Source organism: Curtobacterium sp. 1310 (genome assembly GCF_017834105.1).
In the GTDB taxonomy this organism is placed as follows: Bacteria; Actinomycetota; Actinomycetes; order Actinomycetales; family Microbacteriaceae; genus Curtobacterium.
This window is the reverse complement of the sequence record NZ_JAFICY010000002.1, coordinates 690,480-802,711: the sequence shown is the minus strand read 5'-3', so window position 1 is coordinate 802,711 and position 112,232 is coordinate 690,480. Positions and strand designations below refer to the sequence as shown.

The 112,232-nt window shown below is 71.3% G+C and carries 108 protein-coding genes and 1 tRNA gene (2 of these 109 cut by a window edge); 61 read left to right on the top strand and 48 right to left on the bottom strand.

From position 1 onward, the window contains the following. On the top strand, positions 1-573 hold the 3' portion of the coding sequence (locus JOD95_RS07800) for a hypothetical protein (protein ID WP_209684290.1). Its footprint begins 114 nt before the window's first position; the window shows 573 of its 687 coding nt (coding positions 115-687); its start codon lies off the left edge, out of view; its stop codon occupies positions 571-573. A gap of 205 nt (positions 574-778) precedes the next feature. On the opposite strand, the gene JOD95_RS07795 is transcribed toward JOD95_RS07800, so the two are convergent. Continuing rightward, positions 779-1,381: a DUF1992 domain-containing protein gene (locus JOD95_RS07795; protein ID WP_209684288.1), complete on the bottom strand. Its 603-nt coding sequence runs from the start codon at positions 1,379-1,381 to the stop codon at positions 779-781. A gap of 12 nt (positions 1,382-1,393) precedes the next feature. Here JOD95_RS07795 and JOD95_RS07790 point away from each other — a divergent pair, with 12 nt between their 5' ends. Further along, positions 1,394-2,569, top strand: a complete 1,176-nt coding sequence (locus JOD95_RS07790) for a sodium:calcium antiporter (protein ID WP_245171625.1) — start codon at positions 1,394-1,396, stop codon at positions 2,567-2,569. A gap of 64 nt (positions 2,570-2,633) precedes the next feature. Here the strand turns inward: JOD95_RS07790 and JOD95_RS07785 are convergent, their stop codons facing one another. Further along, positions 2,634-4,451 (bottom strand): glycoside hydrolase family 15 protein, encoded by a 1,818-nt coding sequence (locus tag JOD95_RS07785; protein WP_209684287.1) that lies wholly within the window; start codon positions 4,449-4,451, stop codon positions 2,634-2,636. 507 nt (positions 4,452-4,958) lie between these two features. On the opposite strand from JOD95_RS07785, the gene JOD95_RS07780 reads away from it, so the two are divergent. The 4 genes from JOD95_RS07780 (at position 4,959) to JOD95_RS07765 (ending at position 9,344) form a co-directional block, all read left to right on the top strand. Next, positions 4,959-6,125 carry an RtcB family protein gene (locus JOD95_RS07780; protein WP_209684285.1) on the top strand — a complete coding sequence of 389 codons (1,167 nt, stop codon included), beginning with the start codon at positions 4,959-4,961 and terminating at the stop codon, positions 6,123-6,125. Positions 6,126-6,240: 115 nt separating this feature from the next. Then, positions 6,241-7,074 carry a DUF1206 domain-containing protein gene (locus JOD95_RS07775; RefSeq protein ID WP_209684283.1) on the top strand — a complete coding sequence of 278 codons (834 nt, stop codon included), beginning with the start codon at positions 6,241-6,243 and terminating at the stop codon, positions 7,072-7,074. Positions 7,075-7,329: 255 nt separating this feature from the next. After that, positions 7,330-8,205: an SMP-30/gluconolactonase/LRE family protein gene (locus JOD95_RS07770; protein WP_209684281.1), complete on the top strand. Its 876-nt coding sequence runs from the start codon at positions 7,330-7,332 to the stop codon at positions 8,203-8,205. 41 nt (positions 8,206-8,246) lie between these two features. Beyond that, positions 8,247-9,344 carry an alpha/beta fold hydrolase gene (locus JOD95_RS07765; protein ID WP_209684279.1) on the top strand — a complete coding sequence of 366 codons (1,098 nt, stop codon included), beginning with the start codon at positions 8,247-8,249 and terminating at the stop codon, positions 9,342-9,344. A 95-nt stretch (positions 9,345-9,439) separates the two neighbouring features. Here the strand turns inward: JOD95_RS07765 and JOD95_RS07760 are convergent, their stop codons facing one another. The 5 genes from JOD95_RS07760 to JOD95_RS07740 all read right to left on the bottom strand — a co-directional run bounded on the left by JOD95_RS07760 (position 9,440) and on the right by JOD95_RS07740 (position 13,306). Further along, positions 9,440-10,633: an NAD(P)/FAD-dependent oxidoreductase gene (locus tag JOD95_RS07760; protein WP_209684277.1), complete on the bottom strand. Its 1,194-nt coding sequence runs from the start codon at positions 10,631-10,633 to the stop codon at positions 9,440-9,442. 7 nt (positions 10,634-10,640) lie between these two features. Beyond that, positions 10,641-11,441: an SDR family NAD(P)-dependent oxidoreductase gene (locus JOD95_RS07755; RefSeq protein ID WP_209684275.1), complete on the bottom strand. Its 801-nt coding sequence runs from the start codon at positions 11,439-11,441 to the stop codon at positions 10,641-10,643. A 10-nt stretch (positions 11,442-11,451) separates the two neighbouring features. Beyond that, positions 11,452-11,958, bottom strand: coding sequence for a Dps family protein (locus JOD95_RS07750; RefSeq protein ID WP_126891959.1), 507 nt, complete (start codon positions 11,956-11,958; stop codon positions 11,452-11,454). A 121-nt stretch (positions 11,959-12,079) separates the two neighbouring features. Next, positions 12,080-12,592: a MarR family winged helix-turn-helix transcriptional regulator gene (locus JOD95_RS07745; RefSeq protein WP_209684273.1), complete on the bottom strand. Its 513-nt coding sequence runs from the start codon at positions 12,590-12,592 to the stop codon at positions 12,080-12,082. 156 nt (positions 12,593-12,748) lie between these two features. Continuing rightward, the gene (locus JOD95_RS07740) at positions 12,749-13,306 is read right to left on the bottom strand and encodes an NADPH-dependent FMN reductase (protein WP_209684271.1); all 558 of its coding nucleotides are present in this window, start codon (positions 13,304-13,306) and stop codon (positions 12,749-12,751) included. 123 nt (positions 13,307-13,429) lie between these two features. On the opposite strand from JOD95_RS07740, the gene JOD95_RS07735 reads away from it, so the two are divergent. The 6 genes from JOD95_RS07735 to JOD95_RS07710 all read left to right on the top strand — a co-directional run bounded on the left by JOD95_RS07735 (position 13,430) and on the right by JOD95_RS07710 (position 19,609). Next, entirely contained in the window at positions 13,430-15,073 is a 1,644-nt protein-coding gene (locus tag JOD95_RS07735; RefSeq protein WP_209684269.1) for a glycoside hydrolase family 13 protein, read from the top strand. 118 nt (positions 15,074-15,191) lie between these two features. After that, on the top strand, positions 15,192-17,147 hold the full coding sequence (locus tag JOD95_RS07730; protein WP_209684267.1) for a DUF11 domain-containing protein: 1,956 nt from the start codon (positions 15,192-15,194) through the stop codon (positions 17,145-17,147). Between the two features lie 138 nt (positions 17,148-17,285). Beyond that, positions 17,286-17,927, top strand: coding sequence for a DUF308 domain-containing protein (locus JOD95_RS07725; protein ID WP_235426437.1), 642 nt, complete (start codon positions 17,286-17,288; stop codon positions 17,925-17,927). Next, complete coding sequence (locus tag JOD95_RS07720) at positions 17,924-18,190, top strand: hypothetical protein (RefSeq protein WP_066651735.1); 267 nt, start codon at positions 17,924-17,926, stop codon at positions 18,188-18,190. Before JOD95_RS07725 ends, JOD95_RS07720 begins: the two co-directional genes overlap by 4 nt. A gap of 110 nt (positions 18,191-18,300) precedes the next feature. Continuing rightward, positions 18,301-18,840 (top strand): RNA polymerase sigma factor, encoded by a 540-nt coding sequence (locus JOD95_RS07715; RefSeq protein WP_209684265.1) that lies wholly within the window; start codon positions 18,301-18,303, stop codon positions 18,838-18,840. After that, entirely contained in the window at positions 18,830-19,609 is a 780-nt protein-coding gene (locus JOD95_RS07710) for a hypothetical protein (RefSeq protein WP_209684263.1), read from the top strand. Before JOD95_RS07715 ends, JOD95_RS07710 begins: the two co-directional genes overlap by 11 nt. A 77-nt stretch (positions 19,610-19,686) precedes the next feature. On the opposite strand, the gene JOD95_RS07705 is transcribed toward JOD95_RS07710, so the two are convergent. Then, a complete protein-coding gene (locus JOD95_RS07705) occupies positions 19,687-20,598 on the bottom strand; it encodes a LysR family transcriptional regulator (protein WP_209684261.1) in 912 nt (303 codons plus the stop codon). A gap of 48 nt (positions 20,599-20,646) precedes the next feature. On the opposite strand from JOD95_RS07705, the gene JOD95_RS07700 reads away from it, so the two are divergent. Then, positions 20,647-21,915 carry an MFS transporter gene (locus tag JOD95_RS07700; protein ID WP_209684259.1) on the top strand — a complete coding sequence of 423 codons (1,269 nt, stop codon included), beginning with the start codon at positions 20,647-20,649 and terminating at the stop codon, positions 21,913-21,915. A gap of 66 nt (positions 21,916-21,981) precedes the next feature. Further along, positions 21,982-22,593, top strand: a complete 612-nt coding sequence (locus tag JOD95_RS07695) for a hypothetical protein (protein WP_209684257.1) — start codon at positions 21,982-21,984, stop codon at positions 22,591-22,593. A 62-nt stretch (positions 22,594-22,655) separates the two neighbouring features. Here the strand turns inward: JOD95_RS07695 and JOD95_RS07690 are convergent, their stop codons facing one another. Further along, positions 22,656-23,570 carry a cation diffusion facilitator family transporter gene (locus tag JOD95_RS07690; RefSeq protein WP_209684255.1) on the bottom strand — a complete coding sequence of 305 codons (915 nt, stop codon included), beginning with the start codon at positions 23,568-23,570 and terminating at the stop codon, positions 22,656-22,658. Between the two features lie 47 nt (positions 23,571-23,617). On the opposite strand from JOD95_RS07690, the gene JOD95_RS07685 reads away from it, so the two are divergent. Together JOD95_RS07685 and JOD95_RS07680 are read left to right on the top strand one after the other, a co-directional pair. After that, positions 23,618-24,292 carry a DUF4166 domain-containing protein gene (locus JOD95_RS07685; RefSeq protein ID WP_209684253.1) on the top strand — a complete coding sequence of 225 codons (675 nt, stop codon included), beginning with the start codon at positions 23,618-23,620 and terminating at the stop codon, positions 24,290-24,292. After that, entirely contained in the window at positions 24,289-25,281 is a 993-nt protein-coding gene (locus JOD95_RS07680; RefSeq protein WP_209684251.1) for an epimerase, read from the top strand. The genes JOD95_RS07685 and JOD95_RS07680 overlap by 4 nt, the downstream gene beginning before the upstream one ends. Here the strand turns inward: JOD95_RS07680 and JOD95_RS07675 are convergent. After that, positions 25,250-26,185, bottom strand: a complete 936-nt coding sequence (locus tag JOD95_RS07675; RefSeq protein WP_066657639.1) for an EamA family transporter — start codon at positions 26,183-26,185, stop codon at positions 25,250-25,252. The two genes, JOD95_RS07680 and JOD95_RS07675, sit on opposite strands and share 32 nt — an antisense overlap. A gap of 71 nt (positions 26,186-26,256) precedes the next feature. Here JOD95_RS07675 and JOD95_RS07670 point away from each other — a divergent pair, with 71 nt between their 5' ends. After that, complete coding sequence (locus tag JOD95_RS07670) at positions 26,257-27,168, top strand: LysR family transcriptional regulator (RefSeq protein ID WP_209684249.1); 912 nt, start codon at positions 26,257-26,259, stop codon at positions 27,166-27,168. Positions 27,169-27,314: 146 nt separating this feature from the next. On the opposite strand, the gene purB is transcribed toward JOD95_RS07670, so the two are convergent. From purB to JOD95_RS07655, 3 genes are all read right to left on the bottom strand, one after another. Next, entirely contained in the window at positions 27,315-28,700 is a 1,386-nt protein-coding gene (purB, locus tag JOD95_RS07665; RefSeq protein WP_209684247.1) for an adenylosuccinate lyase, read from the bottom strand. Next, entirely contained in the window at positions 28,697-29,209 is a 513-nt protein-coding gene (locus JOD95_RS07660; RefSeq protein WP_066657642.1) for a low molecular weight protein-tyrosine-phosphatase, read from the bottom strand. The genes purB and JOD95_RS07660 overlap by 4 nt, the downstream gene beginning before the upstream one ends. A gap of 152 nt (positions 29,210-29,361) precedes the next feature. Further along, positions 29,362-29,760, bottom strand: coding sequence for a phage holin family protein (locus JOD95_RS07655; protein WP_066651768.1), 399 nt, complete (start codon positions 29,758-29,760; stop codon positions 29,362-29,364). A gap of 50 nt (positions 29,761-29,810) precedes the next feature. Between JOD95_RS07655 and JOD95_RS07650 the strand changes: the two genes are divergently transcribed. From JOD95_RS07650 to JOD95_RS07630, 5 genes are all read left to right on the top strand, one after another. Further along, the gene (locus JOD95_RS07650; RefSeq protein WP_209684245.1) at positions 29,811-30,890 is read left to right on the top strand and encodes a histidinol-phosphate transaminase; all 1,080 of its coding nucleotides are present in this window, start codon (positions 29,811-29,813) and stop codon (positions 30,888-30,890) included. A gap of 23 nt (positions 30,891-30,913) precedes the next feature. Then, positions 30,914-32,047, top strand: a complete 1,134-nt coding sequence (locus JOD95_RS07645; RefSeq protein ID WP_066651770.1) for a thiamine pyrophosphate-dependent enzyme — start codon at positions 30,914-30,916, stop codon at positions 32,045-32,047. Positions 32,048-32,136: 89 nt separating this feature from the next. Continuing rightward, positions 32,137-33,096, top strand: coding sequence for an alpha-ketoacid dehydrogenase subunit beta (locus tag JOD95_RS07640; protein WP_066657646.1), 960 nt, complete (start codon positions 32,137-32,139; stop codon positions 33,094-33,096). Between the two features lie 32 nt (positions 33,097-33,128). Next, positions 33,129-34,748 (top strand): dihydrolipoamide acetyltransferase family protein, encoded by a 1,620-nt coding sequence (locus JOD95_RS07635; RefSeq protein ID WP_209684243.1) that lies wholly within the window; start codon positions 33,129-33,131, stop codon positions 34,746-34,748. 120 nt (positions 34,749-34,868) lie between these two features. Continuing rightward, positions 34,869-35,441 (top strand): GNAT family N-acetyltransferase, encoded by a 573-nt coding sequence (locus JOD95_RS07630; RefSeq protein ID WP_066651778.1) that lies wholly within the window; start codon positions 34,869-34,871, stop codon positions 35,439-35,441. Between the two features lie 30 nt (positions 35,442-35,471). Here the strand turns inward: JOD95_RS07630 and JOD95_RS07625 are convergent, their stop codons facing one another. From JOD95_RS07625 to JOD95_RS07595, 7 genes are all read right to left on the bottom strand, one after another. Next, on the bottom strand, positions 35,472-36,122 hold the full coding sequence (locus JOD95_RS07625) for an ATP-binding cassette domain-containing protein (RefSeq protein WP_209684242.1): 651 nt from the start codon (positions 36,120-36,122) through the stop codon (positions 35,472-35,474). Then, positions 36,119-38,143 (bottom strand): hypothetical protein, encoded by a 2,025-nt coding sequence (locus JOD95_RS07620; protein ID WP_209684241.1) that lies wholly within the window; start codon positions 38,141-38,143, stop codon positions 36,119-36,121. The genes JOD95_RS07625 and JOD95_RS07620 overlap by 4 nt, the downstream gene beginning before the upstream one ends. A gap of 23 nt (positions 38,144-38,166) precedes the next feature. Next, entirely contained in the window at positions 38,167-38,565 is a 399-nt protein-coding gene (locus tag JOD95_RS07615) for a lactococcin 972 family bacteriocin (protein WP_066651785.1), read from the bottom strand. 83 nt (positions 38,566-38,648) lie between these two features. After that, entirely contained in the window at positions 38,649-39,941 is a 1,293-nt protein-coding gene (locus JOD95_RS16925; RefSeq protein WP_209684240.1) for an esterase family protein, read from the bottom strand. Beyond that, positions 39,938-41,971, bottom strand: a complete 2,034-nt coding sequence (locus tag JOD95_RS16920; protein ID WP_209684239.1) for a bifunctional lysylphosphatidylglycerol flippase/synthetase MprF — start codon at positions 41,969-41,971, stop codon at positions 39,938-39,940. Before JOD95_RS16920 ends, JOD95_RS16925 begins: the two co-directional genes overlap by 4 nt. A gap of 128 nt (positions 41,972-42,099) precedes the next feature. Then, the gene (locus JOD95_RS07600; protein WP_066651791.1) at positions 42,100-43,305 is read right to left on the bottom strand and encodes a histidine kinase; all 1,206 of its coding nucleotides are present in this window, start codon (positions 43,303-43,305) and stop codon (positions 42,100-42,102) included. Continuing rightward, entirely contained in the window at positions 43,298-43,924 is a 627-nt protein-coding gene (locus tag JOD95_RS07595) for a response regulator transcription factor (protein WP_200884149.1), read from the bottom strand. Before JOD95_RS07595 ends, JOD95_RS07600 begins: the two co-directional genes overlap by 8 nt. A gap of 131 nt (positions 43,925-44,055) precedes the next feature. Between JOD95_RS07595 and JOD95_RS07590 the strand changes: the two genes are divergently transcribed. After that, entirely contained in the window at positions 44,056-44,790 is a 735-nt protein-coding gene (locus tag JOD95_RS07590; protein WP_066651794.1) for a GntR family transcriptional regulator, read from the top strand. Between the two features lie 121 nt (positions 44,791-44,911). Here JOD95_RS07590 and JOD95_RS07585 read toward each other — a convergent pair whose 3' ends face one another. Both JOD95_RS07585 and JOD95_RS07580 read right to left on the bottom strand, forming a co-directional pair. After that, complete coding sequence (locus JOD95_RS07585; RefSeq protein ID WP_209684238.1) at positions 44,912-45,364, bottom strand: PTS glucose transporter subunit IIA; 453 nt, start codon at positions 45,362-45,364, stop codon at positions 44,912-44,914. Next, positions 45,361-45,618 carry a PTS transporter subunit EIIB gene (locus JOD95_RS07580; protein WP_268746776.1) on the bottom strand — a complete coding sequence of 86 codons (258 nt, stop codon included), beginning with the start codon at positions 45,616-45,618 and terminating at the stop codon, positions 45,361-45,363. The genes JOD95_RS07585 and JOD95_RS07580 overlap by 4 nt, the downstream gene beginning before the upstream one ends. A 161-nt stretch (positions 45,619-45,779) precedes the next feature. On the opposite strand from JOD95_RS07580, the gene JOD95_RS07575 reads away from it, so the two are divergent. From JOD95_RS07575 to JOD95_RS16670, 12 genes are all read left to right on the top strand, one after another. After that, on the top strand, positions 45,780-47,045 hold the full coding sequence (locus tag JOD95_RS07575; protein WP_209684237.1) for a PTS transporter subunit EIIC: 1,266 nt from the start codon (positions 45,780-45,782) through the stop codon (positions 47,043-47,045). 113 nt (positions 47,046-47,158) lie between these two features. Continuing rightward, positions 47,159-48,073: a metal ABC transporter solute-binding protein, Zn/Mn family gene (locus tag JOD95_RS07570; RefSeq protein WP_209684236.1), complete on the top strand. Its 915-nt coding sequence runs from the start codon at positions 47,159-47,161 to the stop codon at positions 48,071-48,073. Between the two features lie 56 nt (positions 48,074-48,129). Continuing rightward, a complete protein-coding gene (locus JOD95_RS07565; protein ID WP_271826745.1) occupies positions 48,130-48,960 on the top strand; it encodes a metal ABC transporter ATP-binding protein in 831 nt (276 codons plus the stop codon). After that, positions 48,960-49,904, top strand: coding sequence for a metal ABC transporter permease (locus JOD95_RS07560; RefSeq protein WP_066651805.1), 945 nt, complete (start codon positions 48,960-48,962; stop codon positions 49,902-49,904). Before JOD95_RS07565 ends, JOD95_RS07560 begins: the two co-directional genes overlap by 1 nt. Further along, a complete protein-coding gene (locus JOD95_RS07555; protein ID WP_081984565.1) occupies positions 49,901-50,314 on the top strand; it encodes a Fur family transcriptional regulator in 414 nt (137 codons plus the stop codon). The genes JOD95_RS07560 and JOD95_RS07555 overlap by 4 nt, the downstream gene beginning before the upstream one ends. 10 nt (positions 50,315-50,324) lie before the next feature. Then, positions 50,325-51,020, top strand: a complete 696-nt coding sequence (locus JOD95_RS07550; protein ID WP_209684232.1) for an alpha/beta fold hydrolase — start codon at positions 50,325-50,327, stop codon at positions 51,018-51,020. 467 nt (positions 51,021-51,487) lie between these two features. Next, positions 51,488-51,724, top strand: a complete 237-nt coding sequence (gene rpmB / locus JOD95_RS07545; RefSeq protein ID WP_022903747.1) for a 50S ribosomal protein L28 — start codon at positions 51,488-51,490, stop codon at positions 51,722-51,724. Beyond that, entirely contained in the window at positions 51,724-51,894 is a 171-nt protein-coding gene (gene rpmG, locus JOD95_RS07540; RefSeq protein WP_022908193.1) for a 50S ribosomal protein L33, read from the top strand. The genes rpmB and rpmG overlap by 1 nt, the downstream gene beginning before the upstream one ends. Before the next feature lie 2 nt (positions 51,895-51,896). Next, positions 51,897-52,202, top strand: a complete 306-nt coding sequence (rpsN, locus tag JOD95_RS07535) for a 30S ribosomal protein S14 (RefSeq protein ID WP_022903745.1) — start codon at positions 51,897-51,899, stop codon at positions 52,200-52,202. A gap of 291 nt (positions 52,203-52,493) precedes the next feature. Continuing rightward, positions 52,494-52,781, top strand: coding sequence for an HU family DNA-binding protein (locus tag JOD95_RS07530; RefSeq protein WP_058727660.1), 288 nt, complete (start codon positions 52,494-52,496; stop codon positions 52,779-52,781). Positions 52,782-52,958: 177 nt separating this feature from the next. Beyond that, complete coding sequence (locus tag JOD95_RS07525) at positions 52,959-54,923, top strand: cytochrome c oxidase assembly protein (RefSeq protein ID WP_209684230.1); 1,965 nt, start codon at positions 52,959-52,961, stop codon at positions 54,921-54,923. After that, complete coding sequence (locus tag JOD95_RS16670; RefSeq protein WP_209684228.1) at positions 54,920-56,227, top strand: ATP-dependent RecD-like DNA helicase; 1,308 nt, start codon at positions 54,920-54,922, stop codon at positions 56,225-56,227. The genes JOD95_RS07525 and JOD95_RS16670 overlap by 4 nt, the downstream gene beginning before the upstream one ends. A 270-nt stretch (positions 56,228-56,497) precedes the next feature. Here the strand turns inward: JOD95_RS16670 and JOD95_RS07515 are convergent, their stop codons facing one another. Then, positions 56,498-56,947, bottom strand: coding sequence for a DUF4383 domain-containing protein (locus tag JOD95_RS07515; RefSeq protein WP_209684226.1), 450 nt, complete (start codon positions 56,945-56,947; stop codon positions 56,498-56,500). A 238-nt stretch (positions 56,948-57,185) separates the two neighbouring features. On the opposite strand from JOD95_RS07515, the gene JOD95_RS07510 reads away from it, so the two are divergent. Continuing rightward, positions 57,186-58,082 carry a phosphatase PAP2 family protein gene (locus JOD95_RS07510; RefSeq protein ID WP_209684224.1) on the top strand — a complete coding sequence of 299 codons (897 nt, stop codon included), beginning with the start codon at positions 57,186-57,188 and terminating at the stop codon, positions 58,080-58,082. 245 nt (positions 58,083-58,327) lie between these two features. After that, positions 58,328-59,467, top strand: a complete 1,140-nt coding sequence (locus JOD95_RS07505; RefSeq protein ID WP_209684223.1) for a CE1758 family FMN-dependent luciferase-like monooxygenase — start codon at positions 58,328-58,330, stop codon at positions 59,465-59,467. A gap of 94 nt (positions 59,468-59,561) precedes the next feature. On the opposite strand, the gene JOD95_RS07500 is transcribed toward JOD95_RS07505, so the two are convergent. Both JOD95_RS07500 and JOD95_RS07495 read right to left on the bottom strand, forming a co-directional pair. Continuing rightward, positions 59,562-59,942 (bottom strand): multidrug efflux SMR transporter, encoded by a 381-nt coding sequence (locus JOD95_RS07500; RefSeq protein ID WP_209684221.1) that lies wholly within the window; start codon positions 59,940-59,942, stop codon positions 59,562-59,564. 1 nt (position 59,943) lies between these two features. After that, complete coding sequence (locus JOD95_RS07495) at positions 59,944-60,258, bottom strand: multidrug efflux SMR transporter (RefSeq protein ID WP_209684219.1); 315 nt, start codon at positions 60,256-60,258, stop codon at positions 59,944-59,946. Positions 60,259-60,352: 94 nt separating this feature from the next. On the opposite strand from JOD95_RS07495, the gene JOD95_RS16665 reads away from it, so the two are divergent. The 4 genes from JOD95_RS16665 to JOD95_RS07475 are packed head-to-tail and all read left to right on the top strand — an operon-like array spanning position 60,353 to position 64,336. After that, complete coding sequence (locus JOD95_RS16665) at positions 60,353-60,931, top strand: TetR/AcrR family transcriptional regulator (protein ID WP_251159929.1); 579 nt, start codon at positions 60,353-60,355, stop codon at positions 60,929-60,931. A 57-nt stretch (positions 60,932-60,988) separates the two neighbouring features. Next, positions 60,989-62,002, top strand: coding sequence for a permease (locus JOD95_RS07485; protein WP_066651825.1), 1,014 nt, complete (start codon positions 60,989-60,991; stop codon positions 62,000-62,002). Next, a complete protein-coding gene (locus JOD95_RS07480) occupies positions 61,989-62,912 on the top strand; it encodes a TIGR03943 family protein (RefSeq protein ID WP_209684215.1) in 924 nt (307 codons plus the stop codon). Before JOD95_RS07485 ends, JOD95_RS07480 begins: the two co-directional genes overlap by 14 nt. Next, positions 62,912-64,336 carry a hypothetical protein gene (locus JOD95_RS07475; protein ID WP_066651827.1) on the top strand — a complete coding sequence of 475 codons (1,425 nt, stop codon included), beginning with the start codon at positions 62,912-62,914 and terminating at the stop codon, positions 64,334-64,336. Before JOD95_RS07480 ends, JOD95_RS07475 begins: the two co-directional genes overlap by 1 nt. A gap of 31 nt (positions 64,337-64,367) precedes the next feature. Here the strand turns inward: JOD95_RS07475 and JOD95_RS07470 are convergent, their stop codons facing one another. The 6 genes from JOD95_RS07470 to JOD95_RS07445 form a co-directional block, all read right to left on the bottom strand. After that, on the bottom strand, positions 64,368-65,327 hold the full coding sequence (locus JOD95_RS07470) for a helix-turn-helix transcriptional regulator (RefSeq protein WP_066651828.1): 960 nt from the start codon (positions 65,325-65,327) through the stop codon (positions 64,368-64,370). A 162-nt stretch (positions 65,328-65,489) separates the two neighbouring features. After that, complete coding sequence (locus JOD95_RS07465; RefSeq protein ID WP_209684213.1) at positions 65,490-66,536, bottom strand: NAD(P)-dependent alcohol dehydrogenase; 1,047 nt, start codon at positions 66,534-66,536, stop codon at positions 65,490-65,492. Between the two features lie 136 nt (positions 66,537-66,672). Further along, positions 66,673-67,734 (bottom strand): glycerate kinase, encoded by a 1,062-nt coding sequence (locus JOD95_RS07460; protein ID WP_066651833.1) that lies wholly within the window; start codon positions 67,732-67,734, stop codon positions 66,673-66,675. A gap of 28 nt (positions 67,735-67,762) precedes the next feature. Beyond that, positions 67,763-68,878: an FAD-dependent oxidoreductase gene (locus JOD95_RS07455; protein WP_209684211.1), complete on the bottom strand. Its 1,116-nt coding sequence runs from the start codon at positions 68,876-68,878 to the stop codon at positions 67,763-67,765. A gap of 37 nt (positions 68,879-68,915) precedes the next feature. Further along, a complete protein-coding gene (locus JOD95_RS07450) occupies positions 68,916-70,037 on the bottom strand; it encodes an AI-2E family transporter (protein ID WP_209684209.1) in 1,122 nt (373 codons plus the stop codon). A gap of 92 nt (positions 70,038-70,129) precedes the next feature. After that, on the bottom strand, positions 70,130-70,399 hold the full coding sequence (locus JOD95_RS07445) for a GlsB/YeaQ/YmgE family stress response membrane protein (RefSeq protein ID WP_066651839.1): 270 nt from the start codon (positions 70,397-70,399) through the stop codon (positions 70,130-70,132). Positions 70,400-70,527: 128 nt separating this feature from the next. Between JOD95_RS07445 and JOD95_RS07440 the strand changes: the two genes are divergently transcribed. Both JOD95_RS07440 and JOD95_RS07435 read left to right on the top strand, forming a co-directional pair. Continuing rightward, entirely contained in the window at positions 70,528-71,118 is a 591-nt protein-coding gene (locus JOD95_RS07440; RefSeq protein WP_209684207.1) for a hypothetical protein, read from the top strand. A 777-nt stretch (positions 71,119-71,895) separates the two neighbouring features. Next, on the top strand, positions 71,896-73,569 hold the full coding sequence (locus JOD95_RS07435; RefSeq protein ID WP_209684205.1) for an ATP-dependent endonuclease: 1,674 nt from the start codon (positions 71,896-71,898) through the stop codon (positions 73,567-73,569). Between the two features lie 114 nt (positions 73,570-73,683). On the opposite strand, the gene JOD95_RS16320 is transcribed toward JOD95_RS07435, so the two are convergent. Together JOD95_RS16320 and JOD95_RS07425 are read right to left on the bottom strand one after the other, a co-directional pair. Then, positions 73,684-73,920: a histone-like nucleoid-structuring protein Lsr2 gene (locus tag JOD95_RS16320; protein ID WP_307810409.1), complete on the bottom strand. Its 237-nt coding sequence runs from the start codon at positions 73,918-73,920 to the stop codon at positions 73,684-73,686. Positions 73,921-74,745: 825 nt separating this feature from the next. Next, complete coding sequence (locus JOD95_RS07425) at positions 74,746-75,663, bottom strand: hypothetical protein (RefSeq protein ID WP_209684203.1); 918 nt, start codon at positions 75,661-75,663, stop codon at positions 74,746-74,748. A gap of 374 nt (positions 75,664-76,037) precedes the next feature. On the opposite strand from JOD95_RS07425, the gene JOD95_RS07420 reads away from it, so the two are divergent. Next, positions 76,038-76,226: a hypothetical protein gene (locus JOD95_RS07420; protein WP_209684201.1), complete on the top strand. Its 189-nt coding sequence runs from the start codon at positions 76,038-76,040 to the stop codon at positions 76,224-76,226. After that, positions 76,223-76,573, top strand: a complete 351-nt coding sequence (locus JOD95_RS07415) for a hypothetical protein (RefSeq protein ID WP_209684200.1) — start codon at positions 76,223-76,225, stop codon at positions 76,571-76,573. The genes JOD95_RS07420 and JOD95_RS07415 overlap by 4 nt, the downstream gene beginning before the upstream one ends. A gap of 63 nt (positions 76,574-76,636) precedes the next feature. Here the strand turns inward: JOD95_RS07415 and JOD95_RS07410 are convergent, their stop codons facing one another. The 4 genes from JOD95_RS07410 to JOD95_RS07395 form a co-directional block, all read right to left on the bottom strand. Continuing rightward, a complete protein-coding gene (locus JOD95_RS07410) occupies positions 76,637-79,747 on the bottom strand; it encodes a type I restriction endonuclease subunit R (protein ID WP_209684199.1) in 3,111 nt (1,036 codons plus the stop codon). Continuing rightward, positions 79,744-80,997: a restriction endonuclease subunit S gene (locus tag JOD95_RS07405; RefSeq protein ID WP_209684198.1), complete on the bottom strand. Its 1,254-nt coding sequence runs from the start codon at positions 80,995-80,997 to the stop codon at positions 79,744-79,746. The genes JOD95_RS07410 and JOD95_RS07405 overlap by 4 nt, the downstream gene beginning before the upstream one ends. A gap of 8 nt (positions 80,998-81,005) precedes the next feature. Continuing rightward, positions 81,006-82,961, bottom strand: coding sequence for a class I SAM-dependent DNA methyltransferase (locus JOD95_RS07400; protein WP_307810404.1), 1,956 nt, complete (start codon positions 82,959-82,961; stop codon positions 81,006-81,008). A 348-nt stretch (positions 82,962-83,309) separates the two neighbouring features. Then, positions 83,310-83,383, bottom strand: a tRNA-Gly gene (locus JOD95_RS07395). Between the two features lie 217 nt (positions 83,384-83,600). Between JOD95_RS07395 and JOD95_RS07390 the strand changes: the two genes are divergently transcribed. Together JOD95_RS07390 and JOD95_RS07385 are read left to right on the top strand one after the other, a co-directional pair. Beyond that, positions 83,601-84,680, top strand: a complete 1,080-nt coding sequence (locus JOD95_RS07390) for a DUF6177 family protein (protein ID WP_209684197.1) — start codon at positions 83,601-83,603, stop codon at positions 84,678-84,680. A gap of 25 nt (positions 84,681-84,705) precedes the next feature. Next, the gene (locus JOD95_RS07385) at positions 84,706-85,017 is read left to right on the top strand and encodes a hypothetical protein (protein ID WP_209684196.1); all 312 of its coding nucleotides are present in this window, start codon (positions 84,706-84,708) and stop codon (positions 85,015-85,017) included. Positions 85,018-85,062: 45 nt separating this feature from the next. On the opposite strand, the gene JOD95_RS07380 is transcribed toward JOD95_RS07385, so the two are convergent. Continuing rightward, on the bottom strand, positions 85,063-87,108 hold the full coding sequence (locus JOD95_RS07380; protein WP_209684195.1) for a cytochrome c oxidase assembly protein: 2,046 nt from the start codon (positions 87,106-87,108) through the stop codon (positions 85,063-85,065). 86 nt (positions 87,109-87,194) lie between these two features. Beyond that, positions 87,195-88,310, bottom strand: a complete 1,116-nt coding sequence (locus tag JOD95_RS07375) for a GNAT family N-acetyltransferase (protein ID WP_209684194.1) — start codon at positions 88,308-88,310, stop codon at positions 87,195-87,197. A gap of 102 nt (positions 88,311-88,412) precedes the next feature. On the opposite strand from JOD95_RS07375, the gene dcd reads away from it, so the two are divergent. The 3 genes from dcd to JOD95_RS07360 all read left to right on the top strand — a co-directional run bounded on the left by dcd (position 88,413) and on the right by JOD95_RS07360 (position 90,002). After that, complete coding sequence (gene dcd / locus JOD95_RS07370; protein WP_209684193.1) at positions 88,413-89,000, top strand: dCTP deaminase; 588 nt, start codon at positions 88,413-88,415, stop codon at positions 88,998-89,000. A gap of 97 nt (positions 89,001-89,097) precedes the next feature. Next, complete coding sequence (locus JOD95_RS07365) at positions 89,098-89,607, top strand: XRE family transcriptional regulator (protein WP_066651859.1); 510 nt, start codon at positions 89,098-89,100, stop codon at positions 89,605-89,607. Next, a complete protein-coding gene (locus JOD95_RS07360; protein WP_209684192.1) occupies positions 89,604-90,002 on the top strand; it encodes a DUF86 domain-containing protein in 399 nt (132 codons plus the stop codon). The genes JOD95_RS07365 and JOD95_RS07360 overlap by 4 nt, the downstream gene beginning before the upstream one ends. Positions 90,003-90,264: 262 nt before the next feature. Here the strand turns inward: JOD95_RS07360 and JOD95_RS07355 are convergent, their stop codons facing one another. The 6 genes from JOD95_RS07355 to idi form a co-directional block, all read right to left on the bottom strand. After that, positions 90,265-91,380 carry a sugar-binding protein gene (locus tag JOD95_RS07355; protein WP_066651861.1) on the bottom strand — a complete coding sequence of 372 codons (1,116 nt, stop codon included), beginning with the start codon at positions 91,378-91,380 and terminating at the stop codon, positions 90,265-90,267. A gap of 85 nt (positions 91,381-91,465) precedes the next feature. Next, positions 91,466-92,758, bottom strand: coding sequence for a multiple monosaccharide ABC transporter permease (gene mmsB / locus JOD95_RS07350; protein WP_209684191.1), 1,293 nt, complete (start codon positions 92,756-92,758; stop codon positions 91,466-91,468). Then, on the bottom strand, positions 92,755-94,278 hold the full coding sequence (gene mmsA, locus JOD95_RS07345; RefSeq protein WP_209684489.1) for a multiple monosaccharide ABC transporter ATP-binding protein: 1,524 nt from the start codon (positions 94,276-94,278) through the stop codon (positions 92,755-92,757). The genes mmsB and mmsA overlap by 4 nt, the downstream gene beginning before the upstream one ends. Positions 94,279-94,685: 407 nt before the next feature. Further along, positions 94,686-95,705 carry a LacI family DNA-binding transcriptional regulator gene (locus JOD95_RS07340; protein ID WP_066651865.1) on the bottom strand — a complete coding sequence of 340 codons (1,020 nt, stop codon included), beginning with the start codon at positions 95,703-95,705 and terminating at the stop codon, positions 94,686-94,688. Between the two features lie 104 nt (positions 95,706-95,809). Continuing rightward, positions 95,810-96,895: a magnesium and cobalt transport protein CorA gene (locus tag JOD95_RS07335; RefSeq protein WP_209684189.1), complete on the bottom strand. Its 1,086-nt coding sequence runs from the start codon at positions 96,893-96,895 to the stop codon at positions 95,810-95,812. 257 nt (positions 96,896-97,152) lie between these two features. After that, positions 97,153-97,695, bottom strand: coding sequence for an isopentenyl-diphosphate Delta-isomerase (gene idi / locus JOD95_RS07330; protein ID WP_209684188.1), 543 nt, complete (start codon positions 97,693-97,695; stop codon positions 97,153-97,155). Positions 97,696-97,716: 21 nt separating this feature from the next. On the opposite strand from idi, the gene JOD95_RS07325 reads away from it, so the two are divergent. The 7 genes from JOD95_RS07325 (at position 97,717) to JOD95_RS07295 (ending at position 104,275) form a co-directional block, all read left to right on the top strand. Next, on the top strand, positions 97,717-98,775 hold the full coding sequence (locus JOD95_RS07325) for a polyprenyl synthetase family protein (protein ID WP_066651867.1): 1,059 nt from the start codon (positions 97,717-97,719) through the stop codon (positions 98,773-98,775). Then, positions 98,772-99,689, top strand: a complete 918-nt coding sequence (locus tag JOD95_RS07320) for a phytoene/squalene synthase family protein (protein WP_209684186.1) — start codon at positions 98,772-98,774, stop codon at positions 99,687-99,689. Before JOD95_RS07325 ends, JOD95_RS07320 begins: the two co-directional genes overlap by 4 nt. Further along, on the top strand, positions 99,686-101,350 hold the full coding sequence (gene crtI, locus JOD95_RS07315) for a phytoene desaturase family protein (RefSeq protein ID WP_209684184.1): 1,665 nt from the start codon (positions 99,686-99,688) through the stop codon (positions 101,348-101,350). Before JOD95_RS07320 ends, crtI begins: the two co-directional genes overlap by 4 nt. Then, entirely contained in the window at positions 101,350-101,712 is a 363-nt protein-coding gene (locus JOD95_RS07310) for a lycopene cyclase domain-containing protein (protein ID WP_209684182.1), read from the top strand. Before crtI ends, JOD95_RS07310 begins: the two co-directional genes overlap by 1 nt. Further along, complete coding sequence (locus JOD95_RS07305) at positions 101,709-102,194, top strand: lycopene cyclase domain-containing protein (protein ID WP_209684180.1); 486 nt, start codon at positions 101,709-101,711, stop codon at positions 102,192-102,194. The genes JOD95_RS07310 and JOD95_RS07305 overlap by 4 nt, the downstream gene beginning before the upstream one ends. Beyond that, positions 102,191-103,117, top strand: a complete 927-nt coding sequence (locus tag JOD95_RS07300) for a prenyltransferase (protein ID WP_209684178.1) — start codon at positions 102,191-102,193, stop codon at positions 103,115-103,117. Before JOD95_RS07305 ends, JOD95_RS07300 begins: the two co-directional genes overlap by 4 nt. Before the next feature lie 114 nt (positions 103,118-103,231). After that, positions 103,232-104,275 (top strand): Gfo/Idh/MocA family protein, encoded by a 1,044-nt coding sequence (locus JOD95_RS07295; RefSeq protein WP_209684176.1) that lies wholly within the window; start codon positions 103,232-103,234, stop codon positions 104,273-104,275. A gap of 289 nt (positions 104,276-104,564) precedes the next feature. On the opposite strand, the gene JOD95_RS07290 is transcribed toward JOD95_RS07295, so the two are convergent. Further along, positions 104,565-105,305 carry an MBL fold metallo-hydrolase gene (locus JOD95_RS07290; protein ID WP_209684175.1) on the bottom strand — a complete coding sequence of 247 codons (741 nt, stop codon included), beginning with the start codon at positions 105,303-105,305 and terminating at the stop codon, positions 104,565-104,567. Between the two features lie 63 nt (positions 105,306-105,368). Here JOD95_RS07290 and JOD95_RS07285 point away from each other — a divergent pair, with 63 nt between their 5' ends. The 3 genes from JOD95_RS07285 (at position 105,369) to JOD95_RS07275 (ending at position 107,747) form a co-directional block, all read left to right on the top strand. Then, positions 105,369-105,890, top strand: a complete 522-nt coding sequence (locus tag JOD95_RS07285) for a hypothetical protein (protein ID WP_209684174.1) — start codon at positions 105,369-105,371, stop codon at positions 105,888-105,890. Positions 105,891-105,893: 3 nt separating this feature from the next. After that, positions 105,894-106,955 carry a YihY/virulence factor BrkB family protein gene (locus tag JOD95_RS07280; RefSeq protein WP_209684173.1) on the top strand — a complete coding sequence of 354 codons (1,062 nt, stop codon included), beginning with the start codon at positions 105,894-105,896 and terminating at the stop codon, positions 106,953-106,955. Positions 106,956-107,048: 93 nt separating this feature from the next. Beyond that, positions 107,049-107,747: an SDR family oxidoreductase gene (locus JOD95_RS07275; RefSeq protein WP_209684171.1), complete on the top strand. Its 699-nt coding sequence runs from the start codon at positions 107,049-107,051 to the stop codon at positions 107,745-107,747. A 26-nt stretch (positions 107,748-107,773) separates the two neighbouring features. Here the strand turns inward: JOD95_RS07275 and JOD95_RS07270 are convergent, their stop codons facing one another. Next, positions 107,774-109,348 carry an ABC-F family ATP-binding cassette domain-containing protein gene (locus JOD95_RS07270; protein ID WP_209684169.1) on the bottom strand — a complete coding sequence of 525 codons (1,575 nt, stop codon included), beginning with the start codon at positions 109,346-109,348 and terminating at the stop codon, positions 107,774-107,776. Positions 109,349-109,658: 310 nt separating this feature from the next. On the opposite strand from JOD95_RS07270, the gene JOD95_RS07265 reads away from it, so the two are divergent. After that, positions 109,659-110,084 carry a DUF3151 domain-containing protein gene (locus JOD95_RS07265; protein WP_209676372.1) on the top strand — a complete coding sequence of 142 codons (426 nt, stop codon included), beginning with the start codon at positions 109,659-109,661 and terminating at the stop codon, positions 110,082-110,084. A 226-nt stretch (positions 110,085-110,310) separates the two neighbouring features. Here JOD95_RS07265 and JOD95_RS07260 read toward each other — a convergent pair whose 3' ends face one another. Next, positions 110,311-112,232, bottom strand: partial view of a glycoside hydrolase family 2 TIM barrel-domain containing protein gene (locus JOD95_RS07260; RefSeq protein ID WP_209684487.1) — the 3' portion only. It continues 1,135 nt past the right edge of the window; the window shows 1,922 of its 3,057 coding nt (coding positions 1,136-3,057); the start codon falls outside the window, past its right edge; it ends in the stop codon at positions 110,311-110,313.

Sequence of the window (112,232 nt, the reverse complement as noted above, 5' to 3'; positions counted from 1 at the left end):
GTCTCGTCCTCGTCCGAGGCCTCGAAGATCCCGGCCCCGGTCGCATCGGTCCCCGAGGTCAAGGGTGGCAACACCGCCGTCGCACTCGACAAGGGCTTCACCGACGCCCTCACCTCCCTCGGGCTGACCCCGGGCGTCTCCGGCGACGCGAAGCTCGAGGACGGCTCCGTGTCGTTCCCGATCACCGCTGGCTCGGTCACCTACTGGAGCCCGGACGGCAACTACCGCCCCTACGTGCAGGGCCTGCTGGACCACAACGGTTCCGGTCTGACCCTCAAGGCCGGCGACACCACGGTCACGCTCGAGAACTTCGTCGTGAACCCGGGCTCGTCGAAGCTCTACGGTGACGTCCTCGTCAACGGCGAGGTCGCCGCGTCGAACGCCTACCTGTTCTCGCTGCACGGTGGCACGCTCAAGCCGCTGCAGCTCGAGGGTGACAACGCCATCCTGACCGGCACCACCGTCCACGTCTCCGACGACGCCGCGAAGCTGCTCAACGGCACCTTCAAGACCGACGCCGTCAAGGGCGGGCTGCTCGTCGGCACCGCGACCATCACCGCGCAGATCAAGTAACACCCCGCGGCACACCACCGCACCGGCACCACCACGAGAAGGCGCCGCTCCCCACCACGGGAGCGGCGCCTTCTGCACGTCCGGGCCGGCAGCGCAGGCGGGTGCGGTCGATCGGGTCGGCCTGGAGGCACGGCCCAGCGCCGCGACACCGGCCGCGGTCCGGCACGGCGGACGAGGACACGGTGCGCGCCTCGTGCTGCCCAGGTCACGCCCGACGCCACCACCGACGCGGCCGTGCCGCCTGCTCCGCAGCCGCACGGTCGGCGGCCGCCCGCTCGTCCGCGGCGCGGCGGGCGTCCCGCCGCTCGCGCCACCGCTCCACCTCGACGTCGACGTCGCGCATCGGCGTGACGACCGGCGGTCCGCCGAGCAGCTGCCGTCGGGCCTCCTTGACGCGGGCGTTGAAGTCGACGAGGACCGCGCGGACGTCGTCCTCGGTCGTGAGCGCGTCGAGGTGGTCGTCGAGCTCGGCGTCCTCGGTCCGCAGCGCCAGCGCCGGCGGGGCGATGCCGCGGATGTCCTCACGCTCGATCTTCGCCTTGATCCACCAGTCGGGGTCGTGCCGTCCGTCGTTCCCCGGCAGCGGTTTGCCGTGGTACGGGTTCCCCTCGAAGACCCCGCGGCGCTCGGCCTCCTCGATGCGGGCACGAGCGTGCCGTTCGACGTCCTGCAGCCGGAGCAGGCGTCGTTCCTCGCGGACCTCGTCCGGGTCGAGGGAGCCGCGTTCGATCTCGCTGTCCACGAGCTGCTGGTACCGGTACCGGGCGGCTCGCCGCAGCCGGTCCATCCGTGCATCGACGTCGTTCATCGCCCGTCCATCATGCGCCGCACCGCCGACGGTGTGCTCAGCGGCCGTCCACGCTGGCCGGTCGCCGTCGAGCCGTTCGGCGCACACCTCGGAGCGGTCGCGGCCGCCGGGGGCCACGGTGAGGGCATGGGATCCCTGCCGCTCTGGATGCTCGTCGTGATCTTCGTGGCCGGTGCCGCGGTGATCTGGGTCGCAGGCATCCAGCTCTCGAAGACCACCGACGTCCTCGACGACCGGCTGCACCTCGGGAGCGCGCTCGGCGGGCTCATCGTCCTGGCCGTCGCGACGAACCTGCCCGAGATCGCCATCACGGTCAGCGCGGGCCTGTCCGGCAACATCGAGGTCGCTGCCGGCAACATCCTCGGTGGCATCGCCCTGCAGACCGTCGTGATCGCGATCCTCGACGCCTTCGGCCGACGGGGCAAGGGGGTGCGGCCGCTCACCCACCGTGCTGCGTCGCTGACCCTCGTGCTCGAGGCGGTCGTCGTCGTCGCGGTGCTCGCCGTGGTCGTGGCCGGCAGTCAGCTCCCGCCCGACCTCGTGGTCGCACGACTCACACCGGACGTGGTGCTCATCGCAGCCATCTGGGTCGTCGGGCTCCTGCTCGTGCAGCGCGCCGGCAAGGGGTTGCCGTGGCACCAGGACGGCCGGGCGCCCGACGCGTCACCGCACGCGTCGGGGCACCGGACACGGAAGCAGGACCCACCGCGGATGAGCACCCGGAAGGCGGCGGTCGTCTTCACGGTGTCGGCCCTCGCGACGCTGGTCGCCGGTGTCGTCCTCGAACGTGCGGGTGATGCGGCGTCGGAGCAGATCGGGCTGTCCGGGGTGCTCTTCGGCGCCACGGTGCTGGCCCTCGCCACGAGCCTGCCGGAGATCTCCACCGGCATCCAGGCCGTCCGGCAAGGCGACGACAACCTCGCGATGTCGGACATCTTCGGCGGCAACGCGTTCCTGCCGGTGCTGTTCCTGGTCGCCACGGTGCTGTCCGGCAAGGCGGTGCTGCCGCAGGCGAACGCGAGTGACGTGTACCTGACGGCCCTCGCCGCGCTGCTGACGCTGGTCTACGCGGTCGGCCTGGTGTTCCGGCCGGGGCGGCGGATCATCGGCATGGGCGTCGACTCGTTCGTCGTGGTCGTGCTCTACCTGGTCGGGGTCGCCGGCCTCGTGGCGATCACCCTGGGCTGAGCAGCGTACGACCGTCGCGGTCGGGCGGGCACCACTGACCCGCCCGACCGGGTCCGCGCCCGGTTCACGACTCGGCGGCGACCTCCTCGATCGTCAGCGCCGCCTGGATGAGCGCGAGGTGGGACAGCCCCTGCGGGATGTTGCCCATGAACGCCCCGTCCTCGGCGCTGAGCATCTCGCTGAACAGGCCGACGTCGTTCGCCTGCGCCACCATGTCGTCCATCAGGGAACGGGCATCGTCCACCCGACCGGTGCACGCCATGGCGGCCGCGAGCCAGAACGAGCACGCGACGAAGGGCGACTCCTCCTGGTCCATGCCGGAGTACCGGTAGACCAGGGGGCCGTGCTGCAGCTGTTCCTCGATCGCGCGGATGGTCGACGCCATGCGCGGGCCGCGGTCGAACGACGACATCGCGTGCAGCAGGATCGAGGTGTCGATCGCGTCGGACCCCGGGTACATCACGTAGTACCCGCGCTCCTCGTCCCACCCGTGTTCGGCGACCCACTGCTCGATGAGCTCGCGGTTCTCGATCCACTTCTCGCGCGGTCCGTCGATCATGCCGGCGTCGTGGAGCTCCACCGCAGCGTCGAGCGCCTGCCAGCACCCGACCTTGCTCGACACGTAGTGCTGCGCCTCCTGGAGCTCCCACATACCGGAGTCCTGCTCGGGCCATCGGTGGCAGGCGTCGTCCGCGAGCCGCTCGAGCACGCTCGCGGTCTGGCGGTCGAGCACGTTGCCCGCCTTGACGTACTGGCGGAGGATCTCGAAGACGTCGCCCCAGACACCGAGCTGCAGCTGGTCGCCCGCACGGTTGCCGATCGTCACCGGACCGATGCCGTTCCACCCGGGGACGTCGCGCTCCTCGACGCCGTCGGTCTTCTCGCCGTTCAGGTCGTAGAAGATCGGCATGGTCTCGTCGTGCTCGGCGATGGTCCGCATCACCCAGGACACCGCCGCGTGCGTCTCCTCGCGGAGCCCGAAGCGGGTGAGGGCGTGCACGGTGTACGACAGGTCGCGGACCCAGGCGAACCGGTAGTCCCAGTTCTTGCCGCCCGTGCGGTCCTCGGGCAGGCTCGTCGTCGGCGCCGCCGCGATCGCACCCGTGGGCGAGTAGATGAGCAGCTTCAGCGCGAGCGCACTGCGCTGCACGGCGTCGGCCCACGGGCCGTCGTACGAGAAGGTCTCCGACCAGGTCGACCAGTTCTCGATCGTCCGGTCGACCGCGTCGAGCGTGCGCTCCGGCTCGGGCATGAAGATCGGCTCGTTCTCGGTACCGACGATCGTCAGGATCGACTTCGACCCCTCGTTGGTGGTGAAGCGTCCGGAGAACCGAGGCCCGTCGTCGTGCACGGGCTCGAAGCCGTGCTGCACGATGCCGATGGTCACGCCGTCGATACCGATCACCGTGCCGTTGGCCGTGTCGATGCGTCGCGGCTCCGCCGTGTTCAGCAGGGTGCCGGGGACGACCGCCCACTCCATCTCGACGTTGCCGGAGACACCCTGCACGCAGCGGCCGATCTCGGCCCACGGCAGCCGACCGGCGACGCCGGTGACCATCGCGTCCGTGACCGTGCAGGACCCGCTGTCGGTCGTCCACGTCGTGACGAGCACGTTCGTGCCCGGCAGGTACTCGCGCTCGACGCTGGCGTCGCCGGTGGGACGGAGTGCGATGTGCCCCCCGTGCTCGGCGTCGAGGATGCTCGCGAAGACCGGTGGGGAGTCCATCGAGGGGATCGGCAGCCAGTCGATCCGGCCGTCGCGTGCGACGAGCGCGACCGTGCGGCCGTCACCGATGGCTCCGTAGGAGCGGAGCGGCACGTAGCCGTCGGTGCGCTCCTCGTTGTCGTTCGCGTCGGGGGTGTCGCGGGTCCGTTCGGTCATACCACCAGCCTGCCCGGCCCGGCGGGGCGACCATCAGCCGGGCGTACCCCGCTGTGGACGGTCGTGGTGTGCCTCCCGACCGTGCAGGAACGGCCGGGAGAACCGCGACACGCCCGGGTGAGTTGTGCGGCCCTGGCGTGTCGCACTACTGTCGGTCCTCCTGCCCGTCGGGCAGGATCGCCCGCCCCGGGCACCCACGGAGGGACCGCGATGCACGCCCAGCAGCACAGCAGCCGCCTCGAGCACCAGCTCGATGCGCTCGTCGTGCTGCCCGCGGTGCAGTACGCGAACCCGTCCCTCCGCGAACCCGCGTAGGCACGCGCCGTCCCCCGACGTCCCGTGCCCACCCGGCCCGGGGCGTCCCTCCCGTCGTTCCTCCACAGGTGCACTGCACCGAGCCGGAGGCGCAGGATCCGTCCGCCCCGGACCGTCACCACGACGGCCGCCCGGCCGTCACCACGACGGCCGCCCGGCCGTCGATGACCGTCACGACGAAGGACGAACACCGTGGAGAAGATCAACGACCGATTGCTCAGCTGGGCCTCGATGCTCGAGGAGAACACCGAGCAGCAGGCCCGCACGACGGCCCGGATGCCGTTCGTGTTCCCGCACCTCGCGCTGATGCCCGACGCGCACCTCGGTCTCGGCGCCACCGTCGGCTCCGTGATCCCGACCCTCGGCGCCGTCATGCCGGCGGCCGTCGGCGTCGACATCGGCTGCGGCATGATCGCGGTGCGCACGCAGTTCGCTGCCGCGGACCTGCCCGCCGACCTGCAGCCCCTCCGCGAGCAGATCGAGCGCGCGGTCCCGCTGTCCGCCGGGGCGTCGAACCGGAAGGTCGTCGCCACCGCCGAGCCGCGGATCGCCGAGCTCGAGGCGATGGCCGCGGCCGCCGGGTTCGACCCGGCCGGAGCACACGGCGGCTGGCGGAACCAGCTCGGCACGCTCGGCTCGGGCAACCACTTCATCGAGGTCTCGCTCGACGAGCAGGACCGGGTCTGGCTCTTCCTGCACTCCGGGTCGCGCGGCGTCGGCAACAAGATCGCCCAGCGGCACATCGCCGTCGCCAAGCGGATGATGCAGCGCTGGTGGATCGAGCTGCCGGACCCCGACCTGGCCTACCTCGTCGAGGGCACCCCGGAGTTCGACCGCTACATCGCCGAGCTCCGGTGGGCGCAGCACTTCGCGCTCCTCAACCGCGAGGAGATGATGGACCGGGTCGTCCGGCAGCTGTCCGAGGTGCTCGGCCAGCCGGTGGACGAGCAGGAGCGGATCAACTGCCACCACAACTTCACCCAGCGTGAGACGCACTGGGGCAAGAGCGTGTGGGTGTCCCGGAAGGGCGCCATCCAGGCGAAGGCGGGGCAGCCCGGTCTCATCCCGGGATCGATGGGGACCGCTTCCTACGTCGTCGAGGGGCTCGGTGACAAGCCGTCGCTCGAGTCCTCGCCGCACGGCGCCGGTCGGCTGTTCTCGCGGTCCGCTGCCCGGAGGACCTTCACCCACGAGCAGCTGCGCGAGGCGATGGCGGGGATCGAGTACCGCGACACGGACGCGTTCCTCGACGAGATCCCCGCGGCCTACAAGCCCATCGACCAGGTCATGGCGGATGCCGTCGACCTGGTGACGGTCCGGCACACGCTGCGGCAGGTCGTCAACGTGAAGGGTGATTGACACCGGACGGGGAGGCGCGTGGCCGTCCGCCACCTGCCTCCCGTCCGGCGCTCGTCCCGACACGCGGTGCGCCCCGCTGCGGACAGCGGTCCGTGCGTCGGGCACGCTCGAAGGGATGAGCGACCAGGCGGAACGAGCAGCACGCGAGACCGGACGACAGGCGAAGCGTGTCGCCGACAGCAGGTGGTTCGAGCTGACGGCGCGGGCCGGGTACGTCGGCAGCGGTGTGGTCCACCTGCTGATCGGGTACCTCGTCGTGCTCCTCGGGATCGGGAACGCGTCCGGGGGCAGCGAGACGGACCAGTCGGGAGCGCTGCGGCAGCTCGCCGAGGTCCCCGGAGGCGTGGCCCTGCTCTGGGTCGTCGCCGTCGGCACCGCAGCGCTGGCCCTGCGGCTCCTGCTCGAGGCGGTCGTCGGCGGCCGGTCCGACAGCGCCCGCGGGTGGGCGGCACGGGCGAAGGACGTCGGCAAGGCGGTCGTCTACGGCGTCGTCTCGTACTCGGCCGGGTCGTTCGCGCTCGGGGCCGGCACGAACTCCAGCGGGTCGACCCGGAGCGCGGCGGCAGAGGCCCTCGCGACGCCCGGCGGGGTGTTCCTGCTGATCGCCGTCGGTGCGGTGGCGATCGCGATCGGTGCGGCCCTGGTCGTGCAGGGGTGCCGTCGCTCCTTCTGGAAGCAGCTCGTCCGGCCGCGGCAGCCCCTCGACCGTGCCGTGACCGTGCTCGGGACCGTCGGGTACGTCGGCAAGGGGATCGCCGTCGCGGTCGTCGGGGTGCTGATCGTCGTCGCCGGCGTCCGGAGCGACCCGGACCAGGCGACGGGGCTCGACGGGGCGTTCGACGCGCTGCGCGACCTGCCCGCCGGATCGGTGGTGCTCGTCGCGGTCGGCATCGGGTTCCTGGCGTACGGCGTCTACAGCTTCTTCCGCGCCCGGTTCGCGCGCCTCTGACCCGAGCCCGCGTCGGTCGGTGCGGTTCGCGCGAGACGCCGGCGTCGGTCCGTGTGGACCGCTGTGAGACGCCGGCGTCGGTACCGGACGCACCCGAGTCGTCGAGGCGCCGCCGGATCCGACGGCGTCTCGCCGGGATGAAGGCGTCTCCGTCCGACGCCGGTGTCTCGGGCGGTCTCCGGCCCCCGCGGTCCGACCGAGTCCGCCGAATTTCGCTGGCAGGTCGTGCACGCCGGCCCCGGTAGACGGAAGGACATGCACACCGACGCCGTGACCGGGCCCGTGACCGTCTTCTGCGACGAGCAGGCGGTCCTCGCCGAGAGCATCGTCTGGGACCCGACCGCCGAACGGCTCCGCTGGACCGACATCAACCTGGGCCTGCTCACCACCGCCCGCGCGGACGGCACGGTCGAGTCGAGCGTCGCACTGCCGCCGCCCCTGGCGAGCTTCCAGCCACGCGCCGCCGGCGGGTTCGTCGTGGCGTTGGGCGACACGGTCGTGCTCACCGACGAGCGCGGCGTCGTCGAGCGCGAGCTGGTGCGGGTGCGGCACGCGACCACCGAGATGCGGTTCAACGAGGGCAAGTGCGACCCCTTCGGTCGGTTCCTCGTCGGCAGCATGGACCTCTCCGACCAGGACCCGGCCGGAGCGCTGTACTCGGTCGAGCCCGACGGTACGACGCGCGTGCTCCGCGGGGGCTTCGGTGTGACCAACGGCATCGAGTGGTCGGCGGACGGCAGCGTGATGTACGTCACGGACACGAGCACCTCGACGATCTACCGCGGCTCGTACGGCCCCGACGGCGTGCTCGGCGAACTCGAGCCCTTCGTCAGCGGCGCCGCACACGACGGGCTGGTCCGCGACGACGAGGGCTGCTTCTGGACGGCGGTCTACGGCGCCGGCCGGGTGGAGCGCTGGGACGCCGAGGGCCGACACCTCGAGACCGTCGAGGTGCCCGCGCCGAACGTGACCTCCGTGGCCTTCGGCGGACCGGACGCGTCGACGCTCTTCGTCGCCACGGCGCGGGAGAACAGCACGGAGGAACAGCTCGAGCAGTACCCGCACTCCGGGGCGGTGTTCGCGGTCCCCACCCGGGTGCACGGCGCGGCCGCTTCCGCGTTCGGCGGCTGAACGGCGGGTACCGTGGGAGGTCGCCGATCCCAGGAGGCCCCGTGACCGAACAGGACGACCAGGACGACCGGACGCCGCCGCCCGCACCCGACCCTGCCGGTGCGCTCGCGCGTGCCGAGGACGCCGACGTGCAGGTGGAGGTCGACCGGATCGCCGTCGACGGCACCTACGTCCGGGTGAGCTCGATCGGGCAGCCGGGCGACCGTGCGTTCGTCCTCGTCGCCGGTCTGGGCATCGCCGCCACCTACTACGAGCGGCTCGCGCCGCACCTCAACGAGAACGGCCCGGTGCACGCCCTCGACCTGCCGGGCTTCGCCGGGGTCCCGCGCTTCCGTGGTGCCGTGTCGATCGAGCGCTACGCCGACGCGGTCGAGCAGGTCATCCGCGAGCTGCGGCTCGAGGACCCGGTGCTCGTCGGGCACTCGATGGGCACCCAGGTCGTCACCGAGGTCGCCGCGCGCAACCCGCGCATCCGCGACCTCGTGCTCATCAGTCCGGTCGTCGACAGCCGCGCCCGGAGCATCCCGATCTCGGCGCTCCGCTTCCTGCGGTCGTCGCTGCACGAGCCCGCGGCCGTCCGCTGGCACGGGATCACCGCCTACGCGCTCTGCGGTTGGCACTGGTTCCGGAAGGTGCTGCCGGAGATGATCGCGTTCCCGATCGAGGACCGCGCCGCCGAGGTGCGGGCGCGCACCCTGATCGTCCGCGGTGAGCACGACGCGATGGTGCCCCGTGACTGGGTGCGGTCCCTCGCCCGGGTGTTCCCGCACGCGGTCCTGCGCGAGGTGGTCGGCGGCGCCCACTCGGTCATGCACGCGCAGGCGGACGCGGTGGCCCGCCTCGCGGTGGCCCTCGTCGACGGGCGGATCACCGACCGTGGCGTCGGCTCGCTGCAGCGGGTGCGCGACGACACGACCTCGTCCGACCTGGCCCGGCTGGGTCCGAAGGATGCCTGGCTGGTCGTGAAGTCGCGCTTCATCGAGCTCTTCGGCATGGCGAAGGGCGACGACGAGCAGCTGGAGCGGGCGAAGTCCGCGCACGCGGTCGCGATGGCCGACGGCGACGACATCCCCGTGGACCCGGACGACCGCCGCGAGGTGGTCGCCGACGTCGCACCCGAGGTGCGCGACCGGTCCTGACCCGGGCACCGCGCACACGGCGACGGCCTGGAGGCGCGACCCGACCCCGTCGGGTCGAGCCGCGCCTCCAGGCCGCCGGCGTCAGGATCCGCGGGTCACGGCGTGATGCGGCCCGGCAGCATGTCCCGGGTGAGCCCGTTGGCGTCGGCGAGCACCCCGCGGGCCTCGTCCGTCTTGTCGGAGACGTTCCAGAGCAGGACCCCGCGGACCGTGTCGTCGTCGTCCAGGTAGTAGACGACGCCGGTGGTGAGCGGCTCCTGCCAGTCCTCGACGGTCTGCAGCTCGGTGGACACCTGGCCGACGGCCTCGTACCCCGTGTCGAAGACGTTCGAGTAGAACATCGGCGTGTGGTCGTACGTCTCGTCCGCGTCCGCGAGGTTCCGGCCTGCCTGCCGGCCCTGCTGCTTGGCGTTGTCGACGTGCTCGACCCGGCGCGTGCCGAGGATGCGGTCCGGGTACTCGGCGACGTCGCCGGCGGCGAACACCGACTCGTCGTCCGTCACCAGCGTCGACGACACCACGATGCCGTCGCGCACGGTCAGACCCGCGTCGGCGGCGAGCTGCGTCTGCGGCTCGATGCCGAGTCCGGCCACGACCGCGTCGGCCTCGAGGACCGACCCGTCGTCGAGCGTGAGGCTGACGCCGCCCTCCGACTCCGTGCCCTGGTCGACCCGTCGTCCGGTGCGGAGCTCGACGCCGTGGTCGACGAAGCGCTGCTGGAAGGCCCGGGCGAGGTCGTCCGGGAACATGTGCCCGCCGAGGACCTCGTCGGGCGTCACCAGGGTCACCCGGGCGCCGTTCTGCACGATGCCCGCGGCGATCTCGGTGCCGATGTAGCTGCCGCCGACGACGGCGACGTGCGCTCCGGCGTCCGCGAGGGCGCGGAGTCGGCGGTAGTCGTCCGCGCTGCGGAAGTCGAGGACCCGCGACGAGGGCGACAGGCCGGGCAGGCTGCGCGGTTTCCCACCGGTCGCGAGCAGCAGGCGCTCGTAGCCGTGGGTCTGGCCGTCGTCCGTCGTGACGGTCCCCGCCTCGCGGTCGATCGCCGTCACGACGGTCCCGAGCACGAACGTCGCCCCGGTCTCCTCGGTGTGCAGGTCGACCTTCTCGTCCCAGCTGAAGTCCGGGTCGGTCCAGAGCTTCTTCGACAGGGCCGGACGGGCGTACGGACGTTCGGTCTCCTCGCTGACGATGCCGATCGAGCCGTCGGCGTCGATCTCGCGGATCCCGCGGGCGGCGGCGTCGGCGACCATCCCGCCTCCGACGATCAGGTAGCGGAAGTCGCTCATGGTCCTCCTAGATGGTGGCGACCGAGCCGGAGTCGACCCGGTAGTTCGACCCGTTGACGAAGCTCGCCAGCTCGGAGCAGAGGAAGGCGACGACGTTCGCGACCTCCTCGGGCTCCCCGCGGCGGCCGAGCTCCATGTACGGACGCTGCTCGTCGAGGAAGCTCGAGATCGCCTCGTCGAACGAGGTCCCCTGCTCCTTCGCGCGCTTGTCCATCATGGCGTCGGTCATCGGGGTGTGGATGAAGGCCGGACTCACGGTGTTCACGAGCAGGCCCTCGGACGCGTACGACCGCGACAGGCCCTTCGCGAACGACAGGACACCGGCCTTCGCGGCACAGTAGGGGAGCTCGTCGTCGTAGGGCTGCGAGGCGTCCTCGGACACGAGGTAGACGATGCGACCCCAGCCGCCCTTCCGGAGGTCGCCGATGAACTCCCGCGTGATCCGCACCGGGCCCATCAGGTCGACGTCGATGGTGTCGAGCCAGCCCTGCTCGTCGATCTCGTGGAACATGCCCTGCGCACCGGTGATGCCCGAGGACTGCACGAGGATGTCGATCTCGCCGACGGCGTCGCGCACCTTGCCGTGCAGCGCGGCGAGGGACTCGGCCTCCGTCACGTCCGCGGCGAAGGCGAAGAGCTTGCCGTGCGGTGCCTCGAGCTGGTCGGCGCTCGTGTCGAGTCGTCCCTGGTCGAGGTCGGTGACGACCACGGTCGCACCCTCCGCCAGGAGGATGCGAGCCGTGTTCCAGCCGATGCCGGAGTCGCCACCGAAGACGAGCGCGACCTTGCCGGTGATGCCGAGGTCCACGTCGCGTCCCCTACTCGTGCTCGGAGGCCTCGGCGACGGCCGGGGTCGTGGCGGCGGCGAGCGGCGTGCGCGGCTCGCGGTTCTCGGCCGAGACCATCCAGGCGAGCTGCTCGAGGCGCTCGATGAAGCCGTGGAGCAGGTCCGCGGTCGTCGGGTCCTCGTCGTCGACCTCGTCGTGCACGTCGCGCATGGTGCCGGTGGCCTGGTAGAGCCGGAGCGTGATCGCGTCGATGGCGTCGTGCGTGTCGATCTCCCCGTCCGGGAAGGCGTCGAGGTGCGTCCCCGCGGCGACCGTGGCCGAGCGGCCGTCCGGGATCGCGTAGAGGGCGCGCATGCGCTCCGCGGTGTCGTCGGCGAACTCACGCGCGGCGTCGACGATCTCGTCGAGCTGCAGGTGCAGGTCGCGGAAGTTGTGTCCGAGGATGTTCCAGTGGGCCTGCTTGCCCTGCAGGTGCAGGTCGACGAGGTCCACCAGGACGGCCTGGAGGTTGGCGGCGAGCTTGTCCGATGCGTGCATGATCGGCTCCTTTCGCGGTCGGTGACCCTTCTGGTCTACGCGGTCGCGTGCTCGGCGTTCCCAGTGCGCGTGCACCCTGGCGTCCCCCGCGGGGTGGTCGGACGCGCGGACGGCACCGGGGTCAGTGCTCGAGCGCGGGGTCCACCTGGTCGACGGCGTCGCGCATCCGCTCGAGGAACGTCGCGACGACACGCGCGTCGGAGGCGGACAGCCCCTCGGCGATCGACATCATCCGCCGGTGCATGGTCCCGAGGGTGGCGCGGACCTCGTCGTCGGTCTCGGTCGTGGGGGTGATCACCAGTGCGCGACGGTCGGTGGGGTGCGGCTCGCGGCGGACGTGGTCCGACTTCACCAGGCGGTCGATCAGGATCGTCGTCGAGGCCGACGAGATCTTCAGGTAGGTGGCCAGGTCCTTCGGCTTGACCATCCGACCCGCACGCTGTGCCTGCAGCAGGTAGCGGACGGCGAGCAGGTCGGTCTCGCCCATGCCCATCGAGTCGCGGGTCCGTCGCCGCATCGCGGTCTCGGCGGCGCGGTAGCGACGCAGGGCGTTCAGCACGGCGACGCCGCGCTGTGTGGCGTCGTCGTCGGGGAACCAGTACCCCGACGCCTCCGTGATCTCCTGCGTCGACATGCCGTTCAGGGTAACCCGTCTGGTATCTCGCCTGCCTAGCGGATCCGCGTGCTGTGGACGAGTCCTCGGCGCTGCCCCGGACGGAGGGGAGGCGCGGTGCCAGCCGGCACCGCGCCTCCGGACCGTCTCCTGGTCGCCCGACGGCGACCGGGCGGATCAGGCGGCGACGCGCTCGTCCGCCGCACCGGCCAGGGCGCGGAGCGCGCCCTGCACGAGCTCGACGACCTCGGCGTCCTCGCGCGGGTGGGTCTCCGCGAACCGGACCACCGACTGCGGGATGGCGACCTTGACGTCCTCCAGGACCTTCGCACCCGCGATCCCCGCCGACTTGCGGGCGTCGTCGTGTGCCCACACACCGCCGTACTGGCCGAACGCCGAGCCGATCACCGCGAGCGGCTTGCCGGACAGCGGCGACGAGCCGAAGGGCCGCGAGCCCCAGTCGAGCGCGTTCTTCAGCACGGCCGGCATCGTGCCGTTGTACTCGGGGGTGACGAGCAGGACCGCGTCCGCTGCGGCGACGGCGTCGCGGAAGGCGACGGCGGCGGCCGGCGGGGTGTCGCCGTCGATGTCCTCGTTGTAGAAGGGCAGGTCGACGATGCCGTCGAACGTCGTGAGGGTGATCCCCTCGGGGGCGTGCTGCTCGGCAGCCTCGGCGAGCTTCCGGTTGATCGAGCCGGCGCGCAGGCTGCCGACGAGGGCGAGGACGTTCGTCATGGTGGATCCCTTCTGTCCGTGACCGTTCGGTCACGGAATGGTGTCAGGGACAACCAATGTGCTCGCTGAGTGCGCCATTCCCGATCGGACCACCACTCGGGTCCCGCTGGGTACGGTGGCCGGGTGAGCAGCCACCGGACGCCCGCCAGCAGCCCGCGCACCACCGACCCGGACTGGTGGCGTCAGGCCGTCGTCTACCAGGTGTACCCGCGGAGCTTCGCCGACACCGACGCGGACGGCCTGGGGGACATCGCGGGCATCACGAGCCGTGTGCCGTACCTGGCGTCGCTCGGCGTCGACGCGGTGTGGTTGTCGCCCTTCACCCCCTCGCCGCTCGCCGACGGCGGGTACGACGTGGCGGACTACCGCGACGTCGACCCGCGCCTCGGCACGCTCGACGACCTCGACGCGTTCGTCCGCGCCGCACACGAGCACGACGTGCGCGTCATCGTCGACGTCGTGCCGAACCACACCTCCGACCAGCACGAGTGGTTCCGCCAGGCGCTCGCCGCAGAGCCGGGGTCACCCGAGCGGGCGCGCTACGTGTTCCGTGACGGAGCGGGGGAGTCGAGCGAGCTCCCGCCGAGCGACTGGGTGTCGAACTTCGGCGGCAGCGCGTGGACGCGGGTGCCGGACGGCCAGTGGTACCTGCACCTGTTCGCGCCCGAACAGCCCGACCTCGACTGGTCGAACCCCGAGGTGCGCGCCGACTTCGAGCACACCCTGCGGTTCTGGTCCGACCGCGGCGTGGACGGCTTCCGGGTCGACGTCGCGCACGGGCTCGCGAAGGACCTGTCGACGCCGTACCGTCCCTCGAACGAGAAGGCGCTGCCGCTGGACGGCTCCGACCCGCTGTACGACCGCGACGAGGTGCACGAGATCTTCGCGACGTGGCGCTCCGTGCTCGACGAGTACGACCCGCCCCGCGCCGCGATCGCCGAGGCCTGGGCGCCGGCCCCGCGTCGCGTGCTCTACGCCCGGCCCACCGAGCTCGGGCAGGCGTTCAACTTCGACCTGCTCGAGGCACCGTACGACGCACGGGCCTTCCACGAGATCATCGAGCGGAACCTCGCCATGTCGGCCGAGTCCGGCGCTTCCTCGACCTGGGTGCTGTCGAACCACGACGTCGTGCGGCACGCCACCCGCTACGGCCTGCCCGACGGCACCGACACGGATGCCTGGCTGCTCACCGACGGCACCGAGCCCGAGCTCGACCGTGGGCGCGGTGGACGTCGGGCGCGTGCGGCGACGCTGCTGATCCTGGCGTTGCCCGGGTCCACCTACCTGTACCAGGGCGAGGAGCTCGGCCTGCACGAGGCGCCCGCGATCCCCCACGAGCGCCTGCAGGACCCGAAGTGGATCCGCAGCGGGCACACGGTGAAGGGGCGGGACGGCTGCCGGGTCCCGATCCCCTGGACCCGGACGGGGCCGTCGTTCGGCTTCGGCGACGTCGCTCCGCACCTGCCGCAGCCGGAGGACTTCGGCGACTCGTCGGTCGAGGCCGAGGACGGCGACCCAGCTTCGACGCTGTCGCTCTACCGGCAGGCGACGGCGGCCCGACGACGGCTGCAGCAGGGCGAGGAACTGACGTGGCTCGACGCCGGTGACGACGTCGTGGCGTTCGCCCGGCACGAGGGCTGGCGGTCCGTGACGAACCTCGGGACGTCTCCGGTGCCGATGCCGTCGGGCACGGTGGTGCTGGCGTCCGGGCCGCTCGACGCGGGCGAGGGGATGCTCCCGGGCGAGACCACGGTGTGGCTCGGGTGAGTTCGATCTGGCCGGGGTGGCTGAGCACATCCCTGCACAGCGGCTGGTCTCGGGACTGTTCTCCCCAGAAGGGCTCGACGGCCGCTGAGGAGGTGGTCCCGCTCGCGACGATCGGGGCATGACAGACACCTCGATCCCGACAACCACCCACCGCGTCGCACACCCCCGACGGTGTCGACGCCCGCGGGGTGCGATCACGGCCAGCCTCGTGGCCCTCGCCGTCCTGGCGGCGCCGGCGCTCCTGCCCTCCAGCTCCTCGGCGGACGACCTCGCGTTCCCCTACCGCAACGGCTTCGACTCCGCCGCGGGCGGCACCCTGAGCGGCGACGCGCAGGTCGTCGACGGGCGGCTGCGGCTCACGGACCAGACGAAGGACCAGGCCGGAGCGTGGTCGACGGACGACACGTTCCGCTCGGACCTCGGACTCGACATCGAGTTCTCGTACGCCATGTACAACAGCAGCGGCGACCAGGGCGCCGACGGGCTGCTGCTCTTCCTGGCGGACGGCAGCGCACCACAGGGCGTCGGAGCGTACGGCGCAGCGCTCGGGTACGCCTGCCGGTCGAGCGAGACCCAGGGCGGCGGGCGGCCCTGCGACCTGCCCGGCGTGCCGGGTGGCTTCGCGGCGGTGGCGGTCGACCACTACGGCAACTTCTCGCAGGAGATCAACCTGTCGGGGCTCGGGCGCCGACCGGACTCGGTCGTGGTCCGGGGATCGGGTGACGGCACCACCGGCTACCGGTACGTCGACGGGGTCCAGGCTCCCGGCGGCACCCTGACCGACGGGCCGACGAAGCGGAAGGTCCGGGTCAGTCTCGTGCCGGGGGCGTCGGGGGAACTCTTCATGACCGTGCGCCTCGAGGACGGGGGGCCGCTCCGCACCGTCCTCGACCGCGTGCCGCTGCACGGCGACGCCCAGGCTCCGCTCCCGGACACGCTCCGGCTCGGCTTCTCCGCCGCGACCGGCAGCTTCGCCGACGTCCACGAGGTCGACGACCTCCGGGTCTCCCAGCCCGTCGACCTCGGCGTCACCCAGGAGCTCCCCGCCTCCGGTCGGCCCGGGCAGCCGTTCTCGTACACCGTGACCGCGTCCGACGCCGGCCCGAACCGGTCCGACCCCAGCGCGTTGCACGTCGACGTCCCCGACGGTCTGCGGGACGTGACGTGGACCTGCACCGCGACCGACGGATCCGCCTGCGGAACGGCCAGCGGGACCGGCGACGTGGACGCCGGGCTCGACCTGGTCCCGGGCGGCGCCGCGACGGTCACCGTGTCCGGGACCGTCGCGGACGACGCCTCGGGGGCGCTCGAGAGCACCGCCACCATCGCGCCTCCGGCATCGCTGTCCGACGTCGACGAGTCCGACAACCGGTCCGTCGAGACGAGTCCGATCGAGGCGGCGCCGGCGCCCGAGGCGCAGCTCGAGACCGACAAGTCGGTGTCCCCGTCCGTCGACGTGGCACCGGGGGACGAGGTCGAGTACCGCGTGACGGCGAAGAACCGCGGTCCGGACCCCGCGCACGACGTGGGCGTGGTCGACGACCTGCCGGCGGCGATGCGCTTCACGGGGTCCGAGGACGGCTGCTCGGCCGAGGGACAGCACGTGACGTGTCGGTCCGAGGGGGACCTGCCGGTGGGTGGGACCCGCTCCTTCCGCATCCGGGCGGTGCTCGACCCCGGCTACACCGGCGACGGGTCCGACGTCGTCAACGTGGCGACCGCGACGTCGCCCACCGATCCGGACGGGGGCGACCCGTCCCCGGAGGTCACGATCGGCGTCACGGTGCCCGGCGACGGGGACGGCGACGGCGACGGCGACGGCGGCGAGGGCGACGGTGGCGGCACGGGCACCCCGACGCCGGCCGGCCCCGCGAGCGCTTCGCCGACGCCGGACGCTCCGATGGCTGCGCGCGGCGGGCGGACGGGCGGCGGAGGGGCCGGCGCCGGGGCCCTCGCGTACACCGGCGCCGAGGGGCTCGGGCTCCTCGCCGCCCTGGCTGCTGCCGCCGTCGGGCTCGGGGCCGGCGGCTGGTGGGTCGCACGACGCCGGCGCGCGGCCGACGACCCCGACTGACGGGGAGCGCGCCACCGCCGGTCGGGGCGCTCGGACCCCGGTCGGCGGTGGTGGCTCCCGTCGGCACGGGCTCCGGTCCGACGCCCGGGGCGCCGGCGGTAGACTCGGACCACGATCCGCATGCCCGAAAGAGGTCCCGTGTCCGACTCCGTGGACGACGCCGGCCAGCGCGCGCGGTACTGGCCGATCCCCGTCCTCCGGGCCGTCCCAGCCGCGGTCGTGGCCCTCGTCATCACCTTCTCGTCCAACCACGCCGCCGGCTACGGCCTGCTGCTCTTCGGCGGGTTCGTGATCGTCGACGCCCTCGTGCTCGGGTGGGCCGCCCTGCGCCGCATGCCCTCCGACGAGCGCTCGCGTCCGACCACGTTCGTGCAGGCGGTCGTCTCCCTCGTCGCCGGTGTCGCCGCCCTGGCGACCAACGGCGTCGGGCTCGGCGCGTTCATCACGGTGGTCGTCGGGTGGGCCGTGCTGACGGGAGCCCTCGAACTCGCACAGGGACTCCGAGCGCGCGGCCGGTCGCCGTTCGCCCGTGACTGGACCACGATCGGTGGACTCACCCTGCTGCTCGCCGTCGCGTTCCTGCTGACACCGCCGGACTACTCCCAGCAGCTCGGGGGCGTGGAGCAGGTCACCGGCACCCTGGACGCCGCCGTCGTCCTGGTCGGACTGCTCGGCGCCTACCTCGCCATCGCGGCGGTCTTCCACGTGATCGCCGGACTCTCGCACAAGTGGGGCACCACGGCGCCTGCCGCAGCCCCGGACGGAGCACCACACGCATGAGCACCCCCAGCCGTCGCGACCGTCTGCGCCCCGCCGAGCTCCTCGTGATCTCGGCGGTCGTCGCGGTGTTCACCGGAGCGGTCGTGCTCTTCTCGACGCGTGAGTTCGAACTCGCCCTGGTGTTCCTCGGTGTCGCGTTCATCGTCGTCGTGGTGGTCCTCGCGATGCTCCAGCTCGCGGCGTCGAGCGACCAGGACGACAACGACATGCTCGGCGGCCACAGGACGCCGGGCGAGCGGTCCGAGGGCGACGACTTCCACTGACCCCGCTCCGGCGACCGTCGTGCCCGGCGACACGCCCGGGCGGAGCGGTCCGCGGCCGCGTCGTCAGGATCGGCACCCCGTCCGACACCGCTGGGTGAAGGGGGTGAGCGATGGACGTGACCACGACGACGGACGAGACGATCGTCCGCGCACTGGCGGCCGGTGACCAGGCCGCGTTGGCGCAGGTCTTCGACCGCTACGCCGCGACGATGACCCGGTACGTGTGGGCGATCGTCGACGATCGACACGACGTCGAGGAGGTCGTGCAGGACGCGTTCCTGGTGCTGTGGCAGCGGGCGGAGACGCTGGAGCTGCCGGCGGAGAGCCTGCTGCCCTGGCTGCTCGTCGTGTGCCGGAACCTGGCGCGCAACGCCGGGCGGAAGCGCACGCGGCACCGTGCCGACGAGCTGCCGGAGACGCTCACGGCACCGGTCGACCACACCGAGGCCGCCGAGACGCTGCGCTGGGTCCGTGCCGAGATCGCGGCCCTGCCCGAACTCGACCGGCGCATCTGCGAGCTCTGCCTGCTCGAGGGGCGCTCCTACACCGAAGCAGCCGAGGCGCTCGGGCTGACGGTGGGCGCCGTGACCCAACGGGTCTCCCGCAACCGTCGACGACTCAAGAAGGTGGTGATGCACGATGGACACTGAACCTCCCGTGGGCGACGAGCTGCAGCGCATGCTCGTCACGATGAAGCAGGGCGTGCTCGAGCGCGCCACCCCGCGTCCGAAGCGGCGTCGCGGGCACACCGGCATCGTCGTCGGTGTGGTCGCCCTGCTCGCGCTGGGCACCGCGTCGGGGGCGGTGGCGCTCACGCTGTCGCAGCAGGACCGTCCCGTGGCAGCCCCGGTGCAGACGCAGGAGCCGGCGCCGGCGCCGTCCGTCACCACCCCGACCTCCGCGCCGATCACGGCGACGCCGACGCCGGTCCCGACGACGGGTGCCGCGCCGCCCGACCGAGCGGACCCGACGGCTGTCGCGTCGATCCCCACGTCGTGCCGGGGCGCTGTTCCGGCGGGTGCGTACGACCGCCTGTTCGGCGGGCGTGAGGCCATCCAGGTCTTCCCGTCGCCGGGGGGAGTGGTTCCGTCGGTGTCCGGATCCGGGGTCGTCACCGAGCTGTACTGCCTCTGGGGTGGCAGCGACGGACCCGGCCCGGGCCTCGCCCTCACCGTCGGGACCGCGAACGGCGAGCAGCTCGCCTCCCGGGAGTCGAGCTTCTTCGGCGACCAGGACACCGTCTGCTCGGTCGAGGGCCCCGCCCGCGTCTGCCGAGCGTCGTCGACGGACGTCGAGACCGGTGCCGCTCAGGCACGGACCTGGTACTCGCGCGGTGACACCTGGGTCGAGATCGACCAGGCCGACTTCCCGACCGACGGCCTGCTGGACGCCGTCGTCGGGGAGATCTGGGGGGACTGACGGCCGGGAGGCGCGGTGCGGGACCGTCCCGCGCCTCCCGTCCGCCGGTGGGACACGTCCCACACGGCCCCCGGACCTCACCCCACCCGTGCGGCCACGACGTCGCGAGCGAGCGTGCGCGTGGCGCGGTTCGGTTCGGTGTCCGACCGCATCGCGAGCCCGATGCGGAGCGGCTCGACCTCGTCCTCGAGCTCGAGCACGGCGCCGTCGTACCGGACGCCCGGGTCCGGGACGACACCGACGCCGAGCCCGGCCGAGGCGAACCGGATCACCGCCGGCATGTCGTTCATCTCCGCCACGACCCGGCGTCGGAGGCCGAGGCGCTCGAACGCGGCGTCGAGGATCAGGCGGTTGCCGAAGCCGTGCGCGGTGTCGACGAAGGGCTCCCCGGCGAGTTCGGCCAGGGACACCGACGGGCGAGCAGCGAGCGGGTGGTCCGCGGCGGTGTACACGCGGAAGGGCAGCTCGCGCAGCGGTTCGACGACGACCCCGGGCGGGACGGACGGCAGGCCCGTGTACGCCAGGTCGAGCCGCCCGGCGACCAGGTCCTGCACCAGGCCGGTGGTGCCCGAGGGCGAGGTCATCAGCTCGACGGCCACGAGCGGGTGCCGCCGCCGGAACCGCCGCAGCACCCCCGTCAGGTCGACGACGTCCATGCTCGTGAAGATGCCCAGCCGCACCCGGCCGCGGAGGTCGGCGTCGTCGACGGTCGCCAGGTCCCGCATGCGCTCCAGGGAACCGAGCACCGCGCGGGCGTGCGGGAGGAGGTCCTCGCCGGCCGCGGTCAGCACGAGTCGCCGACCGGTGCGGTCGAACAACCGCACGCCGAGCGAGCGCTCGAGGGAGGCGATCCCGGCGGAGACGGTCGACTGGGCGGCCCACAGGCGTTCCGCGGCGCGTGTCACGGTCCCCTCGGCGGCGACGGCCACGAACTGTTCGAGCAGGCGGGTCTCCATCGTCCGAGTATCGACCAGATCGATGACACTCATCAAGAACACCCGTTGGACTCGATGACGGCGCCAGGGCACCATCGGAGCATGACCTCGACCACCGACGCGGCTCCGGCCCCGACGACCGGCTCCCGTCCCGTCCCCGCTCCGCGAGGGCGGCGCACGCACTCCCGTCGCCGGCACGGCTTCGGCTTCTGGGCCGTGGCCTTCGCGTTCCTGGCGGTGATGGCGTTCGCGACCGTCCCGGCACCCCTCTACGTGATCTACCAGGCGCGCGACGGCTTCCCGACGTTCACGACCACGGTCGTCTTCGCCGCCTACGGTGTCGGGGTCGTCGCCTCGCTCTTCCTGGCGGGACACCTCAGCGACGTGCACGGACGACGCCCGTTGATCCTGGTGTCGATCGCCCTCGAGCTCGTCGCGGCCGTGCTGTTCCTGCTGTGGTCCGACGTCGCAGGTCTCGTCGTGGCGCGGTTCGTCACCGGGCTCGGCGTCGGGCTCCTCACCGCGACGGCGACCGCGCACCTCGGTGAACTGCGGGTCCGGGCGACCGGCTCGTCCGCGTCCGCCCAGGGTGCGAGCGTCGCGGCCGGCGCCGTGAACCTCGGCGGTCTGTCGCTCGGCGCCCTCGTCGGGGGCGCGCTCGCGGACTTCGTCGGGCAGCCGCTCGTCGTGCCGTACGTCGTCTTCGTCGTCGCCCTGGCGGTCGCGTTCGTCGTCGTCCTCGCCGCGCCGGAGACCGTCGACCGTCCCGAGCAGCCGGTGCCGTACCGACCGCAGCGGATGGCCGCTCCCGAGGGGCAGGCCGGCGTGTTCTGGGCCGCCGGTGCCGCGGCCTTCGCCGCCCTGGCCGTGCAGGGACTCTTCACCTCGGTGGCCCCGACCTTCCTCGGCACCACGTTCCACGTCACCGACCGTCTCGCCGCGGGCGCCACGACGTTCGGGGTCTTCGCCGCGAGTGCGGTGTCGCAGATCGTCTTCGCAAGGCTGTCCCAGCGTCGGCAGATCCGGCTCGGCCTGGTGCTGCTCGTCGGTGGTCTCGTCGTGCTCGCGGTCGCCGCCGTGCTCCTGCAGGTCGCGGGCTTCATCGGCGGCGGGGTCGTGGCGGGTGCCGGTGTCGGGCTGCTCTTCCGGGCCGCGATCGCCCGCGCGGGGTCGCTCGTCGGGCCGGAGCAGCGCGGCGGGGTGCTCGCGGCGACGTTCCTCGTCGCGTACGCGGGACTGACCGTGCCCGTCGTGGCGGTCGGCGCCGCGCTCCTCGTCGTGCCGACGCTCCCGGTGCTGCTCGCGTACGTGGCCTTCGTCGTCGCACTCGCACTGGTCGCCGGCCTGCGCCTGGCCGCCCGCGCGGCGTAGTCCGCCGCGACCAGCCGACCACCCGGCCAGCCGTTCGGCAGGTCGTCTCCCGGCATACTGGAGCGCATGCCCCAGCAGCGCCGACGTCCGGCCGTCACCGTCGTCGCCGCGGTCATCGCGGCCGGCCTGGTCGCCGGCGGTTTCGCCCTGACGGCGCAGCGCAGCGGCGAGGACCCGGTGATCGGCGGCGGAGCGTCCACCGTCACGCCCGGCGCGACCGCTGCCGACGGAGCGACGCGCGACGGCACCGTCACCATCGAGCGGTCGGGCCCCGACCTGCCCGGCGGCGACGTGCTCGACCGCTGCGACGCTGACCGCCGGGCCGTGGTCGCCCGGTACGAGACCGCCGCGCTCGGACGGGTCGAGCTGCAGTGCGGCACGTCCGGCCAGGGCTACGAGCACATCCGCGTCCGGCACACCGCCGACTGGCAGGACGTCGTCCGGGGCCACGGCTCACGGGACTGGGACGACGCGATGCTCACCGCCGTCCGGTCCGTGCTCGAGGCACCGCCCGCCGGCTACCCGCAGGACGCCGGGGACGGCAAGGTCTGCTACGCCGCGCCGGTCCGCTTCGACGACGGCTCGCGTCCGTCGGCGGAGCCGAACGTGCGGGTGATCGTGTCGGAGACGACCGACCGGGTGATCACGGCGTTCCCCACCGACGACGGCGGCTGCTGACCGCACCGGACCGGTGCGCAGGCCGGGCCGACCCGACCCGTCCCGACGCGTGCACCTCGTGCCTACGCGTGCACCTCGTGCTCGTGCCGCCGGTGCGAGACCGGTTCGAGCTGGAAGGTCGAGTGCTCGACGGGGACGTCGAAGTGCTCCGCGACGCACTGCTGCAGCGCGTCGAGGATCCGGGGCGCGTGCGCGGTCGAGAAGCAGTGGTCGTCGACGACGACGTGCGCCGTCAGGTTCGGCACGCCGGTGGCGACGAGCGTCGCGTGCAGGTCGTGCACCTCGATCACGTGGTCGAGCTCGAGGATGTGCGCGCGCACGTCGTCGAGGTCGAGCCCGGGCGGTGTGGACTCGAGCAGCACGTTCGCGGTCTCGCGGAGCAGCCGGACGGCCCGCGGCAGGATGAGCAGCCCGATCAGGATCGCGGCGATCGAGTCGGCCCGCTCCCACCCGGTGAGCGCGAGGACGACGGCGGCGGCGATCACCGCGACGGACCCGAGGGTGTCGTTCAGCACCTCGAGTCGGGCCGCCCGTGACGTGAAGCCGCCGCCCGAGGCCCGCGCGAGCACCGCGTAGGCGACGAGGTTGCCGACGAGCCCGACCACACCGAACACGAGCAGCGGGCCGGCGTGGATCTCGGCGGGCACGAACAGTCGTTGGATCGCCGAGACGACGACGAAGACCCCCACGGCGAGCAGGATCGCCGCCTGCGCCGTGGCGCCCAGCACCTCAGCGCGCTGGTAGCCCCACGTCCGCTGGGCCGTCGGTGAGCGGCGCGCGAGCCGGGTGGCGACGAGGCCGATGCCGAGGCCACCGGTGTCGACGACCATGTGCCCGGCGTCGACGAGCAGCGCGAGGGAGCCGGTGACGACCGCCCCGACGACCTCGGCGAGCAGGATGCCCGCCGAGATGCAGAACGCGACGAGCAGCGCGCGCTCCGAGGCGCCGGCATGCCCGTGCGCGTGGTCGTGTCCCATGCCTCGATCGTAGGGAACGAGGCCGACACCGTGCCAGGATCGGCGTCGTGACCCGGTCGCCCTACGAGCTGACGACACCGTCGGCCGTGCTCGCACGGTTGCACCCACGACTGCGCACGTACTTCGGTGCGGTCCCGGTGGGTCACGTCGGCCGCGGCGAGGGCGTGTTCGCGGTCGTCGGGACGCCGCGGCGCTGGATCTGGCCGCTCCTGGCCGTCCTGGCCCGGGACGCCGTGGTGTTCCCCGTGTGGGAGCGGGACGTCCCCTTCACGGTCGAGAACCGTCCGGCTCACGTCGGCCGCGGCGCCGTGGACGGTCGGGAGGCACGGGTCGCCGTCCGCGCGCACCGCACCTTCCGCTTCCGGACCGGACCCCGCACGATGGTGGACGCGATCACCGCCGAGCCGCACGGGCTCGTCGACCACCTCGGTCGCCGTGGGCGCGTCAACGCCCTGCTCCGGGCGGAGGTCGACGCGGACGGGCCGGACGCGGGCGCCCTGCGCCTGGTCTCCACCCGGGTGACGGTCCGTGTGCTGGGACGTGCCCGGAGCCTCCCGGCCGTCGCCGCTCCGCGTGTCACGCTCGTGGAACGATTCGATGACGATGCCGACGTGCAGCGCGTGTCCCTGCGGCTCTCGGCGCCGCTGATCGGCACGCTGTACCGGTACGAGGGCGCCTTCCGCTACCGGATCGAGCCCGACACCGGACAGGGGACACCATGAGCGACGACACCACCCGCGCGCCGAGGGGCCGCGCCGTGATCGCGGGAGCGGGCGGCTTCGTCGGACGGTACCTGCAGCGTGCCTTCCGCGATGAGGGGTACGAGGTCGTCACGGTCGGTCGCACGGGCGACGCGGTGTGGGGCAACACGCTCCGGATCCGTGAGCTCGTCGACGGTGCCGCGATCGTGGTGAACATGGCGGGCAAGAGCGTGAACTGCCGCTACGGCCGTCGGAACCGAGCGGAGATCATGCGCTCCCGCGTGGACACGACGCTCGAGCTGGCCGAGGCGATCCGGACCGCCGAGCACCCGCCGCCGCTGTGGGTGAACGCCTCCACCGCGACGATCTACCGGCACGCGGACGACCGACCCCAGGACGAGGCCACGGGTGAGCTCGGCGAGGGCTTCTCGGTCTCGGTCGCGAAGGCGTGGGAGGACGCCCTGTTCAGCGCGGACCTGCCGCACACCCGCCGGGTCGCGCTCCGGATGGCGATCGTGTTCGGCGACGGGAGCGCCCTCGTCCCGCTGCTCCGACTGGCCCAGGCCGGTCTCGGCGGGCCGCAGTTCGACGGGGCGTGGTTCCCGACGCGTGCCCGGCTCCGAGCGGGCACGTACCACCACGACCGGCACACGCACGGGCGGCAGCGGTTCAGCTGGGTGCACATCGACGACGTCCTCGGGGTGATCCGGTTCGTGCGCGACCACGAGGACATCGACGGCCCGGTCAACGTCTCGAGCCCGGAGCCGTCGGACAACCGGACCGTGATGGCCACCATCCGCGACGCGGTCGGACGGCGCTTCGGGCTGCCGACCTGGCGGTGGATGCTCGAGATCGGGTCGTTCGCGATCCGCACGGAGACCGAGCTCGTGCTGAAGAGTCGGTGGGTCGTGCCGACACGACTGCTCGAGGCGGGCTACGAGTTCCGGTACCCGCACCTGCGCGGCGCGCTCGCCGGCATCATCGCCGAGCGCCGGCAGCACCGGGGCTGACCGGCACCGCCACCGCCGGCACCGCCGCGGCCGGCACCACCCTCGCGGTGCGCGACGACCACAGCACGGCGACCACCACCACGGCACCGGCCACGACCTCGACCACGTCCGGCACCTCGCCGAACGCCGCCCACGAGGCGAGCACCCCGATCACGGGGACGAGCATCGAGAACGGTGCGACGGTGCTCGACGGGTACTTCCCCATCAGGCGCGACCAGATCCCGTACCCGACCAGGCTCCCCGCGACGACGATGTAGAGCAGGCCGAGGTCGGCCGGCAACGCCGACGCGGTGAACGCCGTGCCGAACGCCCGACCGACCCGTTCCGGCCCCTCGACGAGCAGCGACAGTGCGAACATCGGCACCGGCGGCACGACGGCCCACCACAGGGTCAGGTGCAGCGGGTTCACCGGACCGGTCCGCCGCGTCGCGACGTTGCCGAGCGCCCAGCCCAGCGCCCCGCACAGCACCAGCACGACCGGCAGCAGCGCCGCGGTCTGCGCCCGGTGCACCGCGATGACGCCGAGGGCCGCGACCGCGACGGACACCCCGACGACCTGACGGGCGGTGAGCTTCTCACGCAGCAGGACCCCGGCGAGCACGACCGTGAACGGCGCGGACGCCTGGATCACCAGCGACGCGAGCCCCGTCGGCATCCCGGCCGCCATGCCGAGGTACAGGAACGCGAACTGCAGGACGCCGAGCGTCGCGCCGACGAGCACGATCCACCGGAACGGGACCCTCGGCCGCGGGACGAACAGGATCGTCGGGACGGCCAGCAGGCTGAACCGGACGGCGGCGAGCAGGAACGGGGGCCAGTGGTCGAGGGCGATCGCGGTCGCCGGGAAGTTCAGACCCCACGCCACGGCGACGACGAGGGCGAGGATGCGGTCGCGGAAGAGCACGGATCGATCGTCCCGTACGAGAAGCGGTAGCACCAGCGCACGGTGTGACAGCATCGTTGTAGGGTCCTTGCATGGTCGGCTTCGACATCGCCCTGCTGCCGGTCCTCCGCGAGCTCGCGGAACGGGGGAGCGTCACCGCGGTCGCAGCAGCCACGCACCGCACCCCGAGCGCGGTGTCGCAGCAGCTCCGCACGCTGCAGCGCCAGGCCGGCGTGCCCCTGGTCGAGCGCGTCGGACGCGGCGTGCGCCTCACCGTGGACGGCCGGGCACTCGCCGACATGGCCACCGGTGTCGCGACCGCGCTCGCCACGGTGGAGTCGGCGTGGTCGGAGCACCTCGCGGGGGTGAGCGGGACGGTCGACCTCGCGGTGTTCCCCTCGGCGGCCGAGCTGCTGCTGCCGGGGCTCCTCACGCGCATGCGCGAGCACCCGGGCATCGTCCTCGAGCTCTCGGACGTCGACGTCAGCGAGGGGGAGTTCGCGCCGCTCACCGCCGACCACGACGTCGTCATCGGGCACCGCCCGGACGGTGCCCGCCGCCCCGACGGCGCCGTCGAGACGGTCGCGCTGCTCCGGGAACCGCTCGACGTCGCCCTGCCGCTCGACCACCCGCTCGCCGACCGGGAGCGCGTCGGCATCGAGGACGTCGTCGACGAGACCTGGATCGGCGTGCCCGAGGACTACCCGATCGACCGCGTGCTGATCGCGATGGCCGCGGCGTCCGACACCCCGCCGTCGGTGGCGTTCCGCACGATCCACCTGCCCGTCATCGAGAACCTGGTGGCCGCGGGGCACGGCATCGCGCTCGTGCCCCGGTACACGTCGGGCACGCGTGCGGCGGGACGGTTCCGGTTGGCGACGCTCGCCGACGTGCGGGCGGGCCGGAGGATCGAGGCGCTCACCCGTCCGGACCGCGCGGTCCGTCCCGCGGTCCGCACCGTCCTGGAGGCGTTGGTCGCCGAGGCACGGGCCGTCACCACCTGAGGTGGTGACGTGCGCGGCGGGGCCGCCCCGCGCCTCCCGTCCGCTGCGCCCGCTCGCGGTCTCGCGGAACGCAACGACGGCGGCCGCTCGCAGGGGTGTACCGCTGCGAGGAGCCGCCGTCGTTGCGTGTTGCGGAAGGGGTCGGACTAGACGTCCAGGCGGTCGACGAGCTCGTCGGCCAGGCCCGTGTAGGTGCCGGGCGTGAGGTTCGTCAGTCGTGCCTTGGCACCCGACGAGATGTCGAGGCCGTTCACGAACGCGACGAGCTCGTCCTGGCCGATGCGCTTGCCCCGCGTGAGCTCCTTGAGCATCGCGTAGGGGTCCTCGATGTTCGACTGCCCGGCGGTGACCTCGGCGCGGATGACCGTCTGGATCGCTTCGCCGAGCACCTCCCAGTTGTGGTCGAGGTCCTCGGCCAGCCGGGTCTCGTTCACCGCGATCTCGCCGAGCCCGCGACGCAGGTTGTCGAGCGCGAGCAGCGAGTGCCCGAACGCGACGCCGATGTTCCGCTGCGTGGTCGAGTCGGTCAGGTCGCGCTGCAGGCGGCTCGTCACGAGGGTCTCGGACAGCGTCGAGAACAGCGCCGACGAGATCTCGAGGTTCGCCTCGGCGTTCTCGAACCGGATCGGGTTGATCTTGTGCGGCATCGTCGACGAGCCCGTGGCACCCGCCACCGGGATCTGCGTGAAGTAGCCCATCGAGATGTAGGTCCACACGTCGGTCGCCAGGTTGTGCAGGATCCGGTTCGCGTGGCGCACCCGGTCGTACAGCTCGGCCTGCCAGTCGTGCGACTCGATCTGCGTCGTCAGGGGGTTCCACGTCAGGCCGAGGCCCTCGACGAACTCCTTCGACAGCGCGGGCCAGTCGGCCTCGGGGTCGGCGGCGAGGTGCGCCGAGAAGGTCCCGGTGGCGCCGGAGAACTTGCCGAGGTACTCGCCGTGCTCGATCTGCGTCAGGACGCGCTCGAGGCGGTAGACGACCACCGCGAGCTCCTTGCCGAGGGTCGTCGGCGTCGCGGGCTGCCCGTGCGTGTGCGAGAGCATCGGCACGGCGCGGAGCTGCTCCGCCGTGGTGCGGAGCGTCGCCAGGACCGAGCGGTAGGCGGGCAGCCAGACCTGGTCGACGGTGTCCCGCACCGTCAGTGCGTAGGACAGGTTGTTGACGTCCTCGCTGGTGCAGGCGAAGTGCGTCAGCTCGGCGATGGCGTCGAGCCCGAGCTCGGACAGGCGGCGACGGACGAAGTACTCGACGGCCTTGACGTCGTGCCGCGTCGTGGCCTCGATCTCGGCGAGCTCCGCGATCTGGTCGTGGCCGAAGGTCTCGACGACCCGGCGCAGCGCTGCCTTGTCGTCGATGCTCAGCGGCGAGGTGGTGAACATCGCGTGGTCGGTCAGGAAGATGAGCCACTCGACCTCGACCACGATGCGTGCGCGGTTGAGGCCGGCCTCGGAGAGGTGCTCGCCCACCGTGTGCACGACCGGGTAGTACCGCCCGTCGAGCGGGCTGATCGGCTGCGGGGGAAGGGGGGTCATGGGGCTCCCTGACGGACTGCCGGTTCGAGTTGGCGGAAGAGCGCCCGGCAGGCACGCTCGACGGTCGAGAGCACTCGGTCGAACTCGTGCCGGTCCGCGTAGTACGGGTCCGGCACGTCGGCCTGCTGGGGCCAGGCGTCGTCGTACCGCAGCAGGAGCGTCACCTTGGCGGCGTCGTCCATGGTCGGTGCCCACGAGCGCAGGACGCGTTCGTGGGAGCGGTCGAGTGCGACCACCAGGTCGAGGTCCGGGAACCGGTCCGGGTCGAACTGGCGGGCGCGATGCCTGCTGCCATCGTATCCGCGCGCTGCGAGTGCCGCGATCGTGCGCTCGTCCGCGGGCTCGCCGACGTGCCAGTCACCGGTGCCCGCCGACTCGACGACGAAGCGGTCGGCCATGCCGGCGTCGGCGGCGACCTGTGCGAAGACGATGCCGGCCATGGGGGAGCGGCAGATGTTGCCGCTGCAGACGAACGAGACGCGGAACGGGGCGTCGGCGTCCGGGCTCATGTGCACATCATGGCGCACGGACGTGACGTCCGCGACGGCGGTCCGACCGGGAGGCACGGCGCGGCCCTCGCCGTCGGCACGCGTCGCGCGGGCGGCCGGCTCGGTGCGGCCCGCATCCGTCGCGCGGGCGGCCGGCTCGGTGCGGCCCGCGGTCACGGACGCGGGCGGTTCAGCACCGGCCGCACGAACAGCCCGATCAGCCACGAGAACACGGCGAGCACGAAGGCGCCGACGATGCCCCAGCCGAAGGACTCGACCTCGAGCCCGAAGCCGATCGCGTCCGAGATCCCGGCGACGATGAGCAGCAGCACGGCGTTCACGATCAGCGAGATCAGGCCGAGCGTCAGGACGTAGAGCGGGAACGCGACGATCCGGATGATCGTGCCGATGACCGCGTTCACGAGCCCGAACACGAACGCCACGAGCAGGAACGTGAGCACCACGGCGGTGGTGTCCCCGTCGCCGAACGGGGTGACGGTGACGCCGCTCACGATGAGGGTGGTGAGCCAGAGCGCGACGGCGTTGACGACGAGGCGGACGAGGAATCGCATGCCCTCATGATGCCCGTCGCGCCCCGGACGGTCCCCGGTAGCCTGAGCGCGTGACTGACGAGCGCGTGCACATCCGGCCCGAGGTGGCCGTCCTCCCCGCGTACAAGCAGGGGCGTCAGGCAGCGCCCGACGCCTTCAAGCTGTCGAGCAACGAGAACCCGTTCCCGCCGCTGCCGGGCGTCGTCGAGGCCGTGCAGGCGCAGACGGCCTACAACCGCTACCCGGACGCCACCGCCCTGGCCGTCCGCGCCGTGCTCGCGAACCGCGCCGGACTCACCGTCGACGAGGTCCACGTCGCGCCCGGCAGCGTCGCGATCCTGCACGAGCTGGCCCGGGCGACGAGCGGCCCCGGCGACGAGGTCGTCTACGCGTGGCGCTCCTTCGAGGCCTACCCGGGTGTCGTGACGGTCGCCGGTGCCACGAGCGTGCAGGTGCCGAACCGCCCGGACGGCGGCCACGACCTCGACGCCATGGCCGACGCCGTGACCGACCGCACCCGCATGGTCATCGTCTGCTCGCCCAACAACCCGACCGGTGCCGTCGTCACGGGCGCTGAGTTCGAGACGTTCATGGCGCGCGTGCCGTCGACCGTGCTCGTCGTGCTCGACGAGGCCTACGCCGAGTTCGTCACCGAGCCCACCGCGGTCCGTGGCACGCCGCTGCTCGAGCGGTACCCGAACCTCGTCGTCCTCCGCACGTTCTCCAAGGCGTACGGACTCGCGGGCCTGCGCGTCGGGTACGCGTTCGGTCCGGCGTACGTGCTCGACGCCGTCCGTGCCTGCGCGATCCCGTTGTCGGTGACGGCGCAGGGCCAGGCGGCGGCGCTCGCGAGCCTGGAGCGCGAGACCGAGCTGCTCGACCGCGTCGCCGAGCTCGCGGCGAGCCGTGACCGCATCGTCGCCGCGCTGCGCGGCCAGGGCTGGGACGTCCCGGACGCCCAGGGCAACTTCGTGTGGCTGCCGACCGGGGAGCTGACGGCCCACGCGGCCGAGCGCTTCGAGGCCGCCGGCATCATCGTGCGGGCCTTCGGGAACGAGGGCATCCGGGTGTCGATCGGGGAGCACGAGGCTGTGGAAACGCTCCTCGAAACGGCGGGGTCGCTTGTGGGGGACCTCCAGGCGGCCCGGTAGGCCCTGGCGTTACGCTGACCGACATGTCATTCCACGCCGCGGCCCCCGCGACGGCCACCGTCCGGATCCTCGACCCCGAGGGCCGGTTCGTGGAGACCGACGAGAACGCCGAGTACGCCGCCGTCGCGCGGACGATCCCGGACGAGACCCTGCTGGCGATGCACCGCCGCATGGTGCTCACGCGTCGGTTCGACCACGCGGGCCACAACCTCCAGCGCACCGGTCAGCTCGGCCTCTGGGTCCCGAGCCACGGACAGGAGGCCGCGCAGGTCGGCTCCGTCTTCGCCCTCCGCGCACAGGACCACGTCTTCCCGTCGTACCGCGAGCACGCCGTCACGATGCACCGCGGTGTCGAGCCGATGGAGATCATCGCGATGTACCGCGGCCAGACGCACGGCGGCTGGGACCCGGACGAGCGCGGCAACACGCACATCTCGACGCTGGTGATCGGGTCGCAGACGCTGCACGCGACGGGCTACGCGCTCGGTCAGCAGCTCGACGGCGACGTGGGCACCGGTGACCCCGACCGCGACGCCTGCACCATCGTCTACTTCGGCGACGGCGCGACCAGCCAGGGCGACGTGAACGAGGCGTACGTCTTCGCCGCGTCGACGAAGGCCCCCGTCGTCTTCTTCCTGCAGAACAACCACTGGGCGATCTCGGTGCCGGTGTCGGTGCAGTCGCCGACCCCGCTCGTCGACCGCCCGCGCGGCTTCGGGATCCCGAGCGTCCGCGTCGACGGCAACGACGTCCTGGCGTCGTACACGGCGTCCCTCGTCGCGACCGACCACGCCCGCTCCGGGCAGGGGCCGGCGTTCGTCGAGGCCGAGACCTACCGCATCGGCGCGCACACGAGCTCCGACGACCCGACCCGCTACCGCCTCGACGACGAGCTCACCTCGTGGGTGGAGCGCGACCCGATCGCCCGTTCGGCCGCGTACCTGCGCAGCCGCGGCGTCACCGACGAGCAGCTCGCGCGCTTCGACGAGGAGGGCGAGGACATCGCCGCTGACGTCCGACGGGCGACCGTGGCCCTGACCCCGCCGTCGGTGGACGTCATGTTCGACAACGTGTACCGCGAGCCGCACCCGGTCACCACCGCGCAGAAGGCCTGGCTCGAGCAGTACGAGGCCGGGTACGAAGGGGGCTCCCACTGATGAGCACGACCGAGCAGCTCTTCGACTACACGCTCCGCGCCCACCCCGGTGCGGGCGAGGTCCCCAGCGAGCCCGTGCAGACCCTGCCGATGGCCAAGGCGCTCAACGCCGGCCTCGCCGCCGCGATGGCCGCGGACGACAAGGTCCTGCTCATGGGCGAGGACATCGGCCAGCTGGGCGGCGTCTTCCGCATCACCGAGGGCCTGCAGGAGCGGTTCGGTGCCGAGCGCGTCCGTGACACCCCGCTCGCCGAGGCCGGCATCATCGGCACCGCGATCGGCCTGGCACTGCGCGGCTACCGTCCGGTGGTCGAGATCCAGTTCGACGGCTTCGTCTGGCCGGGCTTCGACCAGATCACCTCGCAGCTCGCCAAGATGCAGAACCGCCTGCCGCAGCACATGTCGCTGCCGGTCGTCATCCGCATCCCCTACGGCGGGCACATCGGCGCCGTGGAGCACCACCAGGAGTCTCCGGAGGCGTACTTCGCGCACACCCCGGGCCTGCGCGTGGTCAGCCCGAGCACGCCGAACGACGCGTACTGGATGATCCAGGAGGCGATCGCGTCGAAGGACCCGGTCGTGTTCCTCGAGCCGAAGTCCCGCTACTGGCCGAAGGGCGAGGTCGACCTCGTCGACGGCCACGTCCCGATGCACACCACGCGCGTCGCCCGGACCGGCACCGAGGTCACCCTCGTCGGCCACGGCGCGATGGTGGCGACCCTCATGCAGGCTGCGGACATCGCCGAGGCCGAGGGCACCAGCTGCGAGGTCATCGACCTCCGCTCCATCTCGCCGATCGACTGGGAGCCGTTGCTGACCTCGGTCCGCAAGACCGGCCGGGTCGTCATCGCGCAGGAGGCCTCCGGCTTCGTCAGCGTCGGCAGCGAGATCGCCGCGACCGTCGCGGAGCAGTGCTTCTACACGATGCAGGCGCCGCCGATCCGGGTCTCCGGGTTCGACGTCCCCTTCCCGGTGTCGAAGCTCGAACACCTCCACCTGCCGGACGCGGACCGTGTCCTCGAGGCCGTCGACCGCGCCCTCGCATACTGACCGAGCCGACCAGAACGTTCGAAGGAGCCGCAGTGCCCGCCGCCGAATTCCCCCTGCCCGACGTGGGCGAAGGCCTGACCGAGGCCGAGATCGTGCAGTGGCGCGTCGCGATCGGGGACGAGGTCGCCGTCGACCAGGTCCTGGTCGAGATCGAGACCGCGAAGTCGCTCGTCGAGCTGCCGTCGCCGTTCGCCGGGACCGTCACCGGGCTGCTCGTCTCCGAGGGTGACACCGTCGAGGTCGGCAAGCCGATCATCCGGGTCGACTCGGACGTGCAGGTCGCGTCGACGTCCGCCCAGCCGGGAGGCCCGTCCACCGTTGCCGACAGCGCCCCGGCCTCGCCGGACGTCGCCGTCACCCCGCCTGCCGCAGCGGCCGCTCCGGCTCCCGTCGCGCCGACGCCGCCGGCGCCCGTGCAGCAGACCTCCGCGCAGCAGACCCCGCCGGCACCGGCCGCCGCCCCGGCCGCACCCGCAGCGGCCGCACCGGCAGCTGCTGCTCCGCAGCAACCGCGGCACGCGGCTCCGTCGCAGCCGGTCGCTGACCACGCGACCGTCGTCGGCTCCGACGAGTCGTCCGGCGCCGTCCTGGTCGGGTACGGCTCCGCGACCACGTCCCCGTCCCGCCGGAAGCCGGGCGCCCGCCGGGCCGCAGCGCTCGCCGCCGAGGTGAGCCGTGCCTCCAGTGCGGACGCCGTCGCCGCGGCCGAGGCCGCCTCGGACCCGGGCGAGGACAGCATCTCGCAGGCCGTCGGCGAGCAGGGCTCCCGACCGCGCAAGGCCGTCGTGTCGGGCATCGTCCTGGCGAAGCCGCCGATCCGGAAGCTCGCGAAGGACCTGGACGTCGACCTGACCGAGGTCGTGCCGACGGGTCTCGCCGGCGAGGTCACGCGCGACGACGTCATCCGGCACGCGAAGCAGGCCGGCGTCTTCCGCAACATCGAGACGCCCGAGTGGGGCGACGTCCGCCGCGAGACCATCCCGGTCAAGGGCGTGCGGAAGGCCATCGCGAAGGCGATGACCACGTCGAAGTTCACGGCGCCGCACGTGTCCCTGTTCGTCGACGTCGACGCGACCCGCACCATGGAGTTCGTCAAGCGCCTGAAGTCCTCGCCGACGTTCGCCGGCGTCAAGGTCTCGCCGCTGCTCGTCTTCGCCAAGGCGGTCATCTGGGCCGTCCGTCGGAACCGGTCGGTGAACTCGACCTGGACCGACCAGGAGATCATCGTCCACCACTTCGTGAACCTCGGCATCGCCGCGGCGACCCCGCGTGGGCTCATCGTGCCGAACATCAAGGACGCGCAGGACATGTCCCTGTTCGAGCTCGCGAAGGCGCTCGAGGACCTGACGCTCACCGCCCGCGACGGCAAGACCACGCCGCAGCAGATGGCCGACGGCACCGTGACGATCACGAACATCGGTGTCTTCGGCATGGACACCGGCACCCCGATCCTCAACCCGGGCGAGGTCGCCATCGTCGCGATGGGCACGATCAAGCCGAAGCCGTGGGTCGTCGACGGCGAGGTCCGCTCGCGCATGGTGACCACGATCGGTGCCTCGTTCGACCACCGGGTCGTCGACGGCGACGTGGCCTCGCGCTTCGTGCACGACATCGCTTCGGTGCTCGAGGAGCCGGCGCTGCTGCTCGACTGACGCCTGCACGCCCGTCACCGGTCCGGCCCCGGGCTGCGCGAAGCCGCAGTCCGGGGCCGGATCGCGCGGACGTCGCGTGGTGTCCACCCACTTGTCGGGGGTCGGGGTGATGATCGGACCATGGCCCACCAGCTCCTGACCCCACAGCAGGAGATCCGGACGGATCGCCTGGTGCTGACACCGCTCACGCCCGCCGACATCGACGACGTGCACGCGGTGTTCTCCGACGCGCGGACCTGGGGACACCTGCCCTCCGGGCGGCACACCGACCGTGCGACGACGGTCGACCTGGTGCAGCGCAAGATCGGCGGTCGGGCCCGGTACGGCCTCGGTTCGTGGACGGTCCGCACGACGGACGGAGCGTTCGTCGGGGTCGGCGGCGTCGACATGACGACGGCGGGGGTCTGGAACCTCGGCTACCGGTTGGCTCCCGCGGCCTGGGGGAACGGGTACGCCGGCGAACTCGCGCGCGCCGCCGTGGCCGAAGCGCACCGCGCAGCTCCCTGCGCGCCGGTGACCGGCCGGGTGCTGACGAACAACCCGGCATCGGCCGCTGTGCTGCGGAAGGTGGGGCTCTCGCTCGTCTGGCAGGGGTCGGCGTCGGTCGCTGCTCCGGACGGCGTGCTCGGTCAGGTGTGGACCGACCGCGAACTCACCGACGACCAGTTCGCCTGGCTCGTCCGCAACGCCTGAGGGGCGGACGGCGCCGAGGAGCGGGCCTGCTCAGGGTCCGCCTCGATGGTCCCGAGCATCCCGGAGGGCGATCACGCGTGCCGCGCGCCGTGTGACCGACGGCGCGTGCGTCGCGATGAGGACCGCGGCGCCCGCGGCCGCGAACGACTCGAGCCGGTCGAGCACCAGCGCAGCGTTGTCGGCATCGAGCGCGCTGGTCGGCTCGTCGGCGAGGATGACGGACGGCTGCTTGACGAGGAGCCTCGCGAGCGCGACGCGCTGTTGCTCGCCGCCGCTCAACTCGTGGGCGCGCGCCGTCGAGCGGCCGCCGAGTCCGACCTGTTCGAGCGCCGCGGCGGTCGAGAGGCCCCGACGACGGCCGCGTCCGGTCGGTCGGGCGAGGTCGACGTTCGCCCCCACGGTTGCATCGTGGACCAGCCCGAAGTCCTGGAACAGGTAGCCGATGTGGTCCCGGCGGAGCAGGCGCGCGTGGCGTGCGCTCCGTCCCGCGTCCACACCGCCGATGCTGATCGTCCCGGAGTCGACCCGGTCGATGTGGCCGACGCAGTCGAGCAGCGTCGACTTGCCGCAGCCGCTGGGCCCCGTGAGCGCCACGACCTCGCCGGCGGCGACCGAGAAGGTGAGGTCCTTCCAGACTGTGCGACCGCCCCGCTGCTTGCTGACGGTCAGGACGTCGATCATCGTGCTTCGTCTCCTCGGGACCTGTCGGTGCCCCGGGCCGTGCCCAGGACGATCACGGTGCTCACGATCGACACCACCACCGCGGCCGCGATCGCGAGCAGCGCTGCTGGCGTGGCCGTCTGCGTCAGCGGGTCCAGCGTCGAGACCTGCCACGACGCATCCGGCCTGAGCCGGGACCACGCCGCACCCGCCGCGACAGCTGCGACGGCGACGGACACCACCTCGACGGCGAGCAGGTCGGCGTCGGCCCGCGCCGGGTGGACGCCCGCGACGGTCTTGGTGAAACGGGCCCGTCCGTGCCGGCGACGGTGTGCCGACGTCGCGAGCACGGCGAGCGCGACCGACACCACGGCACCGCTCACGACCGCAGCGGACTGGGCGACGACCGTCCGCCGGGCACCGCGTGCGGTCTCCGCTGCCGCCTGTCCGACGTCCACCACGGCACTGATCTCCGAGCCGACCCCGGCAGCGTGGATCGCCCGCTCCGCGCGCGCACGGTCGCGGAACGCGACGTCGCCGGTCGACAGCCACGAGCCGAGCTGGTCCGCCGAGAACATCGTGGCCGGCGTCGGGACGACCACCAGGACGGCGTCGTCGAGCCAGCCCCGCACCGAGCCGCCGTCCGGGTACGTCCAGAGCTCCGGCGTGCCGAGCCGCCCGACGGTGACGTCCCGGGTGGCCGCAGCGGGCGCGTCGCGGAAGTCCCAGTCGGTGAGCGACCTGACGAGCGCGTCCGGGTCGAGCCTGCTGCGCTCGGGGAGCCAGACGGTCGGCGTCGCACCGGCACGGATGCGGGTGCCGTCCGCCGCGCGGACGTCCTGGAGTCGGAGGTACTCGGCGTCGACGAAGAGCGCGGACACCCCCGCGCCGCCCTCGCCGGTCGAGACCTCCCTGAGCGCGGTGAGCAGTGCGTCGTGGTCCTGCAGTGCGCCACCGGCGAACCGGCCGAGCCGGTCCCAGTACGCCTGCGCCTCGATCGGTCGGGGGTCCGGCGTGATCCACAGCTGCACGACCGTCCCTGCCGCCCGGAGGTCCCGATCGGTGCCGGACGTCCGCGCCACGACCTCGGCGCCGACGAGACCGCTCACCGCGGCGACGAGCAGCAGTGTCGCCGCCAGCCGTGCGATGTGCGCGAACCCGACGACCCCACCCGGTGGCCGCGAGCCACGCAGCGCGTCGACCAGGGGCCGTCGGCAGGCGAGGAGGACGCCCGTCGCGTGCGCGAGCAGCACCGGCGTGAGCAGCGCGGCGCCGAGCACCGCGGACGCGGCGACGAGTGCCGGCCACTGCGCTGCGCGGTTGACGATCCAGATGCCGACGCCGGCGAGTGGCGCGCCGACGAGCACGACCGTCGCGCTCGTCCGCAGTGCACCGAGCTCCTGCCGCAGGATCCGCACGGCACTCTGCCCGTGCAGTCGGCGGACCGCGCAGCGCCGCGGCGAGCCGACCGTCGCCACCAGGCACGCGGTGGCCGATCCGAGCACCAGGATGCCGACCAGACCGAGGGTGCCGTCGACCGTCTCGCCGATGCCGAGTCGAGTCAGGGCCCGGATCGACTCGGTCGTCGCTCCGTAGCCGACCGAGTCGAAGGCGCGGACCAGGTCGTGGCGGGCGGCATCGTCGCCGAACAGCTCGTACGTGCCGGTCGGGTCGACGCGGTCGAGGTCGGCCATCGGTCGGACCCGGGTCGAGACCGCACTGGAGAAGTCCGGGTAGCCGTCACGGAGCCACTGCTCGCCGAGCGTCCCCGGAGCGTCGGTCACGAGCGCTGTCCGGCGTCCGTCCGGGTCCGCGCGGTCGGCGACCATCCGGACGACGGTTGCGTGGTGTTCCTCGGCGACGCGGGTGATCGCTCCGGCGATGATCCGGTTCGACCGCGCCGCGCCGCCGAGGGAGACGGTGACCGAGGACGTCGCCCCGACCACGCTGGTCTCGTCCGCCACGGTGAGTCCGACGAAGGCGAGGACGAACGCGAGGACGGGCGGAATGGCGTAGGCGAGTACCAGTGCACGGGGTCGCATGCGGTTCTCAGGACCGTCGACGGTCAGCAGTTGTGGTAGTAGGCCTGGTTCCCGCTGAACTTCTTCGGGGTGATCGCGTAGGCGTACCGACCGCCGGGGACACCCGTGACCTGCCTCGACTTCTTCCCGACCGCGGTCGCGCCGTGGCAGCGCTTCTCGCGGAAGTAGTTCGACCAGACGTCACTGCTGCCGACGCCCCACTGCCAGAAGCTCCCGCCCCCGCCGTCACTCCGCTGCAGGACCGAGGAGCGACGCTCTCCGGACGTTCCGGCACCGGAGTCGGGGATGACGATCCCGCCCGCTTCCGAGCCCTGCCCGAGCACCTCGGTCGGGCTCGCGACCGCCACCGTCGCGGTCCCGCCGACGACCAGCCCGATCGTCAGCGTGAGGCCGATCAGGACCTGCTTCCCCTTGTGTTCCATGTCGTCACCCTTCCGTTCGTCTGGTGTGTCCGATCAGCGTGACGGAGCGCTTCGGGTGATGTCAAACATCGGATGTACGATATTCAGCTCTGCGATCGAGGTTCCGCCGCGGACAACGCGTCCGCGAACGGCCCGACGTACGTCCGGAACGACCACTGCACGGTGTTCCAGTCGTGACCGCTGCCCGGCGCTGATCCGACCTCGACCCGGGCCCCGGCCTCCCGCGCGGCCGCACCGAGCTCCCGTGCGTTCTCGCTGAACTTCCGGTCGGACGACCCGGCGGTCAGCCAGAGGGCGTGGCCGTCCAGCCCGTGCTCCCGCATCTGTGCGATCGGTGCCGCCGCCTGCCAGGCCGCCACGGATCCGCCGAACGCCTGGTCGGCGCTGTGCTGCGGGCCCTGGTCGATCGGCTGGAGCTCGCTCGACACCGCCAGCGCCGCACCGAAGGCGGACGGGTGCCCGGTGAGGAACTGCATCGTGCACGTGCCACCCTGCGAGAACCCGGTCAGCCCCCAGGCCTTCCGGTCGGTCGTCGCGGGCAGGTTCGCGTGGATCCAGGTCGGCACGTCCTGCGTCACGTAGGTCGCGACGTTCCCGAGCCGGGAGTCGACGCACATCGTGTTCCTCCCCGGCGCGGAGAGCTGGTCGACGCTGACGACGATGGGCGCCCGACCGTCGTGCGCGCGGGCGTAGGCGTCCAGGGGTTCCGCCAGACGACCGGCGGTGAACAGGTCCCCGGGCGCACCCGGCTGCCCCGAGAAGGCGATGACGACGGGCAGTGGTCGCGGGTCCCGCACCAGGGCCGCCGGCGGCAGCCAGACGACGGCCGGCCGCGCGTCGAAGTGCGAGCGCGTGCCGGGGATGGTCGCGGTCCGGACGATCCCGGCGGTGGGCATCGTGTCGAGGGGAGCGGCGTCACGGTCGTAGGCGGGCCACGGGTCGCTCTGCACGACGGTGCCGAGCGTCGGGTACTTGGCGAACTCGACGTTGATGCCGAGCGCAGGCACGACGAGCGCCGCCGGCACCAGGACGATCGCGAGCGCGCGACGCCATCCGCCGCCCTGCACCAGACCGGTGACCGCGAGGGCGAGTGCCGCGCCGGCGAAGGCGCTCCACATCTGCGTGATCGGGCTCAGCGCGACGCCGAACAGGTCGACGACCTGCGTGGTGAACCAGCAGGCGGCGAGCACGACGAGCGCGGCAGCGGCAGCGATGCCGGCGCGGAGGGCCGCTCGGCGCCAGGCCTGCCGCGACCGCCACTGCCGCACGGCGGGCAGCAGGACGGCGGTCGCGAGCACGGCGAACGCCAGGTCGGCCGGCACGAGCTTGTTCGGTGCCTGCAGCTGCGTCGCGAGCAGCCACTCGACGGGGCTCACGAGCGGGCGGCCGGCTGCTCAGCCGCCGGGGCGACGTGCGCCTGGCGGAGCGCCCACAGGTGCTTGGGACGGAGCCCGGGCACGTACGCGCTGGTGAGCGCTCGCGCCACCCGGGGCGCCTGCAGCGCGCTCGGGACGACGAGCCAGAGCGGCTCGTGGCGCGCGCCGAACTTCTCCTTGAAGCGCTGCAGCGACCGGAAGCCGTAGACGGGCTCGAGCGCCCGGGCGAGGAGCGCCGACCCGCGGGCCACCCACGACCCGGCGTCGGTGTGCGGTGCGAGCGGCGTGCCGGAGAGGCTGATCGTGGTGAGGCCGGCCTCGCGGGCGCGCAGGGCGGTCCGGGCGATCAGGAACTCCATCACCCCGGGCATCCCGTCCTCGCCGCGTCGCATGACGTCGAGCGTGTACCCGGTCAGGGCACCGTGCTCGTACACGGGCAGCCAACTCGTCACCGCGGTCACCCGACCCTCGGCGGTCACGGCGAGCAGCAGTCGGACGTCCGGGTCCTCGAGCTCGCGGAACCCACCGAGCGTGAAGCCCATCTCCGGCAGCCGACGGTCGGCTGCCCAGCGGGTGCAGATCGTCTCGACCTGCGCGCGCTGGTCGGCGTCGAGGGCGGCGAGCGTGGTCCACTCGTCGCGGAGCCCTTCGCGGTCGGCACGGTTGGACGCGGTGCGCAGGTCCTGGCGCTTCTTGCCGCGCAGGTCGAACGTCGTCACGTCGAGCACGGACTCCACGCCCACGGGGAAGGACGCCCACCCCTCGGCCGCGAGGATCGCCCGCACCGGCTCGTGCACGCTCGTGAACGCGGGGGTCCAGCCGTTCCGCTCGCAGGCGCGGGCGAACGCGGCGACCACCTCGGCCCGGTCCGCGGCGGCGCACGCCGGGTCCGACACGGTCAGGGCGACGTCGCCGTGCACGCGGTAGGCGACGGCACCGAGTCCGTCCGGGTGCGTCCAGGTCGCGTTGCCCCGCCAGGTGCCCATGTGCCCGAGCGTGCCCGCGTCCCCCTCGCGGAGCATGCCGAGGTAGTCCTCGCCGCAGGTCGGCGTCGCACGGAAGCGAGCGCGCACCAGCTGGCCGCGGAGCACCACGATCGCCAGGAGCACGGCGGCGGGGACGGCCCAGGCCCCGAGCAGCGTGACCTGCCACTCGACCTCGTCGGTCGTCAGACCCTGCCACTGCACGAAGCCGTCCTGCAGTGGTTCGATGAGGAACACGTCGGCGAGCACGGCGGACAGCGTCACCAGCAGGCCCGCCGCCAGGACGAGCCCGGTGCGACGGCCGCGCTGGACGAGCCAGGCGGCCCCGACCAGGAGCACCCCGACGAGCACGGTCGCCCGGTCGCTCATGGCATCGGCGAACGGCGACAGGACGCCGTCCGGCTCCGGCACGACGAGCGTCACCAGGGTGCCCGCGCCGAGGGCGACGAGCGTCGCGACGACGACCGAGCGCGGGTGGGTGACGACGGTCCGGTCGGTGCGCGGCGCGGTCGGTGCCGGCCGGGAGGCGCGGCGCACCACGAGCGCTCCGGCGGCGGTCCCGAACAGGGTCGCCAGGGCACGCGCGGTGTCGGAGCCGTGGCCGGCGAACAGCACCAGGGTGAGCACGACCGTCCACAGGACGGCGCGGACACGACGACGGCGGGCCGGCGGCATCGTGGCGGAGGCCGCGGCGAGCAGGGCGGCCGCGACGGCGGACGGGGCGAACAGCGGCTCACCCGCGGCGGCCTCCGCGTGCGCCTCGCCCATCGCCGACCCGACCGTCACCGCCAGGAAGGTGACGCCGACGGCCGCGAGCGGCGCGCCCACGCCGACCAGGACGGTGCGCAGCGACCCGAGCGTGCGTTCCGCGAGCACCGTGACGGCCACGACGACCGCGAGGGCCGCCCAGGCGACCGGCGGGTGGTGCGGGAAGTCCGGCTCGGCGTGCGCGACGCGTGCCGTGACGGCGAGCAGGACGGAGGCGACGCCGACGCCCACGGAGACGGGGTGTCGACGGATGCTGGCGACGAGCGCTGACTGGACCACGCTGCCATCACAGCCGACCCTGCCGGGTCGGTGCATCGGGCGGTGGCGTGAACACGGGTGGCCGATCGGCCACCGACCGTCCCTCGGAGGGCTGGTCACCCGTCGTCCGCCGCTCGCTCGCCCGGCCGTCAGGGGGTGGGGACGCTCGGTCGGTGCTCGACGGGCAGGCGCAGGTGCAGCGCGAACCCGTCGCCGGGCTGCGGTCCCGAGTCGAGGCGGCCGCCGAGGAGCGACGCGCGTTCGCCGAGCCCGATGAGCCCCAGGCCGGACCCGGGCAGTTCGAGCCGGTCGGCACGTGCGGGCCCGTTCACGAGGTCGACGAGCACCTGGTCGCCGTGCAGCCGACCGCTGATCCGGACCACGGCGCCGGGGGCGTGCTTCCGGACGTTCGTCAGGCCCTCCTGCACGAAGCGGTAGACCGCGCGCTGCACGGGCAGGGGCAGGGTCTCGGGCAGGTCGACGGCCGCGTCGGTCTCGAGCCCGCTCGCGGCGACGAGCCGGGGCAGGTCGGCGAGCACGGGCTGCGGGGCGATCTCCCGGTCGGTGCCGCCGGACGCCCGGAGCACCTGGACCATCTCGCGCAGCTCCTGCAGGGTCACGACGCACAGCTGCCGGATCGTCCGCGCGAACGCCCGCTCCTGCTCGTCGCGCCCGGCCATCTGCACGCCGCCGGCCTGCACCGCGATGAGGGTCACCTGGTGCGAGACGACGTCGTGCATCTCGCGCGCGAGCAGGGCGCGTTCGCGGGAGAGGGCGACCTCGGCCGCGCGACGCCGTTCCTCGGCGCGGGAGGCCCCGAGCTCGGCGATGCGGTCGACCAGGTCCGCGCGGGTCCGCACGAGCAGGCCGATCGAGAGCGGGCCGAGCGCGAAGATGAGCGCGTACACGATCGACACCACGATCTCGTCGAGCTGCTGCGGTGGGCCGACGACGAAGCCGCTGAACCCGACGAACTGCACGACGGCGGCGAGGAGCATGAGCCACCGGCGGTCCGTCCGCTCACCGAGCGTGAAGAGGGCGATGCTCGCCGCGACGACGCCGGAGCCGATGAAGAGCCCGGGCATGGTGAGCGCGAAGGCCAGGACGGGGAGCCGCCGGCGGAGGACGAGCGCACCCGCCGCGACGAGCGACAGGGTGATCTCGGTCGTCGTGGCGCCCGCGATGTCGAGCACGGCGTCGACGACGGCGGCCGCGAGGAAGAGCGCGTCGACCAGCCACCACGGGGCCGGGTGGGCGCGCGCACGACGCAGGCCGACGTCGACGAGTGCGTCGAGCCTCCCGTCCGTCCGCGCCAGCAGCCGTCGGACGCGACCGGACGGAGCGGGCTCAGCCATCGAGCAGCCCGGCCTCCGCCGCGCGCAGCGCGAGCTGGACACGCGTGGTGACGCCGAACGCGGCGAGGAGGGCGCGGACGTCCTCCTTCACGGTGCCCGTGCTGACACCGATGCGCTGGCCGATCTCGGGGTTGCTGGCACCCTCGGCGACGAGCCGCACCACGGCGTGCTCGCGGTCGGAGAGCTCCGGCGCCGGCGTCGACGGCCGGTGCGCGAACAGGCGGGTGCGGTCCACGCCCGGTGCCAGGACGATGCCGCCGCGGGCGAGCGCCCGGACGTACTCGGCGAGCGACTCCGGGTCGGTGTCCTTGAGCAGGAACCCGGCGGCGCCGGACTCCATCGCCCGGGTGACCACCTGCGTGTCGGTGTCGAACGTGGTGAGCATCGCCACGGCGGGCGGCTCGGGCAGCTGCCGGAGTGCAGCGAGCACCTCGAGCCCGTTCACCCGGGGCATGCGCACGTCGAGCAGGACCACGTCGGGGGCGTGCCGGCGCACGGTCTCGACCGCGTCGACGTCACCGCTCGTGGCGACGACGTCGATGTCCGCCGCTGCGCCGAGGATGAGTTCGAAGCCGTACCGGACGAGCGTCTCGTCGTCCACGATCACCACCGAGGTCACGGGCGTCATCTTGTCACGGCGTTGGCTTCTCGCATCCTGATCGCTACTGTGAGGACAACTGGTCATGTCCGCACAGGACCAGCTGGGCGAGGACCGCCCGGAGTCGACGAGCACCGGAGCACGAGGACCGCATGACGAGCCGCATCACCGAGGGGGCCGAGCCGAAGCACCAGCAGCTGCGGCGGATCCTGCTCGACCTCGCGACCGCCCGACTCGCGCCCGGCGCGGCGATCCCCTCGGAGCGGCAGCTCATCGCCGAGTACGGGGTGTCCCGGATCACGGTGCGCGAGGCCCTCGGACAGCTCGTCAACGAGGGCTACCTGGAGCGCGTGCGCGGCAAGGGCACCTTCGTGGCGCACCGTCCCGTGCAGTCGACACTGCACCTGGCGTCCTTCACCGAGGAGATGCGTGCGCTCGGCCACGTCCCGACGACCGTCGTGCTGGTGCGCGAGGAGCGGGTCCCGCCGGCCGACACCGCGGCCGCGCTGCGCCTCGACGAGGGCGACACGGCCCACCACCTGAAGCGCCTGCGGATGGCGGACGGCGCACCGGTGTCCGTCGACGACGCCTGGCTCTCGGCGACGGCGTACCCGGGCCTGCTCGACCAGGACCTGTCCGGGTCGGTGTACTCGCTCGCGGCGGACACGTACGGCGTGCCGATCGACCGGGCGCAGCAGACGGTGGCGGCGAAGCCCGCGGCCGACGACGTCGCGACGCTGCTCGGGACCAGGACCGGGGCACCCCTGCTCGAGTTCGACCGGGTGTCGTACTCGGGGGACCGGCCCGTCGAGCACGCCCGGTCCTGGTACCGGTCCGACCGCTACCGGGTGCAGATGGAGGTCACCGCCCGACGGCCGGGGGCGTAGCGCGCGCTGCCGCCCGCCCGCCCCCGCGGCCGGAGCCGAGCCTCGGCTCCGCGGACAGGTTCGCGGTCGTGCTCCCGCGAAGACGTCCGCGGGGCCGAGACTCGGCGGGGTTCCCCCGCGGTCAGACCGTGTAGAGCGTGGCGCCCTCGGGCACCGTGGTGCCGACCGAGCGCTGCTCGACCGAGTCCGGCGCACTGCCGAGCACCACGACCGGGCAGACCGGGGAGTAGCCGGCGGCCTCGATCACGCTCGGGGTGAACCGCACGACCGGGTCCCCGGCGTGCACGGTGTCACCCTCGGCCGCGAGCAGTTCGAAGCCCTCGCCCCGCAGCTGCACGGTGTCGATGCCGACGTGCACCAGGACGTCCGTCCCGGCGGAGCCCTGCAGGGCGAAGGCGTGCGGGTGGAGCTTGACGATCGTGCCGTCCACCGGGGCGACCGCGGTCACCGGACCCGCGACACCCGTCGGGTCGACGGCGACCCCCGCACCGACCAGCTGCCCGGCGAACACCGGGTCGGGCACGTCGGCGAGTGCGACGACCGGGCCCGCGAACGGGGTCCGGACCGCGGTCACAGTTCGTCCTGGATGTCCTGCGCGAGGTTGTCCGCGATCGGACCGACGATGACCTGCCACCCGGTGCCGCCGCCGACGACGGCCTGCGCGCCCGCTGCCTGCAGGGCGGCCTTGTCCACGAGGTCGCCGTCCTCGACCTCGACGCGGAGGCGCGTGATGCAGCCCTCGACCTCGTCGATGTTGTCCGCGCCACCCAGTGCGGCGATGATGTCGGCTGCCTTGATGTCGGCCATCGTTTCCTCCTCGTTGCGGATTCCGTGCCGGGTTGACACGCATCTGGTCACCGGTTCAGACTACGGAACTGGTCATGACCGGACAGGACCGGACCCGGCGGTACCGCCGAGGCTACCCGGGGTCCTCGCATGACTCAACTCACCCCTGCGCCCAGCTCCACCCGATGACGAGAGGAACGCCGATGAGCACCGCTGCTGCAACGGACGTGCCGGACAAGAAGACCCCGAAGAAGCAGTCCAGGCTGTTCGCGAACGCCCAGCGCCTCGGTCGGAGCCTGCTCCTGCCGATCGCGGTCATGCCGGCCGCGGGCATCCTGCTCCGCCTGGGGCAGTCCGACATGCTCGGCGCCATCCCCGGCTTCGAGCAGGGAGCCTCGATCGTCGCTGCGGCCGGCAACGGCGTCTTCACCTGGCTGCCGCTGCTCTTCGCGGTGGGCATCGCCATCGGCTGGGCGAAGAAGTCGGACGGGACCACGGCGCTCGCCGCGGTCGTCGGCTACATGGTCATGTACGAGGTCTGGAAGGCCATGTCGCCGATCGTCCTCGCGGGGGTGGAGGACGCGAACGGCGAGCAGGCCACCATCAACTTCGGTGTCCTCGGCGGCATCGTGATGGGACTCGTCGCGGCCGTGCTCTGGCAGCGGTTCCACCGCACGAAGATGCCGGACTTCCTCGGCTTCTTCTCCGGCCGCCGTCTCGTCCCGATCCTGACGGCCGTCGCCGGTCTCGTCATCGCGGTGCTCATGTCGTTCGTGTACCGCTACTTCGACATCGCGCTGACCGCAGCGGGCCAGGCCGTCGCGGACAACGCGGTCATCGGTGGTGGCGTCTTCGGCTTCGTCAACCGCATGCTCATCCCGATCGGCCTGCACCAGCTGCTCAACTTCTTCCCGTGGTTCCAGCTCGGCAGCTTCACGGCGGACGGCGTGACCTACCACGGCGACATCGCGCGGTTCCTGGCCGGCGACCCGACCGCGGGCATCTTCCAGACCGGCTTCTTCCCGATCATGATGTTCGCGCTGCCCGCCGGTGCGCTCGCGATCTGGCGGAACGCCAAGCCGCAGAACCGCAAGGTCGTCGGCGGCATCATGATCTCGGCCGCGCTCACGTCGTTCGTGACGGGCATCACCGAGCCGCTCGAGTACTCGTTCATGTTCGTGGCGTTCCCGCTCTACGTCATCCACGCGGTCCTCACCGGGACCTCGCTGGCGCTGGTCAACGCGCTCGGGATCCGGGACGGGTTCTCGTTCTCGGCCGGAGCGATCGACTACGTGCTGAACTTCGGCAAGGCCGACGGGGCGATCTGGCTCATCCCGATCGGTCTGGCGTACGCGGTCGTCTACTACTTCCTGTTCTCGTTCGTGATCAGGAAGTGGAACCTGCGGACACCGGGCCGTGAGGACGACACGATCGCCGAGAACACGATCGACGCGGCCACCAAGCCCTGATCGCTCGCTGATCCTGCTCCGGACGGGAGGCGCGGTACCGGCGGGCACCGCGCCTTCCGTCCGTCGCTCGGCTGATTTTGACAACCGTTATCAGCAAGCCGTACGCTCGCACCATGCAGAACCGTCGCCTCCTCGCCCTGCCGCTCGTCGCCGGCGCCGCAGCCCTCGCGCTGAGCGGCTGCGCCACGTCCTCCGCCTCCGGTGACGCCTCGGGTGACGGCACCGTCCGGATCGTCGCCTCGACGAACGTCTACGGGTCGATCGCGCAGGAGATCGGCGGCGACGACGTCGAGGTCACGAGCATCCTCGATGACCCGTCGCAGGACCCGCACTCGTTCGAGTCGAGCGCGAAGACGCAGCTCGCCGTGTCGAAGGCCGACCTGCTCATCGAGAACGGCGGCGGGTACGACGACTTCATGACCACCCTGGCGAAGGCCTCGAACACGACGGCCGACACGATCAACGTCGTGGAGCTCTCCGGACTCGACCAGGGCGGCGACGCGGAGTTCAACGAGCACGTGTTCTACGACTACCCGACGATGGTGAAGCTCGTGGCCGACCTCGAACAGCGCCTGACGAAGCTCGACTCCGCGCACGCCGACACCTTCGAGCGCAACGCGAAGACCCTCACCACGAAGCTCGACGACCTCGAGTCGCAGACCGCAGCGGCCAAGGAGGAGGTCGACGGCGAGAAGGTGTCGTACACCGAGCCCGTCCCCGGGTACCTCTTCGACGCGATGGGGCTCGACAACGTGACGCCCGAGGCCTTCGCCGAGGCCATCGAGGAGGGCGACGACGTCCCGCCGGCCGCGCTCAACGACACCCTCAAGCTGTTCACCGGCAAGCAGGTGCGGCTCCTCGCCGTGAACGAGCAGACCTCCAGCCCCGAGACCGAGCAGGTCCAGAAGGCCGCCGAGCAGGCGGACATCCCGGTCGTCGGTGTCACGGAGACGCTCCCGAAGGGGGAGGATTACGTCTCGTGGCAGCAGGCGAACATCGACGAGATCACGGGGGCGCTCGCGAAGTGACCGCGGTCCAGACCCCCTCGCGAACCGCTGCGGCCCCCGGCCGTGGCGGTTCCGCCGTGCTCGCCCTCCGTGACGCGGCGCTCTCGTACGGATCGCGGACCCTCTGGTCCCACCTCGACCTCGACCTGGCGCCGGGCGAGTTCGTCGCGGTGCTCGGGCCGAACGGCGCAGGCAAGACCTCGCTCCTGCGCACCGTGCTCGGCCAGCAGCGCCTGACGGGCGGGACGATGTCGTTCCTCGGGCAGCCCGTCCGTCGCGGGCACCGGAGGATCGGGTACATCCCGCAGCAGCGCCTCATGGAGTCCGGCACGCCCCTGCGCGCACGGGACATGATCGCCCAGGGGGTGACCGGCTCCCGGTGGGGTGTCCTGCCCGCCAGCCGGGCCGAGCGCGCTCGGGTCGACCGCATCCTCGACGAGGTCGGTGCGACCGCGTTCGCCGACGCCCCGGTGGCCGAGCTGTCCGGCGGTGAGCAGCAGCGCACCCGCGTCGGACAGGCCATCGCCGCGGACCCCGCACTGCTCCTCTGCGACGAGCCGCTCATCTCGCTCGACCTCCGCCACCAGCGGGGCGTCACCGAGCTCATCGACCGGCAGCGTCGGCAGCAGGACGCCGCCGTGCTCTTCGTCACCCATGACGTCAACCCGATCCTCGACGTCGTCGACCGGGTCCTCTACATCGCCGGCGGGCGCTTCCGCATCGGCGCCCCCGACGAGGTCCTGCGTGCCGACGTGCTGAGCGACCTGTACGGCACCCCGGTCGACGTCGTCCGCACCATGGGACGGATCGTCATCGTCGGCGCGAACGAGGCCCACGACCAGACCGGGGCGCACCACCACTGCGACGCCGACCCGCACGCCACCACCCCGGACGAAGGACGCATCTGATGGACGTGCTGTCGACCGTCTTCTCGTTCCAGGACTACGGCGAGCTCCTGGTCCTCGTCCAGAACTCGATCTGGGCCGGCGCCGTGCTCGGCATCGTCGGCGGGCTCATCGGCCCGTTCGTCGTCGCGCGGAACATGCCGTTCGCGGTGCACGGCATCTCGGAACTGTCCTTCGCCGGGGCCAGCGCCGCCCTGCTGTTCGGCGTCAACGTGGTCACCGGGTCGCTCGTCGGCTCCGTCGTCGCGGCGCTGCTCATCGGGCTGCTCGGCTCGCGGGCCCGCGACCGCAACTCGATCATCGCCGTGCTCATGCCGTTCGGTCTCGGGCTCGGCATCCTCTGCCTCGCGCTGTACAAGGGCCGGGCGGCGAACAAGTTCGGGCTGCTGACCGGGCAGATCGTCTCGGTCGACAACCCGCAGCTGACCTCGCTGGTCGTCGTCTCCGCGATCGTCGTCGTGACGCTCCTGGTGATCTGGCGCCCGCTGATGTTCTCGTCGGTCGATCCCGACGTCGCGGCCGCTGCCGGGGTGCCCGTGCGGACCCTCGCGATCGTGTTCATGCTCGCGCTCGGGCTCGCGACCGCGGTGTCGGTGCAGATCGTCGGCGCGCTGCTGGTGCTCTCGCTGCTCGTCACCCCCGCTGCCGCCGCGCTCCGCCTGACCTCGCACCCCGTGGTCGTCCCGGTGCTCTCGACGGTGTTCGCGGTCGTGTCGGTCGTCGGTGGCATCCTGCTCGCACTCGGCGGCGGACTGCCGATCAGCCCCTACGTCACGACGATCTCGTTCGTGATCTGGGTCGTCTGCCGGATCGTCGGCAGCCGCAGGGACAGACGCGGACGCGACCGCATCGCGGACCGTGAGCAGACCGACGGAGGCGTGCCGCGCCTCCCGACCGGGACCGACGCGTCGACCGACGCGACCCGCAGGGAAGGAGTCACCGCGTGAACGCCGTGCAGAAGCCGAAGCGGAACACCTGGCAGCGGGAGGCCGTGCGCAGCGCGCTCTCCGGCACCGAGGGGTTCGTCAGTGCGCAGGCACTCCACCAGCACCTCCGGGACGGTGGTTCCACGATCGGGCTGGCGACCGTGTACCGGGCGCTCGCCGACCTGGCGACCGAGGGCGACGCCGACTCGCTGCAGCAGGACGGTGAGTCGCTGTACCGCGCGTGCACGACCGACGCGCACCACCACCACCTGATCTGCCGGAACTGCGGCCGCACGGTCGAGATCGAGGCGGACCCGGTCGAACGGTGGGCGCAGGAGGTCGCAGCGGCGAACGGCTTCACGAACGCCAGCCACGTCGTCGACATCTTCGGCGAGTGCGCGGTCTGCACCGCGGCGCGCACCGGCGAGTAGCCTGCCGCGCATGCACGTCATCCTGGTGCCCGGGTTCTGGCTCGACGCGAGCGCGTGGGACGAGGTGGCGCCCGTGCTGCAGGAGGCCGGACACTCCGTCCAGGCGATCACGCGGACGGGCGACACGCTCGACGAGCAGGTCGCCGGGATCGTGGCGGTCCTCGACGCCGTGGCCACGCCGGACGAGCCCGTCGCGCTCGCCGGGCACTCGGGTGCGGGTCCGATGGTGCTCATGGCCGCCGATCGACGACCGTCGCTCGTGGCGCACCTGCTCTACGTCGACACGTTCCCCGGGCCGGACGGCGCCGTCGTCAACGACGAGCTGCCCGTGGTCGACGGGGTCGTACCGCTGCCGTCGTGGGACGTCTGGGAGCCCGCGACCGTGCGTGACGTGACGCCCGCGGTGCGGGAGGACCTCGAGCGCCGGGCGGTCCCGGAGCCCGCGGCCGTGGCGTCCGACCCCTTCCACTACACCGACCCCGCGCGGCACGCGATCCCCGCGACGGTGGTGTCGTGCGAGGTCCCGGCGACGGACCTCGCGGCGATGGTGGCGGAGCACCACGCGTGGACGACGGAGCTCGTCGCCGTCGAGGACCTGACGATCGTGGGCCTCGAGACCGGGCACTGGCCGATGTTCACGGCTCCGCGGGAGCTCGGCGCGCTGCTGGTGCAGGCGCTGGCGCCGCGGCCGACCGCGGGACCGTAGGCCGCGGGTGCGTCCGGGCCTCCTGGCCGTCCTCGTCGCACGACTTGCCGCGCGCATCCGTCCTGGTCGCACGACATGCCGTCTGCCGAGCCGCCCGACGGCAGGTCATGCGACCGGGAGTGCCGAGACAGGCCGGACCGGAACCGGCGTGACGGGGCCGAGCCGCGCCTCCAGGCCGGTACCGGTGCGACCCGGACGGGAGGCCCGGCTTGCGACACGCGCGGCCGTCCCGTAACGTTGACCCCTGGTCCGCCGCGTCCGCGTGGCAGACCCAGTTGTTCCAAGCCCTCCGACCGTCGCGTACGCCGCGGTCGCGCGGTGTCTGCGGGTCCTTCGACAGGGTCAGCGGGCCTGGGCGGCGCGCACAACCCCCTCGCTGCGGTCACCTCACGGTGACGAGCGCGTGCGTGCCAGGCAAGTGACCTTGGGAGCGGCCGTCCGGTCGCTCGGTACCTCAGGAGGAAACCATGGCAGCAGTGTGCCAGGTGACCGGAGCCACCCCCGGCTTCGGACACAACATCTCGCACTCGCACCGCCGGACGAAGCGTCGCTTCGACCCGAACGTGCAGAAGAAGACGTACTACGTGCCCTCGCTTCGTCGTAACGTCACGCTCACGCTCAGCGCTAAGGGCATCAAGGTGATCGACGCACGCGGCATCGAGTCCGTCGTCAAGGATCTCCTCGCCCGTGGGGAGAAGATCTGATGGCCAAGAAGGGTCAGGACGTCCGTCCGATCATCAAGCTCCGCTCCACCGCGGGGACCGGGTTCACCTACGTGACCAAGAAGAACCGTCGCAACAACCCGGACCGCCTCGTGCTCAAGAAGTACGACCCGGTGATCCGCAAGCACGTCGACTTCCGTGAGGAGCGCTAAGCATGGCGAAGAAGAGCAAGATCGCGAAGAACAACCAGCGCGCCGAGGTCATCGCGCGCTACGCCGAGCGTCGTCTCGAGCTGAAGAAGGCCCTCGTGGACCCGAACGGCACCGACGAGTCGCGTGAGGCCGCCCGCGTCGGCCTGCAGAAGCTCCCGCGCGACGCGTCGCCGGTCCGCTACCGCAACCGCGACGCCATCGACGGTCGCCCCCGTGGCCACCTCGGTGAGTACGGCATCAGCCGTGTCCGCTTCCGCGACATGGCCCACCGTGGCGAGCTGCCGGGCATCACGAAGAGCTCCTGGTAAGCACCAGCACCACCGAACGCCCCGTCCCTGCAGAGGGACGGGGCGTTCGTCGTTCCCGGCCCGAGCGGGGTACACGGTCGCCACATCCGTCACTCGGACCCCTCCAGACCCTCCACAACCCCGGAAATCCGGGCGAGTCGGTCGTCCGGACCCCGCTCGGCTGGTAGGTTCGCTGACGGTTCCGCCGGGCGTGCTCGTCCGCGGGGCCACCACGTCCAGGGCACCCCGCTCCGGGCGGGCGGGCGTCCCGGACGTCCCACCGACACTGCAAGAAGTCCGAGGAGGACATCCATGGCTGACAAGTCACTGAACCGCACCGAGCTCGTCGCTGCCGTCGCGCAGGAGTCCGGCCAGAGCCAGGCCACCGTCAACGGCGTCGTCGACGCGCTGTTCAGCGTCGTCTCGTCGTCGGTCGCCGACGGCACCAAGGTCACGATCCCGGGCTGGATCGCCTTCGAGAAGACCCACCGCGCCGCGCGCACCGGCCGCAACCCGCAGACGGGTGACGCCATCGAGATCGCCGCGAGCGACTCGGTCAAGGTCAGCGCCGGCTCGAAGCTCAAGGCTGCCGTCAAGTAGGACCGCTCAGCACCACCGGGAAGGGACGGCTCCGGCCGTCCCTTCCGTCGTTCCCGGGCGGCTCCCGTGTCCGCGGTGTCCCGGCCTGTCCTGCACGGCCTGGAGGCGCGGCGCACCGCCCACAGGTCGACCCACCCGGCGTGCCGTGGTCGGTCGGGCACCGCCTAGGCTTGTCGGGTGGACCGGATCGCACGCATCGCCGGCCCCGCCGTGCTGCTGCTCGTCGGGTTCGTCTCCCTCCTCGTCGCCCTCGTGATCGGCGGCGGGGCGGATCGCGCACTCATCGCCGACCCGGGCGCGGTCGTGCGCTTCGGGCTGCCGATCGCCCGGCTCGTCGTCGACCTGTCCGCGGCAGCGACCATCGGCGGGCTCGCGCTCACCGTCGTCGGACTCTCCCGCACCCGCCCCGAGTGGAACCGCGCGATCGACGTCGCCGCCGGTGCCGCCGGGGTCTGGACCGTCGCCGCCGCCGCCACGACCTTCTTCACGTTCCTGTCCGTCGCCGGGTCGGCCCTCAGCCTCGACGAGCAGTTCGGCCAGTCGATGGGGGTCTTCCTCACCGGCACCGACCTCGGCACCGCGTGGCTGGTCTCCGTGCTCATCGCCGCCGCCGTGACGGTGCTCTGCTTCGCCGTCCGCGGGCGGGGCATGGTCGCGCTCACCGCCGGCGTCGCGATGGTCGGGCTCGTGCCGCTCGCGCAGCAGGGGCACGCCGCGGGCACCGCGAGCCACGACTCGGCGGTGACCGCGCTCGGACTGCACCTGGTCGGCGCGGCCCTGTGGGTCGGTGGCCTGCTGCTCGTCGTGCTCCTGCGGAACGTGCTGCCCGGTGACCGGTTGCCGCTCGTCGTCGCGCGGTACTCGAGCATCGCGCTCGGCTGCTTCGTGCTCGTCGCGGTGTCGGGGACGGCGTCGGCGATCATCCGGATCGGCTCCCCGGCGAACCTCGCCAGCCCGTACGGCGTGCTCGTGCTCGTGAAGACCGCCGCGCTCGTCGGCATCGGCGTGCTCGGCGCGGTGCAACGTCGTCGTGCGATCCGGTCGCTCTCCGACGCCCCGGAGCGCCGCGGTGCGTTCTGGACCCTCGTGCTCGTCGAACTCGCCGTGATGGGCATCGCGAGCGGGTTCGCCGCAGCGCTCGGACGGACCGCGACGCCGGCCGGCGAGGTCGCCCTCAGCAAGACGACGAACCCGACCCCGGCCGAGCTGCTGACCGACGACCCGCTCCCCGCGGCGCCGGGGTCGTGGGGTTGGCTCACCGCCTGGAACATCGACCTGTTCTGGCTGCTGGCCGCCGTGCTCGCCGCTGCCGCGTACACCGCCGGCGTGGTCCGACTGCGGCGTCGTGGTGTCTCCTGGCCGGTGCGCCGCTCCGTCGCCGCCGCGATCGCGGTCGTCACGCTGGTCCTGGCGACGTCGGGGTCGCTGCACACCTACGACCGCTTCCTGGTGTCCGCCAACGTCGGCGCGCACGTGCTGCTCGGCCTGGTCGTCCCCGCACTCCTCTGGGCGGCCGCTCCCGTGCAGCTCATCCGGTCCGCCGTGCACCCGCGCGACGACGGCTCGACGGGCGTCCGCGAGTGGACGGGCCTGCTCGTCGACAACGGCGTGGTGCGGTACCTGGCGCAGCCGTTCCCGTCCTTCGTGCTCCTGGCCGCGGTCTGGTGGGGGCTCTACGCCACCCAGGTCCTGCGCTGGTCGGTGAGCGACCCGTCCGGCCGCACCCTGGTCGACGTCGGGCTGCTGCTCGTCGGGCTGTCCGCCGTGCCAACGCTCCTCACCCCGGTGGCCGCTGGTGCCCGGGCGGCGAGCACCGGCGCGGCGCTCGTGCGGATCGCGGGCGCGGTCGTCGTGGCGGCGGGCACCGTCTCGCTCGGCATCGCGATGCAGGGGCCCCTCGGCCTGCTCCAGGCGTCGTGGTTCGGCGCGATGGGCCGCGAGTGGGGCCCGACCCCGATCGACGACCAGGCCCGGGCCGGAGTCGTGCTCGTCGTCGCGGGGATCGCGCTGCTCGTGACGGTCGTCGTCGTCACGGTGCTCCGACTGCGCGGCGACCGACCCGCGCCCGACCGTGCGCCCGCCCCCGGGTCGGCGAGCGTGGCACCGGATCCGGCGCCGGCGTCCGGGACGGCCGAGCGGTGAGCGTCGAGCTCAGCGCCGAACAGCGGGCGGTGTTCGAGTACATCGAGCACACCCGCGACCACGTCTTCATCACCGGACGCGCGGGCACGGGCAAGTCGACGCTCCTCAACCACCTGTCGTGGAACACCGAGAAGCAGGTCGTCATCTGCGCGCCGACCGGCGTCGCCGCGCTCAACGTCGGCGGGCAGACGATCCACTCGCTGTTCCGGCTGCCGATCGGGCTCATCGCCGACGCCGAGCTCCGTCAGGGGCCGGAGACGCGGAAGCTCCTCAACACGATCGACACCCTGGTCATCGACGAGGTCTCGATGGTGAACGCCGACCTGCTCGACGCGATGGACCGGTCGCTCCGCAAGGCCCGCGGACGGCAGTTCGAGGCGTTCGGCGGCGTGCAGGTCGTCATGTTCGGCGACCCGTACCAGCTGCCGCCGGTCCCGGGCGACGGCGACGAGCGGGCGTACTTCACGGACCACTACCGGTCGATGTGGTTCTTCGACGCGAAGGTCTGGCTCGAGGCCGAGCTGCACATCGTCGAGCTCGCGACCGTGCACCGGCAGCGTGACGACGCCTTCGCGGCGATGCTCACCGCGGTGCGGCACGGTCGGGTCACGGCCGACATCGCCGGACAGCTCAACACGGCCGGAGCCCGGCCGGCGCCCGACGACGCCATCACCCTGGCGACCCGGAACGACACGGTCGCGCGGATCAACAAGGCGGCCCTCGACCGGCTGCCGGGCACGGTGAAGACCGCCAGGGCCGACGTCAACGGTGACTTCGGCGGGCGGAACTTCCCGGCGGACGAGGCGCTCGAGCTGAAGCCCGGCGCGCACGTCATGTTCCTCCGCAACGACCCCGACCAGCGCTGGGTGAACGGCACGCTCGGCGTCGTGACCACCATCCGGGACACCGTGTGGGTCGACGTCGACGGGGAGTCCTTCGAGGTCCAGCCGTCCGTGTGGGAGAAGTTCAAGTACTCCTACGACCCGGACAAGAAGGAACTGAAGAAGGACACCGTGGGGGAGTTCCAGCAGTTCCCCCTGCGCCTGGCCTGGGCCGTGACGATCCACAAGTCCCAGGGCTCGACGTACGACCGCGCCGTGGTCGACCTCGGCAACCGGGTCTTCAGCGCCGGGCAGACGTACGTGGCGCTGTCGCGGCTGACCTCGCTCGAGGGGCTCTACCTGACCCGTCCGCTGCGGCCGCAGGACATCATCGTGGACCTCGACGTCCGACGCTTCATGTCCGAGGCGCCGCGGGTCGTGGCGACCGAGCTCGAGGCAGCGCCCGACCCCGACGGCGACTGACGCACCGGCCCCTCCGCCCCCCGGTGTCGGACGCCCGCCGATCGGGCCAGATCCGTCACGGTCGTCACCCGCCGATCGGGCCGGATCCGTCACGGTCGGCGGGAGTCGTCGACGAGTCCTGCCCGCTCGGCGGACGACCCTGGCGTGTCCTGCCCGCTCGGTGGAGCACCCGTGGTGGGTCCTGCCCGCTCGGCGAGCCGGCCGAGCCCCGACGACGACGCCCCGCCCACCAGCCGGTGGACGGGGCGCCGAGGACGTACGACGGACGCGTCAGGCGCGCTGAGCCGCCCGGATCGCACGGACGTTCTCGCGGTCCGCACCGAAGGCGGTGAGGAGCAGGACGACGCCGATGATCGCGTGGAACAGGTTGTCCGCGAAGGTCAGCGCGAAGACGTTCGCCGGGGTGCCACCGAGCGCGAAGCCGTACACCGCCATGACGACGAGCACGACGCCGACCAGACGGTTGCCGTTCCGCGCACCGATGGTGGTGCCGAGGCTCGTGATGAGCAGCACGACGGCGAGCAGGATCCAGAGCAGGCACATCGCCGGGTTGACGCCGAAGGCATTCCAGAGCATCCCGCCCTCGCGGCTGAAGAAGCCCGGGTCGCCGTCGGCGGCGAAGAAGAAGCCGAGGAAGCCCCAGAGCGCCAGGAGCGATCCCACCGTCAGTGCGAGGCCCCGGTTCGGCGACGCCGTGATGCTGGGTTCCTTGATGGCCACTTCGGTCTCCTCCTGGTACAGGGTGGTCGCACCGGACGGACCGGCGGCGGGAGCCGGAGCACCTGCCCGCGGTGCACGGGTGGTGCGGCCGTCGGATCCTGAGGTGGCTGACCCCTGGTTCACAGGCGCGGACCGGCGGACCAACGGTATCGTGTCGGACCCCGACCGTCCGAATCGCACGCGCGGCACCAGCCGGACGAGGAGACCGATGATCGCCACACCGAGGAGGACCACGCCGGTGACCCGCACGCCCGAACGCACCGCGCCCGAGTCGCGCGGACCGTTGGTCTCGCGGCGCTTGCGGTGGGGGCTGCTGGCGGCTCTGGGGTTCGTGATCGTGCCTCTCGTCTACGCCGTCGCCGTGCTGACGCCGGTCGGGCAGCGGGTCGAGGACGCCGCGCTCGGCGGGGTCCGGGAGTCCGACCTGTTCGGGTCGGACACTGCACTGAACGTCATCTCGGTGCCGGTCATCCTGTTGCTGGTGGTCGTGATCGCCGCCGTCGCGTTCGCCCGGCGCCGGCTCGCGGTCGGACTCGGAGCGGGCGTCGTGGTGCTCGCGTCGGCAGCCACCTCGACTCTCGTGAAGCGTATCGCCGAGCGCCCGGAGATCGCCCAGTCGGAGACGCCCAACTCGTACCCTTCCGGACACGCGACGATCGCGCTCGCGGCACTGTTCGCCGTGCTCCTCGTGACGCCCCGGCGCTGGCGACCGGTGGTGACGATCGTGGGGGCTGCCTACGCCGTGTTCGTGGCGAACCAGACGGTCGTGTACGGCTGGCACCGGGTGAGCGACATCGTCGGGGCCTGCGCGATCGCCCTGTTCTGGCTCGGGCTCGTCCGTGCCGTCGGACCGCGGGTCGACCGCGGGGGGCGCGGGGACCGGGACGGGCGTCGGGGCCCCCGTCGCCTGGTGACCGCGTTGCTCCTGGTCGCGACGGGCGTCGGTCTGCTCGTCGGGGTGGTCGCCGTGGTCGCGGGCCTGGCCGGGGTCGCCGACCTGCACGACGCGGTCCTGGTCGCGGGCCGCATGGCGTCGAGCGTGAGCGTGCTGGCGGTCGTCACGGTCGTGTGGCTCGCGGACGGGCTCCACCACGCCGCGCAGACGGACGAACGCGCCCTGCCGCCCCGCCGCTGAGCTGCAGTCCAGGCGGACTGGCCCCCCCCGAACGAGCGGACGCCTCGACGACCGGGAGGCGTCGCCGCTGAACGCCTCCAGGCACACCCGGCGCCAGGCGCCTCCGGACGCACCCGCCGCTGCGCGCCTCCGGACGCACTCGGCGCTGGCGGGAATGCCCGGGGCTGCGGTACGTTGTACCCGGCAAGTCGATGCAAACGCATCGAATCAGCAGCACCAGCAGCCAGCACCAGGAGGCGGGCACCATGCAGTTCGGGATCTTCACCGTCAGCGACGTCACGACGGACCCCACGACCGGCACCACGCCGGACGACACCCAGCGCGTCCGGGACATCCTGACGATCGCCGAGCACGCGGACCAGGCCGGCCTCGACGTCTTCGCCACCGGCGAGCACCACAACCCGCCGTTCGTCGCCTCGAGCCCGACGACGATGCTCGGCTACCTGGCCGGTCGGACGGAACACATCACCCTGTCCACGAGCACGACCCTCGTCACCACGAACGACCCGGTCCGCATCGCCGAGGAGTACGCGATGCTCCAGGTGATCAGCGACGGCCGCATGGACCTCATGATGGGCCGCGGCAACACCGGTCCGGTCTACCCGTGGTTCGGGCAGGACATCCGTCAGGGCGTGAACCTGGCCATCGAGAACTACGCGCTCATCCGCCAGCTGTGGGAGAACGACGTCGTGAACTGGCAGGGGAAGTTCCGCACCCCGCTGCAGGGCTTCACGTCGACCCCGCGTCCGCTCGACGGGGTCGCGCCCTTCGTGTGGCACGGCTCGATCCGCACGCCGGAGATCGCCGAGCAGGCCGCGTACTACGGCGACGGCTTCCTGCACAACAACATCTTCTGGCCGATCCAGCACACCGAGCAGATGGTCGGTCTGTACCGCCAGCGCTTCGAGCACTACGGGCACGGCACGGCCGACCAGGCGATCGTCGGCCTCGGCGGGCAGTTCTTCGCCCGGAAGAACTCGCAGGACGCCTGGGACGAGTTCCGCCCCTACTTCGACAACGCCCCGGTGTACGGCCACGGCCCGTCGATGGAGGACTTCACCGCCCAGACCCCGCTCACCGTCGGCTCACCGCAGCAGGTCATCGACCGGTACGCCACGATGAAGGACCACGTCGGGCACTACCAGCGCCAGATGTTCCTCATCGACCACGCCGGGCTGCCGCTCAAGACGGTGCTCGAGCAGATCGACATCCTGGCCGAGGACATCGTCCCCGAGCTCCGGAGGATCAACGAGGCGGACCGTCCGGCGCACGTGCCGTCCGACCCGCCCTCGCACGCCGACCGCGTGGCCGCGGCGCTCGCTGCGGGGACCGCGACGAGCGACCACGTCGCGGCCGAGGACGAGTGGACGGGTGCGTCCGTCTGATCACGTGACCCCCTGACGGCCGGGAGGCGCGGTGCCGGCTGGCACCGCGCCTCCCGTCCGTCGCCACGGGCGTTCCGACCCATCGCACTCTCTCCTACGCGCGGGGCGACTGCTGCGGAGCGGTGCTGGTCCCGGGCTCCGGGGCCGGCGCCACCGGGCGGGCCGGCACCAGCTTGAGGCCGACGACGCACCCGACGATGCCGGCGATGAAGAGCAGGCGCAGGAACGTGACGGGCTCGGCGCCGGTCGCCATGCCCCACAGGACGGTGAGGGCCGCGCCGGTGCCCGTCCACACCGCGTAGGCGGTGCTGATCGGGATGTGCTGCAGCACGTACCCGAACGCGACCAGGCTCACGACGATCGTGACCGCGAAGAGGGCGGTCGGGCCGGGGACGGTGAAGCCGTCGCTGGCGCCGAGGGCCGTGGCCCAGACGGTCTCGAGCGCCGCGCTGACGAACAGGACGAGCCACGCCACGTCAGCTCACCACCTTGAGGCCGACCACGCAGGCGACCAGGCCGAGGACGAGGGCGACACGGGCGACGGAAGCGGCCTCCTGGCGGCGGAGGATCGCGACCACGACCGTCAGCGACGCCCCGATGCCGACCCACACGGCGTAGGCCGTGCCGACCGGGATCGCCTTCATGGCGAACGCGAGGCCCACCATGCTGAGCACCATGCCGGCCACGAACACGACCGTCGGCACCACCTTCCTGAACCCGTTCGACGCGCTCAGCGCGGTGGCCCACACCGCTTCGAGCACACCGGACAGGACGAGCACGACCCATGCCATGGCGGTCTCCCTTCCTCGTCGCGAGTCGCACGACTGTGCGACTCCTGCCGGACCGACGCTAGCACGAGTCGTACGAGCGTGCGACGATGTGCTGGTGACCACCCGCGAGGACCTCGAACAGCGCCGTCTCGACGTGTCCGACGCCGCATGCCGCGTCCTCGCCCGTGACGGACTGGGCGCCCTGAGCGTCCGCGGCGTCGCCGCCGAGGCCGGGCTGCCGCCGAGCACCGTGCGCTACGTGTTCCCGACGCAGGCGGCGATGCGCGAGCACACCATCACGCTCGTGTTCGACCGGACCCGTGAACGGATCGACGCGATCCCCGAGGGGCTGCCCGACCGCGAGACCGCACGCCGGATCCTGCTCGAGCTGCTGCCGCTGGACGACGAGCGGGTGGTCGAGCTCGACGTGTACCTGGCGCTCGGCAACGCCGCGCTCACCGACGCTGCGCTCCGACCGGCCCTGGACCGGGTGGTCGCCGAGATGCGCACGTGGTGCGACCGGATCGTCGCACTCGTCGGGGTGCCGGAGGACCAGCGGGCCGACGAGGCGTGCCGACTCCACGCGCTCGTCGACGGTCTCGCGGTGCACGTCACACGCCTCGCCCCGGGGGAGTCCGCCGAGTGGGCGGTCGACCTGCTCGACCGACACCTGGCCGGCCTGCCCTCCGACTGACAACCGTCCCCGCGCGGCTCGGAGGGAGCCGGCGCGCTCCTCGCCTATCCTGTCCCGGTGACGAGCGCTCCCACTCGCCCCGCCCCCACCCGCACGCTCACCGGCCCCGGCCTGGTGCTCGGCGCCGTCGTGGTGCTGCTCGGCGTGCGCGTGGTGTCGCCGAGCGTGGGCACGGCCGGGCTGCCCGACGTCGTGCAGGACTTCCTGACGCTCGCCATCAGCGTCGTCGTCGAGTCGCTGCCGTTCGTCGTGCTCGGCATCGTGCTCTCGATCGTCGTCGAGGTCTGGGTGCCCGCCGGCGTGCTCGAGCGGATCCTGCCCGAGCGGCCGCTGCCCCGACGGGCGGTCATCTCGCTCATCGGGATGCTCTTCCCGGTGTGCGAGTGCGGGAACGTGCCGCTCGCCCGGGGGCTCATGATGCGCGGGTTCACCCCGGCCGAGGCCGTCACGTTCCTGGTCGCCGCGCCGATCCTCAACCCGCTCGTGATCATCAGCACCGCGCAGGCGTTCGGGTGGTCCGGGTGGATCCTCGTCGTCCGCATCGTCGGGGGGTTCGTGCTGGCGAACCTGGTCGGGTGGATCGTCGCCGCGCACCGTCGCCCGGCCGAGCTGCTCCTGCCCGCGTTCGAGGCCCGGTGCCGTGCCGCCGTCGGGGCGCCGCGCTCCCGCAACCGCTGGCGCGAGAGCGCGTCGCAGTTCGGCGGCGAGACCGCGACGATGATGCCCGCGCTCTTCGTCGGTGCCGGGCTCGCGGCCGCGATCCAGGTCGCGGTACCCCGGTCGACGCTCGTCGCGGTGGGGGCGAACCCGGTGCTGTCGGTCGCCGCGATGATGCTCCTGGCGATGACGATCTCGCTCTGCTCGAACGTCGACGCGTTCTTCGCGCTGTCGTTCGCCTCGACGTTCCTGCCGGGGTCGATCACGGCGTTCCTGCTCATCGGGCCGATCATCGACGTCAAGATGATCGCCCTGCTCCGGACGACGTTCCGCGCGCGCTTCCTGGTGCTGCTCGCCGTCGTCTGCGTCCTGTTCACCGCGGCGGTCGGGTTGGTGATGAATGTCCTCGTCTGAGAAGGCTCCCGCGTACCTCGGGCTCGGGTCGGTGCTCGCGGTGGCGCTTTGCACGCTGTGGCTCGCCCTGGTCGGACACCTCGACCTGTACATCAACCCGCGGTACGACCTGTTCACGATCATCCTCGCCGCGGTCGCCGTACCGGCCTCGGTGGCGGGGCTCGTCGCCGTGGCGCGCGGGCACGGGCACGCCCACGACGACGAGCAGGACCACGCGCACGTCGCCCACGCCGACGAGCACGACCACACGCACGTCACCCACGCCGACGGTGGCGACCACGCGCACGGTGGCGGCCACGCGCGCACGCCCGACGACGGGACCGCCTACGAGCACGGCTCCGACGCCGCCCGGGCGGTCCGCCGCCGCGCTCCCGGAGCCGCACGGGTCACCCGCGGTGTCCTCGGCGGCGTCGCGGCCGCTGCCACCGTCGGGGTCACGGTCGCCATGCTCGTGCTCCCACCGACCACCCTGTCCGCCCGCACCGCCCAGCAGCGGAGCGTCGACACCCCGACCCTGTCGAACGCCACCGGCACGCAGGACGTCGCCCTGCTGGGCAGCGAGGGCGTCGACACCTCGGAGTACGGCGTGAAGGACTGGGCGGCGCTCATCCGTCAGACCACGGACACGAGCGCGCTGGTCGGCAAGCCGGTCGAGCTCTCCGGCTTCGTCGTCCCGGGCGCGGACGGGTCCTTCACGCTGACGCGCTTCGTGATCAGCTGCTGCGCCGTCGACGCCCAACCGGTCGGCCTCGGTGTGGTCGTCGACGGCCCCGTGCCCGACGCCGACCAGTGGGTGCGCGTCACGGGCAAGCTCGCGGCGAACCCGGACCAGTCCGCCGACGCACGGATCGTCATCCGTGCCGCCGAGGTCCGCGAAATCGACCAGCCGACGGACCCCTACGAGTACTGATGCGCACGAGCACCGACACCGACGACACCGCACCGCTCCGCCGCCGCCCGCGCGACCGGTTCCGTCGCCGACTGGTGGCGTCGATCACGGTGTTCGTGCTCGTCGGCGCCGTCGCCGCGGTCGTCGGCTCGCAGCAGGGCCCCCGGCTCCGTGACGTCACCTACGACGCCACCGGTCTCGTGTCCCGGCCGGCGCAGCGCGTCATCCTCACCGCGAACCAGGCCCTGCAGCAGGTGCCGGCCGACGCCGTCACCGTGACCCCGTCGGCCCCGCACACCGTCACCTCGAGCGGCAACACGATCGCGGTCGAGTTCGCCGGGCCGCTCGCCTACGACCGCACGTACGAGATCGCCGTGCGTGACGTCCGCGCCCCGGGGCAGCCCGCCGCGTCCGAGCTCCGCACGACGATCACGACGGGCAGCACCGACGTGCTCGCCCTCGTGCCCGCTCCGTCCGGCGGGAAGGACCGGATCGTCCGGCGCTCCCTCGACGCCGGCGGCGCCACCACGGTCTTCGAGGCCGCGGGCATCACCGAGTACGCGCGCCTCGGCCGCTCGCTCGTGGTCGTCCGCGGTGCCGACGGTCGCTCGTCGGTCGAGATCGTGCCCCTGGCCGGAGGCGTGCAGGACGACAGCACCCCCGTCGAGCGGCTGACGCTCCCGACCGCGGCGGGCCGGGTGACCGCGCTGCACGTCGCCGACGACGGGGCGTCCTTCGGGTTCGAGTACGCCGACACGTCGACCGGCCAGTCGCGGGACGTCGGGCTGTACGTGGTCGACATGACCGGCACGCACCTGCCGACGGCGATCGCGGCCGACGGGAAGCCGACCGCCGGTGCCGAACCGATGACCGTCGGGCAGTGGGCGTACGTGCCCCGCACCGAGAGCGCCCTGGTGCGGACCGGCTCCGACGACCTGGTGCTCGTCGACATGAGCGGGCGGAACGACCCGGTCCGGCTCGGCAGCGCGACGTACCTGCACGGCTACGTCGGCAGCGGCACCACGGCGGTCGTCGAGACCGGCACGGGGATCGTGCGGCTCGACCTGACCGACGGGCAGCGCCAGGACCTGCCGGCACCGCAGGGCAGCACCGATGCGCCGTACCTCGGTCGGATCGCCCCGCTCACGGACGACACGTACGTGCGCGTGGTGGGCGAGGTGCGGGCCGACGGCACCCTCGCCCAGCGGATCGTGCGCGTGGACGGGAGCCGTGCCTCCCGGCTGCCCGTGACGGTGCCGGAGGACGCGAGCGTCACCGCGGTCTGCCCGTCCCCGAACAGTCAGTTCCTCGCGGTCACCACGCGGTCCGCGTCGGGGGACCTGGTCAGCGTCGTGGACGCCTCCTCCGGCGCCCTCGAGGCGAGCGTGCAGGCGTCGTCGGTCGACTGGTGCGGCGCGCTGCCGTCCGGTGACGAGGTCGGCTGAGCGGCGACGAGCGACGAGCAGCGGCCCGGGGTCAGCGCCGCAGCGTCTGCTTCGGGTACTCGCCGAACCGCCGCAGGTACTCGCCCGAGAACCGTCCCATGTGGGTGAAGCCCCAGCGGGCCGCGATCGCGGCGACGGCGACGGAGCCGGGCTCGGCACGGAGCAGGTCGTCGTGCGCCCGACGCAGCCGCACCTCGCGCAGGTACTGCATCGGCGTGCGGTCGAGGGTCCGCTGGAAGGACTCCTGCAGTCCGCGCACGCTCAGACCGGCAGCGATGGCGATGTCGGACACCGTCAGCGGCTCGTGGGCCCGTGCGTGGACGGTCTCGACGGCGGAGCGGACGCGGGCGTTGCGGTGCTCACCCCAGCCGACGGGAGCGGGCTCCCCGTGGAACCGGTACAGGTCGAGCAGGGAGCGGACGACCTCGCGCTGGGACTCGTGCCACGCGAGCGATCCCGCGCCCCCGTCGCGCAGCGCCCGCACCGCCGATGCGACCGACGCGCGCCACCGCTCGACGGCCGCCGTCGTGGGTGGCGTGAACCGGTCGAAGGCGAGCGTGCCGTCGACGAGGTGGCGCTCCGAGGCCACGTCGAGCACGAGGTCGCGGTCGAGGTGCACCAGTCGCTGGTCCCAGTCGCGGTACTCCATCTCGAAGCGCTGCTCGATCGGGAAGAGCACGGGGACGCCCGGCTGCATGCGGACGGCGTTCCGGCCGGTGTCGACGGTCGCGGTGCCGGAGTCGAGCCACTGGACGACGACCTCGCCCTCGACGGCGACGTCGCCGCGCAGTGAGCCGTGCATCTGCGACCGGCGGATGCTCATGCGCTCGTCGCCGACGGCGACGTAGCGGTACCAGTAGTCGTCGTCGACGTGCGCCGAGTGCCAGGCCTTGCCGGCGTACATCCCGGCGAGGTCGGCGATCGCGCCGTCGGTGTCACTGCCGGACACCGACACCAGGGAGCGGAGTCCCTCGTTCGTCGTGTCGTCCATCGAACCAGCCTCCCTCCTCGTGTCGGCGCAGCGGGCGCGTCGCGCAGCCCGGACTGCTGTCTCGCGTTCTGCGGACAAGGAGGGTGGTGCCGCTCCGGATGGACGGACGGACGGGAGGCGCGGTGCCGGCCGGCACCGCGCCTCCCGTCCGTGGACCCGTCGTCAGGCCAGCGTGGCCGCGTCGATCACGAAGCGGTAGCGGACGTCCGAGGACAGCACGCGCTCGTACGCCTCGTTGACCTGGTCGGCGCTGATGAGCTCGGTCTCCGGCAGGATGTCGTGCTCGGCACAGAAGTCGAGCATCTCCTGGGTCTCGGCGATGCCGCCGATGGCCGAACCGGCCCAGCTCAGGCGGCGCGGGATGAGCGCGAACGCCGGGACCTCGAGCGGCTCGGACGGGGCGCCCACGTTGACGAGCGTGCCGTCGACCTTGAGCAGCCCGAGGTAGGCCTTCATGTCGAGCTTCGCCGAGACGGTGTTGATGATGAGCTCGAACGACTGCGCGAGCTGCTCGAACGTGGCCGGGTCCTTCGTCGCGTGGTGGGCCTTCGCGCCGTAGCGGAGCGAGTCGGCCTCCTTCGACGTGGTCTGCGACAGGACGGTGACCTCGGCGCCCAGGGCGACGGCGATCTTGACGGCCATGTGGCCGAGGCCGCCCATGCCGACGACCGCGACCTTCGAGCCGGGGCCGACCTTCCAGTGGTGCAGCGGCGAGTAGGTGGTGATGCCGGCGCAGAGCAGCGGCGCGACCTTCTCGATGTCGAGCGACTCCGGCACCTTCAGGACGAAGTCCTCGTTCAGGACGACGGCCTGCGAGTAGCCGCCCTGCGTGATCGAGCCGTCGGCGGGGTCGACGCTGGCGTAGGTGCCGATGTTGCCCTCGAGGCAGTACTGCTCCTGGCCGGCACGGCACTGCTCGCACTCGCCGCAGGAGTTCACCATGCAGCCGACGCCGACCCGGTCGCCGACCTGGTGCTTCGTGACGTTCGCGCCGACCTCGGTGACGTGGCCGACGATCTCGTGACCGACGACCTGCGGGTACTGGATCGGACCCCACTCGCCGCGGACGGTGTGGATGTCCGAGTGGCAGATCCCGGCGTAGGCGATGTCGATCATGACGTCGTCGGGGCCGACGTCACGACGGGTGATGGTGGTCTTGACGAGCGGCTCGGTGGCCGACGGTGCCGCGTACGCGTTGACGGTGCGCATTGGTCTCCTCGTGGGGGTGCTTCTCGGGTCGGGTGCGACCCGCTCCCCAGTGTGGTCCCGCGCCCCGGGGGCAGGGAGGTTGCGTCGGGGTACCCCTCGTGCGCCCGGGCGGGCGTGTCGGCCACGCCCCGGGCGCTCAGCCGACGAGCCGCGCCAACCGCTGCCCGGCGATCGTCGCGAAGCGCAGCGGGTCACGCAGGGCGTCGTCCGGCTCACCGGTCGTCTGCGTCGCGAGCACCACGAGCGAGGCCGCCGCCGCGAAGTCGTCCAGCCGCGCCTCGATCTCGCCCGCGACCAGCACCACCCGGGCCCCCGGCGCGTGCTCCGTCGCGAGCGCCCGGACGACCGTCGGCACCTTGCCCGCAGCGCTCTGCTCGTCGAAGCGTCCCTCGCCGGTGACCACGACGTCGGCGCCGTCGAGCAGCGACGGGAGTCCGAGCACGTCCGCGACCGCGAGCGCTCCCGGTGCGAGGGTCGCGCCCCAGGCGAGCAGCCCGAAGCCGACACCGCCCGCGGCACCGGCACCGGGCGTCGCGGGGTCGACCTCGGGCAGGCTGCGTGCCCAGGCGGCGAGCCGCTCCTCGGACGCCGGGGCAGCGTCCGGCGTGATGCCCTTCTGCGGTCCGAACACGGCCACCGCACCGGCCGGCCCGAGCAGCGGTGACGTGACGTCGGACAGGACGACCACCCCACCGGCGGGCAGGGGCCGGAGCCCCGACCGGTCGACCGCGCCGGAAGCACCGACGGCGAGCCCGAGCGCCTCGAGCACCGGGCGTCCGCCGTCGGTGGAGGCGCTGCCCCCGATGCCCAGCACGAGCCCGGTCGCGCCCGCGTCGAGCGCCGCCGCGATCGCCTCGCCGAACCCTCGGCTCGTCGCGGTCTCCGGGAGCAGTGCCCCGCCCAGGAGCGGCAGCCCGCTCGTCGCCGCGAGCTCCACCACGGCCCGGCCGTCGGGCAGGCGCAGCCAGTGGGTGTCGACGGGGGTGCCGGCCGGCCCGGTCACCGTCACGGGCACGTGTTCGGCCGCCGGGTACGCCGCGGCGAACGCGTCGAGCGTGCCCTCGCCGCCGTCGGCCATCGGCACGGTGACGACGTCGTCCTCCGGCCGTTCGTCGAGCCACCCGGCCCGGACCGCCCGCGCGGTGTCGGCCGCCGTGGCGGTGCCCTTCAGGGAGTCGGGAGCGATGACGACGCGCACCGGACCACCGTAGCGGGGCGGCGGGCGATCAGAGGGCGAAGCGGGGGATCGGCTCGCCACCGGTCGCCAGGTCGGCGAGGACCTCCCCGAGCAGCGGCGCGAACTTGAACCCGTGGCCCGAGAACCCGGTCGCGACGGTGAGTGGTCCGCGCCGGTCGATGACGAAGTCCTCGTCCGGCGTGGTGTCGTACAGGCAGCTGATGAACGTCGGGCGTGTGGCGTCGACGCCGGGGACGTACCGGGCGACGTAGGCCTGCAGCCGCGCTGCCTCCTCGGGCACGGGGCGCTTGTCGCGGGCGTCGGGGTCGACGACCGGGCCGGTGCCGTGGAACCCGACCTTGACGCCCTCGCCCGGGGTCAGCAGCCCGTACACGTCGTCGCCGTCGACCCAGTGCACGAACGACGGCCAGGCCTCGTCCGGCAGGTGGCTCGGGAAGTGGGCGGGCTGCTCCTGGGTGACGCGGACGGCCGGGAGGCGCGCCCCGCGTGCGGCGAGCACGTCACCCACCAGCGTGGGCGCCCAGGACCCCACCGCGGCCACCACGCTCGCCGTGCGGACCGCCGTGCCGTCGCCGAGCGTCACGGTGACCGCGTCCCCGTGGTCCGCGACCGCCGCCACCCGGGTGCCGAACCGGAGCTCGGCGAGGCCCGTCCGCTCCGCCAGCGTCAGCAGGAGCTCGATCGTGTCGGCCGACCGGACGCGTCCGGCCGTCGCGTGGGTCAGGACGTGCCCCTCGAACGCGATGCCGGGCCAGCGGGCCGCGGCGGCCTCCGGGGTCAGGGTCTCGTGGGGGATCCCGGCGTCCGCCAGCGCCGCGGCGATGGCGTCGACCACCTCGGGCCGGCCGTGGTCGACCGCGCCCGTCCGGTCGAGCAACGTCGTGCCGGTCGTCGACTCGAGGGCGTCCCAGAGCGCGAGCGCGCGGGTCGTCAGCGCGACGTACTCCGGGTCGCTGTAGCCCTGCCGGAAGATCCGGGTCGCGCCGTGCGACGAACCCTCGAGGTGTCCGCGACCGTGCTGCTCGACGAGCAGGACGCGCTCGCCGCGGGCGGTCAGGGCCCAGGCTGCGGCGGCGCCGACCACGCCGCCGCCGATCACCACGTGCCCGTCGAACCGGGTCTCGTCCGGCTGTGTCCCGTCCATCAGGGCAGCGTAGTGCGGCGTGGTGACCGCCCGGCGCTCAGCCGACCGGCACCGTCTCGCGCCGCTTCTGCCGCCAGGGCGTCGCCGGGGCGTCCTCGCCGTTCCACACCTGCACGACGCCCCACCCGGCGGCGATGAGCGGCACCGCGAGCAGCGCGCCGGTCACCCCGCCGAGCACGGTGCCCGCGGTCAGCCCGACCAGGATGACGAGCCCGTGCAGCCGCAGCGTCCTGCCCATGAGCACGGGCTGCAGGAAGTTGCCCTCGATCTGGTTGACGAGCACGACGATCGCGACGACGATGACCGCCTTCACCGGCCCGAGTGCGACGAGGGTCACGAGCGCCGCGAGCGTGCCGGCGATCGGTGCGCCGATCATCGGGATGAACGAGGTCACGAACGCCACCACCGCGAGCGGGATCGTCAGCGGGACGCCGAGCACGGCGAGCCCGGTGCCGATCGCGACCGCGTCGAAGGCGGCGACGGCGGCCGTCCCGCGCACGTACCCGCCGAGGGTCGTCACCACGCGGTCCCCGATGCGGCGCGCACGGTCGTACTGCTCGCCGGTGAACGGGCGGAGCAGGAACTCCCACAGCGCGGGGCCGTCCTTGAGGAAGAAGAACAGGATGACCGCCATCAGCACGGCCCCGGTGACGACGTTCGTCACCGCCGAGATGCCGGCGATGGCCCCCGCCCCGAACCGGGCACTCGTCACGAAGTCGACGACACCATCCACGGCGTCCTCGATCTGCCCGTCGGTGATGCGCACGGGCAGCTCGTGGAGCAGGTCCTGCACCTGCTGGAGCCCGTCGACCGCCGAGTCCTGCAGCGAGGACCACTGGTTCGCGACGGCGGCGACGAGGAGCCACAGGACGCCGGCGAGCACCGCGAGGACGGCCACGAACGCGATCGTCGTGGCGAGCACCGACGGGACCCCGTGCCGACGGAGCCAGCCGACCAGCGGGTGCAGGGCCGACGCGATGATGAGCGCGAGCAGCACCGGGATCGTGACGAGGCTCAGTGTGGTCGCAGCGGTGACGATCCCGCCGATGACCACGACGATCACCACGGTCTGCAGGCAGCGCACCGCGAGTCGGCCGTACGGGTCGGTCCAGGTGCTCGGGCGGACGCTGGTCGGGGCGGGGGAGCGGCGCAGGTGCATGGCGGGGTCTTCCGGGTCGTGCTGACTGGTGGAACGACGGGAGGCGCGGTGCCGTCCGGCACCGCGCCTCCCGTCGTCGTGGAGCTCGTGGACTACGCGCGGCTCCCGCGGCGGCCCGTGATGAGGCCCCAGATCACCAGCACGACGAGCGCGCCGAGGATCGCGATGATCCAGGACTGGATGCTGAAGAAGCCGTCGTAGCCGACGTTGAAGACCGCGCCGCCGATCCAGCCGCCGATGAGGGCGCCGATGACGCCGAGGACGAGCGTGGCGAGCCAGCCGCCGCCCTGCCGACCGGGGAGGATCAGCTTGGCGATGGCGCCGGCGATGAGGCCGAGGAGGATGAAGCCGAGGAAGCTCATGGGTGGTCCTTTCGTTGTGCGGACGTGCGTGATGTGTGGGTCCGGGACGCCGGAGGTGGGGTGAGCCGCTCGGGACTGGAGCACGAGGGCCGCCGGCTCCGTCGGGAGCCCACACGGTGCATCGACCGTTGACGCGTTCGTCCAACGAGGTCTACCAGGCGCTGCCCGGGCGGGTTCGGAGCCGCGTGTACCTCACCGAGGCGTCAGCCCTGCTCGTCGGTGTCCTCCCGTGCGCGTCGCTGCTCCTCGGCGAGCTCGGCGCGGAGTCCTCGACGGCGGGGCCAGGCGGCGTCAGGACCCGATGGACGTCCGACCTGCCGCTCGCCGAGCAAGCGGAACGGCTCATCAGCGCCGGCTGCCGCATCTCCGGCCGCGCCATCTCCGACCGGCCCGGCTACCCCGCCATCAGCAAACGCCAGATGCCCTACCGGGTCGTCGCGTTCACCGAGGAGGAAGTCGACATGGCAGCGCTCGGCTTCGGACCTGACACGATCGGCTTCGCCGGCACCGAACTCATCCGACCCGCAGACCCCACCATCTTCCTCACCGCCGCAGCCGCCGGCTACACGGACCGCACCGACGACAGCATCACCGCGAACACGCTCCTCCGCGCCGATTACCGCAACGCCGACGACGCATCATCACTACAAGAAGTACGCGACCGGCTGCAGTTCCTCGCCGACACCGGATACGACCTCCGCCACAACCTGCCCAACTGAGCGCGGCAGATCGATCAGACCGGAGTCGCACCAACCTGTCGTCGATGCTTCACCGAACTGCGCCAGACCCATGCAGCCAGCTTGGTCTCGCCGCGACCTGCTTCCACCCAAACCGCGTCTCGAGTGAGGCGGTACGCCTGGGCGTCACTTCGACGAATCAGCCGGTCGGGCAGCTGGAACCATGCATGTACCGGCAACGGCTCCGGCAGCTCACGCACCTCCGTGCCGCGAGCATCTTCCTCAAGCGAGAACGGCGAGCCGGGCACCCAACGATCCGAACGACGACGACCCATGACCGCGGCAGTAGGAGCCGGCACCGACGTTCACATACGGGTCCCTCATCGAGACGATCACCGGACTAGTCATCTGAGACAGGAACAGATGCGGTGAGAACGGGCCAAGCTGACGCGTCCATTAATGGACCGGCCAGCGGACGCCCGGAGCAGGATGACCGGTTGCGATATCAGCGCTAACCACTTCGGTGGTCGACACTGTGACCATCTCGACTCGCGGCCTGTCCCGCAATCGCCGAGCCGGCCGCGAGCAGTGGTAACGCAAGCTCTGGACCCTCGGGTAGATGTGACGAGGAGCCAGAGAGTGGGCCCTACAGCTACGGCGGCGGAGTGAGGGGGAGCTGTCGCGGTGGCCTACTTGAGCGACCAGCTATCCGGATCGGAGCAATGCGCTACCCCCGCATAGGGGGTGCTGCGGGAGCCGCTGTCACCCCCAGGTCTTCGTATGCTGTCTGCGCTGACGAAACGGCGAGAGGGGCTCACATTGCGGCTGGATGAACTGCGCGTGCGGAATTACCGCACGGTGGGAGCGGAGCAGACACTGCGATTGGCCAGCGGGACGACGCTTGTCGGCCCCAATAACAGCGGAAAAACTAACCTGCTGCGCGCTGTGCAGTTGTTTTTTACGGGTTATGATAACTCCGTGGGCTACAAACGCAGCACAGACTTTACTTTCGGAGCGGGCTCGCAGCGCACCAGTCTTGTTGCAACATTCACGGCCGACGGGCATTCCACTGACCTCGAGATACTGTCCTTGTTGGATGAGCTTCATGCCATCGTCAATACCGAGCGCGAATCTGACACTTTCAGCGTTAATCTGTATTTCGCCGGCAAAGAGGATACTGCCGTGTACCGAGTGTTTGGTAATACGAAGGTACCGAATGAAGTCGACCGTCCGGCCTTCAGCCGGAAGCAGAAGCAACTCGTCGAGAGCCTGCTTCGACAGTTCAAATGCCACTATGTTCCATCTGCGAAAAGTATCGATGGTCTGTACAACGACCTTCTTCACCCATTTCTTGCCGATGCGGCGTATGAGGCCATCGCGCCTCACATGTCCGGGATTAAATCGGCGCTCAAAGATGTCGCGGTAAGCCTCAACGACGAACTAGCTGCCGTCGGCCTAACCGACATTCGTTCCTCGTTCGCTCTCGATACCAGCGTACCGGCTCATATGCTTGCGGGTTTCGACCTGAACATTTCCGATCCCGGCGAGACGCCGCTGTCCCAGAAGGGGCAGGGAATTCAGTCTACAGCCTTGTTTGCATCGTTCGCCTGGATTACGAAGCAGGAAAAGAAGGCTGGGTTTGTGCCCATATGGCTCATTGAGGAGCCTGAATCCTACTTGCATCCCGAACTGAGCAAGGCTGTTCATAAAATGCTCAATAACCTAGCGAAAGAATCGCTAGTTCTTTCAACAACGCACGCGCTCGCATTTGTTCCTGTCGATGTGGGTCGGGTGCAGGGTGTGGAGCTCGACAAGACAGGTCGCCGGACTGTAATCAGTAAGTTCGAGACTCACATGGACGCAACACGGCGGATCCGAGACTCGTTGGGCGTTCAGTTCGCCGACTACTACAACCTTTCTGCCGTAAATGTCTTTGTCGAAGGTCCGTCCGACCGAGAGCTGATTCATTGGGCAATCAAGCTGCTCGACGCCGATGGAAGTGAGTACCCCCTTCTCGCTAGAAGCTTGGTCGAGGAGTTTGGTGGCGTGAAGCAGTTGGAAGGCTTCCTGAAGGCCACGTTCGAGCCGATAACCAGAGAACGAGCTCTAGTGTCGGTCTTCGACGGGGACCTGGCGGGGCAGAATTCTCGTCAGGCTCTTCAGCAGTTCTTCGGACAGAAGAGCGTTGACTTCAAGCCAAACCTGCATTTTGTGTCAATTCGCAATGGCTTTGCCATTGAGGGGTTATTCCCTGACGCTTGGATGATTGAGATGCACGACGAACACGGTGGTTGGTTTGAGACGTATTCAGTTGACTCTGCTGGAGATCTCGAGCCCTTCCGCATCTCGAGCGGCAAGAAGGCAAACGCGATTGGCTACCTTCGCGCGCGAGCCGAGATGGAGGAGGATCTAGCGTGGTCTAGCCGATGGGCCTCTCTGCTAGGGGCCGTTGAGGGAGCCCTGGCGGCGCAGAGCGCGAAGCTTGGGGTCTAGTTACCGAGCGAGGCTGTTTGACCTGCTGAAGAGGACCCTGAGAATAGGCCGGGATCAGCGCGAACGACGACGGCCGGCGTCCCCAGGGGAAGCCGGCCGTCGTCATCAGGAGTGTCAGTGTGCGGCGTCGTAGGTGTCCCGGACGGCTTGGCTAATGCCGCCGCGGCTGGAGACCTCATGGCCAATTGCAGTCGCCCACTCCCGAATCTTCGCGAGCTCGTCAGAGTCAGCTCGCTTCGCGACGGTGAAACCGCCGGTGCGCTTGAGGCGTCCGCTGACCTTGCGGGCTGAGGCGACGTAGTCGGAGAACGCTTCGCGGAGCGCGTCGGCGTTGTCGTCGGAAAGGTCGATCTCATAGTGGTGTGATCGAATGAGAAGCGCACGGTGCGGCCCTTGCCCTCGTCGATCGTGTCGCCGGTGAGGTCATCGACGAGGTGAGTGGTGGCCTTCTGTGCCACAGGATGCTCCTATCAGGTAACTCTGACGCGCCAGTGTTGCAGAGGAGAGTCGATGACAAGCAAGAGAACGGGCAGGAAGGTCCTTCTCGACCACAAGGACGTGCCGTACATTTCTCATCGAGTGAAGACGTCGGCTGAGGAGATTTTGCCCGGTAGTTCGGGTGCTCAGCTCGACGCGAGCGCGGTAGAGCGCTCTGTGTCTGAGACGGCTGATGATCCAGACACGCGTATGGCTGTACTCGGAGTGCTTCGAACTCACGCCGCGAGCGGTGCTGAAGTGGTTTTGTCAGGTGTGGCACTTCTGATCTCTGTGATGGGGGTCGTGCTCGCGGCCACTCGAGTCACCGACCGAGGCAACCGGGCAGTCCTCATCCCCGTTGCTCAAGTGCTCTTCCTCTTTGGGCTTGTGCTCTGGGTGCTTCGGCGAGCGGGAGCTGCGCATGCCCGCAAGCTCACTGTTCTTGTCTGGTTGGCGGCTTACGAAGACGCGCTCAAGTCGCAACCCCGATCGACGGCGGAGCCGGTGGAGGAACGCGACCGTCATTGCGCCGGCCGCGGACATACGAGGGTGCAGCGTTGGCTGAGGCGGTTGGTCCGTGCGCGGGATGAGTAAGACCGGCTGAACCCAAGATCGGCTATCGAGACGTCGTCAGACGCTCCCGCGAAGGAACAGGATGACCGTTGAGACGATCACGACCGTCTGCTTCAGTCCTGCGCATCAACGGCCGCGTTGGTTGACGATGACAACGCCAGCAAGACTCACATCGTCAAGCCCAAGTGCGAGCTCGCTGACCGTCTCCGGGTCATCGTTGGCTAGCAGCTCGAGCACGTAGCCGGGAGGCGAGTTGCGTAGCCCGCGCAAGATGTTGGGGAAGTACGGCTCTCCCACGTGTAGGCGATCATCCGGGAGAGTGGGGAAGGTGTAATCCTCGCTTGAGACCTCAACCGGGTCAGCGGTTGCGAGCCCGAATTGGCCAGCGCGTACACGACGAATCTGCTCGACCAGCTCCTTCGCCACCCGCTTCGGCCCCGTCTGTGCTGAGAACAGGAAGCGCACCAGATCCGGGCTCAGTTCGAGATACGGGTAGAACGGCATCGCAGCAACATGGCGGTGAGGGTCTACGAGGTCTTCCAATGGTGCCGCAAGCTCATACGCCCACGCCGGGTCGCTGCCGAGTGCGCTGCCCGGGGCCAGGAGAAGTGCCGGCAGAAGCGAGACGGTCTTGCGGATGCATTGGTCGCAGAGCATAAAATCTTCAGGGTGGTGAGGTTTGGTGCACGCCACTGGGTGTCGGTAGCGGGGGCTCCCCGTGTAGAGGGCGTACGTGGGCGCCACCTGCAGGGCCCGGGCGGCGCTCATGAGTGATGCCCACTGCTTGCCCCCGTTGTAGTCGAAGTCCAGGTCCCACCGTCCGCCGGGCTCCTTCTTCAAGCGCTTGGCTTGAATCAGGGTGCCGAAGGACACGCCCTCGTCACCGATCCACCACCAGAGCCAGTCAGCGCCGGAGCCGTTCTTGCCGCCCTCCTGTCGCTTGTTGAACGGGAAGGCTCGTACCTCCGGACCCGCCGCTACGAGGAGTAGCTCAGTCACCGTCTCCTCCCCCCAGGCGAAGCCAGCATGCTCGGCTTCGAGCATGTGCCCCAGCGCACGCTGGCGGGCCCTGCGGAAAGCCCCCAACAGGCGGAGCGAGGAAGTTGACATCTGCCCATGTTGCCATCGCCAGGCGCTGAACCCGGCTGCGAATCAAGGCGGCCGGCCGATTCGGACTGGTCATCGGCGCTCCCGGCGGGCGTCAACCCGTCACCATCTCACGCCCGCCGGAGCCCGGATGATCCTCTTGACGAAGTTGAACGGCTGCCGATTCGCGATAAACCTGACATCGCCGAACGGATCACCTCCCACCCGGACACCACCCTCGCGATGGTCGGTGGGGCGCGCTTCATCGTCCTTGAACCGCTCCGGGCCCGGTTCTCGCGTTCATCGCAACGAAGCTGAAGCTGCCGGGCCCGTTGAAGCTCATCACGGCGGCGTTGCCGTTCGTCATGGATCCGCTCCTCGACCACAGCCGAGACAAGCTAGAGGACGCGTACAACAGGGCGAAGGTCCGGCACGACTTCCTCACTGCGGTCCTTCTTAGCTTCCGCCTCGAGCTCGACCAGGCCGTCGAGGACAAGGTCTTGATCGAGAGCCCGAAGTGAACTTCCTCTGGTCCACCCGCGGCAGGACGTGGGGATTCCGCTTCCTCCACACGGCGGGCGTGGCCAACCCGCTCGCGGTGTACGAGGAGGCCTTCGCCGGAACGCAAGGCATGCCAGAGACCTTCAGGAGACGCGACCGAGCGCTCGCGGTGCGCTTCCCTGACCCCGATGGGCGCACCGACCGGGCTGGGCGGGTCATCCCGCACGAGTTCGTCGTGCTCGCCCCGGATAACACCATCTTCCAGGATGCAGATGCCGCGCGTCAGGCGCTTTGGGACGAAGTCCGAGACCCTTACGCGGCGGTCTGGGCGCAATCCTCGCCACCGGCTTCGGGGTTGCTCGGATAGATCAGAGGCGTTCCGGCCCTGCCTTTCATCGGGTGAACTGTATTCAGGGTCTACGTTCCGTGCTCATTCGGCATCGGGCTTGTTCTTCATGTACTCGTACAGCATTGCCGGCAGCGCCTTCCCAAGCTCACCGAACAGGCTGCTGTCGGTGAACAGGTCGTCAATGAACGCCGGGGTCTCGTCCCGCACCCCGAGGAGCGCCTTCGTGAACGCCTTCGGAAGTGCCGGGGACTCAGCGAACTGCTGCGCGGTGTTTACCGATGCCTGGCCTTTGAGGTCCTCGTCGAGGGCGAGCTTGCCGATGATGTGGTTCATCTGGAGGTCGATGACGCCGACGCCGTACTTGTCGCCGAGACGTTCGTTGAGTTTCTCAATGATCTCCTCGAGGGCGCTGCGGTGCTTCTCGTGGATCGCACCCGACCCGATCGCGGTGATCGGATCCAGCGCGGACCCCTGCTCGAGGTTCAGCTTCACCGCGTCACCGGCGCTGATCTTGTAGCCCACGAGGGATACGTCCGAGATGTCGACCGGTTCGAGCATCGTCGCGGTCGAGAGTTGCGGGAGGATGCGGCGGAAGAAGTAGTGCCGGCGGGGCAGGTCGGTGTCTTCGAGGTTGCGGGCTTGGGAGATGAAGTCGTAAAACTTCACGAAGTTCCCCACGTCGGCCTTGAAGAGTCGTAGTTCGTCCTGCCCGTCCTTGTCGTCGGCGAGCACCGCCGCGACCCACCGCTTCTGGAACCGGTCCACTGCGGGCGCGGTCGCGGCCGACACCTTCGAGTTCGCGTTTAGCCCGTCAGTGAGCGCGGCGTCGAACGCCTGCTCCACCTCGGTCATGTCGTAGATCCCGGCCGAGTCGAGCTTCGCGACGAGGTCGTAGATGAGGTTTGGGTCGGTTGTCGCGGCGAGTGTCGCCTTCCGGTAGTAGGGCAGGAACGCGTCCAGCACCTCCTGTGGGTCGTTGACGAAGTCAAGGACGTACGTCTTGTCCTTGACGGGGTGGGTGCGGTTCAGCCGGGACAGCGTCTGCACGGCTTGCACCCCGCCAAGTTTCTTGTCGACATACATCGCGACCAGTCGGGGCTGGTCGAAGCCGGTTTGGAATTTCTCGGCAACGATCATCACGTTGTATGTGGCCGGTTTGAACGCCTCCGCGAGATCCGACTGCACCCCAGGGTTCTGGGTCCGTTCCGTCAGCCCCTCGCCGACGTCGTCGGGGTCCTCGACCGTGCCGGAGAACGCCACCAGCGACCGCACACCCAGTACGCCCGCGTCCGTTATGTAGGTGTCGAGGTACTTCTTCCACCGCACGGCCTCGAGCCGTGACCCGGTGACGACCATCGCCTTCGCCTTGCCGTCCAGCAGCGGCTGCACGAACGTGCGGAAGTGATCGACGACGATCTTCGCCTTCTGGCTGATGTTCGTCGGGTGCAGCCGCACATACCGGACAAGCGCCTTCACCGCGGTTGACTCGTCGACATCGCCGGCGCCGTCGTAGTCGCCGTCGGGGTGTTGCAGCTTCCACGCCACCTTGTACGGGGTGTAGTTCTGCAACACGTCGAGGATGAAGCCCTCCTCGATCGCCTGCTGCATCGAGTACAGGTCAAACGGCTCGGGAGTCGCATCCGGCCCCGCGCCCTCTGGCACCCGTCCGAAGAGCTCCAGCGTCTTCGCTTTCGGGGTAGCGGTGAACGCGAAGTAGGAGAGATTCGGCGCCGACGCAGTGACCGACATAGCCCACTGCAGGTACGCGTCCGAGTCGATCGGGTCACCCTCAGCGACGGCGGCCTGCTCGTCCGGAGACAGCACCTTCGTCAACGCTCCAGCCGTCGACCCAGTCTGTGACGAATGAGCCTCGTCGGCGATTACCGCGAATCGGCGCCCCTTCAGCTCAGGCAGGGTCTGGATAGCGGTGATCAGCGCCTCGAACGACTGGATCGTCACGATCACAATGTTCTTAGCACCGGTGAGCGCGGCGGCGAGCTGCTTCGACTTCGACTCACCCCCATCCTTCGTAATGGACTGCACCACGCCGGCCTGCTTCTCGAACTGTGCGATCGCGTCCTGCAGTTGCTTGTCCAGCACTGTCCGGTCCGTGACCACGACGACCGTGTCGAACACTCGCTGGTTCTGGTCGTCATGAAGCTGGGAGAGTCGGTGGGCGAGCCAAGAGATCGAGTTCGTCTTCCCCGAACCCGCCGAATGCTGCACCAGGTAACGCTTGCCTGCCCCCTCAGCTCGCGCCGCCTCAACGAGCCGGGCCACGGCCCGCCACTGGTGGTAGCGGGGAAACAGCACCTTCTGCGTTCTTGTCTTCTTGCCTGTATCCGGGTCGACGTCGGCCTCGACCTGCAGGTGCACGAACGACCCCAGCAGTTGCAGCCATGTGTCGCGCTGAAGGATCTGCTCCCAGAAGTACGAGGAGGCCGACCCGTGCGGGTTCACTGGGTTCCCTGCCCCCTCGTCCGCACCCTTGTTGAACGGCAGGAACCGAGTGGCCGCGCCGGCAAGCTTGGTCGTCATCCGCACCTCGGAGTTCGACACAACGAAGTGCACCAGCGACCGCTTCGCAAACCCGAACAACGGCTCACCCGCCGGCGACCGGTCGAAGCGGTACTGATCGACGGCGTTCCCGATGGCCTGCGTGAAGTCCGTCTTCAACTCGATCGTCGCGACCGGAATGCCGTTCACGAACAGCACCAGATCCAACGCCTTGTTCGGATGCTTCACCGAGTAGTGCACCTGACGGACCACTCGGACCCGCATCTTCGCATACGCCTCGAGCGTGTCCGGGTTCTGAGTAGTTGCCGGCCGGAACTGCGCCATCCGGAACTTGACCGCACCGCTGTGCAGCGGGACGAGCGAGAACCCCTCGTGCAGAATCCGGATCGTCCCGCCGTTCTTCAATGGATCCAGATCTAACGACTTCGCCAACCGGGCGACGATGCTGCGCGCCGACGCGTCACGCTGACCAGCGGTGTCGCCCCGACGGACGACCTTCGCGAACTCGGTCGGCTGCGAATCCTTCAGCCAACCGAGCACGTCCTCAGGGAACAGAGCCAGATCCCGGTCGTATCCAGCGTCGGTCGACGAATACAACCATCCGTTCTCCGCTAGATGTTCGGCGATCTCGTTCTCCAGCACCGACTCCAAGTGCGCGCCTGCAATGCCGCTCATGTAGCCACCCCCACATCGATCTGGCCTGTCACTGCAGCGGAAATCACAGCGGCCCTTCGCTCACGAGCGAGCTCGATTCCCTTACCAGCCACTGAGATGGCATGATCAAGTTCACTCAGCCGCCCCCGAAGCTCTTGAACGATACATCGTTGCTCAGCGAGAGAGGGTACCGGAATCCTGAATGCGCGAATCATCTCCTGATTGATGTTCGGCTGTCCTCCTCCGACCGCAGCGAGAAGGAGGCGCTCACGAGCCGCGATCAACGCGTACTCAATGAACTCAACGTCGCATCCCACGGGACCCGACAGCGCACATACGGCTTGGTTGCTCGCGGCAGGAACCGCAAGCACACCGGTGCGCCCGATCGTCGCGCCATACATGGCAACCAGCAGCGAGCCCAGAGGATGCACTTTGAGAGCAGGTGTCGCCCTGACTGTTCCCGCGCTGATTCCCTTTTTGGTTGAGGTGATCGTTCGCTCGCGGAGCTCTCCCGTAGTGACCCACGAGACGTCGGCTTCTTCGCCGTCGAGCACTAACTCGGAGGATGGCGTCGTGCCGCTGGCGGACTGGTTGAACAACCATGAGAGACGCATCACGCGCCAATCGCGAGGGATTAGCCCAACGCCGTCCAGCTTGCTCTCGATGAGCTCCCCTCGTTCCCCAAACCCCACAGTGGTGGCCTGCCGGATCACCGAGCCGCGGCGTTCGGTGAGAAGAGTGATGAGTTCCTCGTTCTTCGCGATGAACGCGTCGATCTGCGCCGTTTCACGATCAAGATGGTCCGCAATCGCCCGCTGCACGACGAGAGGATGCGACGGAATTGGAGTACGCCCGAGCGGTCCGAGATTCAAAGCGCGGAAAGTAGAACCACCGGATGTCGCGTCCCAGTAGGAGAGTACGTCATGCGACTGCAGAACCCACCGAAGATACCTTCCGTCAATACCGGGGGCCGGTGCCACCCGAGCAGTCCCCTGAGTGAGGTTCGCTCCGACCAAGTCACGAGTGATTTCCATCGTCTTCCCGAATGACGGGCCAATTGAAACAACAATGTCGCCAGCGTGAAGGGACGAACGCCGATACGCTTGCGCGATGGAGGGATCTGTTCGCCGAAGGCCTTCGAGCCTGACACCGTTGTGGCCGTCCATGTCAACCGGACGGATGTACGGTACGCCATCCACAAAGTGCTCGCCGGCCTGCACAATTCCATAGGTCAAGGGCCTCGATGAGCTGACTGCTACCTTCAGAGGCACCAGTTTAGTCAATCCTCGACCTCGACCTCGACGAGCATTGCGCGAAGCTTGAACATTACTTCCTCGAGATCGCGGTCGATTTCTTCAAGCGGGCGGGGTGGGATGTATCGGTAGAAGTGGCGGGTGAAGGGGATCTCCGCACCTGCCTTAGTCTTGGAGTGGTCGACCCATGCGTTTGGGGAGTAGGGGAAGACTTCCCGGGCGACGTAGTCGTCGACGTTTTCGTCCCATGGCACATTCTCGGTGTCGCGAAGGGAAGCGTCCGGTTCCGGGTTGCCCTTGCTGTCGGTGCAGGTGTCGGCGGTGTCGTCCTGGTCGCCAAGCTCGGTGGTGACGGTCTTCAGCAACGGTGCGGGAAGGGTGAGACCTTCGGCTTTCGCGGCATCTTTCAGCGCCTTGTGGAAGGCCGTGCGGTTTTTCCACACGGTGTCTGTGCCGAGCCGGTCGAGCGCGGCACGCAGCGTCGCGGCGTCCGCCTCGTCCAGCTTCTGGACGGCCTTCGTTTGGAACACAGCGTCGATGCGTGCGGGGGCCGCGTGCCAGTTGAGCCTCAGAGGACGTTCGACGGTGATGGTGCGGTAAAGGAAGTCTTCGTTGCGGAAGATCTTCGAGTGCTCGCCATCCTGGAATCCGGCGTACAGACTAACGATCGCGTCGATGTTCTGCTGCGAGAGCTCGTTGCGCTTAGAGCCCAGGCCCTTGCGGAGCTTGACGAACATCTCGCGGCCGTCGATGAGCTGCACCCGGCCCTTGCGGTCGCCTTCCTTCCGGTTCGTGAGGATCCAGATGTAGGTGGAGATGCCGGTGTTGTAGAACATGTCCTTCGGCAGTCCGATGATCGCTTCGACGAGGTCGTTGTCGAGCAGCCACTGGCGGATGTTTGACTCGCCGCCGCCCGCGCCGCCGGAGAACAGTGGCGAACCATTGAGGACGATTGCCATGCGCGAGCCGCCGTCTTCGGGCCTGCGCATCTTCGACACCAGGTGCAGCAGGAACAGCATCGCCCCGTCGCTGACGGTGGGGGTGCCGGGGCCGAATCGGCCGTTGAAGCCGAGCTTGGTGTGCTCGTCGTCAACGAAGGCGCGCTGGTCTTTCCAATCGACACCAAACGGCGGGTTCGACAGGCCGTAGTCGAACTTCTTCTCGTCGAAAGCGTCCTCAGTGAGGGTGTCGCCGAGGGCGATGTTGTCGACGTCCTGCCCCTTGATGACCATGTCGGCCTTACAGATCGCGTACGACGCGTCGTTGTAGTCCTGCCCGTACAGGCTGAGCTGAATCCCAGGATTCATTCTGCGCAGGTACTCGTCCGCGACGGACAGCATCCCTCCGGTCCCGGCGGTCGGATCGTAGATGGACCGAACCACACCGGATTTCACGAGAGCGTCGTCGTCAAGGGCGAACAGCAGCTGCACCATCAGCGCGATCACCTCACGGGGCGTGTAGTGGTCGCCGGCAGTCTCGTTCGACTTCTCGTTCGCGAACCGGATGAGCTCTTCGAACACAAGCCCCATCTGAATGTTGCTGACCGTGCGGGGGTGGAAGTCGGCCTGCGCGAACTTCTCCGTGACCGCGAAAAGCTTGTTCTTCTCGGCCAACTTGTTCAGTGTCTTGTCGAACTCGAACCGTTCGAAGATGTCCCGCACGTTGGGCGAGAACCCGGCCAAATACGAAGCGAGGTTCGCGCGGAGGTCCTGCGGATCAGCGACGAGCTTCCCGAGGTCGAACGGTGACGTGTTGTAGAACTCGTGACCCGAGGCTTCGGTGAGGGTGACGGCCTGCAGCATCTCGGGCAGCGACCAGATCGCCTTCGCGGTCTGGAGGACTGCCGGCTTCGTATCGGCCAGAACAGCGTCGAGTCGGCGAAGCACCGTGAACGGGAGAACGACCGACCCGTACTCAGAGGGCTTGAACGGGCCACGGAGGGACTCAGCGATGTTCCAGATGAAGGCGACGTGATTCACCACGGATGGGCACTCCTGCTGTAGAGCAACGAACATTCGGCACCAACGCCGCGAGCCCTCCCATCCTCGTCCATGTAAGGGGGGGAACGCACTCACGGCGTTCCTCGCCCTCTACTACGCGACGACGGCACCGCCGAGGTTCGCGGTTGCGCTTGGTGCTCTCGGAGCCTCCACCATGGACGACGATCGTGATCTCCGAGCGAAACGAGAGCGTGCCAGAGTAGAGGCGGAGCTGCGCTGTCCAGGTTCTGCGATCCCGGCTTCGTGCCAGCTTGAGAGCCTGGAGTCTCAACTACTTAGCGAGGAGTCTCACCTGGGTTGAGAAGCGACAACGGGCATCAGGAGGAGCAGTGGAGCGAGTGACGGGAATCGAACCCGCGCTACCAGCTTGGGAAGCTGGAGTTCTACCATTGAACTACACTCGCGCATCCCGCCGGACGGGACGCAACAAGCCTAGCGGATTCTCCGCTGGACGCCAGCCGATTGCGCGCCGCACGGTCCGTGGCGGCGGTGGGCCGGGCCTCCCGGTCGGTCCGGCCCGGTCGCCGTGTCTCCCCTGTGAGGTCCCCTGGCCGACGGACACGTGTCGTCGGCGTGTGTACCGTCCAGGGGGTTCCGACGCCCTACCGGAGGAGGACCCGGATGGTCAGGCATCCCCTCATCGACGACGTGGTCGGCCCCGCCATCGTGGTCCGCTCTGCATCGCCGGTCGTGTGGTTGACGGAGTCGCTCGCCTCGCTGCTCCGTCGTGCGTCCGAGTCCGGCCGCACGGTCGTGCTCCGCACCGGCCAGGAGGCATCCGTCACCCCCGCCCTGCGGCACGCGCTGGGCGTGCACCAGGCAGCATGGGCCGTGGACGGTCCCGACGGCAGCATGCGGGACGGCCGCACCGGCGTCGCCGCCGCGGGCATCGAGGACTTCGTCCGCCGCGGGCCGGAACTCGTCGGTCCGCCGGCGCCAGGACACCTCGCATCGCACGACTCGGTGCGCCAGATCAGCATCGACCTGACCCTGCGCCACCACGCCGGTCGGTCGGTCGACATGGGGACCGCGATCGAGGCCCTGTGCGAGACCGTCGGCACCTGTCCGACGCACTGGGGCACCAGTGAGCCGCTCACGGTGCCGTGGGACCGCTGGGTCGTCACGCAGTACGCCAAGCACGAGGCCCCGGAGGTCTCGACCTCGTACGCGCACGGCGAGGGGTTCTCGGCGACCATGACCGCGCACCTGCTCGACGGCGTGGTCGTCGAGACGATGTCCGCGGTGCTGACGATCCCCGAGCACGGTGCCGACCCGGCCCTCGCGTCGCGGCTCCTGGACGCGGTGCACCGCGTCGCCGACCAGGTCGAGCCGGTGTTCGGTGTCGTGATGCAGCGCCGCGGGGACGCCGACCACCTGGTCCGCGCCGTGGCGCACGAGGAACCGACCCCGCTGGCCGTCGTCGTCGGCCCGGAGGCGGCGGAGTTCCTCGACCGTGCCGGCGAGTGGCCGCCACCGCGCACGTCGACCTCGGGCTTCGGCGGCGGCGGACTGGTCGTGCGCTTCGACGACGGGTGGGAGGCGCTCGAGTCGTTCCTCGACCGCATCGACGAGGACCGCTTCCTGCAGCTCGTCGGTGGTGCTCCGCTCGACCCCGCACACGACGAGGGCGCGCTGGACGGCCACGACCGTGGGTCGCACGCCACCTCCGGACGGAGCACGGGCGGTCATGGTGCCGCGTGACGTGACACTCCTCTGCCGTGGACCGGTGGAGACCCGCGACGTCGCCGAGGCGCTGCTGCTGCACGACGAGTCGTGGGGCGTCCGAGCTCTCGACGACGGTCCGGTGCTGCAGGTCTGCCGCGACGCGACGCACCCGGTGATCACGGTGCTCGGTGTCCGACGAGTCGACTCGATCGACGAGGTCGCGCGGATCCTGCCGGACGCCCCGACGCTGTCCGCGCCGCTGTGGTGGGTGGACACGGTGACGCCGTTCGGCCCGGAGGGCGAGCCGGGTGTGACCGCTGCGCTCGAGGCGTCGATGGAGCTCGACGCCGTCTGCATCGTCCACGGCGACTGACCGGACGCAGGGCCCGGACCCCGCCCGGGGCCCGGGGGATCGGCGTCAGTCCCGCTTGCTCATGGCGGCGAGCCGCTCGTTGTAGGCCTTGAGGTCCGCGTCGCCGTCGCGCTCCGCCTTGCGGTCGAGGCGCTTGGCGTCCCGCTTGTCCGTCCGCACCCAGTTGCGCACCACGAGCAGCGCGACGAACACCATCGGCAGCTCGGACGCGCCCCAGGCGATGCCACCGCCCGTGTGCTGGTCGGCGAGCAGTGCCCGGTCGTCGGTCTGGCCGAGGGCGTGGAACCAGTCGGCCGCGAAGACGGACTGCGAGGTCATCACCGCGACGCCGAAGAAGGCGTGGAAGGCCAGGGTCGCCAGCAGCGCGATGATGAGGATCGGGTACTGCGGGCGCTTCGGACCCGGGTCGACGCCGACGAAGACCCAGAAGAACAGGTACCCGCTGAAGACGAAGTGCACGACCATCACGACGTGCCACTCGTGCGACTGCATCGCGTACTGGAACGCGGGGGTGAAGTAGAACACCACGAGCGACCCGGCGAAGATGACACCGGCGACGGCGGGCTGCGCGAGGAACTGCATCCACCGCGAGTGCGTGAAGAGCATGAGCCACTCGCGAGCGCCGCGCGACCCGTCGTTCCGCACCGGCAGGGTCCGCAGCGCCAGGAGCACCGGCCCGCCGAGCACGAGCGGCAGCGGCACGAACATCATGAGCAGCATGTGCTGAAGCATGTGCGACGAGAAGTGCACCATGCCGTAGACCGCCGGCCCGGCCGAGGTGGTCCAGATGAACAGCGAGCAGCCGAGCAACCACGCGATGGTCCGGCCGACCGGCCACGAGTCGCCGCGCTGCTTGAGCTTCCGCACCGACAGGAGGTACCAGCCGGCACCGACGACGGCGATCGCCAGGTACACCCAGTCGATGTGCCACTGCGTCAGGTAGGTCTGCACGGTCTGCGCCGGCGGGTACGTGTACCCGAGCAGGCCGGAGCGGGTGTCCTGCCCGGTCTCCGGCGTCTGCGGGATCGGCGGCTGCGAGCGGGACACGGCGACCGAGACGCCGATCGCGACGGCCATGAAGACGACCTCGGCCAGGGCGAACCGCACGAAGAGCTTCCGGTCGAGCGGCGCACGGAGAAGACCCGGCACGAGCTTCCGGCGTTGAGCGACCCCGGCGAGCCCGAGCAGCACGAGGATGACGGCCTTGACCGTGATGAGCCAGCCGTAGGTCGTCGTGACGAGGTCGGCGGGGCCGGTCAGGCGGAGCGAGGCGTTGACGATGCCCGAGAAGGCCACCGCGGCGAAGGCCCAGCCCGCGAGCGTCGAGTAGCGGGCGACGACCCGGCCGGTGGCGCCCTTCGTCCGCGTGCGGAGCAGCAGCACGGCGACGAGCCCGCCCGCCCAGACGCACACGGCGACCAGGTGCACGGCGAGCGAGTTCACCGCGTTCGCGTGCTCGAGGGCGCCCGCGGCGTGCCCGGAGAGTGCGAGGGGCAGCAGCGCGAAGAGCGCGGCGACGGTGGCGACCGCGAGCGTGGTGACCCGGGTGGCGAACGCGGCGACGAGCGTCGCGACGAGGATCGCCGCGGCGGAGACGACGAGTGACTGGCCGATCTCGACCTGGAACGCGAAGAGCAGGAAGTTGCGGGCGAACACCGGGCTGGTGAGCGGGACGCCCAGGGTGTTGGCGCCGGTCAGCACGATGCCGACGACGGCCGCCAGGAACCACACGGCACCGGCTGCGGCACCCCACCGGGCGGCTCGGTGCTGCACGCTCGACATCGCACCGTGGTCCGTCTTCTTCGCGGGCAGCGCGAACGCGGCGACGATGAGCAGGCCGATGGCCAGCGCGGCGGTCGTGTCGTGCACCACGCGGGCGACCGGCAGGCCGTACTCGACCAGGTCACCGGCGGAGACGAGCTGCTGCGACGCGGTGAAGGCGCCGGTCACGGTCATGCCGAGCACGGCGCACGCCACGGCGAGGGGGATCGCGATGACCAGGACCGTCGCGACGGTGGTGGATCGCGCGGTGGTGGGGGCGGGGTCGGGTGCCGTGTCCCCGGGCTGCGTGGCGGCTGACGTGACGGTCATGACCGTCCAATGGTAGGTCGCCCGCCTGACACCCCGGTCCCAGTCCGGGACCGTCCCGCTCCCGACTCCCGACGTTCGATGGGCCGTCAGTCGCGGTGCTCCCAGATGCCCTCGCTGCCGACCCCGACGAACCCGACCGCCTCGTTGACGTCGAGCATCGGCCGGTTCTCCTCGGCGTTGGAGGTGACGATCGACGGCCGGCCCGGGAAGTCCCGCTCGACGGTCTCGATCCCGACCACCTTGAGGAGCCGTCCGAGTCGGTGCCCGCGGTGCTCGCGGAGCACGAGCGTGTCCCACTGCATCACGGCCCGATTGGGATCGTCCGGCACCTTGAGCTGACTGAAACCGGCCAGGGTGGTGCTCTCGACGTGTTCGACGGCGACGGTCAGCATGGTGTGCGGCCCGCTCGCGAGCTGCTCTTCGGACTCCCGGACGCGGTCGGCGGTCCAGACGTCCTCGGGCTCCTGCATGTCGCCCTCCGGCGCGTCGGTGCTCATCCGGGTGTGCAGCAACGCGAGGTCGTCGAGCCACCGCTCGGGGGTGGCGCCGGTCCACGTGTGCACTCGGTAGCCGGGACCGGCCGCCGTCGCGGCGCGGTCGTGCAGCTCCCGGACGACGGAGACGTCGGCGGGGAGCCCGAGCCGACTGATGCGGTTCACCTGCCCGAAGCGCCAGCCGCGTCCGGTCAGGAAGCGCACCGCCGCCTCGTCCTCGGGGACGGCGCCGGAGCCCGTCGGGGCCTGGCGGTACCCGGGCCCGTCGCCGGGACCGACCTGCCGCGAGACCGCGTACGTCTTCCACTGCGTGCGGCCCTCGGTCCGGGCGAGCTGCTCGAGGTGGTCGGCGAGCAGCGTGCCGAACCCCCGGCGTTGTCGGTCGGGGCGGACACCCACCGACAGCCAGCAGTTCGTCGTGCCCGGCTCGGTCTTCGAGTCGTACGAGCCCGCGGCCACGACGTCGCCGGTGTCGTCGCGCACGACGAACAGGCGGCTCGGCGATCCCGGCTCGTGGCACATCGGCAGGTACTCGGCCGGGGTCCACGGCAGTTCGGGCAGCCCGTGCACCGCGACCTCGGCGGCATCGGACACCGCGAGCCAGTCCGAGAACGCCCGCACCAGCTCCGGATCGTCGTCCATCGTCGCCGGCACGACGAGTTCCTCGACGACGAGCTGCCCGTCGACCGTGTCGGTGTGGTCGGCCATCGTTGCCCCCTGTGGTCGGCCGGTCGGACGGCCGTCGTCCGCCGCCCGGCAGGGCAGCCTCGCAGCATACCGGTGGCCGGACCCTGCCGCTAGGGTTGCTGCGTGCTGCTCTCCGACCGCGACATCACCGCCCAGCTCGCCGAGGGGCGGATCGGCCTCGACCCGTACGACTCCTCGCTCGTGCAGCCGTCGAGCATCGACGTCCGCCTCGACAAGTACTTCCGGCTGTTCGACAACCACAAGTACCCGCACATCGACCCGGCAGAGGACCAGCCCGAGCTCACCCGTCTCGTCGAGACCGACCCGGACGAGGCGTTCGTGCTGCACCCGGGGGAGTTCGTCCTCGGTTCGACGTTCGAGGTCGTGACGCTGCCGGACGACATCGCGGCACGCCTCGAGGGCAAGAGCTCGCTCGGTCGCCTCGGCCTCCTGACGCACTCGACGGCGGGCTTCATCGACCCGGGCTTCTCGGGCCACGTCACGCTCGAGCTGTCGAACGTCGCGACGCTGCCGATCAAGCTCTGGCCGGGCATGAAGATCGGGCAGCTCTGCTTCTTCCAGCTCTCGAGCCCGGCGGAGAAGCCGTACGGCTCTGCCGAGTACCAGTCGCGCTACCAGGGCCAGCGTGGTCCGACCCCGTCGCGCTCGGCGCTGAACTTCCACCGCGCGGACGTCTCGCAGCGCGACTGACCGCGGGCGGGGCCGATCACGCCCGCCCGGAGGCCGCCGCGGGACCGGTGATGTACTACTGCACGGCGAAATGTCGCACTCTGTGTATCGTTGCTGCATGGCCGAAGCACCGACCCGTGCGCCGCAGCCGGTGGTGGCGTCCGAGATCATCCGCGACGCCCGACTGCGCGCCGGACTGACCCAGGTGCAGCTCGCCGCTCGCGCCGGGGTCACGCAGAGTGTGATCAGCACGTACGAGAACGGTCGGCGGGAACCGTCGCTCGCGGCACTGCAGCGGCTCGTCCGTGCTGCGGGGTTCGAGGCATCGGTCGACCTGCTCCCGGTGGACGCTCCGCCTCCCCTGGTCGATCGCATCGCGGCCGCGCGCGACGCCCTGGTCGCGGCGGTGGAGCGCAACGGCGGTGCCGCACCCCGCGTCCTGTGCACCACCGGCTCCCGGCGGCGAGCCGAGTCCGTCGGGCTGCTCGTGGACCTCGAGCCCGGTGCCGGCATCTTCACCCTCATGCGGATCCAGGACGAGGCGGAGCGGCTGCTCGGTGTCGACGTCGAGGTGCTCGACGCCCTGTGCGCCGGGTCGGACCTGCACCGTGCAGCGGTCCCGCTGTGACGGGTGCCACGGGACCGGAGGTGGACGAACGGCTCGACGCGGTCGTGCGCGCGTGCGAGGCGATCGAGCGCTACGTCGCGGACGCCGCTCCGTCGGACGTCGTGCTCGACGCGGTCCGGATGCGGTTGGTCGAGATCGGCACGGTGGTCGCGGCCCTGCCCGGTGTCCTCACGGCGACCGAGCCCGAGATCCCGTGGGCGCGTCTCGCCGGCGTGGGGGACCGGTTGACCGGCCGACGCCGGGGGGTGACCTCGTCGGTGCTGCTGTGGACGGCACGCGTCGACGTGCCACGGCTGCGGGAGGCGGCCGAGCGGTTGCGCGCGACGGGTGCGACCCACGTCCTTCCGGGCGATCCGGCGCACCCGGACGGCGAGCCCTCCGACCCGGCCGGCTGACGGACGGGAGGCCCGTGGCGGGCGCGCCCCGTGCCTCCCGTCCGGCGCTCCGTCCGTCCCGAGAGACGGGGGCGTCTGCGCGAGACGCACCGCGACCACCGAGACGCCCCCGGAACCGGAGGCGTCGCGCGGGCGTGGCGGCGCCTGGCGGCCACGCCGGCGTCTCGACGCCGGCGTCCCGGGACGCGGGAAGGCCCCGTCTCGCCGGAGCGAGACGGGGCCTTCCTCGTGCTGTGGTGCTGTGGTGCTGCCGTGGAGGGGATCAGCCCTTCTTGGCGAGCTCCTCGAGGGTGTCGTTGCCCTTGTAGGCCTCGACCGCGTTCTCCTTGGTGACCAGGACCGGGGTCAGCTCGACGGCCGGCACGACCTTCTTGCCGTTGTCGTTGTTCTTGTCCTCGGTGGTCTTCGGGGTCTTGCCGTCGGCCAGGTCGGAGACCAGGTCGATCGCGGCCTGCGCCTCTTCGGTGGTGTTCTTGTAGATGGTCGAGTACTGCTCGCCCTGCATGATCAGCGGGATCGAGGCGGTCTCGGAGTCCTGACCGGTGACGACCGGGTTCGGCTTACCAGCAGCCTTGGTGGCGGTCAGGATGGCGCGGGCCAGGGTGTCGTTCGGCGACAGGACACCGTCGAGCTCGGTGTTCGTGTACGACTTCGTCAGGATGTCGGTCATGCGCGACTGGGCGTTCTGCGCGAGCCAGCCCTGGGTGTTCGTCTTCGAGAACGAGGTCTGACCCGAGACGACCTTGAGGGTGCCGTCGTCGATCTTCGGCTGGAGCACGTCCATGGCGCCGTTGAAGAAGACCTTCGCGTTGGCGTCGTCGGGCGAGCCGGAGAAGAGCTCGATGTTGTACGGGCCGCTCGACTTCTTGGCCTTCATGCCGTCGAGCAGGGCCTGGCCCTGCAGCTGGCCGACCTTGAAGTTGTTGAACGCGACGTAGTAGTCGACGTCGTCGGTGTTCAGGATGTTGCGGTCCCAGGCGATGACGACGGCGCCGGACTTCTTGGCGGCGGCGACCTGCGTGCCGAGCTGCGAACCGTCGGCGGCACCGATGATGATCGCCTTCGCGCCCTTGGTGACCATCGACTGGATCTGGCCCTGCTGGTCCGGGACCGGGTTGCCGGCGTTGGCGTACTGGATGTCGGCCTTGAAGCCGGCGTCCTCGATCGACTTCTCGAACGCGGCACCCGCGAGGACCCAGTTCTGCGAGGTCTTGGCGGGGAGCGCGACGCCGATCAGGTCGCCCTTCTTGATCTGGACGTTCGAGGCGCCGCCCGACGAGTCCGAGCCGGCGTCCGAGTTGCCGCGGGCCGAGCAGCCGCTGAGGGCCAGACCCGCGACGAGTGCCAGGCCGATGCCGGCGATGAGCTTCTTGCGCATGAGATTGCTTTCTCTTCGTTGAGGAGTGGTGCTGTGTGGTGCGGGGATCGTGCGGGCGGCCACCGGAGCGGCCGCCCGCCACGTGTTACTGGACGTTGACCTTCTCGGGCTGGTCCTCGATGGTCCGCGGCTGCTGCGCGGCCACCGTGTTCTGTTCGGTGTCCTTGCGTTGGAACTGCTTCAACATCCCGCCGATCAGGGACGGACGCCCCTGCGACTTCGAGTAGACGTCGAAGGCGACGGCGACGAGCAGGACGAGACCGCGGATGATCTGGACGCGGTTGGACTCGAGGCCCACCAGCGACAGACCGTTGGACAGCAGGGCCATGACGAGACCACCGATGATCGATCCGGAGATCGTGCCGATGCCACCGGCGACCGCTGCACCACCGACGAACACGGCGGCGATCGCGTCGAGCTCCCAGCCGGTGCCGTCCGCGGGGCCCGAGGCACCCGAGTAGCCGACGAAGACCATGCCGGCGACGGCGGCCAGGACGGACATGTTCATCATGACGAAGAAGTTGACCTTGCGGGCGCTGACGCCGGACAGGACGGCGGCGTTCGCGTTGCCACCGACCGCGTAGACCTGGCGGCCGAAGATCGTGTTCTTGGTCAGGAAGCCGTAGACGATGGTCAGGACACCGAGGATGATCGCGACGATCGGGATCGACGTGCCGGCGGGGCCGGCGGCGAACAGGTACGTCGCGACGAGGGTGACGGCGACCAGGATGCCCGTGCGGACGATCGAGACCCAGAGCGGGACGAGCTCGGCCTGCATCTTCTTGCGACGCTGACGGCCGCGGAACTCGAGGAAGACGAGCACGAGGCAGGTGACGATGCCGAGGATGAGCGTGCCGTTCGAGAACCCGAAGTCCGGGCCGAAGTCGGGCAGGAAGCCCGAACCGATCTTCGCGTAGTCGTCCGGCACCGGCTGCGACGTCGAGTTGCCGATGATCTGGTTCGCACCGCGGAAGATGAGCTGGCCGGCCAGGGTCACGATGAAGGCCGGGACCTTCACGAACGCCACCCAGAAGCCCTGCCAGGCACCGACGGCTGCACCCACGGCGAGGCCGAGGATGATCGCGGCCCACGCCGGGAAGTTCCACTGCGCCATCGACTGGGCGACGATGATGCCGGTGAACGCCGCGACGGACCCGACCGACAGGTCGATGTGTCCCGCGATGATCACCATGACCATCCCCAGCGCCAGGATGAGGATGTAGGAGTACTGCAGGAACACGTTGATGATGTTCGTCGGCTCGAGGATGAGCCCGTTCGTCAGGATCGAGAACAGGATCAGGATCGCGATGAGCGCGATGATCATGCCGTACTGGCCGATGCTGTTGCCCTTGCCGAACAGCAGTTTCAGGTTCTTCATGAGATCAGTGCGCCCTTCCGCGCGGAGGTCATGCTGCGCATGAGGGTCTCGGGGTCGGCCTGGTCCGCGGGGACGTCGGCGGTGATCTGGCCCTCGAAGATCGTGTAGATCCGGTCGGAGAGGCCGAGGAGTTCGGGGAGCTCGGAGGAGATGAGGATGATGCCCTTCCCCTGTGCCGCGAGCTGCTGGATGATGCCGTAGATCTCGAACTTCGCGCCGACGTCGATGCCGCGGGTGGGCTCGTCGAGGATCAGCAGGTCCGGGTCGGTGAACATCCACTTGGACAGGACGACCTTCTGCTGGTTCCCGCCGGACAGCTTGCCGACGTTCTCCTCGACGGTCGGCACCTTGGTGCGGAGCATCTTGCGGTAGCGCTCGGCGACGTCGTACTCCTCGAGGGAGTCGACGACACCGGCCTTCGAGATCTTCGGCAGGTCGGCGGCGACCGTGGAGCGCTTCACCGTGTCGAGCAGGTTCAGACCGAGGGCCTTGCGGTCCTCGGAGACGTAGCCGAGGCCGTTCTGGATCGCCTGCTGGACGTTCGCGATCTTGATCTCGCGGCCGTCCTTGATGATCTGGCCGTCGATGAAGTTGCCGTACGAGCGGCCGAAGATGCTCATCGCGAGCTCGGTGCGGCCGGCGCCCATCAGGCCCGCGAAGCCGACGATCTCGCCGCGGCGGACGTGGAAGTCCGAGCCCTTCGCGACCAGGCGCGAGGCGTCCTGCGGGTGCTGGACGGTCCAGTTCTTGACCTCGAAGAAGACCTCGCCGATCTTCGGCGTTCGGTCCGGGAACCGGCTCTCGAGCGAGCGGCCGACCATCCCGCGGATGATGCGGTCCTCGTTGACGCCGTCGCCCTTCACGTTGAGCGTCTCGATCGCCTTGCCGTCACGGATGATCGTGATCTCGTCGGCGATCTGCTCGATCTCGTTGAGCTTGTGGCTGATGATGATGCTCGCGATGCCCTTGGACTTCAGCCCGACGATGAGGTCGAGCAGGTGCTGCGAGTCGTTCTCGTTCAGGGCCGCGGTCGGCTCGTCGAGGATGAGGAGCTTGACGTCCTTGTGCAGGGCCTTCGCGATCTCGACGAGCTGCTGCTTGCCGACACCGAGGTTCTTGATCTGCGTGTCCGGGTCCTCGTCGAGGCCGACGCGGGCGAGCAGGTCCTGGGCGCGGAGCTGGGCGCTGGTCCAGTCGATGACACCGAAGCGACCGGGCTCGTTGCCGAGGAACAGGTTCTCGGTGATCGACAGCTCGGGGATGAGCGCGAGCTCCTGGTGGATGATGACGATGCCGGCCTGCTCGGACTGCTTGATGTCCTTGAAGCGGACCTCGTCGCCCTCGTAGACGATCTCGCCGCTGTAGGTGCCGTACGGGTAGACGCCCGAGAGCACCTTCATGAGGGTGGACTTGCCGGCGCCGTTCTCGCCGCAGATCGCGTGGATCTCGCCGGCGCGGACGCTGAGCGACACGTCCGAGAGCGCCTTGACACCAGGGAACTCCTTGGTGATCGACCGCATCTCGAGGATGGTCTCGGCGCTGGTGACGGACCTGGTGGCCAGGTCCGGTCCCTGTGGGGTTGACGCCACGGTGCATCTCCTTCTGCCGCTGCGGTGCGGCAGTCCTTCGGGTGGTGAGGTGCGGCATCGGGGGCGCAGGAGTGCCTGCGTGGACCTCGTTGTCGCGTCCGGTGTCCTGCTCGGTGTGACGGCCATGTGACCGTTCACATCGGCGGAACGGAGGTAATTTACGCACAGCCCCGTCGCGGCTGTCAATTCGGTTCGGTCGCGTTTTCGTAACGGCCCGCGTGATCCGGCGGAATCCGCGTCCTGACGCCCCCCGAGGTGGGGTGGTCGGGCGTCACGCAGGGCGGACGGGAGGCGCGGGGCGGGGTCGCCACGGGCCTCCAGGCCGACGCGTGGTCGCGTCAGCGGCGCCGGGGTGCGCCCGTCGATCCGCGCACCACGAGCTGCGGCACGAGGTCGACCGGGCGGAGCGTGTGCCCCTCGGACGGCAGGAGCAGTTCGACGCAGCGCCGACCGAGCTCGGGGAAGTCGACCTCCACCGTGGTCAGCGGCGGCCAGAGGTGCTTCGCCTCGGGGATGTCGTCGTAGCCGACCACGGACAGGTCACCCGGGACGTCGAGCCCGTAGGACCGCGCCGCGTGCATGACCCCGAGCGCCATCGCGTCGTTCGAGCAGAAGATCGCCGTGCAGTCCCGGTACCGCAGGAGCTCGCGGCCTGCGTGGTAGCCGAAGTCCGCGGTCCAGTCGCCCAGGATCGGCGGCACGACGGGCATGTCCCGGTCGGACATCTCGCGCAGGAACCCCTGCATGCGGGCCTCGGCCTCGATCCAGTCCTGCGGCCCGGCGATGTGCCGGACGTACTCGTGGCCGAGGTCGAGCAGGTGCGCGGTCGCCAGCCGGGCACCCTCCATCTGGTCGATGAAGAGCGTCGAGCGCTCGTCCCCGCCGCTCGTGCGGAGCGCCACGTAGGGCGTCCGCATCCCGAGCTCCTCGATGAGGTCGAACACGCGCTGCTGCGGCGCGATGACGATGATCCCCTCGACGTCCTGGTCGAGCAGGTGCCCGAGGCCGTCCCGGACCGCTTCGTCGGTGGCCGCCGCGATGTTCGCGGTCGTCACCGAGTAGCCGCGCGTGACGGCGGCGTCCTCGATCGCCTGCATCGTCGCGGCCGGTCCGTAGTGGGAGCGCTGCGCGGTGAGCACGCCGATGGTGTGCGTCCGACTGGTGACCAGGGCGCGCGCGGCGCGGTTCGGCCGGTACTGCAGCTGCTCCATCGCGGCGAGCACGCGGTCCTTGGTCTCGGCGCGGATGGCGTCCGAGTTGTTGAGCACGCGCGACACCGTCTGGTGCGAGACGCCGGCGACCCGCGCGACGTCACGGATGCTGGGCGAGCGCGGTTGCTGTGTCCGCGGTGACGCCATCGTTGCTCTCTCCTGCTCGGGGCCGTGGCACCTCGATGTGCACGTTCACATTCCGAGCCAGATCATTATGCACGTCCCCGCGCTGCACGCCAGCCGTACCCGTCTCAGAGCCAGTTGCGCTTCCGGAACACCAGCCACAGGATCCCCGCCAGGGCGAGCATCGCCACGATCGCGACCGGGTAGCCGTACCGCCAGTGCAGCTCCGGCATGTGGTCGAAGTTCATGCCGTAGACGCCGGCGATGAGCCCCGGGGCGAAGAGGATGGCCGCCCAGGACGAGATCTTCTTGACCTCCTCGCCCTGGCGGTGCGCGGCCCGGGCGAGCTGCCGGCTCTCCTCGCCCTGCGCCAGGGAGGCGCTCGTCATCCGCCGCATCGCCTCGTTCTGCTCCTGCGTCACGAGGGTCGAGTGCAGCGTGAGGGCGTTCTCGAGCAGCGCCCGGAACGAGTCCACCCGCTCCGTCACGCGGAGGGCGTGGTCGAGCACGTTGCGCAGGCGGTGCTGCACCTCGTCGTCGACGCCGTACTTGTCGGCGCCCCGGAGCAGCCCGCGCACCATCGCCGGTACCGGGGCCGTGGCGCGCTGGAACCCGAGCACCTCGCTGAGCAGCTGGTAGATGCGCTTCGAGACGCCGGGGTCGACCTGGCCCGCGAACAGCTGGTCCTCGATGGCGTCGACCTGGTCCTGGATGACCCCGACGACCGGTGCGTAGCCGTCGACGATCTCGTCGAGCACGGCGGCGGTGACGGCTTCGGACCCCGTGGCGAGGAACTCCGGGTCGGCCTCGACCCGGCAGCGGACGGCGGCGAGGTCGGGCTCCTCGGCGTGCCGCACGGTCACCACGAACCGCCGACCGACGAAGAGGTGCACCTCGCCGAACTCGACCTCGTTCGTGTCGGCGCGGTGCCAGGCGGGTCGGAGCACCAGGAAGAGCGTGTCGCCGTACCGCTCGAGCTTGGCGCGCTGGTGTCCCTTGCGGGCGTCCTCGACGGCGTTCTCGTGCAGGTCGAACTCGGCGGCGACGGCCTCGAGCTCGGCGTCGTCGGGGCGCAGCAGGCCGATCCAGGCGAGCGCGCCGTCCGCGGCCGTCGCCGTGGTGGTGACCGGGTCGGTCTCCGTGGCCCGGGACAGGGTCGCGGGACCGCCGATGCGACGTCCTGCGACGTAGACGGCGTCGTCGATGCGTGCCATGTCGTGCTCCTCGTGCTCGGGAGCAGGCAGGCGCGATGCTCCGCGACGGAGCAGGGCGAGCACGGGCACCGGTCGAGCCGGTGCGGAGCGTGCGTCAGCGAACGGGCACGGTGACGACCGGGGCGGTCGTCCGGCCCGATCGAGGATGGTCACCCGACATCGCGCCTCACCTGCCCTTCTCGTCGTCCGTGGTCGCCAGGGCGCGACCAGCGGGCCACGTCACCCGGAGGGTGGACGTGCGTCGAGTGAGCGATCGCTCAGCGGGTGACGTGCAGTCCCTGCTGCTCGAGCTCCGTGAGCTGCCACCCGAGCCAGGGGCTCCAGGCGAACGGGGCCGCGGCGACCGATGCCCGCAGCTCGTCCTCGGAGAGCCAGGCGTACTCGGCGACCTCGTCGTCCGCGGGGGCCGGGACGTCGTCGGTCACGGCGCGGAACACCGGGCAGACCTCGTTCTCGACGATGCCCGAGGCGTCGACCGCGCGGTACCGGAAGTCGGGCAGCACGAGCTCGACGTCGCGCACGGTGATGCCGAGCTCGCGGGAGGCACGGCGGGCGACGGCGTCCTCGAACGCCTCGTCCGGTCCGGGGTGCCCGCAGAACGTGTTCGTCCACACCCCCGGCCAGGTCTTCTTCGACAGGGCGCGACGGGTCACGAGGACCTTGCCCTCGGCGTTCCGCACGTGGCACGAGAAGGCGAGGTGGAGCGGGGTGTCCTCGGTGTGCACCGCGAACTTCTCGGCGGTGCCGATGGGAGTGCGGTCTTCGGCGAGCAGGACGACGGATTCCGGGAAAGTGTTCATCTGCCCCGATAGGTTAGGCCAATGAGCGAGGAAGCGGCCACCGTGGCGCAGATCGACCTCGCACTGGTCGACGACTGCATCGAACGCTTCTTCGCGGTGTCGTCGGCCCGTGCGCGTCGGTTCGGCAGACCGTCCGAGGAACTCTGGCGGGTGCTCCGTCGAGCGAGCATGGGCGGCAAGCGCTTCCGCCCCCGCATGGTCCTCACCGCGTACGCCGGGCTCGGCGGCACGGACGCCCACGCCGCCGCGAACGTCGCCGCCGCGTACGAGCTGCTCCACACCGCGCTCGTCGTGCACGACGACGTCATCGACCGCGACTGGTCGCGCCGCGGGGAGCCGAACGTCGCCGGGTCCTTCCGCGACACCGGCACCACCGGTGGTCTCGCGCTGCCCACCGCCGAGCACCGGGGGGTGAGCGCCGCCGTCATCGCGGGGGACCTCGCCCTCGTCGCCGCCGCACGCTTCGTCGAGGCGTCCGGTGTCGTCGACGACCGTCGTGCCCGGCTGCTCGAGATCCTCGACGACGCGGTCTTCGCGAGTGCGGCGGGCGAGATGACCGACGTCGACCTCGCGCTGGGCGTCATGCCCTCCGTCGACGAGGTCCTGGCCATGGAGCGGGCGAAGACGAGCGTCTACTCGTTCGAGGCGCCGCTGCAGTCCGGTGCCGTGCTCGCCGGCGCGGACGAGTCCGTCGTGGCCGCCCTCGGTGCCTTCGGTCGCGAGATCGGCATCGCCTACCAGATCGTCGACGACCTGCTCGGGGTCTACGGCGACGAGACCGTGACCGGGAAGTCCGTGCTCGGCGACCTGCGCGAGGGCAAGCGCACCATGCTCATCGCCTACGCCGCGACCACCGACTGCTGGGACGACATCGCGCCCTACCTCGGCGACCCCGACCTCGGCGAGGAACGCGCGGCCGAGCTCCGTGCGACCCTGGAGACCTGCGGCGCGAAGGCGGCGGCCGAGTCCCGGATCGCCGAGCACGCCGCCCTCGCCCGAGCCGAGCTCGCGGCCCTGCCCTACGAGCTCGCCGAACGACTGGAGCACCTGGTGTCCGAACTGCTGGAGCGCGTGCGGTGACCCAGACCGCACCACCGCGTCTGCCCCTGTACGACGCGACGGCCGAGGCTGCCTCCGGGGTCGTCATCGAGCGCTACTCGACCTCGTTCGGCCTGGCGAGCCGGCTCCTCACCCGGGACACCCGCGAGCACATCCGCAACGTGTACGCCCTGGTCCGCGTGGCCGACGAGGTCGTCGACGGTCCCGCGACCGAGGCCGGACTCGACCACGACCTGGCGCGCACCGTGCTCGACGAGCTCGAGGCCGACACCGAGCGTGCGATGGCACTGGGCTTCTCGGTGAACCCGGTCGTGCACGCCTTCGCCCGCACCGCCCGCACGACGGGCTTCGGGCCGGAGCTCACGAAGCCGTTCTTCGCGTCGATGCGCATGGACCTCGAGCGGACCGAGCACGACCAGGAGTCGTTCGACCGGTACGTGTACGGCTCCGCCGAGGTCGTCGGGCTGATGTGCCTCCGCGCGTTCGTGTACCGGGCCGGTCGGCCGACCTTCGACGACGCCGTGCTCGTCGACGGTGCCCGCGCGCTCGGGGCGGCCTTCCAGAAGGTGAACTTCCTGCGCGACCTGCACGCCGACTTCGAGGTGCTCGGCCGCTCGTACTTCCCGGGGGTCGACGTCCGCACGTTCGACGAGGCCACCAAGGACCGCCTGGTCGCCGACGTGCAGGCCGACCTCGACCGTGCCGCGCTGACGGTGCCGCTGCTCCCCGTCGACGCGCGCAAGGCCGTCGGCCTCGCGCACGCGCTGTTCCAGGAGCTCAACGACCGGATCGCCGCGTGCCCGGCGGACCGCCTGGTGACGACGCGCGTGCGCGTGCCGAACCCGGTGAAGGCGCAGCTCGCCGCGCGCGTGCTCGCCGGACGCGCCCCGCTGTCGTCCCGCGCAGCCCACCACCGGTCTGGAGGCCGTGCATGACCCCGTCCCGTGCCTCCCGTCCGTCCACCCCCGCGTCGCGGCGCGCGGTGCCGGCCCGACGTGCCGTGATCGTCGGCGGCGGCATCAGCGGACTCGCGTCCGCCGCGCTGCTCGCCCGCGACGGCTACGCCGTCACCGTGCTCGAGCAGCGCGACCAGCTCGGCGGCCGCGCCGGGTCGTGGGAGCGGGACGGCTTCCGGTTCGACACCGGGCCGTCCTGGTACCTCATGCCCGAGGTGTTCGACCACTTCTTCCGGCTGCTCGGCACCACCGCCGACGCCGAGATGGACCTCGTGCAGCTCGACCCGGGCTACCGCGTCTACAGCGAGGGCGACGACGAACCGATCGACCTGCGCGCGGACCGCGAGGCGAACATCGCGCTCTTCGAGTCGATCGAGCCCGGTGCCGGTGCGCGGCTGCGGAAGTACCTCGACTCCGCCGAGGACACCTACGCGATGGCCGTCCGTCGCTTCCTCTACACGACCTTCCAGGACCTGACGAAGCTCGCCGCCCCGGACGTCCTCCGTCGTCTGCCGAAGCTCGCCCGGCTCCTGCTGCAGCCGCTGTCGTCGTTCGCCGCGAAGGCCGTGCGGGACCGCCGGCTCTGGCAGGTCCTCGGGTACCCGGCGGTGTTCCTCGGCACCAGCCCGTACGCCGCGCCGAGCATGTACCACCTCATGAGCCACCTCGACCTGGCCGACGGGGTGCTCTACCCGAAGGGCGGCATCACCGAGGTCATCGCCGCGGTCGAGCGCGTCGCCCGTCGCGAGGGTGCCGAGATCACCACGGGTGCGACCGTCGAGCGGATCGTCGTCGAGGACGGGCACGTGACGGGCGTCGTGCACCGCGATGCCTCCGGTGCGGAGCACACCGTGCCCGCCGACCTCGTGGTGAGCGCCGCCGACCTGCACCACACCGAGCTGCACCTGCTCGACGCGGAGCACCGGACGTACCCGGAGCCGCACTGGCGGAAGCGCGACCCGGGGCCGAGCGCCGTCCTCGTCTACCTCGGCGTCGACGGTCCCGTGCCCGGGCTGCTGCACCACACGCTGGTCTTCACCGCCGACTGGGAGGCCAACTTCGGCGCGATCTTCGGCAAGGACCGACACGTGCCGGACCCGGCGTCGATCTACGTCTGCGCGCCCTCGCTCACCGACGACACCGTCGCGCCCGAGGGCTCGAGCAACCTGTTCGTCCTGGTGCCGCTGCCCGCCGACCTGTCCATCGGGAAGGGCGGCATCGACGGTGCCGGCGACGCCGAGGTCGAGCGCATCGCCGACCGCGCGATCGACGTCATCGCGGAGCGCTCCGGCGTGCCCGACCTGCGCGACCGCATCCGCGTGCGCCGCACGATCGGCCCGCAGGACTTCGCCGACGACTACAACGCGTGGAGCGGCTCGATGCTCGGGCCGGCGCACACGCTGGCGCAGAGCGCGTTCTTCCGCGAGGCGAACGTCTCCCGCAAGGTGGACGGCCTCTACTACGCGGGCGCCTCGACCACCCCGGGCATCGGCCTGCCGATGTGCCTGATCAGCGCCGAGGTGCTGCTCAAGCGCATCCACGGCGACACGTCGACCGAACCGCTGCCGACGCCACTGCCGGCACCGTCGTCGGGGCCCGCCGGGTCGTCGACGGCCGGGTCCGCCCGGACCGCGGGCTGATGCCGGGGGCGTACCTCGCCGGACTCGTGGTGTCGATCGCCGGCATCGCGGTGCTCGACGCCCGGTACCGGCTGTTCTTCTGGCGCAGCCCCCTGCGTGCCGCGGCGGTGATGGTGATCGGGCTCGTGTTCTTCCTCGTGTGGGACGTCGCGGGCGTGCACCTCGGCATCTTCTTCATCGGGCAGGGCGACCTGCTGACCGGGGTGCTGCTCGCGCCCGAGGTCCCGCTCGAGGAGGTCTTCTTCCTCGTGCTGCTCTGCTGGACGACGATGGACCTGTTCGGTGCCCTGCGTCCGGTCGTGGCCCGGCGGCTCGACCGTGCCGGGTCCCGGGTCGGGCCCGACGAGGAGCGACGCTCGTGACCGGCACGGCGACGTACGCCCTGCTCGCGGTGCCGTTCCTGGCCTTCGCGGCCCTCGTCGCCGTGGCGGCCGGAGTCGTGTCGGCCCGTCGCCGCGGAGCCGGTCGCGGACAGGCCGGTCGTGGGCGGGCCGGTCGTGGCCGGGCGGGGCGCCGGTGGGTCGGTGTGGGCGGTGTCGTCAGCGCCGTGGCGGCCGGCGTCGTCCTGCTCCTGATGACCGGCGTCTTCAACAACGTGATCGTGGGGCTCGGCATCGTCGCGTACGACGACGCGCTGGTCTCCGGCGCCCGGGTCGGGCTGTTCCCGGTCGAGGACCTGGCCTACTCGCTCGGTGCCGCCCTGCTGCTGCCGAGCTGCTGGGTCCTGCTCGAGCGGCCGCGGGCCCGGTCGTCCGCGCACCCCACCGTCCGCGGGGCGGGACGCGGGACCGGTACGGTCGGAACGCCGACCCAGCCACCCCGTCGACCGGAGGAGACCCCGTGACCGTGAGCAGTGCCTCCAGACCGTCGACCGCGCGCGCCCTGTTCGTGTCGTCGCGACCGATCAGCTGGGTGAACACCGCCTACCCCTTCGGTGCCGCGTACCTGCTCGGCAGCGGGGTCGGCGTCGACGGTGGCGGCGGCTTCTCGCTCGTCGCGTTCCTCGTCGGGGTCCTGTACTTCCTCGTGCCGTACAACCTGGCCATGTACGGCATCAACGACGTCTTCGACTACGAGTCCGACCTGCGGAACCCCCGGAAGGGCGGGGTCGAGGGCGCGCTGCTGGACAAGAGCGTCCACCGCACCACGCTGTGGGCGGTCGTCGTCACGAACGTCCCGTTCCTCGTCGCACTCGTGGTGCTCGGCGCGCTGAGCGGCAACGGGCCGTGGTCGTGGCTCGTGCTCGCGATCAGCGTCTTCGCGGTGATCGCGTACTCGGCACCGGGGCTGCGCTTCAAGGAGAAGCCGTTCCTCGACTCGCTGACGTCGTCGACGCACTTCGTCTCACCGGCGGTCTACGGGCTGGCGCTCGCCGGCCCGCACTGGACCGGGGCACTCGTCGCCGTCTGCGTCGCGTTCTTCCTGTGGGGCGTGGCCTCGCACGCGTTCGGCGCCGTGCAGGACGTGCTGGCCGACCGGGCCGGCGGCATCGGCTCCGTCGCGACGGTGATCGGCGCCCGGGCGACGGTCCGGCTGGCGTTCGTGGCGTACCTCGTGGCCGGCGTCGCGCTGCTGTTCTCGGACTTCCCGGGGCCGATCGCGGCGATCGTCGTCGTGCCGTACGCGCTCAACGTCCTGCCGTGGTGGAACATCACCGACGCCGGGGCCGAGGCGGCGAACGCGGGGTGGAAGCGGTTCCTCTGGATCAACTACCTGGCGGGCTTCATCGTCACGATGGCCCTCATCGGCTACGCCTGGACGCACTGACGCAGGCTGCTGCACGGGCGGTGGGTGCGGCTGCACGACACTCGTCGTCGGCCTGACAGACTGGACGCACGCGCCGCGGGAGTCGTGGCGCGCCGGTCACGAAGGAGTGCACGCATGACGGTCCGCATCATCCACGTCGGTCTCGGAGGGTGGGGCGGCAACTGGGCCCGCACCGCCATCCCGCAGGTCACCGAAGTGGAGGTGGTCGGGCTCGTCGACCCGGTCCCCGCGACGCTGGACGCCGTGCGCGAGGACCTCGACCTGCCGGCATCCGCCGCCTTCGCCTCGCTCACCCAGGCGCTCGCCGGGGTCGAGGCCGACGCCGTCGTCATCACCGCACCGGCCGTCACGCACGTGCCGCTCGCGCTCGAGGCCCTCGAGGCCGGCAAGCACGTCCTGGTCGAGAAGCCGTTCGCGAACTCCACCGACGAGGCGCTCACGGCGGTCCGCCGGGCCGAGGAGCTCGGGCTCGTGCTGCAGGTCAGCCAGAACTACCGCTGGTACCCGGCGCCCCGTGCGGTCAAGGAGCTGCTCGCGGCGAAGGAGCTCGGCGAGCTGTCCGCGATCAGCATCGACTTCCGGCAGTGGGACAACGACCAGCCCGTCGAGACCTACCCGCACTACCGGTTCCCGCACCCGATGATCAACGACATGGCGATCCACCACTTCGACCTGCTCCGGATGATCACCGGGCTCGAGGCCGTCCGCGTGTACGCCCGCGCGTCGTACCCGAGCCACAGCAAGTACCAGGACGAGGCCGTCACGTCGATGATCATCGAGCTCGAGGACGGTCTCGTCGTGAGCTACCGCGGCAGCTGGCTCTCGCGTGCTCCGCGGACCGCGTGGGCGGGGGAGTGGAGCATCCAGGGCGAGGACGGCGAGATCTGGTTCACGAGCCGCGACGGGTCGCCGAGCGAGATCGCCGGGGACCGCGTGACGCTGCGGGCCGACCAGGACGCCGAGGCCGAGGCCGTCGACCTCCCGACGCTCGAGCACACCGACCGGCAGGGCGGGCTGCAGGCCTTCGCCCGGTCCGTCGAGGGCGGCCCGGCTCCCGAGACGAGCGGCCGGGACAACCTGCGGAGCCTGGCGTTGATGGAGGCCGCTGGTCGCTCGGCAGCCTCCGGCCGCCCCGAGGACGTGGTCCTGCCCGAGTAGGGCGTCGCGGGCTCGGGTGCTTCCGGGCGTACCTGGTCGATCCGGGCGTACCTGGTCGATTCGTTCGACCAGGTACGCCCGTTCTCACCAGCCATCGCAACCGTTCTGGGAAGGAACGGGTGCGCGGGGACGCACGTCACGACGGACGGGAGGCGCGGGGCAGGGCCGCCGCGCGCCTCCCGTCCGTCGTCCACCCGGCACCACTGCCGCGGGACTCGCGCTGCGCGACGGTCCTCGCGCGCGTGCACGCGAGGGCCGTCGCCAGGCCCGGGTCTCGGGCCCGGCAGCGCTACGCGGCGCCGGCTGCCCTCCGGGCCTGCGCGACCGCGGCGCGCACGCCCCGCGAGAACGCGGGGCCGTGCCCGGGCAGCACGTGCCGGGCCTCGGTGTCCTCGAGGCGACCGAGCGACGCGACGGCCTCGTCGACGTTCGCCGTCGCGGCCGGCGCGACCACCCGCGGCCCGATCCCACCGGTGTAGGGGTCGAAGGTGACCAGGGCGTCGCCCACGATCAGCGCGTCGCGGTCGGCGAAGTGCAGCGCGACGTGCCCGTCCGTGTGCCCGGGCGTCTCGATGATCCACGGGTTGCCGGGGACGTCAGCGCGGGACACCAGCGGCTGCGTCTCCGCGATCCCGTCCACCGTCGCCGCACCGGCGAGCAGCATCCGACCGAGCGGTGCGAGTCCGCCGGGGTGCACCGCGACGAAGCCGAAGCGGTTCGTCTGCGGCCGGTACGAGTACGGGTGAGCCGCCAGGTCGCGGTCGCCCGGGTGCACGAAGACGGGCGTGCCCCACTCGCGGTGCATCCTGGCGGCGGTGCCGACGTGGTCGAAGTGCCCGTGCGTGAGGAGCAGCGCCTCGACCCGAGCGGGCGTGTACCCGAGGTCGTGGACGGCGAGCAGCAGGTGCGGCCACGCGGCGGGCAGCCCCGCGTCGACGACGAGCAGGCGGTCGCCCGTCTCGACGAGGTACGTGTTGGTGTGTGCGATCTCGAGGCGGTGGATCCCCTCGGCGACGTCCCGGAAGAGCATGGGCTGCACCGTAGACCGCGGTCGCTCGGTGCCATGCCGGGGACCGCCTGGTAGGCACGAAGCATGGCCAAGGACAGCATCCCCGAGCTGGAGCTCGCGAACGTGCGGACCCGCGAACGCCTGACGGACAGCGTCAGCGAGATCCGGCGGCGCTCCGACGTGCCCGCGCGCACCCGGCTGGCGCTCGCGAAGGCCCGGCAGCGCTGGCACCGCGACCCGACGCCGCTCATCGCGATGGGCGTCACCGCGGCGACCGGCATCGCGGCGATCGTCCTCGGCACCCGCATCGGGCGGACCGACGCCGGGCACCTCGACCGTCCGGCGGCGTCGACCGCGTTCACCGCGCTCCTGCCCTTCGGCGCGCGCGGTGAGCTCGACGCCGACCAGGCGCGCGGCGGACGGAAGGGGCGGAAGGCCCGGCGCAAGGCGGCCGAGGAGTCGCTCGAACGCGACCCGGTGCACAAGAACCGCGTGAAGCAGCGGGCCGGCATCGCCGCGGTCCAGCGCCGCGCGACGAAGAACCGGAAGCAGGCCGCCGCGCGGTCGAAGGCGGCGGCGAAGGCCCTCGCGAAGGCGAAGGGCTAGACCATGGCGCACAAGGACAAGACCCTCCAGCAGGAGATGCAGCACAAGCCAGCGCCGGACGACCCCCGGAAGCCGGACAGCCCGACGGACCTCACGAAGCCGTCGTTCACGTACACGCTGAAGAAGACGCTCCGCGAGTTCACCAGCGACCAGTGCACCGACCTGGCCGCGAGCCTGACCTACTACACGGTGCTCGCGCTCTTCCCCGGCCTGCTGGCGATCGTCTCGATCCTCGGCCTGGTGTCCAACCCGAAGGACACGATCGACACCCTGCTCGACGTCGTCACGAACGTCGGTGGTGGGCAGGTCGCCGACCTCCTGCGCGACCCGGTCGAGGGGCTCGTCCGCTCCCCGGCGGCGCCGATCACGTTCATCGTCGGTGTGCTCGGTGCGCTGTGGTCGGCCTCCGGCTACGTCGGCGCCTTCGGCCGTGCGATGAACCGCATCTACAACGTCCGTGAAGGCCGGCCGATCTGGAAGCTCCGACCGACCATGCTCGGCGTCACGGTGTTCACCGTCGTGCTGCTCGTGCTGGGGCTCCTCGTGCTCGTCTCCGGACCGCTGGCCCGGGCGTTCGGCGACGTCATCGGCCTCGGCGACGCCGCAGCGCTCGTGGTCTCGATCGTGCAGTGGCCGATCCTGCTCGCGATCATGATCGTCGTCGTCGCGGTGCTGTACTACTGGGCCCCGAACATCCGCCAGTCCAAGTTCAAGTGGGTGAGCGGCGGCGCGCTGGTCGGCATCACGATCTGGATCATCGCGAGCGTCGGCTTCGGCTTCTACGTCGGCAACTTCTCGAACTACAACGCGACGTACGGCTCCCTCGGTGGCGTCATCGTCTTCCTGCTCTGGATCTGGATCACGAACAACGCGCTGCTCTTCGGTGCGGAGTTCGACGCCGAGCTCGAGCGCGGCCGCCAGCTGCAGGCCGGCATCCGGGCTGAGGAGGACATCCAGCTCCCCGAGCGCGACACCCGCCAGATCGAGAAGCAGGACGAGCAGCACGCCAAGGACGTGCTCGAGGGCATCAGGATCCGCGAGAGCGCCGGGCGCTCGAAGGACTGACCGGCTCCTGCACAGCGGCGGCGGCCGGCCCCGCCCTCCACAGCCGGGAGGCGCGGTGCCGGTCCGCCACGCCCGCTCCGTAGGGTGGGACGCATGACCGACACCGCTCCCGCCACCGCCCGCCCGACCGCGCTCGTCACCGGGGCCACCCGCGGCATCGGCCGCGCGATCGCACTGGACCTCGGGCGGACCCACCACGTCCTGGTGGGCGGCCGCTCCGCCGACGCGGTCGCCGCGCTCGTGGCCGAGCTGCCGAGCGCGTCACCGTTCGTCGGCGACCTCGGCGCGGGCGACGTGCCGGACCTGCCGGCGTCGCTCGACGTCCTGGTGCACAGCGCCGGGGTCGAGCAGGGCACCCGCATCGCGGACACCTCGCGCGAGGTCTGGGAGACCGTCTTCGCGACGAACGTCTTCGCGGTCGCCGAGCTCACCCGGGTCGCACTCCCGGCGCTCCGCGCAGCACGTGGGATCGTCGTGCCGATCAACAGCGGCTCGGGCTTCACCGCAGGTCCCGGCGGCGGTGTGTACGCGGCGTCGAAGTTCGCGCTCCGGGCCTTCGCGGACGCGCTGCGCGAGGAGGAGCGGGCGAACGGCGTGCGGGTGTCGAGCGTGCACCCGGGCCGGACCGACTCCGACATGCAGCGCGCCCTGACCGAGAAGCTCGGCGAGGACTACGACACCGCGTACTACCTGGCACCCGAGGACGTCGCCGCGGCCGTCCGGACCGTCGTCGACCTGCCGGAGCGCGGCACGATCGAGTCGGTCGCGATCCGGCCGACCCGGAAGCGGTAGCCGCCAGCCGGGTCGGCGCGGAAGGGCTACCGCAACGCGATCCGACCCGTCAGGTCGAGCCGCTCGAGGAAGGTCTCGTCGTGACTGGTCACGACGAGGGCGCCGCGGTACGCCCGGAGCGCCGCCACGAGCTGGTCGACGCTCGTCAGGTCGAGGTCGTTCGTCGGCTCGTCGAGCACCAGGAGCTGCGGCGGCGGGTCCGCGAGCACCAGCGCGGCCAGCGCCACCCGGAAGCGCTCCCCGCCCGACAGCGAGCGGACGGGACGGTCCACCGTGTCGCCGCGGACGAGCAGACGCGCGAGTCGGTTCCGGAGCTCCCCGTCGGGTACGTGCGGGGCGTCCCGCCGAACGTTCTCGAGCACGGTGGCGTCGTCGTCGAGTCCGTCCCGACGCTGCGCGAGGTACCCGATCCGGTCGACGTGCGGCACCGCCGCGGTGTCCGGGACCGGGTGGTCCCGTGCGGTGGGGCTCCCGACGAGCTGGTCGAGCAACGTCGTCTTGCCGACGCCGTTGTCGCCCGTCACGGCGAGGCGTTCGGGGCCCTGCACGACGGTGTCCCGCCCGCGCACGGTGATCGTCGCGATGCGCCGTGACGCCGGCACGTCCGGGTCGGGGAGCGCCACGTGCAGGGGCTCGTCGTCGCGCAGGCGCAGTTCGGCCTCCCGGACCGCCGACAGGGCCTGCGCCTCCGCCGAACCGTGCGCCGTCCGGAGCCGACCAGCGGTCTCCTGCGCCTTCTTCCGCTGCTCGTTCGCCAGGATCTTCGGCATCGAGCGGCCCGCCTTCTCGCCCGCCCTCGCCCGGCGCGCGATCGTCGTCTCGGCCTCGATGCGCTGCCGCTTCTCCGCTCGGTGCCGTTGCTCGGCGACGCGGACCTCGCGGGCGACGGCGGCCTGCTGCACGGCGAGGTGTACCTCGTACGCGCTGAACGTCCCGCCGAACACCGTCGCCGAGCCGCTGCGGAGCTCCACGGTCTCGTCGACGTGCTCCAGCAGCTCCCGGTCGTGCCCGACGACGACGAGGGTGCCGCGCCAGCCGTCGACCAGGTCGAGCAGGGCCGCGCGGGCCCGACGGTCGAGGTTGTTCGTCGGCTCGTCGAGCAGCGCGATCGGTCGTCCCCGCAAACGGATGCCGGCCACGGCCGCCAGGACCGCCTGCCCACCCGAGAGGGTCGTGACGGGTCGGTCGAGGTCGTCGCCGTCGAGCCCGGGGACGTCCGCGAGCGCTGCGGCGGCACGCTCCTCGACGTCCCAGTCGTCGCCGACGGCGTCGAGGTGTGCAGCCGAGGCGTCGCCGTCCAGGACGGCTCGGAGCGCCGTCAGCGTCGTGCGGATCCCGAGCAGGTCCGCCACGGTGTCCCCGGGGCGGGCGTGCAGCCGCTGGGGCAGGTGGTCCACCGCACCGGTCGTGCTGACCGAGCCGGACGTGGGTTGGAGCCGGCCCGTGACGAGCCGGACCAGCGTGGACTTGCCGGCGCCGTTCCTCCCGACCAGGCCGGTGCGTCCGCGGCCGAAGGCGGCGGTGAGGTGGTCGAGCGCGACGGTGCCGTCGGGCCAGGTGAAGGTGAGGTCGTGCAGGACGACGGACGGTGTTGCGGGCATGGGGTGCCTCCCGGATCGTGAGCTGGGCGCACGACACCGGACCCGCGGCGACCGGAGGGGTCGGCACACGGGAGCGCCCGAGGGGGCGCGACGACCAGGGCGCCCGACGGGGCGCGACGATCACGGTGTCAGCGCGAGGACTGCGCGGTACCGGTGATCGACTGCAAGGCTGCTCGTTCCGTCGGGGACCCCCGTGTCCGCCACCCGTGCTGCCGGTCGGTCTCCCGCCCCGGCGGCCCCGCGTGACGACGAGGTGTCACCCACCGTAGGGCGGACGCCGCTCCTCGGCAAGAGGTGACAGGCTGGGGGCATGCCGGAGAACCTGCTGCCGAACCCGACCGCGAACCCCGCGACCCTGCTGCCGGAGGAGCCCGAGGTGACCGCCGCGCTCGCTGCCGACGCCCCGGTGTCGAGCGTCGTCGTGTCGCACCCGTCCTCGAGCCTGGCGTGGGCGCTCCTCGCCGACGAGGCCTGGGCGCGCGGCGCGACCCTCGAGTCCTACGCCTACGCCCGCGTCGGGTACCACCGCGGTCTCGACGCCCTGCGGAAGGCGGGGTGGCGCGGTGCCGGGCCGGTGCCGTGGTCGCACGAGCCGAACCGCGGCGTGCTCCGCGCGCTCTTCGCCCTGCGCCGCGCGGCGTCCGCGATCGAGGAGCCGGGCGAGCCCGAGCGCCTGACGGAGTTCCTCGACGCGTCGGACCCCGAGGCGCTCCGCGCCCTCACCGCAGGGGAGTAGCGGGGCGGCCGTGGCGCCGCTGCGCGGCTGCCGCCCGCTGCGGATGCAGTCCGACCGAGCGGCACCGCGCACCGCGGTGTCGGCGCGACGCCGCCGCACAACCGGAAGCACCTCGCGCCACGGGAACCCGTGGCGCGAGGTGCTTCCGGTTGTGCGCGAGCAAGCCGCGCCACGGTGTGCCGCGGCGCGCCGGCGCGCCGGCGCCGCCGCCGCAGCCGCGCCGCCCCTACCCGAGCACCACGCTCCACGAGAACGCCTGCGGCCACAGCTGGTGCTCCGGGAGCACGTCGAGCCCGCACGCCCGCGACCCCAGCCCGTGCTGCGCCGCGTCGAGGTACAGGTACGCGTGCTCCGGCGTCGGCAGCTCGTACGGGTGCATCGCACGCCCGAGCTCCTGCGCGGTCCACGGCGAGAGCGTGAAGCCTGCCCGGTGCGCCCCGACGGTCGACACCGTGAACGGCCCGACCGACAGCGTCCGCAGCCCCGGCCGGTGTCCGGTCTCCTGCGGCATCGAGTAGTCCACGGTCAGCGCCCGCGCCGGCGCACTGAACCGGCCGACCCGAGCCGCCCGCGACGAGTCCGCGTACGACTCCGCCGGTCCGGTCCCGAACCACGAAGCGTCCTCGTCGAGCAGCGACGCCGGCAGGTCGAACCGCACGCCGATCCGCGGCCAGGTGACGTCCCACGCCCCGAACGGCACCGCGTCGGTCTGCAGCAGCAGTCCGTCGTCGGTCAGGGTCCAGCGGTGCGTGACGTCGACGCCCCACCCGCTGTTCGCCGCCGCCACACGGACGCGCTGCTCGAGGCCGTGGTCGGTCCGCGACACCGACACGAGCCGGTGCGTCAACCGGTCGAGCCCGCGTGCACGCCACCGGACCGCCGACGCGGGAGCGGTGGGGTCGCCGACGCCCTTCGTCAGCACCGGGTCGGCCGTCTCGTACCCGCCCTGCGAGGCCAGGCTGTCGTTGTCCGTCGGTGCGCGCCACAGCTCGAGCCGCGGCCCGGCGACCTCGTGCCCCTTCCAGGACACCAGGTCACCGCGGGCGGTGAAGGTGCCCTCGCCGAGACGGTCGCCGTCCCATCCCTGTCGGGAGGCCCGGGGCACGTCCGCCGCGCGGCTCGCCACGAGCCGCTGCGTGCGTGCGACGACGTGGCCGGTGTCCGCCCACGCGGTCGGCCCCGCCAGCTCCGCCGTCACGTCGAGCCACAGCTCGTCGCCGGGGGCCAGGGACGCGGCGTCCGCGGCTGCCGCGAGCACCTCGTCGGGCACCGGGACCGTGGCCGACTGCCGGGCCGCGACGACGCCGGGGGTGAAGCGGCCGCTGGCCTCCTCGACCCCGTTCCGCGACAGGGTCCAGCGGAAGCGCAGTCCTGCGGTCGATGCGGAGTGGTACCGGTTCTCGACGAGCACGGTGGTGTCCGACAGCGAGAACCGGATCGGGGCCACGACGGCCGCGAACTCCGCCAGCCCCGGCGTCGGGGAGTCGTCGGGCAGCACGAGGCCGTCCATCACGAAGTTGCCGTCGTGCACGACCTCGCCGAAGTCACCGCCGTAGGCGTAGTAGTCCTGGCCGTCGGCGGTCTGTGCGAGCAGACCGTGGTCCCGCCACTCCCACACGAAGCCGCCGTGCAGCCGCGGGTACCGGTCGACCAGGTCCTCGTACTCCTGGATCTGGCCGGGTCCGTTGCCCATCGCGTGGACGTACTCGCAGTGCAGGAACGGCTTCGTCCGCTGCCGCGCGGCCTCGGCCGGACCGCACCCGAGCAGCGGGGTCTCCGGGCCGCCGCCGATCGACTCGGTCTCCTGCAGCGTCGGGTACATCCGCGAGTACACGTCGGTGTAGGCGCCGGTGTAGTCGCCCTCGTAGTGCACCGGGCGCTCGTCGTCGCGGTCGTGCACCCACTGCGACATCGCGGCGAGGTTCCGGCCGGTGCCGGACTCGTTGCCGAGCGACCACATGACGATCGACGCGTGGTTCTTGTCGCGCTCGACCGTCCGGGCGATCCGGTCGAGGTAGGCGTCACGCCAGGCCGGGTCGTCCGAGGGGTTCCCGACCCAGTCGGTGAAGAGGAAGCCGTGGGTCTCGAGGTCGCACTCCAGGATGACCCAGAACCCGAGCTCGTCCGCCAGGTCGAGCACACGGGGGT

What these genes read in the sequence shown, in the direction of transcription:
- JOD95_RS07795 (WP_209684288.1), bottom strand. Translation starts at nt 1,381, where the DNA reads ATGAACGACGTCGATGCACGGATGGACCGGCTGCGGCGAGCCGCCCGG.
- JOD95_RS07790 (WP_245171625.1), top strand. Translation starts at nt 1,394, where the DNA reads ATGCGCCGCACCGCCGACGGTGTGCTCAGCGGCCGTCCACGCTGGCCG.
- JOD95_RS07785 (WP_209684287.1), bottom strand. Translation starts at nt 4,451, where the DNA reads ATGACCGAACGGACCCGCGACACCCCCGACGCGAACGACAACGAGGAG.
- JOD95_RS07775 (WP_209684283.1), top strand. Translation starts at nt 6,241, where the DNA reads ATGAGCGACCAGGCGGAACGAGCAGCACGCGAGACCGGACGACAGGCG.
- JOD95_RS07770 (WP_209684281.1), top strand. Translation starts at nt 7,330, where the DNA reads ATGCACACCGACGCCGTGACCGGGCCCGTGACCGTCTTCTGCGACGAG.
- JOD95_RS07760 (WP_209684277.1), bottom strand. Translation starts at nt 10,633, where the DNA reads ATGAGCGACTTCCGCTACCTGATCGTCGGAGGCGGGATGGTCGCCGAC.
- JOD95_RS07750 (WP_126891959.1), bottom strand. Translation starts at nt 11,958, where the DNA reads ATGCACGCATCGGACAAGCTCGCCGCCAACCTCCAGGCCGTCCTGGTG.
- JOD95_RS07745 (WP_209684273.1), bottom strand. Translation starts at nt 12,592, where the DNA reads ATGTCGACGCAGGAGATCACGGAGGCGTCGGGGTACTGGTTCCCCGAC.
- JOD95_RS07740 (WP_209684271.1), bottom strand. Translation starts at nt 13,306, where the DNA reads ATGACGAACGTCCTCGCCCTCGTCGGCAGCCTGCGCGCCGGCTCGATC.
- JOD95_RS07730 (WP_209684267.1), top strand. Translation starts at nt 15,192, where the DNA reads ATGACAGACACCTCGATCCCGACAACCACCCACCGCGTCGCACACCCC.
- JOD95_RS07720 (WP_066651735.1), top strand. Translation starts at nt 17,924, where the DNA reads ATGAGCACCCCCAGCCGTCGCGACCGTCTGCGCCCCGCCGAGCTCCTC.
- JOD95_RS07715 (WP_209684265.1), top strand. Translation starts at nt 18,301, where the DNA reads ATGGACGTGACCACGACGACGGACGAGACGATCGTCCGCGCACTGGCG.
- JOD95_RS07710 (WP_209684263.1), top strand. Translation starts at nt 18,830, where the DNA reads ATGGACACTGAACCTCCCGTGGGCGACGAGCTGCAGCGCATGCTCGTC.
- JOD95_RS07705 (WP_209684261.1), bottom strand. Translation starts at nt 20,598, where the DNA reads ATGAGTGTCATCGATCTGGTCGATACTCGGACGATGGAGACCCGCCTG.
- JOD95_RS07700 (WP_209684259.1), top strand. Translation starts at nt 20,647, where the DNA reads ATGACCTCGACCACCGACGCGGCTCCGGCCCCGACGACCGGCTCCCGT.
- JOD95_RS07695 (WP_209684257.1), top strand. Translation starts at nt 21,982, where the DNA reads ATGCCCCAGCAGCGCCGACGTCCGGCCGTCACCGTCGTCGCCGCGGTC.
- JOD95_RS07690 (WP_209684255.1), bottom strand. Translation starts at nt 23,570, where the DNA reads ATGGGACACGACCACGCGCACGGGCATGCCGGCGCCTCGGAGCGCGCG.
- JOD95_RS07680 (WP_209684251.1), top strand. Translation starts at nt 24,289, where the DNA reads ATGAGCGACGACACCACCCGCGCGCCGAGGGGCCGCGCCGTGATCGCG.
- JOD95_RS07670 (WP_209684249.1), top strand. Translation starts at nt 26,257, where the DNA reads ATGGTCGGCTTCGACATCGCCCTGCTGCCGGTCCTCCGCGAGCTCGCG.
- purB (WP_209684247.1), bottom strand. Translation starts at nt 28,700, where the DNA reads ATGACCCCCCTTCCCCCGCAGCCGATCAGCCCGCTCGACGGGCGGTAC.
- JOD95_RS07660 (WP_066657642.1), bottom strand. Translation starts at nt 29,209, where the DNA reads ATGAGCCCGGACGCCGACGCCCCGTTCCGCGTCTCGTTCGTCTGCAGC.
- JOD95_RS07655 (WP_066651768.1), bottom strand. Translation starts at nt 29,760, where the DNA reads ATGCGATTCCTCGTCCGCCTCGTCGTCAACGCCGTCGCGCTCTGGCTC.
- JOD95_RS07645 (WP_066651770.1), top strand. Translation starts at nt 30,914, where the DNA reads ATGTCATTCCACGCCGCGGCCCCCGCGACGGCCACCGTCCGGATCCTC.
- JOD95_RS07640 (WP_066657646.1), top strand. Translation starts at nt 32,137, where the DNA reads ATGGCCAAGGCGCTCAACGCCGGCCTCGCCGCCGCGATGGCCGCGGAC.
- JOD95_RS07630 (WP_066651778.1), top strand. Translation starts at nt 34,869, where the DNA reads ATGGCCCACCAGCTCCTGACCCCACAGCAGGAGATCCGGACGGATCGC.
- JOD95_RS07625 (WP_209684242.1), bottom strand. Translation starts at nt 36,122, where the DNA reads ATGATCGACGTCCTGACCGTCAGCAAGCAGCGGGGCGGTCGCACAGTC.
- JOD95_RS07620 (WP_209684241.1), bottom strand. Translation starts at nt 38,143, where the DNA reads ATGCGACCCCGTGCACTGGTACTCGCCTACGCCATTCCGCCCGTCCTC.
- JOD95_RS07615 (WP_066651785.1), bottom strand. Translation starts at nt 38,565, where the DNA reads ATGGAACACAAGGGGAAGCAGGTCCTGATCGGCCTCACGCTGACGATC.
- JOD95_RS07600 (WP_066651791.1), bottom strand. Translation starts at nt 43,305, where the DNA reads ATGGCTGAGCCCGCTCCGTCCGGTCGCGTCCGACGGCTGCTGGCGCGG.
- JOD95_RS07590 (WP_066651794.1), top strand. Translation starts at nt 44,056, where the DNA reads ATGACGAGCCGCATCACCGAGGGGGCCGAGCCGAAGCACCAGCAGCTG.
- JOD95_RS07575 (WP_209684237.1), top strand. Translation starts at nt 45,780, where the DNA reads ATGAGCACCGCTGCTGCAACGGACGTGCCGGACAAGAAGACCCCGAAG.
- JOD95_RS07570 (WP_209684236.1), top strand. Translation starts at nt 47,159, where the DNA reads ATGCAGAACCGTCGCCTCCTCGCCCTGCCGCTCGTCGCCGGCGCCGCA.
- JOD95_RS07560 (WP_066651805.1), top strand. Translation starts at nt 48,960, where the DNA reads ATGGACGTGCTGTCGACCGTCTTCTCGTTCCAGGACTACGGCGAGCTC.
- JOD95_RS07550 (WP_209684232.1), top strand. Translation starts at nt 50,325, where the DNA reads ATGCACGTCATCCTGGTGCCCGGGTTCTGGCTCGACGCGAGCGCGTGG.
- rpmB (WP_022903747.1), top strand. Translation starts at nt 51,488, where the DNA reads ATGGCAGCAGTGTGCCAGGTGACCGGAGCCACCCCCGGCTTCGGACAC.
- rpmG (WP_022908193.1), top strand. Translation starts at nt 51,724, where the DNA reads ATGGCCAAGAAGGGTCAGGACGTCCGTCCGATCATCAAGCTCCGCTCC.
- rpsN (WP_022903745.1), top strand. Translation starts at nt 51,897, where the DNA reads ATGGCGAAGAAGAGCAAGATCGCGAAGAACAACCAGCGCGCCGAGGTC.
- JOD95_RS07530 (WP_058727660.1), top strand. Translation starts at nt 52,494, where the DNA reads ATGGCTGACAAGTCACTGAACCGCACCGAGCTCGTCGCTGCCGTCGCG.
- JOD95_RS07505 (WP_209684223.1), top strand. Translation starts at nt 58,328, where the DNA reads ATGCAGTTCGGGATCTTCACCGTCAGCGACGTCACGACGGACCCCACG.
- JOD95_RS07495 (WP_209684219.1), bottom strand. Translation starts at nt 60,258, where the DNA reads ATGGCATGGGTCGTGCTCGTCCTGTCCGGTGTGCTCGAAGCGGTGTGG.
- JOD95_RS07480 (WP_209684215.1), top strand. Translation starts at nt 61,989, where the DNA reads ATGTCCTCGTCTGAGAAGGCTCCCGCGTACCTCGGGCTCGGGTCGGTG.
- JOD95_RS07475 (WP_066651827.1), top strand. Translation starts at nt 62,912, where the DNA reads ATGCGCACGAGCACCGACACCGACGACACCGCACCGCTCCGCCGCCGC.
- JOD95_RS07470 (WP_066651828.1), bottom strand. Translation starts at nt 65,327, where the DNA reads ATGGACGACACGACGAACGAGGGACTCCGCTCCCTGGTGTCGGTGTCC.
- JOD95_RS07465 (WP_209684213.1), bottom strand. Translation starts at nt 66,536, where the DNA reads ATGCGCACCGTCAACGCGTACGCGGCACCGTCGGCCACCGAGCCGCTC.
- JOD95_RS07455 (WP_209684211.1), bottom strand. Translation starts at nt 68,878, where the DNA reads ATGGACGGGACACAGCCGGACGAGACCCGGTTCGACGGGCACGTGGTG.
- JOD95_RS07450 (WP_209684209.1), bottom strand. Translation starts at nt 70,037, where the DNA reads ATGCACCTGCGCCGCTCCCCCGCCCCGACCAGCGTCCGCCCGAGCACC.
- JOD95_RS07445 (WP_066651839.1), bottom strand. Translation starts at nt 70,399, where the DNA reads ATGAGCTTCCTCGGCTTCATCCTCCTCGGCCTCATCGCCGGCGCCATC.
- JOD95_RS07425 (WP_209684203.1), bottom strand. Translation starts at nt 75,663, where the DNA reads ATGCTCGAAGCCGAGCATGCTGGCTTCGCCTGGGGGGAGGAGACGGTG.
- JOD95_RS07410 (WP_209684199.1), bottom strand. Translation starts at nt 79,747, where the DNA reads ATGAGCGGCATTGCAGGCGCGCACTTGGAGTCGGTGCTGGAGAACGAG.
- JOD95_RS07390 (WP_209684197.1), top strand. Translation starts at nt 83,601, where the DNA reads ATGGTCAGGCATCCCCTCATCGACGACGTGGTCGGCCCCGCCATCGTG.
- JOD95_RS07380 (WP_209684195.1), bottom strand. Translation starts at nt 87,108, where the DNA reads ATGACCGTCACGTCAGCCGCCACGCAGCCCGGGGACACGGCACCCGAC.
- JOD95_RS07375 (WP_209684194.1), bottom strand. Translation starts at nt 88,310, where the DNA reads ATGGCCGACCACACCGACACGGTCGACGGGCAGCTCGTCGTCGAGGAA.
- JOD95_RS07365 (WP_066651859.1), top strand. Translation starts at nt 89,098, where the DNA reads ATGGCCGAAGCACCGACCCGTGCGCCGCAGCCGGTGGTGGCGTCCGAG.
- JOD95_RS07355 (WP_066651861.1), bottom strand. Translation starts at nt 91,380, where the DNA reads ATGCGCAAGAAGCTCATCGCCGGCATCGGCCTGGCACTCGTCGCGGGT.
- mmsB (WP_209684191.1), bottom strand. Translation starts at nt 92,758, where the DNA reads ATGAAGAACCTGAAACTGCTGTTCGGCAAGGGCAACAGCATCGGCCAG.
- mmsA (WP_209684489.1), bottom strand. Translation starts at nt 94,278, where the DNA reads ATGCGGTCGATCACCAAGGAGTTCCCTGGTGTCAAGGCGCTCTCGGAC.
- JOD95_RS07340 (WP_066651865.1), bottom strand. Translation starts at nt 95,705, where the DNA reads ATGGCGTCACCGCGGACACAGCAACCGCGCTCGCCCAGCATCCGTGAC.
- JOD95_RS07335 (WP_209684189.1), bottom strand. Translation starts at nt 96,895, where the DNA reads ATGGCACGCATCGACGACGCCGTCTACGTCGCAGGACGTCGCATCGGC.
- idi (WP_209684188.1), bottom strand. Translation starts at nt 97,695, where the DNA reads ATGAACACTTTCCCGGAATCCGTCGTCCTGCTCGCCGAAGACCGCACT.
- JOD95_RS07325 (WP_066651867.1), top strand. Translation starts at nt 97,717, where the DNA reads ATGAGCGAGGAAGCGGCCACCGTGGCGCAGATCGACCTCGCACTGGTC.
- crtI (WP_209684184.1), top strand. Translation starts at nt 99,686, where the DNA reads ATGACCCCGTCCCGTGCCTCCCGTCCGTCCACCCCCGCGTCGCGGCGC.
- JOD95_RS07310 (WP_209684182.1), top strand. Translation starts at nt 101,350, where the DNA reads ATGCCGGGGGCGTACCTCGCCGGACTCGTGGTGTCGATCGCCGGCATC.
- JOD95_RS07295 (WP_209684176.1), top strand. Translation starts at nt 103,232, where the DNA reads ATGACGGTCCGCATCATCCACGTCGGTCTCGGAGGGTGGGGCGGCAAC.
- JOD95_RS07290 (WP_209684175.1), bottom strand. Translation starts at nt 105,305, where the DNA reads ATGCTCTTCCGGGACGTCGCCGAGGGGATCCACCGCCTCGAGATCGCA.
- JOD95_RS07285 (WP_209684174.1), top strand. Translation starts at nt 105,369, where the DNA reads ATGGCCAAGGACAGCATCCCCGAGCTGGAGCTCGCGAACGTGCGGACC.
- JOD95_RS07280 (WP_209684173.1), top strand. Translation starts at nt 105,894, where the DNA reads ATGGCGCACAAGGACAAGACCCTCCAGCAGGAGATGCAGCACAAGCCA.
- JOD95_RS07275 (WP_209684171.1), top strand. Translation starts at nt 107,049, where the DNA reads ATGACCGACACCGCTCCCGCCACCGCCCGCCCGACCGCGCTCGTCACC.
- JOD95_RS07270 (WP_209684169.1), bottom strand. Translation starts at nt 109,348, where the DNA reads ATGCCCGCAACACCGTCCGTCGTCCTGCACGACCTCACCTTCACCTGG.
- JOD95_RS07265 (WP_209676372.1), top strand. Translation starts at nt 109,659, where the DNA reads ATGCCGGAGAACCTGCTGCCGAACCCGACCGCGAACCCCGCGACCCTG.